General features: G+C 66.4%; 98 protein-coding genes and 1 tRNA gene (2 of these 99 cut by a window edge). 53 read left to right on the top strand and 46 right to left on the bottom strand.

Going from position 1 to position 115,343, the window contains the following annotated elements; all coding sequences use genetic code 11:
• Both aroC and prmB read right to left on the bottom strand, forming a co-directional pair.
• On the bottom strand, positions 1-985 hold the 5' portion of the coding sequence (gene aroC / locus VPH47_RS05925; protein ID WP_005410486.1) for a chorismate synthase. The gene continues 119 nt to the left of window position 1, outside the view; the window shows 985 of its 1,104 coding nt (coding positions 1-985); its start codon is at positions 983-985; its stop codon lies off the left edge, out of view.
• Complete coding sequence (gene prmB, locus VPH47_RS05920; protein ID WP_110713009.1) at positions 982-1,911, bottom strand: 50S ribosomal protein L3 N(5)-glutamine methyltransferase; 930 nt, start codon at positions 1,909-1,911, stop codon at positions 982-984. The genes aroC and prmB overlap by 4 nt, the downstream gene beginning before the upstream one ends.
• 122 nt (positions 1,912-2,033) lie before the next feature.
• Here prmB and VPH47_RS05915 point away from each other — a divergent pair, with 122 nt between their 5' ends.
• Both VPH47_RS05915 and asd read left to right on the top strand, forming a co-directional pair.
• Positions 2,034-2,684: an SCO family protein gene (locus VPH47_RS05915; protein ID WP_006381470.1), complete on the top strand. Its 651-nt coding sequence runs from the start codon at positions 2,034-2,036 to the stop codon at positions 2,682-2,684.
• Positions 2,681-3,523, top strand: a complete 843-nt coding sequence (gene asd / locus VPH47_RS05910) for an archaetidylserine decarboxylase (RefSeq protein WP_006381472.1) — start codon at positions 2,681-2,683, stop codon at positions 3,521-3,523. The genes VPH47_RS05915 and asd overlap by 4 nt, the downstream gene beginning before the upstream one ends.
• A 91-nt stretch (positions 3,524-3,614) precedes the next feature.
• Here the strand turns inward: asd and VPH47_RS05905 are convergent, their stop codons facing one another.
• Entirely contained in the window at positions 3,615-3,962 is a 348-nt protein-coding gene (locus VPH47_RS05905; protein ID WP_110713014.1) for a ribonuclease E inhibitor RraB, read from the bottom strand.
• Positions 3,963-3,985: 23 nt separating this feature from the next.
• Positions 3,986-5,593, bottom strand: a complete 1,608-nt coding sequence (locus VPH47_RS05900; RefSeq protein WP_110713015.1) for a transglycosylase SLT domain-containing protein — start codon at positions 5,591-5,593, stop codon at positions 3,986-3,988.
• A 122-nt stretch (positions 5,594-5,715) separates the two neighbouring features.
• Between VPH47_RS05900 and VPH47_RS05895 the strand changes: the two genes are divergently transcribed.
• Entirely contained in the window at positions 5,716-7,221 is a 1,506-nt protein-coding gene (locus VPH47_RS05895; protein ID WP_110713017.1) for a helicase HerA-like domain-containing protein, read from the top strand.
• 125 nt (positions 7,222-7,346) lie between these two features.
• On the top strand, positions 7,347-7,853 hold the full coding sequence (gene greB / locus VPH47_RS05890) for a transcription elongation factor GreB (protein ID WP_110713018.1): 507 nt from the start codon (positions 7,347-7,349) through the stop codon (positions 7,851-7,853).
• A gap of 87 nt (positions 7,854-7,940) precedes the next feature.
• Here greB and VPH47_RS05885 read toward each other — a convergent pair whose 3' ends face one another.
• A complete protein-coding gene (locus VPH47_RS05885) occupies positions 7,941-8,780 on the bottom strand; it encodes a DUF3025 domain-containing protein (RefSeq protein WP_368850318.1) in 840 nt (279 codons plus the stop codon).
• Entirely contained in the window at positions 8,777-10,144 is a 1,368-nt protein-coding gene (rimO, locus tag VPH47_RS05880; protein ID WP_368850317.1) for a 30S ribosomal protein S12 methylthiotransferase RimO, read from the bottom strand. Before rimO ends, VPH47_RS05885 begins: the two co-directional genes overlap by 4 nt.
• 231 nt (positions 10,145-10,375) lie before the next feature.
• Here rimO and VPH47_RS05875 point away from each other — a divergent pair, with 231 nt between their 5' ends.
• From VPH47_RS05875 to VPH47_RS05860, 4 genes are all read left to right on the top strand, one after another.
• Positions 10,376-11,404, top strand: a complete 1,029-nt coding sequence (locus tag VPH47_RS05875) for a hypothetical protein (protein WP_368850316.1) — start codon at positions 10,376-10,378, stop codon at positions 11,402-11,404.
• Between the two features lie 371 nt (positions 11,405-11,775).
• Positions 11,776-12,447: a dienelactone hydrolase family protein gene (locus VPH47_RS05870; RefSeq protein WP_368850315.1), complete on the top strand. Its 672-nt coding sequence runs from the start codon at positions 11,776-11,778 to the stop codon at positions 12,445-12,447.
• Positions 12,444-12,866: an HIT domain-containing protein gene (locus tag VPH47_RS05865; RefSeq protein ID WP_110713023.1), complete on the top strand. Its 423-nt coding sequence runs from the start codon at positions 12,444-12,446 to the stop codon at positions 12,864-12,866. Before VPH47_RS05870 ends, VPH47_RS05865 begins: the two co-directional genes overlap by 4 nt.
• Positions 12,867-12,881: 15 nt before the next feature.
• Positions 12,882-13,049: a DUF5668 domain-containing protein gene (locus tag VPH47_RS05860; protein ID WP_180846270.1), complete on the top strand. Its 168-nt coding sequence runs from the start codon at positions 12,882-12,884 to the stop codon at positions 13,047-13,049.
• Positions 13,050-13,137: 88 nt separating this feature from the next.
• On the opposite strand, the gene dcd is transcribed toward VPH47_RS05860, so the two are convergent.
• A complete protein-coding gene (gene dcd / locus VPH47_RS05855) occupies positions 13,138-13,710 on the bottom strand; it encodes a dCTP deaminase (RefSeq protein ID WP_010483020.1) in 573 nt (190 codons plus the stop codon).
• 78 nt (positions 13,711-13,788) lie between these two features.
• The gene (gene apbC, locus VPH47_RS05850) at positions 13,789-14,643 is read right to left on the bottom strand and encodes an iron-sulfur cluster carrier protein ApbC (protein WP_110714355.1); all 855 of its coding nucleotides are present in this window, start codon (positions 14,641-14,643) and stop codon (positions 13,789-13,791) included.
• A 214-nt stretch (positions 14,644-14,857) separates the two neighbouring features.
• On the opposite strand from apbC, the gene VPH47_RS05845 reads away from it, so the two are divergent.
• The 7 genes from VPH47_RS05845 to VPH47_RS05815 all read left to right on the top strand — a co-directional run bounded on the left by VPH47_RS05845 (position 14,858) and on the right by VPH47_RS05815 (position 31,481).
• Positions 14,858-17,671 carry a TonB-dependent siderophore receptor gene (locus tag VPH47_RS05845; RefSeq protein WP_164161520.1) on the top strand — a complete coding sequence of 938 codons (2,814 nt, stop codon included), beginning with the start codon at positions 14,858-14,860 and terminating at the stop codon, positions 17,669-17,671.
• Positions 17,672-17,878: 207 nt separating this feature from the next.
• Complete coding sequence (locus tag VPH47_RS05840; protein WP_180853798.1) at positions 17,879-19,900, top strand: S9 family peptidase; 2,022 nt, start codon at positions 17,879-17,881, stop codon at positions 19,898-19,900.
• Positions 19,901-20,085: 185 nt separating this feature from the next.
• Positions 20,086-22,968 carry a TonB-dependent receptor gene (locus VPH47_RS05835; protein ID WP_368850314.1) on the top strand — a complete coding sequence of 961 codons (2,883 nt, stop codon included), beginning with the start codon at positions 20,086-20,088 and terminating at the stop codon, positions 22,966-22,968.
• Positions 22,969-23,450: 482 nt separating this feature from the next.
• Positions 23,451-23,648, top strand: coding sequence for a hypothetical protein (locus tag VPH47_RS05830; RefSeq protein ID WP_368850313.1), 198 nt, complete (start codon positions 23,451-23,453; stop codon positions 23,646-23,648).
• Between the two features lie 326 nt (positions 23,649-23,974).
• Entirely contained in the window at positions 23,975-26,977 is a 3,003-nt protein-coding gene (locus VPH47_RS05825; RefSeq protein ID WP_197611546.1) for a TonB-dependent receptor, read from the top strand.
• A gap of 188 nt (positions 26,978-27,165) precedes the next feature.
• Complete coding sequence (locus tag VPH47_RS05820) at positions 27,166-29,268, top strand: M13 family metallopeptidase (RefSeq protein WP_164161518.1); 2,103 nt, start codon at positions 27,166-27,168, stop codon at positions 29,266-29,268.
• Between the two features lie 203 nt (positions 29,269-29,471).
• The gene (locus tag VPH47_RS05815) at positions 29,472-31,481 is read left to right on the top strand and encodes a M13 family metallopeptidase (protein ID WP_368850312.1); all 2,010 of its coding nucleotides are present in this window, start codon (positions 29,472-29,474) and stop codon (positions 31,479-31,481) included.
• 145 nt (positions 31,482-31,626) lie between these two features.
• Here VPH47_RS05815 and VPH47_RS05810 read toward each other — a convergent pair whose 3' ends face one another.
• Positions 31,627-34,650, bottom strand: a complete 3,024-nt coding sequence (locus tag VPH47_RS05810) for a TonB-dependent receptor (protein WP_197611511.1) — start codon at positions 34,648-34,650, stop codon at positions 31,627-31,629.
• A gap of 317 nt (positions 34,651-34,967) precedes the next feature.
• Between VPH47_RS05810 and VPH47_RS05805 the strand changes: the two genes are divergently transcribed.
• Positions 34,968-35,462: a VOC family protein gene (locus tag VPH47_RS05805; protein ID WP_368850311.1), complete on the top strand. Its 495-nt coding sequence runs from the start codon at positions 34,968-34,970 to the stop codon at positions 35,460-35,462.
• Positions 35,463-35,537: 75 nt separating this feature from the next.
• The gene (locus tag VPH47_RS05800) at positions 35,538-37,121 is read left to right on the top strand and encodes a phytoene desaturase family protein (RefSeq protein ID WP_368850310.1); all 1,584 of its coding nucleotides are present in this window, start codon (positions 35,538-35,540) and stop codon (positions 37,119-37,121) included.
• A gap of 181 nt (positions 37,122-37,302) precedes the next feature.
• Here the strand turns inward: VPH47_RS05800 and VPH47_RS05795 are convergent, their stop codons facing one another.
• The 7 genes from VPH47_RS05795 to VPH47_RS05765 form a co-directional block, all read right to left on the bottom strand.
• On the bottom strand, positions 37,303-37,977 hold the full coding sequence (locus VPH47_RS05795; protein ID WP_008267505.1) for a rhomboid family intramembrane serine protease: 675 nt from the start codon (positions 37,975-37,977) through the stop codon (positions 37,303-37,305).
• A 93-nt stretch (positions 37,978-38,070) separates the two neighbouring features.
• The gene (locus VPH47_RS05790) at positions 38,071-38,409 is read right to left on the bottom strand and encodes an MGMT family protein (protein ID WP_223846496.1); all 339 of its coding nucleotides are present in this window, start codon (positions 38,407-38,409) and stop codon (positions 38,071-38,073) included.
• Positions 38,406-39,326: a DMT family transporter gene (locus tag VPH47_RS05785; RefSeq protein ID WP_110713035.1), complete on the bottom strand. Its 921-nt coding sequence runs from the start codon at positions 39,324-39,326 to the stop codon at positions 38,406-38,408. Before VPH47_RS05785 ends, VPH47_RS05790 begins: the two co-directional genes overlap by 4 nt.
• A gap of 159 nt (positions 39,327-39,485) precedes the next feature.
• Positions 39,486-40,844 (bottom strand): glutathione-disulfide reductase, encoded by a 1,359-nt coding sequence (gorA, locus tag VPH47_RS05780; RefSeq protein ID WP_350259474.1) that lies wholly within the window; start codon positions 40,842-40,844, stop codon positions 39,486-39,488.
• Positions 40,841-42,091, bottom strand: a complete 1,251-nt coding sequence (locus VPH47_RS05775) for an FAD-dependent oxidoreductase (protein ID WP_368850309.1) — start codon at positions 42,089-42,091, stop codon at positions 40,841-40,843. Before VPH47_RS05775 ends, gorA begins: the two co-directional genes overlap by 4 nt.
• 3 nt (positions 42,092-42,094) lie before the next feature.
• Positions 42,095-43,339 carry a DUF418 domain-containing protein gene (locus VPH47_RS05770; RefSeq protein WP_197611517.1) on the bottom strand — a complete coding sequence of 415 codons (1,245 nt, stop codon included), beginning with the start codon at positions 43,337-43,339 and terminating at the stop codon, positions 42,095-42,097.
• A 99-nt stretch (positions 43,340-43,438) separates the two neighbouring features.
• Positions 43,439-43,921, bottom strand: coding sequence for a peptidylprolyl isomerase (locus VPH47_RS05765; RefSeq protein ID WP_110713041.1), 483 nt, complete (start codon positions 43,919-43,921; stop codon positions 43,439-43,441).
• A 111-nt stretch (positions 43,922-44,032) separates the two neighbouring features.
• Between VPH47_RS05765 and VPH47_RS05760 the strand changes: the two genes are divergently transcribed.
• Both VPH47_RS05760 and VPH47_RS05755 read left to right on the top strand, forming a co-directional pair.
• Entirely contained in the window at positions 44,033-44,572 is a 540-nt protein-coding gene (locus tag VPH47_RS05760; protein ID WP_110714359.1) for a C40 family peptidase, read from the top strand.
• 131 nt (positions 44,573-44,703) lie between these two features.
• The gene (locus VPH47_RS05755; RefSeq protein ID WP_014038011.1) at positions 44,704-45,477 is read left to right on the top strand and encodes a C40 family peptidase; all 774 of its coding nucleotides are present in this window, start codon (positions 44,704-44,706) and stop codon (positions 45,475-45,477) included.
• Positions 45,478-45,786: 309 nt separating this feature from the next.
• On the opposite strand, the gene VPH47_RS05750 is transcribed toward VPH47_RS05755, so the two are convergent.
• Positions 45,787-47,121: a dicarboxylate/amino acid:cation symporter gene (locus tag VPH47_RS05750; protein ID WP_368850308.1), complete on the bottom strand. Its 1,335-nt coding sequence runs from the start codon at positions 47,119-47,121 to the stop codon at positions 45,787-45,789.
• Positions 47,122-47,275: 154 nt separating this feature from the next.
• Here VPH47_RS05750 and VPH47_RS05745 point away from each other — a divergent pair, with 154 nt between their 5' ends.
• The 5 genes from VPH47_RS05745 (at position 47,276) to VPH47_RS05725 (ending at position 52,505) form a co-directional block, all read left to right on the top strand.
• Positions 47,276-48,982 (top strand): alkaline phosphatase, encoded by a 1,707-nt coding sequence (locus VPH47_RS05745; protein ID WP_110713043.1) that lies wholly within the window; start codon positions 47,276-47,278, stop codon positions 48,980-48,982.
• Positions 48,979-49,524: a WG repeat-containing protein gene (locus VPH47_RS05740; protein ID WP_180846279.1), complete on the top strand. Its 546-nt coding sequence runs from the start codon at positions 48,979-48,981 to the stop codon at positions 49,522-49,524. The genes VPH47_RS05745 and VPH47_RS05740 overlap by 4 nt, the downstream gene beginning before the upstream one ends.
• A 529-nt stretch (positions 49,525-50,053) precedes the next feature.
• Positions 50,054-51,340, top strand: coding sequence for a tRNA lysidine(34) synthetase TilS (tilS, locus tag VPH47_RS05735; protein WP_368850307.1), 1,287 nt, complete (start codon positions 50,054-50,056; stop codon positions 51,338-51,340).
• 36 nt (positions 51,341-51,376) lie between these two features.
• On the top strand, positions 51,377-51,637 hold the full coding sequence (locus VPH47_RS05730) for an exodeoxyribonuclease VII small subunit (protein WP_180848089.1): 261 nt from the start codon (positions 51,377-51,379) through the stop codon (positions 51,635-51,637).
• The gene (locus VPH47_RS05725) at positions 51,627-52,505 is read left to right on the top strand and encodes a polyprenyl synthetase family protein (protein ID WP_180853805.1); all 879 of its coding nucleotides are present in this window, start codon (positions 51,627-51,629) and stop codon (positions 52,503-52,505) included. The genes VPH47_RS05730 and VPH47_RS05725 overlap by 11 nt, the downstream gene beginning before the upstream one ends.
• Positions 52,506-52,585: 80 nt before the next feature.
• On the opposite strand, the gene VPH47_RS05720 is transcribed toward VPH47_RS05725, so the two are convergent.
• Positions 52,586-52,957, bottom strand: coding sequence for a DUF4870 domain-containing protein (locus tag VPH47_RS05720; protein ID WP_110713049.1), 372 nt, complete (start codon positions 52,955-52,957; stop codon positions 52,586-52,588).
• 87 nt (positions 52,958-53,044) lie between these two features.
• Positions 53,045-54,412: a metalloprotease PmbA gene (gene pmbA, locus VPH47_RS05715; RefSeq protein WP_164162047.1), complete on the bottom strand. Its 1,368-nt coding sequence runs from the start codon at positions 54,410-54,412 to the stop codon at positions 53,045-53,047.
• Between the two features lie 68 nt (positions 54,413-54,480).
• Here pmbA and yjgA point away from each other — a divergent pair, with 68 nt between their 5' ends.
• A complete protein-coding gene (yjgA, locus tag VPH47_RS05710) occupies positions 54,481-55,068 on the top strand; it encodes a ribosome biogenesis factor YjgA (protein WP_110713052.1) in 588 nt (195 codons plus the stop codon).
• A gap of 41 nt (positions 55,069-55,109) precedes the next feature.
• Here yjgA and tldD read toward each other — a convergent pair whose 3' ends face one another.
• The 4 genes from tldD to VPH47_RS05690 are packed head-to-tail and all read right to left on the bottom strand — an operon-like array spanning position 55,110 to position 62,598.
• Entirely contained in the window at positions 55,110-56,555 is a 1,446-nt protein-coding gene (gene tldD, locus VPH47_RS05705) for a metalloprotease TldD (RefSeq protein WP_368850306.1), read from the bottom strand.
• A 60-nt stretch (positions 56,556-56,615) separates the two neighbouring features.
• On the bottom strand, positions 56,616-60,479 hold the full coding sequence (locus VPH47_RS05700) for a YhdP family protein (protein WP_368850305.1): 3,864 nt from the start codon (positions 60,477-60,479) through the stop codon (positions 56,616-56,618).
• A 30-nt stretch (positions 60,480-60,509) separates the two neighbouring features.
• Positions 60,510-61,997, bottom strand: coding sequence for a ribonuclease G (gene rng / locus VPH47_RS05695; protein WP_049444954.1), 1,488 nt, complete (start codon positions 61,995-61,997; stop codon positions 60,510-60,512).
• Complete coding sequence (locus VPH47_RS05690; RefSeq protein WP_368850304.1) at positions 61,990-62,598, bottom strand: Maf family nucleotide pyrophosphatase; 609 nt, start codon at positions 62,596-62,598, stop codon at positions 61,990-61,992. The genes rng and VPH47_RS05690 overlap by 8 nt, the downstream gene beginning before the upstream one ends.
• Before the next feature lie 131 nt (positions 62,599-62,729).
• On the opposite strand from VPH47_RS05690, the gene VPH47_RS05685 reads away from it, so the two are divergent.
• The 4 genes from VPH47_RS05685 (at position 62,730) to VPH47_RS05670 (ending at position 68,919) form a co-directional block, all read left to right on the top strand.
• Complete coding sequence (locus VPH47_RS05685) at positions 62,730-63,467, top strand: SIMPL domain-containing protein (protein ID WP_180853807.1); 738 nt, start codon at positions 62,730-62,732, stop codon at positions 63,465-63,467.
• A gap of 217 nt (positions 63,468-63,684) precedes the next feature.
• Entirely contained in the window at positions 63,685-64,332 is a 648-nt protein-coding gene (locus VPH47_RS05680; protein ID WP_368850303.1) for an energy transducer TonB, read from the top strand.
• Between the two features lie 198 nt (positions 64,333-64,530).
• Entirely contained in the window at positions 64,531-67,359 is a 2,829-nt protein-coding gene (locus VPH47_RS05675) for a TonB-dependent receptor (RefSeq protein WP_368850302.1), read from the top strand.
• 138 nt (positions 67,360-67,497) lie between these two features.
• Positions 67,498-68,919, top strand: coding sequence for a basic amino acid/polyamine antiporter (locus VPH47_RS05670; protein ID WP_248858068.1), 1,422 nt, complete (start codon positions 67,498-67,500; stop codon positions 68,917-68,919).
• A gap of 88 nt (positions 68,920-69,007) precedes the next feature.
• Here VPH47_RS05670 and VPH47_RS05665 read toward each other — a convergent pair whose 3' ends face one another.
• The 9 genes from VPH47_RS05665 to VPH47_RS05625 all read right to left on the bottom strand — a co-directional run bounded on the left by VPH47_RS05665 (position 69,008) and on the right by VPH47_RS05625 (position 76,999).
• Entirely contained in the window at positions 69,008-69,973 is a 966-nt protein-coding gene (locus tag VPH47_RS05665; RefSeq protein WP_368850301.1) for an alpha/beta hydrolase, read from the bottom strand.
• Positions 69,974-70,108: 135 nt separating this feature from the next.
• Positions 70,109-70,185, bottom strand: a tRNA-Asn gene (locus tag VPH47_RS05660).
• 22 nt (positions 70,186-70,207) lie between these two features.
• Positions 70,208-70,678 carry a 23S rRNA (pseudouridine(1915)-N(3))-methyltransferase RlmH gene (gene rlmH / locus VPH47_RS05655; RefSeq protein ID WP_005418108.1) on the bottom strand — a complete coding sequence of 157 codons (471 nt, stop codon included), beginning with the start codon at positions 70,676-70,678 and terminating at the stop codon, positions 70,208-70,210.
• 64 nt (positions 70,679-70,742) lie between these two features.
• Positions 70,743-71,153, bottom strand: coding sequence for a ribosome silencing factor (rsfS, locus tag VPH47_RS05650; protein WP_005418109.1), 411 nt, complete (start codon positions 71,151-71,153; stop codon positions 70,743-70,745).
• Between the two features lie 58 nt (positions 71,154-71,211).
• Positions 71,212-71,877, bottom strand: coding sequence for a nicotinate-nucleotide adenylyltransferase (nadD, locus tag VPH47_RS05645; protein ID WP_110713064.1), 666 nt, complete (start codon positions 71,875-71,877; stop codon positions 71,212-71,214).
• Between the two features lie 3 nt (positions 71,878-71,880).
• Entirely contained in the window at positions 71,881-72,918 is a 1,038-nt protein-coding gene (holA, locus tag VPH47_RS05640) for a DNA polymerase III subunit delta (RefSeq protein ID WP_368850300.1), read from the bottom strand.
• A gap of 9 nt (positions 72,919-72,927) precedes the next feature.
• Complete coding sequence (gene lptE / locus VPH47_RS05635) at positions 72,928-73,512, bottom strand: LPS assembly lipoprotein LptE (protein WP_110713067.1); 585 nt, start codon at positions 73,510-73,512, stop codon at positions 72,928-72,930.
• Positions 73,513-73,648: 136 nt separating this feature from the next.
• Complete coding sequence (gene leuS / locus VPH47_RS05630; RefSeq protein ID WP_368850299.1) at positions 73,649-76,291, bottom strand: leucine--tRNA ligase; 2,643 nt, start codon at positions 76,289-76,291, stop codon at positions 73,649-73,651.
• A gap of 105 nt (positions 76,292-76,396) precedes the next feature.
• Complete coding sequence (locus tag VPH47_RS05625) at positions 76,397-76,999, bottom strand: DUF998 domain-containing protein (RefSeq protein WP_368850298.1); 603 nt, start codon at positions 76,997-76,999, stop codon at positions 76,397-76,399.
• A 124-nt stretch (positions 77,000-77,123) separates the two neighbouring features.
• On the opposite strand from VPH47_RS05625, the gene trxA reads away from it, so the two are divergent.
• The 4 genes from trxA (at position 77,124) to VPH47_RS05605 (ending at position 82,284) form a co-directional block, all read left to right on the top strand.
• Positions 77,124-77,981 (top strand): thioredoxin, encoded by an 858-nt coding sequence (gene trxA, locus VPH47_RS05620; protein WP_153855790.1) that lies wholly within the window; start codon positions 77,124-77,126, stop codon positions 77,979-77,981.
• A gap of 107 nt (positions 77,982-78,088) precedes the next feature.
• A complete protein-coding gene (locus tag VPH47_RS05615; protein WP_110713071.1) occupies positions 78,089-79,789 on the top strand; it encodes a FecR domain-containing protein in 1,701 nt (566 codons plus the stop codon).
• Positions 79,786-81,408 carry a CHASE2 domain-containing protein gene (locus VPH47_RS05610; protein ID WP_110713072.1) on the top strand — a complete coding sequence of 541 codons (1,623 nt, stop codon included), beginning with the start codon at positions 79,786-79,788 and terminating at the stop codon, positions 81,406-81,408. Before VPH47_RS05615 ends, VPH47_RS05610 begins: the two co-directional genes overlap by 4 nt.
• A 423-nt stretch (positions 81,409-81,831) precedes the next feature.
• Complete coding sequence (locus tag VPH47_RS05605; RefSeq protein ID WP_368850297.1) at positions 81,832-82,284, top strand: DUF4442 domain-containing protein; 453 nt, start codon at positions 81,832-81,834, stop codon at positions 82,282-82,284.
• Positions 82,285-82,291: 7 nt separating this feature from the next.
• Here the strand turns inward: VPH47_RS05605 and VPH47_RS05600 are convergent, their stop codons facing one another.
• A complete protein-coding gene (locus VPH47_RS05600) occupies positions 82,292-83,608 on the bottom strand; it encodes a hypothetical protein (RefSeq protein ID WP_368850296.1) in 1,317 nt (438 codons plus the stop codon).
• 76 nt (positions 83,609-83,684) lie between these two features.
• On the opposite strand from VPH47_RS05600, the gene VPH47_RS05595 reads away from it, so the two are divergent.
• From VPH47_RS05595 to rnfB, 9 genes are all read left to right on the top strand, one after another.
• A complete protein-coding gene (locus tag VPH47_RS05595; protein WP_100440472.1) occupies positions 83,685-84,368 on the top strand; it encodes a DUF502 domain-containing protein in 684 nt (227 codons plus the stop codon).
• A complete protein-coding gene (locus tag VPH47_RS05590; RefSeq protein ID WP_110713077.1) occupies positions 84,365-85,150 on the top strand; it encodes a queuosine precursor transporter in 786 nt (261 codons plus the stop codon). The genes VPH47_RS05595 and VPH47_RS05590 overlap by 4 nt, the downstream gene beginning before the upstream one ends.
• Before the next feature lie 95 nt (positions 85,151-85,245).
• On the top strand, positions 85,246-87,186 hold the full coding sequence (locus VPH47_RS05585) for a DUF885 family protein (RefSeq protein ID WP_368850295.1): 1,941 nt from the start codon (positions 85,246-85,248) through the stop codon (positions 87,184-87,186).
• Between the two features lie 16 nt (positions 87,187-87,202).
• Positions 87,203-88,273, top strand: a complete 1,071-nt coding sequence (locus VPH47_RS05580) for a serine hydrolase domain-containing protein (protein WP_368850294.1) — start codon at positions 87,203-87,205, stop codon at positions 88,271-88,273.
• On the top strand, positions 88,270-88,674 hold the full coding sequence (locus tag VPH47_RS05575; protein WP_153855786.1) for a VOC family protein: 405 nt from the start codon (positions 88,270-88,272) through the stop codon (positions 88,672-88,674). Before VPH47_RS05580 ends, VPH47_RS05575 begins: the two co-directional genes overlap by 4 nt.
• A 375-nt stretch (positions 88,675-89,049) precedes the next feature.
• Positions 89,050-89,493 carry a DUF2147 domain-containing protein gene (locus VPH47_RS05570; RefSeq protein ID WP_100440467.1) on the top strand — a complete coding sequence of 148 codons (444 nt, stop codon included), beginning with the start codon at positions 89,050-89,052 and terminating at the stop codon, positions 89,491-89,493.
• Positions 89,494-89,595: 102 nt separating this feature from the next.
• Positions 89,596-91,677 (top strand): methionine--tRNA ligase, encoded by a 2,082-nt coding sequence (gene metG, locus VPH47_RS05565; protein ID WP_368850293.1) that lies wholly within the window; start codon positions 89,596-89,598, stop codon positions 91,675-91,677.
• A gap of 77 nt (positions 91,678-91,754) precedes the next feature.
• A complete protein-coding gene (locus VPH47_RS05560; RefSeq protein ID WP_075677000.1) occupies positions 91,755-92,345 on the top strand; it encodes an HAD family hydrolase in 591 nt (196 codons plus the stop codon).
• Positions 92,346-92,371: 26 nt separating this feature from the next.
• Entirely contained in the window at positions 92,372-92,785 is a 414-nt protein-coding gene (rnfB, locus tag VPH47_RS05555; protein WP_368850292.1) for an Rnf electron transport complex subunit RnfB, read from the top strand.
• 51 nt (positions 92,786-92,836) lie between these two features.
• Here the strand turns inward: rnfB and VPH47_RS05550 are convergent, their stop codons facing one another.
• The gene (locus VPH47_RS05550) at positions 92,837-93,184 is read right to left on the bottom strand and encodes a RidA family protein (RefSeq protein WP_005418155.1); all 348 of its coding nucleotides are present in this window, start codon (positions 93,182-93,184) and stop codon (positions 92,837-92,839) included.
• 192 nt (positions 93,185-93,376) lie between these two features.
• Between VPH47_RS05550 and mprF the strand changes: the two genes are divergently transcribed.
• The gene (mprF, locus tag VPH47_RS05545) at positions 93,377-95,941 is read left to right on the top strand and encodes a bifunctional lysylphosphatidylglycerol flippase/synthetase MprF (RefSeq protein WP_180847993.1); all 2,565 of its coding nucleotides are present in this window, start codon (positions 93,377-93,379) and stop codon (positions 95,939-95,941) included.
• Between the two features lie 125 nt (positions 95,942-96,066).
• Here the strand turns inward: mprF and VPH47_RS05540 are convergent, their stop codons facing one another.
• The 4 genes from VPH47_RS05540 to VPH47_RS05525 form a co-directional block, all read right to left on the bottom strand.
• Positions 96,067-97,413, bottom strand: a complete 1,347-nt coding sequence (locus VPH47_RS05540; RefSeq protein WP_368850291.1) for a virulence factor family protein — start codon at positions 97,411-97,413, stop codon at positions 96,067-96,069.
• 78 nt (positions 97,414-97,491) lie between these two features.
• The gene (locus VPH47_RS05535) at positions 97,492-98,109 is read right to left on the bottom strand and encodes a DUF998 domain-containing protein (RefSeq protein ID WP_110713090.1); all 618 of its coding nucleotides are present in this window, start codon (positions 98,107-98,109) and stop codon (positions 97,492-97,494) included.
• Entirely contained in the window at positions 98,106-98,279 is a 174-nt protein-coding gene (locus VPH47_RS05530; RefSeq protein ID WP_239496493.1) for an oxidoreductase-like domain-containing protein, read from the bottom strand. Before VPH47_RS05530 ends, VPH47_RS05535 begins: the two co-directional genes overlap by 4 nt.
• A gap of 49 nt (positions 98,280-98,328) precedes the next feature.
• Positions 98,329-98,931 (bottom strand): hypothetical protein, encoded by a 603-nt coding sequence (locus VPH47_RS05525; RefSeq protein ID WP_368850290.1) that lies wholly within the window; start codon positions 98,929-98,931, stop codon positions 98,329-98,331.
• A gap of 228 nt (positions 98,932-99,159) precedes the next feature.
• On the opposite strand from VPH47_RS05525, the gene VPH47_RS05520 reads away from it, so the two are divergent.
• Positions 99,160-100,314: a tetratricopeptide repeat protein gene (locus VPH47_RS05520; RefSeq protein WP_368850289.1), complete on the top strand. Its 1,155-nt coding sequence runs from the start codon at positions 99,160-99,162 to the stop codon at positions 100,312-100,314.
• Positions 100,315-100,320: 6 nt separating this feature from the next.
• On the opposite strand, the gene VPH47_RS05515 is transcribed toward VPH47_RS05520, so the two are convergent.
• Positions 100,321-100,656, bottom strand: coding sequence for a zinc ribbon domain-containing protein YjdM (locus tag VPH47_RS05515; RefSeq protein ID WP_088026733.1), 336 nt, complete (start codon positions 100,654-100,656; stop codon positions 100,321-100,323).
• Positions 100,657-100,838: 182 nt separating this feature from the next.
• Here VPH47_RS05515 and VPH47_RS05510 point away from each other — a divergent pair, with 182 nt between their 5' ends.
• The 3 genes from VPH47_RS05510 to VPH47_RS05500 all read left to right on the top strand — a co-directional run bounded on the left by VPH47_RS05510 (position 100,839) and on the right by VPH47_RS05500 (position 102,917).
• Entirely contained in the window at positions 100,839-102,200 is a 1,362-nt protein-coding gene (locus VPH47_RS05510) for an Hsp70 family protein (RefSeq protein WP_110713094.1), read from the top strand.
• Between the two features lie 229 nt (positions 102,201-102,429).
• Positions 102,430-102,723, top strand: a complete 294-nt coding sequence (locus VPH47_RS05505) for a YkgJ family cysteine cluster protein (RefSeq protein ID WP_110714362.1) — start codon at positions 102,430-102,432, stop codon at positions 102,721-102,723.
• Between the two features lie 11 nt (positions 102,724-102,734).
• Positions 102,735-102,917, top strand: a complete 183-nt coding sequence (locus VPH47_RS05500; protein ID WP_005410566.1) for a hypothetical protein — start codon at positions 102,735-102,737, stop codon at positions 102,915-102,917.
• Positions 102,918-102,966: 49 nt separating this feature from the next.
• Here the strand turns inward: VPH47_RS05500 and VPH47_RS05495 are convergent, their stop codons facing one another.
• From VPH47_RS05495 to VPH47_RS05485, 3 genes are read right to left on the bottom strand one after another with little or no spacing between them, the layout of a single operon-like run.
• Complete coding sequence (locus VPH47_RS05495) at positions 102,967-103,848, bottom strand: DUF4097 domain-containing protein (RefSeq protein ID WP_368850288.1); 882 nt, start codon at positions 103,846-103,848, stop codon at positions 102,967-102,969.
• Positions 103,849-103,860: 12 nt separating this feature from the next.
• Positions 103,861-104,394: a hypothetical protein gene (locus VPH47_RS05490; RefSeq protein ID WP_368850287.1), complete on the bottom strand. Its 534-nt coding sequence runs from the start codon at positions 104,392-104,394 to the stop codon at positions 103,861-103,863.
• Entirely contained in the window at positions 104,391-104,969 is a 579-nt protein-coding gene (locus VPH47_RS05485) for an RNA polymerase sigma factor (RefSeq protein WP_012511790.1), read from the bottom strand. Before VPH47_RS05485 ends, VPH47_RS05490 begins: the two co-directional genes overlap by 4 nt.
• A 124-nt stretch (positions 104,970-105,093) precedes the next feature.
• On the opposite strand from VPH47_RS05485, the gene VPH47_RS05480 reads away from it, so the two are divergent.
• Together VPH47_RS05480 and VPH47_RS05475 are read left to right on the top strand one after the other, a co-directional pair.
• Positions 105,094-105,273: a hypothetical protein gene (locus tag VPH47_RS05480; RefSeq protein ID WP_110713099.1), complete on the top strand. Its 180-nt coding sequence runs from the start codon at positions 105,094-105,096 to the stop codon at positions 105,271-105,273.
• 35 nt (positions 105,274-105,308) lie between these two features.
• The gene (locus VPH47_RS05475; protein WP_080291803.1) at positions 105,309-105,902 is read left to right on the top strand and encodes a mechanosensitive ion channel family protein; all 594 of its coding nucleotides are present in this window, start codon (positions 105,309-105,311) and stop codon (positions 105,900-105,902) included.
• Positions 105,903-106,519: 617 nt separating this feature from the next.
• On the opposite strand, the gene VPH47_RS05470 is transcribed toward VPH47_RS05475, so the two are convergent.
• Entirely contained in the window at positions 106,520-106,786 is a 267-nt protein-coding gene (locus VPH47_RS05470; protein WP_368850286.1) for a DksA/TraR family C4-type zinc finger protein, read from the bottom strand.
• A 170-nt stretch (positions 106,787-106,956) separates the two neighbouring features.
• Entirely contained in the window at positions 106,957-107,514 is a 558-nt protein-coding gene (locus VPH47_RS05465; RefSeq protein ID WP_368850285.1) for a DUF2058 domain-containing protein, read from the bottom strand.
• 63 nt (positions 107,515-107,577) lie between these two features.
• On the opposite strand from VPH47_RS05465, the gene VPH47_RS05460 reads away from it, so the two are divergent.
• From VPH47_RS05460 to VPH47_RS05450, 3 genes are all read left to right on the top strand, one after another.
• Positions 107,578-108,078: a M48 family metallopeptidase gene (locus VPH47_RS05460; protein ID WP_043035443.1), complete on the top strand. Its 501-nt coding sequence runs from the start codon at positions 107,578-107,580 to the stop codon at positions 108,076-108,078.
• Positions 108,079-108,125: 47 nt separating this feature from the next.
• Positions 108,126-108,824: an RNA pseudouridine synthase gene (locus VPH47_RS05455; protein WP_110713102.1), complete on the top strand. Its 699-nt coding sequence runs from the start codon at positions 108,126-108,128 to the stop codon at positions 108,822-108,824.
• 172 nt (positions 108,825-108,996) lie between these two features.
• Entirely contained in the window at positions 108,997-110,562 is a 1,566-nt protein-coding gene (locus VPH47_RS05450) for a phospholipase D family protein (RefSeq protein WP_197612707.1), read from the top strand.
• Between the two features lie 3 nt (positions 110,563-110,565).
• Here VPH47_RS05450 and VPH47_RS05445 read toward each other — a convergent pair whose 3' ends face one another.
• The gene (locus VPH47_RS05445; RefSeq protein ID WP_110713105.1) at positions 110,566-111,642 is read right to left on the bottom strand and encodes an HDOD domain-containing protein; all 1,077 of its coding nucleotides are present in this window, start codon (positions 111,640-111,642) and stop codon (positions 110,566-110,568) included.
• Positions 111,643-111,920: 278 nt separating this feature from the next.
• Between VPH47_RS05445 and VPH47_RS05440 the strand changes: the two genes are divergently transcribed.
• Positions 111,921-113,018 carry a Glu/Leu/Phe/Val dehydrogenase dimerization domain-containing protein gene (locus VPH47_RS05440; RefSeq protein WP_368850284.1) on the top strand — a complete coding sequence of 366 codons (1,098 nt, stop codon included), beginning with the start codon at positions 111,921-111,923 and terminating at the stop codon, positions 113,016-113,018.
• A 48-nt stretch (positions 113,019-113,066) separates the two neighbouring features.
• Here VPH47_RS05440 and VPH47_RS05435 read toward each other — a convergent pair whose 3' ends face one another.
• Positions 113,067-115,343 carry the 3' portion of a S8 family serine peptidase gene (locus tag VPH47_RS05435; protein ID WP_368850283.1) on the bottom strand. It continues 567 nt past the right edge of the window, so 2,277 of the gene's 2,844 nt are visible here — the last part of the coding sequence; its start codon lies beyond the right edge, outside the window; its stop codon occupies positions 113,067-113,069.

The raw sequence follows: 115,343 nt of genomic DNA, 5'->3' as shown, positions 1-115,343 counted from the left end.
TGGCGCGGATGCCGACGCAGGGATCGTGGCGACCGGTGGTGACCACCTCCACCACGTTGCCGGCGGTATCCAGCGACGGGCCCGGCAGGCGCAGGCTGGAGGTCGGCTTCAAAGCGATCGAGGCGACCACCGGCTGGCCGGTGGAAATGCCGCCAAGGATGCCGCCGGCATGGTTGCTGGCGAAGCCCTGTGGGGTCAGCAGGTCGCGATGTTCGGTGCCCTTCTGTGCGGCGCTGGCGAAACCGTCGCCGATCTCAACGCCCTTCACCGCGTTGATGCTCATCAGCGCGGCGGCCAGTTCGCCATCGAGCTTGCCGTAGATCGGCTCGCCCCAGCCCGGCGGCACGTTGTCGGCCACCACGTCCACGCGCGCACCGACCGAATCACCGGACTTGCGCAACGCATCCATGTACGCCTCCAGCTCGGGCACCTGTGCGGCGTGCGGCCAGAAGAACGGATTGTCTTCCACCGCCGACCAGTCGAAACCGGCCGGGGTGATGTCGCCCAGCTGCGACAGGTAGCCGCGCACGGTCACGCCGAAGCGCTCGGCCAGCCATTTCTTGGCGACCACGCCGGCGGCCACGCGCATGGTGGTCTCGCGCGCGGAAGAACGACCGCCACCGCGCGGGTCGCGGATGCCGTACTTGTGCCAGTAGCTGTAGTCGGCATGGCCCGGCCGGAACTGCTGGCCGATGTTGGCGTAGTCCTTGCTGCGCTGGTCGGTGTTGCGGATCAGCAGCGCGATCGGCGTGCCGGTGGTCAGGCCCTCGTACACGCCGGACAGGATCTCGACCTCGTCCGCCTCGCGGCGGGCCGAGGTGTGCCGGCTCTTGCCGGTAGCGCGACGCTGCAGGTCGTGGGCGAATTCGGCCGCGTCCAGCGCCAGCCCCGGAGGGCAGCCATCGATCACGCAGCCGATGGCCGGCCCGTGCGACTCGCCGAACGTGGTGACGGTGAACAGCTTGCCGAACGAATTGGAACTCACGGGCGCTGCGCCGCCAGTTCGGTGATGCGGGCGCTGTGGGCGATCAGCTCGCGGCATTCGACCGCGAAGATGCCCATCTGGCCAACCTTGAATTCGATCCAGGCGAAGTCGACTTCCGGCAGCAGCTTGATCAGGTGCTGCTCGGACTCGCCCACTTCACAGATCAGCAGGCCGTCCTCGCTCAGGTGCAGCGGGGCATCGCGCAGGATCTTCAGCACCAGGTCCAGGCCGTCGTCGCCGGCACGCAGGCCCATCTCCGGCTCGTAGGAGTATTCCTGCGGCAGGGCATCGGTCTCGTCGTTGGTGACGTACGGCGGATTGGTGACGATCAGGTCGTAGTGGCGGCCGGTCAGGCCATTGAACAGGTCCGACTTGAGCAGGGTGACGTTGTGCGCCTGCAGGCGCTCCTTGTTCTCCTCGGCCAACGACAGCGCGTCGTCGCTCAGGTCGACACCGTCCACTTCCCAGTTCGGGTAGTAGTGGCCCATGGCGATGGCGATGCAGCCCGAACCGGTGCACAGGTCCAGTGCACGATGCACGTCACGACCTGCCAGCCACGGCTCGAAACCGCACTCGATCAGCTCGGCGATCGGCGAGCGCGGCACCAGGGCGCGCGCGTCGCTCTTGAAACTCAGGCCGGCGAACCAGGCCTCACCGGTCAGGTAGGCGGCCGGGATGCGTTCGTCGATGCGACGTTGGAACAGTTCCAGCACGCGCAGCTTCTCGGCCTGCAGCAGGCGCGCCTGGCCGTAGGCCGGGCCGAGGTCGTGCGGCAGGTGCAGGCTGTGCAGCACCAGCTGGGTGGCCTCGTCCAGCGCATTGTCATAGCTGTGCCCGAAGGTCAGCCCGGCTTCGTTGAAACGGCTGGTGCCGTAGCGGATCAGATCGATGATCGTGTGGAGTTCGGCGGCCGTTTCAGCGGTCATGGCGGTACTGCGGGCAAAGTGGCCCCCGATTATAGGGGCTGGCGCCCGCGGCGGCATCCGTTGCGGCGGAAACGATCGGGCCGCAGCCGGTATGATGGAGCCCATTTCGCGCGGGAGCCCCCATGTTCAATCGCAACGCCGGCATCATCCTGCTGATCGCCCTGGCGGCGGGGCTCGGCCTGCTGGCCGCCCAGCAGGTGTTCGCGCCGAAGCCGCCGGCCAACGCCCCGGCCACCGAAGCGATCACGCTGTACCCGCAACCGCGTGAACTGCCCGACTTCAACCTGGCCCAGTCCGACGGCACCCGGCTGATCCCGGGCGAGCTGAAGGGCCACTGGACCCTGGTGTTCCTGGGCTTCACCTTCTGCCCCGACGTCTGCCCGACCACGCTGGCCGAGCTGGCCGGCGCACAGAACCAGTGGGAGGCCCTGCCCGACAGCCTGCGCCCGCGCGTGCTGTTCATCTCGGTCGACCCCGACCGTGACAGCGCCACCCGCCTCGGCGAGTACGTGCACGGTTTCCACAAGGACACCCTGGCCGCCACCGCCGACGTTCCCTCGCTGGAACGTTTTGCCACCTCGCTGGGCTTCGTGTTCCAGAAGGTGCCGGGCAAGCACTTCGACGAAAATCCCGAGGATTACACCGTCGAGCATTCGGCCAGCCTGGCCGTGCTTGATCCGCAGGGCCGCCTGGCCGGCCTGGTACGCCCCCCGTTCAACGCGCCGGCGATTGCCCGCGACCTGCAGAAGCTGACCGAGAAAACCGCCCCATGAGCCTCACCACCGCCCTGACGTACGCCCTGCCCCACCGCCTGCTGTCCTCGATGGCGCGCTCGCTGGCGTACTCGGACGATCCGCGCGTGTCGCGCTGGCTGATCGACACGGTCACCCGCAAGTTCAACGTCAACCTGGACGAAGCGGCCAACCCGGACCCGCGCAGCTACGCCACCTTCAACCAGTTCTTCACCCGTGCCCTGAAGCCGGGCGCGCGCGTGGCCGATGCCGATCCGCGCAGCCTGGTGATGCCGGCCGACGGCCGCATCAGCCAGCTCGGCAGGATCGAGGCCGGACGCATTTTCCAGGCCAAGGGCCAGTCGTTCACCGCCGCCGAGCTGCTGGGCAGTGACGAGGATGCCAAGCCGTACAACGATGGCCTGTACGCCACCGTGTACCTGTCCCCGCGCGATTACCACCGCGTGCACATGCCGTGGACCGGCACCCTGCGCGAAACCGTGCACGTGCCGGGACGCCTGTTCAGCGTCGGCCCTGCGGCAGTCAACGGCGTGCCGCGCCTGTTTGCGCGCAACGAGCGCCTGGTCTGCCATTTCGACACCAGCTTCGGCCCGATGGTCAGCGTGATGGTCGGTGCGCTGTTGGTCTCCGGCGTGGAAACCGTATGGAGCGGCGAGGAGATCCCGGCCTATGGTGATCGCATCACCCGCAAGGACTACCGCGGCCAGGGCATCCAGCTGGAACGTTTTGCCGAGATGGCGCGCTTCAACTACGGCTCGACCGTGATCGTGCTGCTGCCGCCGGGCGTGGCCGAGTTCGCCCCGCAGCTGGGCGCCGAAAGCCCGGTGCAGCTGGGCCAGGCGCTGGCGAAGCTGCGCTGAGGCTTCGGTAGTGCCGGCCGCTGGCCGGCATCTCCGTTGATCCAACGCGACGAGCATTGCCGGCCAGCGGCCGGCACTACCGGTACGCGCGTTACTGCAGGGCCGGAGCCGGGCCGACGTCCATGCCGTCGTAGTCTTCCACGCCCTTTTCCGCGGCCAGGGCAGCGAATTCCTGGTTGCGGCGGTCCAGCGAGGCTTCATCGTGGATTTCCACGCGCTCCACGTGCAGCACGTGGAACGGCGCGTCGCCCTCTTCCGGCTCCTGTTCGAACAGCTCGACGAAGCTGTAGCCCTGCGCCTGCAGGTGGTCGGCCAGTACCTGCAGCGGCTCGGCGCTGGAGTGGACGAAGAAATACCCCCACAGCAATGGGCCATTGATGTCCCAGTCGGTGTTTTCGCGGAGGTTGGCGAACAGGTTGCGGGTGTCTTCGAGGTCCATGCGGGTTCCGGGGGTCGTGGGGATTACTTGTCGCAGCCCTGCAGCTTCAGCGTCTGGCCGTGGCGCAGGCTGTAGGCCGGGGCTTTCAGGCCGTTGGCGCGGGCCAGGGTCGGCACGTCGCACTGGAACTTCGCGGCAATGGCGCCCAGGGTCTCGCCCTTGCCCACCTTGTGGCTGCGCACGGGTTTCGGTCGGGCCGGTGCCGGGCGTGGCGTCGCCACCGCGGCCACCGGTGCGGTCGGCACGCTGGTGGACGCTGCCGCATCGGCCACCGGCACCACGCCGCCCACCGCCACGCTGCCGGTATAGCTGGCCGCGGTCGGGCGCTTGATCGCCGCGTTCAGATCAGCGGTGATCAGGGTGCGGGCCAGGTCGGCACGCGGGCCACTGACGCAGTTGCGCTGGTACAGGCCAGCGATGCGGGTAGTGGCGTTGATCAGCGTGCCGGCCGGAATCCAGCCATCGGCTTCATAGCGCGGGTTGAGGTTGCGCAGCGCGCGCATGTAGCCATCACGGGTGCCGTGGCTGCCCAGGCAGATGGTCAGTTCGTAGATGGTGGTGGACTTGGCCAGGCGCAGCGTGGCCGGCTGCGCGCTAATCTTCGGGAACTCCACGCCGTACTGCTGCGGGTGCAGGAAGATCCAGGCCGCGGCGATCACCATCGGCACATAGTCCTTGGTCTCGCCAGGGAACTGGTTGTAGACGCTGTCGGTCCAGAAGCTCTGCCCAGCGCTCTGCTTGAACACGCGCGCGGCACGGCCTTCACCACCGTTGTAGGCGGCCACCGACATTTCCACGTTGTTGTTCAGTTCGCGCAGGCGTTCGTTGAGATAGCTGGCGCTGGCCTCGGCCGCGCTGCGCGCGTCGAAACGGGTATCGAAGCCGGTACCGTCCGGGCCGAGGCCGAAGCGGCGGCCGGTGGCCGGCATGAACTGCATCAGGCCAGCCGCGCCGGCACGCGAGGAGGCATGCACACGGCCGTTGGATTCCTTGGCCATGATGCCGAACAGCAGTGCCTCGGGCAGGCCTCGCTTCTCCCACTCCGGCCACATCACCGCGCGCAGGTTCTGGTAGTTCTCATAGCTGGTCAGCAGCGCCGGGCGCATGTCGGTCAGCCAGCGGCGGATGCCGGCCTGCACCGCCGGGTTGTACTCGACCATGCTGTCGAAGGCGTGCCGCTTGTCGTTCAGCAGCGCGGCAGCGCGCGCGGCCTCCGGCACGTCGGCGGTGAGCGGGCCGATATGGTCGGGGTCGGCTTCCAGGCGGTCGCCGCCCTCGTCGGCCACGTCATCGCTGGCAGCGGCATCGGCGTCATGCTTGAGCAGGCGCTTGTAGCTGGCCAGCAGGGTGCCCATCTGGCAGCCCTTCTGCTTGACGCAGTCGTTGAGGACATCCTCCATGTCCTCCAGCGCGGCGTCGGCCTCGTTGCTGCCCTTGGGGTCGGCATTGGCGACCAGCAGCAGCGCATCGCTGTAGCGCTTCTCGGCAACGGTCATGCGCTGCTGCAGCGCATCGACCTTCGCCTTGTCCCGGGCCGAAACCCGCTGCGCATGGGCGTCGGGCGCCAGGGAAACCAGGCCGGCCAGGGCCAGCAGCGGCCAACCACGGGAAATCAGGACAGGAACGGGCATTGATGGCACTGTGTGCGAAACAGGCAGGCAGAGTAGCGGCGCCGCCAAGGTCCGGGCAAGCCGACCTTCGGACCGTCACCGCCGGCGGTTAACATTGGGCTATTCACCACAAGGGCTGGACCATGGATCCGATTCTGCTCGGCAAAGGCATCACTGACGATATTGCCGTCACCCTGCTGCCGAAACTCGGCAACCGCCACGGCCTGGTGGCCGGCGCCACCGGTACCGGCAAGACCGTGACCCTGATGACCCTGGCCGAGGGCTTCTCGCGGCTGGGCGTGCCGGTGTTCCTGGCCGATGTGAAGGGCGATGTGTCCGGCCTGGCCGTGCCCGGCACCGGTGCCGAGAACCTGCTCAAGCGCGCGGCCGAGATCGGCGTGGCCGACTATGCGCCGGCCGCCAGCCCGACCATTTTCTGGGACCTGTACGGCAAGCTCGGCCACCCGGTGCGCACCACCGTCAGTGAGATGGGCCCGACCCTGCTGTCGCGCATCCTCGAATTGAACGACACCCAGGCCGGGGTGCTCGATATCGTATTCAAGCTGGCCGACGACCGCGGCCTGCTGCTGCTGGACATGGACGACCTGCGCGCCCTGCTCGGCCTGGTCGCCGAGGAGCGCAAGGACATTTCCACCGAGTACGGCCTGGTCAGCGCGCAGTCGATCGCCGCGATCCAGCGTTCGGTGCTGCGCCTGGCGCAGGACGGTGGCGAGAACTTCTTCGGCGAACCGGCGCTGGAACTGGCCGACATCATGCGGGTCAACCACGACGGCCGCGGCATGATCGGCATCCTCGCCGCCGACCAGCTGGTGCTCAAGCCCAAGCTGTACTCCACCTTCCTGCTGTGGCTGCTGTCGGAACTGTTCGAGCAGCTGCCGGAAGTGGGCGACCTGGACAAGCCGAAGCTGGTCTTCATCTTCGACGAGGCCCACCTGCTGTTCGACGACGCACCGGCCTCGCTGGTGCAGCGTATCGAGCAGGTGGTGCGCCTGATCCGCTCCAAGGGCGTGGGTGTGTACTTCTGCTCGCAGTTCCCCGACGACGTGCCAGGCAACATCCTCGGCCAGCTCGGCAACCGCGTGCAGCATGCGCTGCGCGCGTTCACCCCGCGCGACCAGAAGGCGGTGAAGACCGCCGCCGAGACTTTCGTGCCGAACCCCAAGCTGGACGTGGCCAAGGTATTGAGCCAGCTCGGCACCGGTGAGGCCCTGGTCTCCACGCTGCAGGACAAGGGCGTACCGATGCCGGTGCAGCAGACGATGATCGCGCCGCCGCGCTGCCGGATGGGACCGATCACCGAGGCCGAGCGCGCCCAGGTGCGTGCCGGCAGCCCGGTCGGCACCCGCTACGACACCGCGATCAACCGCGAATCGGCCGCCGAGCTGCTGGCCCAGCGCGCGCAGAAGACGGTCGAGCAGGCGCAGGCTCCCGCCGCCCGCAGCCGCGAGCAGGACGAAGCGCAGGAAGGCGGTTTCGGCCAGGCGATCAAGGATGCGATCTTCGGCACCAAGCGCCGCCAGGGCATGATCGAGACCATGGCCAAGCAGACCACGCGTACCGTCGGCACCAAGCTGGGCAACCAGATCGTGCGCGGCCTGCTGGGTGGCATCTTCGGCGGCAAGCGCTGATCTGTCGCTGCCGGGGTCAGAGCCCTTTCCCCGGGAAAGGGATCTGACCCACGGGTCGGATCCCTCCCGCCAGGGAGGGCTCCGACCCCTCTCACCTTCGTCATCCAGAAAAGAAGTCGCATTGCATGTCCCGTTGGCGTCCCCCCGCAGAAAAAAGCACTGCCCTGATCACCGCCTCCGGCCATGCCCGGTTGAAGGCCGAACTGGATGAGCTGTGGCGGTTGCGACGGCCGGAAGTGGTCAAGGCCCTGGCCGCTGCTGCAGCGGAAGGCGACCGCTCCGAGAATGCCGAGTACACCTACCGCAAGAAGCAGCTGGGCGAGATCGACCGCCGCGTGCGCTACCTGACCAAGCGCCTGGAATCGCTGCGCGTGGTCGATACCACGCCGACCGATCCGCAGGCGGTGTTCTTCGGTGCGTGGGTGGAACTGGAGAACGTGGACAGCGGCGACACCAGCCGCTACCGAATCGTCGGGCCGGATGAGACCGATGCTGGCCTGGGTTGGATCAGCATCGATTCGCCGCTGGCACGTGCGCTGCTGAAGAAGCGGCTGGATGATGAATTTTCGGTGGAACTGCCCGGCGGCCAGTTCACCTTTGCGGTGATCGGGGTGGAATACGCGCCTGTGTAGCGTCGAGCCCTGCTCGACTGCCTGCCCTTTGTAGCGCCGAGCCCATGCTCGGCTGATGGGCATACGCAGCCGAGCATGGGCTCGGCGCTACAACGGCCACCGCGCCAGCGGCAACGGGTACTGGCGGCCGGCACGCAGCGGTCGGAAGTAATCGGTACTGGCGTAGAAGGCGGCATCCTGTCCTTCGTACCAACCCGGGATGCCAGCCAGCGGCAGCGGACGCAACTGCAGGGGATCGGTCACAGCCCTGTGCTCGGCGATGGCGGCAGCCACCTCGGCAATGCTGGCCTCATCGTCCTTGCCCTGCACCACCACGCACTTGCCAACCAGCAAACGCCCCGGCAGCAGCGCCTGCTCCATCAGCGCGTGACCGAATACCGCAGCGATGGCGATGTCACCGCTCCGCCAGCATGCCGGTTCGAACAGCACACGCCAGTCGTGCAGGTCCCACGCGCGCAGCAACGTGTTGTCGCGCACGCGCACGATCACACCGGTTTCGTCGAACTGGGTCAGTGCCGCCTGCGCGCGGTTGCGCTGGCCGGGCGGCATGGCCTCGATATGCCGGCATTGCTGCGCATTCAGCGCCAGCTTGAGCTGCGGGTAGCGGGCCCACACCAGTGCATTGAACAGGTCATGCCAGTTGTCGGCGCGGGTGGCGATGCGGCCCTGCGCGATGCGGGCTTCATAGTGCAGGCCGTCTGCCAGCAGCGTGGCATCCTGCTCGATCAAGTGCTTGCCGGGCAGTGACAGGCGCGCATCGAGCGCGGCGACGGCCGGCCACTCCGGGCCTTCCAACAGATCACGAACGTCGCGCAACCCGGCGAACACCGGGTGCGCGAACACCCGTGGATCGACCGCCGCACGCGGCGGCGGCACGAAGCGGCGGACACCGCTGCCGTCACCGGCGGCGGCCGTCGCCGCGGTCACAGCATCTTGAGATCGAATGCCGGGCGGGTGGCGGCCGGCAGCGCGTCACCGTACAGGTCGTGCTCGTCGCTCTCGGTGATTTCCACGTCGACGAACTCACCCACGCGCAACGGCACCTGGTCGGCGTTCTGGATGTGCACCAGGCCGTCGATCTCCGGCGCATCGGCCTTGGAACGGGCCACGGCGATATCACCTTCGATGGCGTCGACCAGGCACTGCTGCACGGTACCAATCTTGGCTTCCAGGCGTGCGGCGGAAATCTGCGCCTGCTTTTCCATGAAGCGGGCCAGGCGCTCCTGCTTCACTTCCTCCGGAACCGCATCCGGCAGGTCGTTGGCGGTGGCCCCCTCGACCGGCGAATAGGCGAACGCACCCACGCGGTCCAGCTGCGCTTCGTCCAGGAACGACAGCAGCTCTTCGAATTCGGCCTCGGTCTCGCCGGGGAAACCCACGATGAAGGTCGAACGCACGGTGATGTCCGGCGCGATGCGGCGCCAGTTCTGCACGCGCTCCAGGGTCTTCTCGACCGCACCGGGGCGCTTCATCAGGCGCAGGATGCGCGGGCTGGCGTGCTGGAACGGGATGTCCAGGTACGGCAGGATCCGGTTCTCGGCCATCAGCGGCACCACCTCGTCCACGTGCGGATACGGGTAGACGTAGTGCATGCGCACCCAGGCATCCAGCTCGGACAGGCCTTCGCACAGCGCCTTCAGACGGGTCTGGTAGGCCTTGTCGCGCCACATCTTCTCGGCGTACTTCACGTCCACGCCGTAGGCCGAGGTGTCCTGCGATACCACCAGCAGCTCACGCACGCCACCGCGCACCAGGCGCTCGGCTTCACGCAGCACCTCATCCACCGGGCGCGAAACCAGCTTGCCGCGCATCGACGGAATGATGCAGAAGCTGCACTTGTGGTTGCAGCCCTCGGAAATCTTCAGGTAGGCATAGTGACGCGGGGTCAGCTTGATGCCGTAGTCGGGCACCAGGTCCACGAACGGATCGTGCTTGGGCGGCAGCGCTTCGTGAACCGCTTCCATCACGCTCTGGTAGTCCTGCGGGCCGGACACCGCCAGCACGTTCGGATAGGCCTCGCGGATCTGCTCCGGGCGCTTGCCCAGGCAGCCGGTGACGATGACCTTGCCGTTCTGGTTCATCGCCTCGCCGATCGCGTCCAGCGACTCGGTCACCGCCGAATCGATGAAGCCGCAGGTATTGACCACCACCACGTCGGCCGAATCGTAGGACGGAACGATGTCGTATCCCTCGGACCGCAACTGGGTGAGGATGCGCTCGGAATCGACAAGGGCCTTCGGGCAACCAAGGCTGATAAAGCCAACTTTCGGCGAAATTGCCGCGTTAGTCATTGAATTAAAAGAGTTTTTCATTCTTCTTGGTGCCCAAGGCACTAGTGAACTGCACAGGCATTCTACCTCGCGACCTGCACAAGCACCTTACACACGAGTTGAGCCTCTACAGGAAGGTCTTGGACTGCGATCAAATCCACTGCATCATTCGCTGCCTTCGCGTTGCGAGGACGCACAAATCGGGCAGGCCTTGCCCGATGACCAAGGATCGATCACAGGGGAATTTTTGTAATGAACTCGCCTCTCATCAACAGTCCCTCCCACGGAGGGGACATCACCGCAGCCGTACCCAAGGATCACCTCCGCTCGCTCTTTTATCTATTCACAGGTAAGCCTGATTCGCGGATCAAGATCTTTAATTCACCCGTCGCCCTGCAGCCCAGCGATCTCCTGGAGCTAAATTCCTCAGTAAACGAGAAGCTCAAGACCCATCACATCGACGTCAATGTCACATCGGCGAAAATTGGGTATGACGCTTCGCAGTTCGCGGAATTCTCAACATGGGCGGAGTTCGAAGGACACCGCTGGACCGAGTCGGAAAAAATTCAAGAAATCGTTGTCAAGTGGGACTTTCTTGTCAACATGCGGGATTACGCTGCTCCGCAAAGACACACCCTTCTCCTGCGTATCTCCAGGGATATTAAGCCATCTCAGATATTCCATATGCTAGGCGCCGGGAACGCAGATGAGCTTGACAAGCTAGACGAAATCGCCGCCCCGGCCTTCTGCCGAGTTGACTTCATCAATGCACAACTCAGTCGCGAACTGATTGCACTTGTCGAGGACTGGTACAAGGGCCGCCCCCAGCCAAGATTGATCAACCCAACACTTTATTGGGTAAAACAGTATCGAAACGGAATCGCGACATTCGTTGATCAATGGCTGCTTCTATCCTGGGCCCTGCTAGTCGCCTCCCTCTTGTATTGGGGATTTGGTGCAGAAAAGATTCCTGCGACCGTAGCAGCAGGCGCAATTGCAACGCTACTGGCAATTTACTCACTTTCCCCAGCAGCGAAACTGTCTCACAAGCTTGCAAGCAAGGTCTATGCAACGCTTTCTGCTGTTGAGGGGCGAAAAGTCGTTTTCAACTTCACCGCAGGCGACCGCAAACACGCCGCAGAAACTGAAGATGAGAATAAAAGGCAAGGCTGGAAATTTGTTCGGATGGTGACGCTCAACATCGCTCTCAACATCGTCGCTACGATCATCTACACCGTGTTGTTCACGGGCTCTGGAGGCGGAGGGACAGTCGGCGGTTAACGGTAACGGGCGATTGCTTTGATCCTCAAACGAGGGCCCCCACTGTTGGCGCCCTCCCCCATCAATGCCGGCTCCGCCAATCTGTGCTTGAGCGTACAAAGTATAGGGAGCGATGCCTTCGGGCAGCCAAGGCTGACGAAGCCGACTTTGGGGTTCAGCTGGGACATGGAATCGCGGGACTCTGGGGGCCTGGGCCCCTGCCGCCATGGCAGGGGTTCCTGGGGGCCGGGGCCTGAAAGGGCGCCAGTATACCGGGGTTGGCAGCCGCCCTCTGAACGCCCAGTCGCCCGATCACGCACAGCCGCTGACACCGCGCTAACCCGCGCAGCACCGACAATGCAGTCCTGTTCCCCGCAACGAGGTAGATGACGATGGCCGAGTGGATCACCCTGGATACGCATCACGGCCCGGTACGGGCCTGGCAGGCCCTGCCGGAAGGTACCCCGCGTGGCGGGCTGGTGGTGGTGCAGGAGATCTTCGGCGCCAACCCGCACATCCGCAGCGTGGCCGAGCGCTTCGCCGCCGAGGGCTACGCGGTGCTGGCGCCGTCGTTCTTCGACCTGATCGACGGCCCCGATGCCGACCCCGACGCCCTCCCCTACAGCCCCGAGGGCGTGAAGGACGGCCTGGAACGGGTCGCCGCACTGGGCATGGAGAAGGCACTGGAAGTGGTCCGCGCCGCGGCAACCCGACTGGCTCCCTACGGCAAGGTCGGCACGGTCGGCTACTGCTGGGGCGGTACCGTGGCGATGCTGTCGGCAGTGCGGCTGGGCCTGCCCTCGGTCAGCTACTACGGTGCGCGCAACGTGCAGTTCCTCGATGAGACGCCCAAGGCCCCGGTGATCTTCCACTTCGGCGCCCAGGACAGGAGCATCCCACCGGAGGCGGTCCAAGCCCACCGCGAGAAGCTGCCGCAGATGGCCACCTTCGTCTATCCGGCCGATCACGCCTTCAACCGCGAGGTCGGACATGCGTATGATCCAGACAGCGCTACCCTGGCGCTGCAACGCACCCTGGACTTCTTCTCGGAGCATCTTGGATGAGCGAATTCGAACTCGATTCACGCCTGGCCACCGATAGCGTGCTGGTGGCCGAAGGACCGTTGTCGCAAGTGCGGCTGATGAACGACGAACGATTCCCCTGGCTGGTGCTGGTACCGCGCCTGGCCGGGGTGACCGAGTGGATCGAGCTGGACGGCGAGCAGCAGGACAAGCTGCGCACCGAGCTCAACCGCGCCTGCAAGGCCCTGAAGGGCTCCGACGGGGTTGAAAAGATCAACATCGGGGCGCTGGGCAACATCGTGCGCCAATTGCATTTCCACGTGATCGGCCGCCATGACGGCGATCCGGCCTGGCCGGGTCCGGTCTGGGGCAGCGGGCCTGCCCACCGCTACGAGCCGGCCGCGCTGGACCAGCATGTCGCCTACTGGAAGGAACGGCTAGGATATCCGGCCCACTCCTGAGCCCTTGCCGACCCGATGCGATTCAACCTCGTTGCCGCCATCCTGCTGATCCTGATCGGCCTGTTCATGCTCGCCAGCAACCTCGGCTGGACGCATCTGAACCTGTCCAAGCTGCTGATGACCTGGTGGCCGGTGGCCCTGGTGGGCGTCGGCATCGCGATGCTGTTCGGTCGCGGCAAATAAGGGTAGTGCCCGGCCATGTCCGGGCACGCGCCAGAAACGGAAACGCCGGGCATGTCCCGGCGTTTTCGATGGGTGATAACGCGAGCGATCAGGTCCGCGGCAGGGTCACGCCGGTCTGGCCCTGGTACTTGCCGCCACGATCGCGGTACGACGTCTCGCAGATGTCATCGGCGGCCGCCTGGAAGAACAGCATCTGCGCCACACCTTCGTTGGCGTAGATGCGCGCCGGCAGCGGCGTGGTGTTGCTGAATTCCAGGGTGACGTGGCCTTCCCACTCCGGTTCCAGCGGGGTCACGTTGACGATGATGCCGCAGCGCGCGTAGGTGCTCTTGCCCAGGCACACCACCAGGGTATCGCGCGGAATGCGGAAGTACTCGACGGTACGCGCCAGCGCGAAACTGTTCGGCGGGATGATGCATTCATCGCCGACGATATCCACGAAACTGCCCGGATCGAAGTGCTTGGGATCGACGATCGTCGAGTTGATGTTGGTGAACACCTTGAACTCGCGCGAGCAGCGCACGTCATAGCCATAGCTGGACGTGCCGTAGCTGACGATGCGTTCGCCGTTGGCCTGCTTGACCTGCCCGGCCTCGAACGGCTCGATCATGCCGTGCTGCTCGGACATGCGGCGGATCCAACGGTCACTCTTGATGCTCATGCTTTGTCCTGGGGGTACGAGGGGGCGCGAGGATTCTAGCAGGGGGCCGGCCTCGGCCGGCGGCACCGGCCACGGCGCTTACAGCAGCGACGACAGGATCGGGATCGAGGCCCGCGGGCGCTTGCCGACTTCCTCGATCAGGCGCTGTGCGGCATGGCGGTAGGCCTGGGCCGGCGCCGAATCCGGCTGGGCCACGGTGATCGGGGTGCCTGCATCGCCCTGTTCGCGGATGCCGATCTGCAGCGGCAACGAGCCCAGCAGCGGCACGCCGTACTGCGCGGCCATGCGCTCGCCGCCGCCTTCGCCGAACAGGTGCTCGACATGGCCGCAGCTGCTGCAGGTATGCACCGCCATGTTCTCGACGATACCCAGCACCGGCACCTCGACCTTCTCGAACATCTTCAGCGCTTTTTTCGCATCCAGCGTGGCGATGTCCTGCGGGGTGGTGACGATCACCGCACCGGCCAGCGGAATCTTCTGGGTCAGGGTCAGCTGGATGTCACCGGTGCCCGGCGGCAGATCGATCAGCAGGAAATCCAGGTCGTCCCACAGGGTGTCGTTGAACAGCTGGGTCATCGCCGAGGTGGCCATCGGGCCACGCCAGATCATCGGCGTGTCTTCTTCGATCAGGTAGCCGATCGACATGGTGTCCACACCGAACGCACGCAGCGGCTCGATGCTCTTGTTGTCCGGGCTTTCCGGGCGGCCGGACAGGCCCAGCATGGCCGGCACGCTGGGGCCATAGATGTCCGCATCCAGCACACCAACACGGGCGCCCAGCTGCTGCAGCGCCACGGCCAGGTTCACCGAAGTGGTGGACTTGCCGACGCCGCCCTTGCCCGAACCAACCGCGATCACATTGCGGATGCGGGCATGCGGCGTAAGTCCCTTCTGGACCTGGCTTGCATGAGGACGGCGGGGAGAACTGTTCACAACGAGCACCGGCGGGGTCAGGGGGAATAACCCAGCATCATACAAGCTGGACGCAACCTGACTGAAATTCAGGATTGCTACAGATTCGTGCACAGATTGTTAAGTTCATGTTACGTTCGATCCGCACTGTTTTGGGCTGCGGAGCTGGCATTTCCAGTCCGCGCGATGGCGCATGCGCAGTGCCGTTTTTGTTTTTGATCTCCATTGGAACTACATGAAATACGTAAGCAACACCGCACGTCGCAACACGCTCGCCGTCGCCCTGATTTCCGCTCTGATGGCCGCCGCACCGGCAATGGCCCAGGACAAGGCGACCAACCTGGACAAGATCACCGTCACCGGTTCGCTGATCCCGCAGACCCAGGTCGAGACCCAGACCCCGGTGATGTCCATCACCGCCGAAGACATCCAGACCCGCGGTTTCAGCAGTGTCGCTGAAGTGCTGCAGCAGTCCTCGCTGACCACCGGCGGCCTGCAGGGCGGCCAGACCTCGGGTTCGTTCACCCAGGGCGCCGAAGCCGCCGGCATGTTCGGCCTGAACCCGGGCTACACCAAGTACCTGATCAACGGCCGCCCGATGCTCTCGTATCCGGCGCTGTACAACGGCAGCGAAACCTTCAACAACATCAGCGGCATTCCGATCGACATCGTCGAACGCATCGAAGTGCTGCCGGGTGGCCAGTCCTCGCTGTACGGTTCGGACGCGATCGCCGGCGTGGTCAACATCATCCTCAAGGAGCGCATGGACGGCGGCACGATGACCGTCCGTGGCGGCACCTATACCGAAGGCGGCGGCAGCAACATCCGCTTCAGCGCTGCCAAGGGCATCAACGCGTTCGACGACCGCTTCCATGCACTGTTCAACGTGCAGATCGAGAACGGCAGCCCGATCTGGGGCTACCAGCGCGACATCACCCGCCAGAACAACCCGGTCGGCTACACCGCACAGGTGCCGTCGAACGACTTCGCGGTCATCACCAACGCTGACAGCAAGCTGCTGATGATGGACCCGAGCCGTTGCGCCAACGTCGCCGGCCTGTACGACGGCACCACCGTGGTCGGCCAGCGCCCGTCGGGCGAGTCCTGCGGTTCGGTGTACAGCGCCGGCTACAAGACCCTGAAGAACGGCAAGAACAGCGGCCAGTTCTACTCGTCGATGACCTTCGACGTGAACGACAACTTCCAGCTGTTCGCCGACGTGCTGTACAGCAAGGAAAAGACCGAGTTCACCTCCGGCGCCAGCGCCCTGTGGTGGGGCACCAAGTCGAGCATGGGCGGTTTCTACGACCAGAACTCCGGCAAGGTCGTGAACCTGCAGCGCTCCTTCGCTCCGGAAGAAATCGGCCAGGGCGACTACAACAACATCCTCAACTCCGATGAGAGCCGCGCCTACCAGGTCACCCTGGGCGGCAAGGGCATGGTCGGCAACTGGGATTACAGCGCCAGCTTCACCCGCGGCGAGTACCGCCTGGACCAGAACCGCTTCGTGCGCTGGAAGGACAAGATCGATGGCTTCTTCGGCCAGAACGTGATGGGCCAGCGTCTGGGCACCTACATCGACCCGAAGGACCCGGAAGCCAAGTTCGGCATCTACAACCCGAACTACGCGGCCTTCTACTCGCCGATCACCCCGGACCAGTTCGCCAGCTTCACCGGCTACGGCACCCACCGCAGCAAGACCTGGCAGAACCTGGGTCGCGTGCAGGTGACCAATGGTTCGCTGTTCAGCCTGCCGGGCGGCGACGCCGGCCTGGCCGTCGTGCTGGAAGGTGGCAGCGAAGGCTGGGACTATTCGCCGGATCAGGCCTTCAGCGGCCCGAACAGCAACGTGTGGGGCACCACCGCTGTCGCCGGCGCCGGCCACCGCAGCAACTATGCGGTCACCAGCGAACTGCGCATGCCGCTGCATGACACGCTGACCGTCAGTGCATCGGGCCGCTATGACGCCTTCAAGATCGCCGACAAGACCGTCGACAAGGCGACCTACAGCATCGGCCTGGAATTCCGTCCGATCGAAAGCCTGCTGCTGCGCGGCAAGTACGGTACCGCGTTCCGCGCGCCGACCCTGTCCGATGCCTTCCAGGGCATGAGCGGCTCGTACGCCTCCAACCAGAACGACTACTACCGCTGCAGCCAGCTGGGTTATGGCCTGCGTGACGAGGCCTGCTCGTTCTACAAGGGGACCTCGGTGTACAGCGAAAAGTCCGGCAACCCGGACCTGAAGCCGATCACCGCCGACGTCTGGAGTGCAGGCGTGGTGTGGGCCCCGGTCAGCAACTTCTCGCTGTCGGCGGACTACTACAACTGGAAGATCAAGAACGAGGTCAAGACCCTCAGCAGCGACCAGCTGCTGCTGGCCGAGTACCAGTGCCACAACGGCCTGCCGAACAACACCTCGGCCAGCTGCGGTGACGTGACCAACTGGGTGTCCCGCGATGCCGGTGGCAACCTGACCCGCGTGTACACGCCGAAGCTCAACGTTGCCAGCCAGAACCTGGAAGCGGTGACCGTGGCGGCCAAGTACCAGCAGGATATCGGCCGCTTCGGCTCGCTGATGTTCTCCGGCAACTACACCAACATGCTGAAGCGTGAAGTGCAGCCGATGCCGGGTGCCGCCAAGCTGGATCTGCTGAGCGATCCGTACAACATGTGGTACTACGACAACTTCGCCAAGGTCCGCGGCGATCTGTCGGTGGCCTGGAACATCGCCAAGTTCACCACCACCGTGTACGCCAACTACGTCGGCAGCAGCCCGAACTACCTGGCCTACACCGGCCGCAGCTACGGCTACGTCCACTCCTCCGGCGCCAAGGCCGGCAAGTGGGGTTCGTACACCACGTACAACCTGAGCATGAACTACCAGGCACAGGACGATCTGGTCCTGTCGCTGATGGTCAACAACGTGTTCAACAAGCTGCCGGAAGGCCAGCGCTACAACTACCCGGGCAACGAATCGACCCCGTTCAATGACGGCTTCTACAGCGTCTACGGCCGCCAGATCTCGGCCCAGGTCAAGTACAACTTCTGATCCCGTCGTTTTCCGGACCTCGTGTCTGGACCAGGCCCCGCTTCGGCGGGGCCTTTTTTTTGCTTCGGGGACGCCGGTCGCCTCCCCTGCCGGTCCTCCCCGGCCGAAGAAGGGGCACTGCCACCGCAGAGGCACATCTGCTAACGTCCGATCTCGTTCATATTTCAGTCAGCTTCACCCAATCAACGCGCAGCTAAAGGACAAGACATGCACGTGATCAATGGCCGCCCCCTGTGCGCCGCCCTCTCGCTGGCCCTGGCCTGCACGGCCGCTTATGCCGGCCCCATCCCGATCGAGGATCTGGCACGCCAGCCAGCCCTGCAGTCCGTGTCGATGAGCCCAGATGGCAAGCATCTGGTCGCCCTGATCCCCTCACCGGGCAATCCAGAGGAGACCGCCCTGGCCAGCTGGGACACCGATGCGCTGGGCGGCGCCCCGAAGGTCGTCACGCCGTCCGGCGAACGAATGAAGTTCATCGCCGCTGGCGCACTGAAGTCCGACCAGATTCTTGCCGTTGGCCGCCAGGAATGGACGGGGCAACTGGGTGGGTGCGGTGAAGGCAGTGTATCGGGTGCAACCAAGACCTTCGTGGTCAAAACCTACCTGACCGATCAGTCACAGAAGACTTTCAACGAGGCGTTCACCGACAACACACGCAAGCTCGGCGTGAGCGAGCAGACCCAGCGCTGTCTGGAACTGGGCGGCAGCGCGTCACTGGTCAACATGCTGCCACTGGACCCCGATCGGGTCATCATCCGCCAGCTCAGCGAGATCTCACTGACCGCCAACTATTACCTCTACAACCTCAAGACCAAGGAAACCGAGCTCCTGTTCCGCGGCGGTACGCGTGCCCAGCCAGCACTGTTCGACCCGCGCACCGGCAAGGTGCTGGCCAAGACCCAGATCGAGCCGGTCAGCGGCGACTACGACCAGCAGATTCTCATCCTGGACCCGACCAGTGGCCAGTACGTCCTGCAGAAGCCCTTGCTATCACGCCTGTCCAACCGCCATACGGTGGAAGTGGCCGGCGTGGATGATGCCACCGGCAAATATTACGTGCTCACCGACCTGTTCTCGGACAAGGTACAGGTGCACCTGTATGACGCCAAAGCCCAGGCATTTGACCGCGAACCGGTTCTGGCCAACCCGAACTTCTCCATCGCAAGCCTGGTGTTCAGCACTCGCCCAAGCACATTCAACCAGGTGGTCGGCTTCACCCTTGATGGACCCGCGCTGCAAACCATCTATGTCGATCCGACGCTGAAATCCATCCAGGACACACTCAAACAGGCGGCTCCGGGCAGGCAGATCGATATCACCCGGCTCAACGACGACTTCTCGCGCATCCTGTTCCGCGCGTCCAGTTCAGATGCTCCACCCAACTACTATTTGCTGCTTGATCGCAAGAAGGTGGTGAGCCTGGGCAGCGAACGGCCATGGGTTGCCAAGGGAGCCGTAGGCGAGCAACGCTGGGTGACCTACAAGGCACGTGATGGCAAGGAGATATCGGCCATCCTGGACCTTCCCGCTGGATGGAAGGAAGGTGACGCTGCGCCGCCGGCGATCATTCACCCCCACGGCGGCCCCTGGGCCCGGGATTACATGCAATGGGATCCTTCAGGCTGGGTCGCATTGCTGACGTCACGCGGCTATGCGGTGCTGCGCCCGCAGTACCGCGGTTCATCCGGGCTGGGTCGCGAGCTGTGGATCGCCGGCGACCGCGAATGGGGCCAGAAGATGTCCGACGACAACGACGATGGCGCCGCATGGCTGGTCTCGCAGAAGCTTGCCGCGAAGGACCGCATCGCGATCTTCGGCTATTCCTACGGCGGATTCGCCGCCGCAGCAGCAACCGTACGCCCCAACTCTCCGTACCAGTGTGCGATCGCCGGAGCACCGGTTACCGATCTGGCCCGGCTGGGTACGACCTGGAGTGACAACCGCCTGCAACGCATCCTGCAGGGACAGACAGTCAAGGGCATGGATCCCATGCGCAACACCGCCAGCGCGAACATCCCGGTGATGCTGTTCGTCGGTGACCGTGACGTGCGTACTCCCTCCTTCCACGCACAGGGTTTCTATGACGCAGTGAAGGACAAGGTGCCTGCACAGTTCCACCTGATCGCTGACCAGCAGCACAGCATGCCGTGGTATCCCCGCCAACAGCGCGAAACGCTCGGCCTGATCGAGAGCTTCCTGAAGAAGGACTGCGGACCTGGCGGACTCTGAGCCGCCGCGCTCGACCCTCCCACGCCACGCCTGGCCACGTGACCAGGCGTGGCTGCGCGCCCGGCCAGACAATGAATTGTACATTAACAATTGAGTCATAATCGCCGCAATTGTTCATGTTGCATTTATTTTACGCCAGCCATACACTCGATTAACCGAAGCGTAACAAATAGGGATATTCAACGATGCGCGACGTTTTCCGCCTTTCCATGCCGAACCGGATTCCGCTGACCCTTGCAGTTCTGGCGTCTCTCGCCGCGCTGCCGGCCTTTGCCCAGGAGTCAACACAGCAGGATTCATCCCAGTCAAGTACCAGCAGCAGCTCCAAGCGCGCCACCAACCTTGACACCGTCACGGTTACCGGCTCGCTGATCAAGCGTCCCGAGTATGAAAGCACGTCACCGGTGCAGGTCATCTCGATCGACAAGGGTGTCGCTGCCGGCCAGTTCGATACGGCCGATTTCCTTCAGACGTCTGCGATCGCCGCTGGCTCCACCCAGATGAACAACCAGTTCGGCGGGTATGTCGTCGAAGGCGGCACGGGTGTACAGACCGTTTCTCTGCGCGGCCTGGGTGCAAACCGGACACTGATCCTGCTTGACGGACAGCGCCCCGGCCCAGCGGGTACGCGCGGTCAGGTTGCCGCCTTCGATCTCAACGTCATCCCACAGTCGATCCTGCAACGTATCGAGATCGTCAAGGACGGCTCTTCTTCGATCTACGGCTCGGATGCACTGGCTGGTGTGGTCAACCTGATCACCCGCAAGAGCCTCGACCGCCCGGAGATGACGTACGCGATGAGCGTGCCGGAGCACGGTGGTGGCGAGCAGTTCTCGGCATCGATCGCCAATGGTTGGAACTTCGACAAGGGCAGCATCGTGGCTGCCGTGCAATGGGATCGCCTGAACGCGCTGACTGTTGGTGATCGCGACTTCTTCAGCTGTGCCCAGGACCGGGTATGGGGCACGGATGGCAAGCGCATCGATCGCGAAGACCGGTCGATTCTGGCTGGCACCAATCTTGCCGGCTGCAACTCTGCCAATCTGTATGCAAACACCATCATCCAGCTGAGCAACTCAGCGATCCGTTATGTACCTTCGCCGGATGGCAGCACGGTCGGCCCCTTCCCGGGCTATCGTCCGCGCCCGCGCCCGACCCCGACCTACGCCAATGGCGGCACCGCGTACTATCAGGATGTGCTGAACTACCCGTTCTTCCATGACCAGGAAGTGATCAACCAGCGTGAACGCGCATCGTTCTACGGGGCAACCGACTTCAGCTTTGACAGTTTCAACTGGAAGACCCAGTTCCTGTACAACCGTCGCGAAACCAAGGCACACAGCTGGCGCCAGTTCTATCCGACCGTGTACAACGAAGCGGAGGACGACTACTTCCAGACCATCATGCCGTTCCCGAGCGACCAGAAAGTCACGGTCGACTACTTCTACGGCACCACCAAGTTCGATGGCCAGTTCAAGTCCACCGACAGCTGGTCCTGGGAAGTCAATGCGGGCTACAGCCGTTCGCGCGGCAAGTACAGCGCTCTCTCGATCGACGTCGATCGTGCCGGCGATCTGAACTACACCGAAGATGACATGCCGGTGAATTACTTCGACCCCGGCTTCCTGAGCGGCGCCCGCATGAACGAGCTGATCGCTGCGGTCGGCCAATGGCATACCGGCAAGACGACCTATGAACAGGCCAGCGCCAACGCCATCTTCAGCGGCAACCTGTTCAAACTGCCTGCTGGTGATGTCGCTTCTGCGTTCGGTGTCGAATTCCGTCACTACAAGATCAACGACACCCCGTCTGACTTTGCGCTGGCTGACCGCTCCTGGAACTCGACCTCGGCCGGTGTGACCCGTGGCACGGACAAGGTCAAGGAAGCTTTCGCCGAGGTGGATGTGCCGCTGCTGAAAGGCATTCCCGGCATCGAGTCGCTCTCGCTCAACCTGTCCGGTCGCGTATTCGAGTACGACTCGGTACCGGGTTCAGACCATGTCTGGAAAACCGGCCTGAACTGGCAGATCGTCCCGTCACTGCGCATGCGAGGCACCATTGGCACCTCGTTCCGCGCCCCTGGGCTGTATGAGCTGTACCTGGGTGACCAGACCGGCTTCAAGGCACAGAACCAGATCGATCCATGCATCCAGTGGGCCGACAGCAACAACTCCTTTATCCGTGCCAATTGCGCTGCCGCCGGCATTCCCGAAACGTACGTCGGTGGCGGCACCGGCGCGACCATCTATTCGGGTGGTGGCGGCAAGAACAACCTGAAGCCGGAGACCTCCAAGGCCAAGACTCTGGGCCTGGTCTGGAGCCCGACATTTGCCAACCTCAACGTCGCACTGGACTATTTCGATTACGACGTCCGCGGCGAAATCACCCAGCTTGACGAATATGACATCGTCGCCGGCTGCTACGGCTCGGCGGTCTTCCCCAACGCGTTCTGCAGCCAGCTGGTCCGCAACAGCCCCACGGATCCAACGTCGCCGAACAACATCACCACGATCTACAACAAGTACATCAACATCAACCGCGAGCGCACCCGCGGCTACGACCTGCAGATCAATTACGACAACGACTTCGCGTTCGGCAAGCTTTCCGCGGAAGCACAGGTGACCTATACCCTGGAGGACACCTATCAGTTGTTCGATTCGGCTGCTGAAAGCGGAATCAGCACCTCTGACCAGGTCGGCTACATCGGCCGTCCGAAGACCGTTGGCCTGGCCAGCGTCAGCCTGGAACGCGGCGATTGGACGTTCAACTGGCAGGGAACCTACGTCAGCAGCACGCAGAACAAGGACCTGAGCCCGAACTTCACCTATTCCGGCTACCAGAACGCCACCCGCGACATCAAGGCCAGCTGGCAGTTCCGCCACAGTGTCTCGGTGGGTTACGACATGGATGACTGGAACATCATGGTCGGCGTGCGCAACCTGTTCGACAAGGCACCGGACCTGATCTCGGCCGGTGCCGGTGATCGCTACGGCAACGTGCCGATCTACGCCTCGCAGTACGACTGGTACGGCCGGACGTTCTTCGCGCGCGTGTCCTACAAGTTCTGATCCCGTAGTGAATGACTCATCCCGCCATGGGTTGGCACCTGTGGCGTGGAGGGTCCGGCCGCCGCCAGGTGACCAAGGACGCCCGATGCACTGCATCGGGCGTCTGCATTGGCTGTTCCATTTCCGGGGCAGTCGTCATGGGAGGACATGATGTCTCCCCTGACCCAGCTTGCCGGCCACGTCGGCGAAGCCGCGCCAGCATCGTGCTGGATCCTGGGATCCCATAGGGTTCCCCGAGCCTTTCTGCTGGTCGGTTCCGCGCGTTCGACCTGATGATCGGCCGCCGACAACCTGACGGCCCCTGGATAGTCCCACTGGCCGCGTCTGATCATTGATTTCATTGAACATTACCTCTTCAACCCGGGCCTGTTCACTGGCTCGGCGCGGAACGAAGAGCTCTCGGGCGGCCGCAGCCGGCGCGCCAGCGTCCTGAGCCTGCGCGAAGGCGCTTCGACCATCCTGGCTCGGCCAAGGTGGCCAACATGATCATCGGGATCAGCTTCGGAGGCGGTACCGCCACCCGCGGCACCAGTGTGATTCCAGGACGCTGGCCGATCTTCAACACTCTGAAGATCCAGGTGACACCGCAATGCGACCTGCGCGAACCGGATGCGTGTCTCGGAATGCCCGCCCAGCAGCGCGAACCGTTCAGACCTCGACCATGGCCTTCCTGCAGCTGAATGCAGGGGAAAGGACGCGGGGAAGAGATCGCGCAGCCCCTCTTCCAAGGCCTTGTCCATGCAAAGCGAACCACCAATTTGCGCAAAGCTGCCCTTAACAGCCCATTCAGCATTCGCCTCACGATCTCGACAAGGCAATTACAACTGATACCAAGTAACTGTATTTATTGCAGTTTTGTGTAGCAAGGCGATACAGAATGTGTCAATGCATGCCGCAAATGGCCACTTTGCGTTAAGGACATGTTAGGTTCGCGTCAAGTCAGGACGACATCTGAACATCAACATAACAACTGCACGGAAGCGAAAGAATTCTGTCCACTAGGGGGATCCACTCGATGACGCACCACCGCACTCCCGGTCGCCACCCGCTGACCAATGCCCTTCTGGCCGGTCTGATGATGGCTGCTGCAGGCCCGGCCCTGGCCCAGGAAGCCAGCTCCGGCACCAACCCGGTCGATCTGGACCGCGTCAGCGTGACCGGCTCGCGCATTGCGCGTACGGGCTTCGTGACCTCTTCGCCGGTTACCGCCATCACCGCCGAAGAAATCCGCCAGACCGGCGCGCTGACCATCAGCGACCTGATGAACAAGATGCCGCAGCTGGCACCGTCGTTCACGCTGGGCAATTCCACCCGGTACATCGGTACCGCTGGCCTGGGTCTGATGGACCTGCGTGGCATGGGCTACGACCGCACTCTGGTGCTGGTCAACGGCCGCCGCCACGTCGGCGCCAGCCCGGGCAGCACCGCAGTCGACGTCAACACCATCCCGGTGGAGTGGATCGAGCGCGTTGAAGTCATCACCGGTGGCGCATCGGCCATCTATGGTGCGGATGCCGTGGCCGGCGTGGTCAACTTCATCATGAAGAAGAACTACGAAGGTTTCGAAGCCCGCGCCCAGAAGGGCATCGCGGGTGAAGGTGGCTTCAACCGCGGCTTCGTGTCGGCTACGGCAGGCACCAACTTCGCCGACGGCCGCGGCAATGTGGCCGTCGCCGTCGAGTACAGCCAGCAGGATCGTTTCGGCCGTGGCGACCGTTCGATCGGCCAGCGCTACGACGTGACTGTGCCCAACCCGAACTTCGACAGCTCCAGGCCGCCGAGCGAGAGCAACCCGCAGAACATCCTGGCCCGTCCTGGCGGCAACTATTCCACGTCCTATGGCGGCTCCTTCCAGGCCGGCGGTACGTTCGACTTCACCAAGCCGGAGACCTACAAGTACCGGTACCACTTCAATCCGGATGGCAGCTTCAGCCGCAACCGTTTCGATGGTCCTGTGGTCAGTCCGTCCTCGTGCGTCAACTGTGATTTCGCCGACCTGAATGCCGTTGCCGACCTGCAGCCGAAGTTCGATCGCGTCAGCGTCAATACCGTTGCCCACTTCGATCTGAACGACAAGCACCGCCTGTTCTTCGAAGGCAAGTACACCAAGACTGAATCGACCTTCTTTGGCCAGCCGGCTTTCGACAGCACCATCCGTATCCGACGCGACAACGCGTTCATCAGCCCGGAACTGGGCGCACTGATGGATGCCAACGGGCTCCCCCAGCTGCAGATCGCTCGTTTCAACGTCGACGCCGGCCGCCGTGGTGAAGAAGTCAAGCGCGAAACCAAGCGCTTTGTCTTCGGCGTCGAAGGCATGTTTGGCGACAACTGGAACTACGAGGCTTCCGGCAACTACGGCGAGACCGAGATCAACCGTGTCAACGTCAACAACCGCATCAACGAGCGCTGGCAGGCCGGTCTGGATGCCGTGCGTGATGCCAACGGCAACATCGTTTGCCGCGTCGATCGCGATGCGAACGCTACCAATGCAAACGCCGGCGGCCGCGCCTACAACCGCAGCCTGATCGGTTCGGGCTGCATTCCGTTCAGCATCTTCGGCAACGGCGCTGTGCCGCAGGAAGCAGCCGACTGGTTCAATACCCGTTCGCACTACTTCGGCAAGCTTCAGCAGACCGTGTTCAGCGCATCGGTGAACAACAACGCGCTGTTCTCGCTGCCGGCCGGTGACGTGGGCATCGCCGCCGGTGTGGAGTACCGGAAGGAGAAGAGCCTGGAGCGCACCGATCCGCTGGCCGCCTCCGGTGCCACCTTCCTCAACGCCATCAACGGCGGTGGCGGTTCCTACAACGTGAAGGAAGTCTTTGCCGAGACCAACATTCCGCTGCTGGCTGACATTCCCGGCATCCGCCGCCTGTCGCTGGACGTGGCTGGCCGTTACTCGGACTACAGCACCATCGGCTCGACCAAGACCTGGAATGTCGGACTGGACTGGGAAGTCATCCCATCCCTGCGCGTCCGCGGCACCCTGGCCAAGGCCATCCGTGCTCCCAACATTGGCGAACTGTATGACGAGCAGTCGCAGAACTTCGCGACCATCAACGACCCCTGCAATACCAACCGCACCAACCCGAACCGCCCCGGCACTGCCGGCGACCCGGCACTGCGCGCCGCAAACTGCGCAGCTCTGGGCGTTCCGGCCAACTGGATCGACTCCTACAGCGCAAACCGTCCCGGCCTGAGCGGCGGCAATCCGGACCTGAAGCCGGAGCGCGCAACCACCAGCTCGATCGGCTTCGTCTGGCAGCCTGAGTTCTTCGAAGGCTTCGGCATGTCGGTCGACTACTGGCGCATCACGCTGAAGGACGCCATCGGTGCGGTTACCGCCGAAACCCTCGCCACCCGCTGCGTGGATTCGCCGGGGGGTATCAACAACTCGTTCTGCAGCAAGATCAAGCGCGCCCCGGTCGGCGGCGCAACCGGGGCCAACGGTGCCGAGTTCCCGGCATACAGCATCTATGACTGGACCGCGCTGCAGGAAAACCTGGCCAAGAAGCGCCGCACCGGCATCGATCTGGAAATGAACTACGACTTCGGCATGTTCGGTGGCCACACCAACCTGCGCCTGGTCGGTAGCCGCCTGCTGGAATCGCGTGAATGGGAGTTCCAGGACTTCCCGAGTGAGTACAAGGAACGCTCGAACTACGTGACCAATCCGCGCTGGCGCGGTCAGTTCACCGCCAAGTACACGCTGGGCAACTTCCGCGCCAGCTGGGACATGGTGTACATCCATCGCAACCTGCGCGTGTTCCCGGAGAGCTACAACAGCAACCCGGGTTCGCAGAGCCCGATCTGGAACCCGTCGTTCACCTACCACAACATGCAGATCGGCTACAAAATGGCTGATTCCGGTGTCGAGGTGTACCTGGGCGTGGACAACGTGTTCGACAAGGATCCGCCGGTCAATTACTTCGGCGCGGACCTCGGCTCGGCTTACTACGACAACATCGGCCGATTCATGTACATGGGCGTCAACTACAAGTTCTGATCCGTCCGAACTTGTTGCAACCCGCAGACCCGGCTTTGTGCCGGGTCTGCTTTTTTGTGCCCGCGAAGCCCCCCTTGCGTCCGGCCATGACCTTCGACACCCTTGCAGGGCAGGCCGGCGGCGTATTGTTCGGCCCACGGCCGTCCCCGCGGCCCTTCCCTGACTCACTCGGCCTGGAGGCCATCAAAGTGACCCGTACTCCCAAGATCGTGCTGCTGACCCTGGCCGTTTCGGCCGCGCTGGTCGGCTGCGGCAAGACTGAAACCCCGGCCAAGGACGCCACCGCCTCCACGCCGGCTGCGGCTGAAGCCACCCACTACACGCTGGACGAGAGCAAGCTGCCGGCCTACAACGCCTTCCAGCCCAGCGACCTGGATGCCAGCAAGGACGCCTGCGGCGCCTTCGGCGACTACGTGAACAGCAAGTGGCTGGCCGCCAATGAAATTCCGGGCGACCGCACCAGCTGGGGCGCATTCACCATCCTCGACGAGCGTTCGGTGGCCGTGCAGCACCAGCTGGCCGAGCAGGTCGCGCAGGTCAAGAACCCGAACCATATCGAGAAGATCGTCGGCGACCTGTGGGCCACCGGCATGGACGAAGCCAAGATCAATGCCCAGGGCATCGAGCCGCTGAAGGCCGACCTGACCGCGATCGACGGTCTGCAGGACAAGGCGGCCATCGCCAACTACCTGCGCAGCAGCGCCGCCAAGGGCGACAACGTCCTGTTCGGCTTCGGCGCCGAAGCCGACTTCAAGAATTCGGCTGTGAACATGGCCTACGCCAGCCAGGGCGGCCTGGGCCTGCCGGACACCACCTATTACACCGATGCCAAGAACGCCGACAAGCTGAAGGCCTACCAGGCGCACGTCGCCAAGGTGCTGGAACTGTCCGGTGTCGCCGCCGCCGATGCGGCCAAGCAGGCCGAGGAAGTCGTCAAATTCGAGACCCGCCTGGCCAAGGCCTCCAAGTCGCGCGTCGAGCTGTCGCGCAACGTCGAGCTGTTCTACAACCCGGTCACCCTGGCCGACGCCGACAAGCTGACCCCGAACTTCAGCTGGACCGAGTTCTTCAAGTCGCAGGGCGTGGCCGCGCCGGAGAAGTTCTCGCTGGCCATGCCGGCTTTCCATGAGGAAGTGAGCAAGGCGCTGGGCGACACCGATCCGTCGGTGTGGCGTGCCTACCTGCGCTTCCACACCGTGGACAGCGCCTCGCCGTACCTCGCTGACGCCTTCGTGCAGGAGAACTACGAGTTCTACGGCAAGACCCTCAACGGCCAGAAGGAACAGAAGCCGCGCTGGAAGCGCGTGCTGGGCACCATCGAGAACGATGCCGGTGAAGCCTTCGGCCAGCTGTACGTGAAGGTGGCCTTCTCGCCGGAAGCCAAGGCGAAGATGGAAGAGCTGGTGAAGAACCTGGCGGCCTCGCTGAAGGAACGCATCCAGGGCCTGAGCTGGATGAGCGAGGAAACCAAGGCCAAGGCCATCGCCAAGTGGGAAACCTTCACCCCGAAGATCGGTTACCCGGACAAGTGGCGTGACTGGGCGGGCCTGCAGACCCAGCGTGACAGCTACCTGGGCAACGTGCGCGCCGCCAACGAGTTCAACTACAAGTTCAACCTGTCCAAGATCGGCAAGCCGGTGGACAAGACCGAGTGGGGCATGACCCCGCAGACGGTCAACGCCTACTACAACCCGCTGCAGAACGAGATCGTGTTCCCGGCCGCCATCCTGCAGCCGCCGTTCTTCGATCCGAAGGCCGACGACGCGCTGAACTACGGTGGTATCGGTGCGGTGATCGGCCATGAAATGACCCATGGTTACGACGACCAGGGCGCGCGCTTCGGGCCGACCGGCAACATGGAAGACTGGTGGACCCCGGCTGACAAGAAGAACTTCGAAGGCCTGACCGGCAAGCTGGTCAAGCAGTTCGACCAGTACAAGGTCGACGGCCAGGCCGTGAACGGTCACCTGACCCTGGGCGAGAACATCGCCGACCTGGGTGGCCTGGCCACTGCCTACGACGCCCTGCAGAAGGCCACCGCCGGCAAGGAAGACCCGAAGGTTGACGGCTTCACCCGCGATCAGCGCTTCTTCTTCAACTGGGCCACCGTGTGGCGCACCAAGTACACCCCGGAAAACGCCAAGGTCCGCCTGGCGACCGACCCGCACGCCCCGGCGCAGTTCCGCGCCATGGGTGCGCCGTCGAACCTGCCGACCTTTGCCGCGGCCTTCCAGTGCAAGGCCGGTTCGCCGATGGCCCGCACCGGCGAACAGCAGGTGGTGATCTGGTAAGCCCTGGCTGACGCTGCGGCAGACCTGCAAAGGCCCGGGAATTCCCGGGCCTTTGTTTTTTGCGGTGCCTCGCATGTCATCCGCGCATGGCGTGGATCTACGGATGCCGGCGCCCTGCGAAAGCGGTGTGATGCGTGCATGCCGCGTCGATGCCCGGCTTGCTATAGTGCGCGCGCCCTCAATCCATCACGGATTCGTTCCACATGCCCAACTTCCGTCCGCTTGCCATCGCCCTGGGCATCAGCCTGGCGACCCTGGTCCCGACCCACGATGCGTTCGCCGCCGCCAAGAAGAAGGCTGCACGCGCCCCGGCCGTCAGTGCCCAGTGCAGCGACTTCTACGACGCCACCAACGCAGGCTGGCTGAAGGCCAACCCGGTGCCGCAGACCGGTGCCACCACCGCACTCGGCCAGCTGGTTGATCGCAGCCGCCAGCAGCAGCGCGAACTGCTCGACGCCGCGATGAAGTCGCCGCAGGGCAACGTGCAGAAACTGCTGGGCGACTTCTGGGCCAGTGGCCTGGACGAAGCCGCCGTGGAAGCGGACGGCTCGAACCCGATCGCCCCGCTGCTGACCCGCATCAACGCCATCAAGAAGGCCAAGGATGTGCCGGCATCGATCGCTGCGCTGCATCAGGTCGGTATCCCGGTGGCCTTCAACTTCGGCCCGGACGTCGACCTGAAGGCGCTGGACCGCCATATCGGCTACTTCATGCAGGGCGGCATGGGCCTGCCGGATCCGGCGTTCTATACCCGCACCGACGCCGATACCGTGGCCCTGATGGGCCGCTACCGCAACTACGTCAAGCAGATCCTGGCGCTGACCGGCACCCCGGCCGCCAAGCTGGATGCCGAGTCGCAGGCGGTGATCGCGCTGGAAACCGAGCTGGCACGCAATGCGCAGTCGCTGGCCGGCATCAACAACCCGTTCAACAACTACGCGCCGATCTCCACCAAGGAGCTCAACAGCCGCTACCGCAACCTGCAGCTGGATGCCTTCCTGAAGGCACAGGGCGTGGACGACGACCTGGTCTCGCTGGCCGACCCGGGCCTGTTCAAGCAGCTGGACGGCATGGTCACCAAGCTCAAGCCGGACCAGTGGAAGGCCTACCTGCGCTGGCGCGTGGGCGACTCGATGGCGCCGTACCTGTCCAAGGCCTATCGCGACGCAGAGTTTGAGTTCCGTGGCCGCGTGCTGCGTGGCGAAACCCTGCCGCCGCAGCGCTGGGAAGACGTGCTGGATGCGATCAACGTGGCCGCCGGCCCGATGGTCGGTCGTGAGTACGCCGCCCGCTACCTGTCTGCCGAAGACCGCCGCCAGGCCGCGTGGATCGTCGACAAGGTGCGCGAAGTGCAGATCGAGGCGGTCAAGAACAGCAGCTGGATGAGCGCCGAGGCCAAGACCGAAGCACAGGCCAAGCTGGCCGCGTTGAAGATCGAGATCGGCACCCCGCTGCGCGATCTCGACTACACCGTGCAGCCGATGGGCCGCGGCTCGTTCGGTGGCAACATGCTGATCGCTTCGACCTGGCGTCATCGCGAAGAAATGCGTCGCATCGGCAAGGGCAACGCCGACCGCCGCTGGGACGTGCTGCCGCAGCAGCCGTCGCTGGCCTACGACCTGGCGCAGAACCGCCTGATCGTCACCGCCGCGATCCTGCAGGGCCCGGTGTTCAATGCCAAGGCCGATGCGGCTGACAAGTTCGGCAGCTTCGGTGGTCTGGTCGGCCACGAGCTGACCCGAGCCATCGATGCCAAGGGCGCGCTGGTGGACGCCAAGGGCGAACTGCGCAGCTGGTGGACTCCGGCCGACAAGACCGCCTGGACCCTGCTCGGCAACCGCGTCGCCGCGCAGTACGGCGCCTACGACTTCCCGGGCGTGAAGGGTGCCAAGGTCAACGGTGCGCTCACCCAGGAAGAGAACCTGGCCGACATCGCGGGCCTGGAACTGGCCTGGGCGGCCTACGTCGCACAGGAGCCAAAGGCCAAGCAGGCGCAGCAGCAGGGCTTCTTCCGTGCCTGGTCGGCGCTGTGGGCACAGCAGCTGTCGCCGAACGAGGCCGTACGCCGCCTGACCGCCGACATCCGTGCACCGGGCGTGTGGCGCAGCAACGGCACGCTGGCCAACCTGCCAGCCTTCGGTACTACCTTCAGCTGCAAGGCCGGCCAGCCGATGCAGCGCAGCGAAGCCGACCAGATCAAAGTCTGGCGCTGAACCAATTCGCTGTACCAGGAACGAAAAGGGCGCCTTCGGGCGCCCTTTTCCTGTGCCCATCGCCCAGGCAGAAAAAGACCCCGGCCGAGGCCGGGGTCGAAGTCAGCCTTCCTGGAAGAGCCGAGCGTACTGCTATGCGATCACGTCAGAAGTCATACGAGGCACTGATGCGGACCGAACGCGGCGCACTGAAGTAGGTGCCCATGCCGTAGGTGTTGGACACGGTGTACGGCGTATCTTCATACACCGCATCGGACTGCACCTGACGGCGCTGGTTCAGCACGTTGAACACATCCAGGCCGATCGCCAGCTTGTGGTCGGCAAATGCCGGGCGGTACATCACGCCCAGATCCACGCGCGTCGTCCACGGCTGGCGGCCGGCATCACCCGGGCGCGACGGCGAGCCCGCACAGTAGTGGTAGGCGGCGCCATAACGCTCCGGATCGCTTTCGTTGGTGCCGTAGTAGCCGAGGCAGCTCTTCGGCATGCCGGACATGATCCGCAGCGTCGCCGAAGCAGACCACTCGTCGTTGAACATGTACGCGCCATAGCCCTTCAGCTGGTGACGGCGATCATTGGCCAGGTAGCCACCGGCATACTCCATCAACGTGCCGGCATCCCAGTCCTGGGTCTTGGAAACGTCGTCCTGGCCGATGTCCGACTTCACCTGGCCTTCGGTGTTGCCGAAGCTGCGCGACCAGGTGTAGTCCAGGCGGCCATACCACTTGTTGCTCAACGGATGCTCGATGAACAGGTCAATCGCGACGTAGTCACGCTTGGCCTTCTTGTTGCCGAAGCCCCAGTCACTGGAACTCATGCGCACCGGGGTGTAGCCCGAACCATCGGCGTGCTTGACCATGATGGTATTGGTCTTGCCCGGGTTGAAGATCACGCACCCCGGAATTTCCATGTTGCTGCTATCCACACCCATTGCATCGAGCTTGTCGACGATGCGATCGGATGCACAGGTATCGTCGATAGCCGACTGCAACCGGCGGTAGGTGAATTTCGCACCCGAGTTCCAGCTTTCACCCAGGGTCTTCTCGAAGCCCAGGATCAGCTCATCCTGGTACTGCGACTTCAGGTCGGTCGGCGCCACCGACAACGGGTCGGGCGTCTGGCCATACTCGTCGTTGGAGGAGACCGGACCCGGGCCAAGTGCGGTCAGGCCGGTCGGCACGCCATTGGCATCGATACCACTGTACGCGAAGTACTCACGGGTGTAGGTGGACGCCGAAGCCCCTCGGATGGCGACGCTGTTGGGCAGTGCCAGGTAGTAGCGCCCCAGGTTGGCGAACACCTTCAGCGAGGAGTCGCCGAACACGTCCCAGCTCGCGCCCAGGCGCGGGGCCCACTGGTCACCGCTTTCGACGTAGGCTACGGCCGCACTGTTGTAGTTGGTGAACTTGTCATTGCGCACACCGATGGTCAACAGCCAGTTCGGAGTGACCTGCCAGCGGTCTTCCAGGTAATAGGCCTTCTGCTTCACCGACATGCTGGTGGTGGTGGAGAAGATGTACTTCTGCACGAAGTAGCCGTCACCGGGCGGCGGCGCGATGTCGAAGCCCGGGCTGGGCGATTCGCCCGGCTCCACGCGGCCATAGATCCAGGCATAACCGGGGCCGGTCATCGACTGCCCTTCGTTGTGCCCCTGGTAGTACATGTTGTCGATACCGGCAGTCAGCTCGTGATCGCCGAGGCGGTACTGCAGGTCGATCCGGAGGCCGCGCGTCTTGCTGCCGGCGTCGTCGGCCTTCTGGTAGAGCTCCGGCTGGTCATTGCGGATGGGGCGACCACCCGTGATGGACGGATCCTGCGTACCCGGGCTGCTCAGATAGGGATTGAGGGAGTTGGCCGGATTGGATTCCAGATTGCTCTGCTTGCTGCGCCCCCAGACCGCACTCAGGGTCAGATCGTTGGTCAGGTAGCCGGTGTACTTGAAGATATCGTAATCGTCCTTGACCTTCGTGGTGTTCGGGAAGGTTCCGGTGCGATCACCCTCGCTCAGGTTGTCGTAGTCGAACGCACGGTAGTAGCCCCCGTCGCGGTCGGTGTTCTGCACGCGGGTGTATTCCAGCGTGTTGCTGTCGTTGATGTTCCAGTCGAGCTTGCCGTAGAACTTCGGCGTATCGATCGTGTAGTGGTTGCGGACCTGCTGCGAGGCAGCCTCGCTATTGGTCGACACACCCTCGACGCGCTCCTTCTCCGCAGCCAGGTGGACGAACAGGCGGTCTTCGATCAGCGGGCCGCTGACATAGCCACTGTAGGTGGTACGGGTGGCCACATCATCCTTGCGGTAGCGGTACAGCTTGCCGGCCAGCGCGTCATCCGTATAGGAGTAACGGTCGGGCAGCTGGCGGTTCGGGTACATCACCGTAGCGGCCGACGCGGCCAGCGAGTCCGGCGACCAGGTCGTCTGCACGCCAAAGTGCCATTCATTGGTACCGCGCTTGCCAAGCTGGTTGATGACGCCACCGGTGGACCGGCCATAGCTGGCGCTGTAGCCACCCATGTAGGTTTCCTGCTGGTCGATCGAGCCGTACGGCAGGCTGACGCCGCCCAGGTTGTTGAGTGGGTTGGACGCATTGAAGCCGTTGAGGTAGTACGCATTCTCCGTGACGCTGGAGCCGCCGAACGACAGCACCGAACGCGAACCGTTGGTGAAGGCGCCACTGCCCTGTACCACGCCCGGCGCCAGCAGCGCGATCGCTTCGGCGCTGCGGCCCAACGGCAGCACATCCAGCTGCTCGGAGGTGACCACCGACTTGGACACCGTATTGCTGACGTCGATCTTCGGTACGTTGGCGGCGACGACGTTCACCGTACCCAGCGTGGTGGCACCGGCCGCGCCGCCCCCAAACGACACCTCGGTACCGCCGCCCACCCTCAGCAGCACGTTCTCGCGACGCTCGACGGTCTGGCCATCGCGCTGCTGGGTGATGGTGTACTTGCCTACCGGCAACGAGCCGAGGTTGTAGCGGCCACTGCTGTCGACCGTCGCCGAGCGGGTCAGGCCGGTGTCGCTCTGCACGACAATGGTAGTGCCGGCGGGGGCGTTGCCGAACAGCGAGCCGGTGGTGCTCTGCGCGGCGGCGGCGCCAATGAATGAGGTCAGGACGACTGCGAGGGCGGTGCGCTTCAACCGTGCAACGTTGGTGCGGCTGGTCATGAAGTTTCCTTGATTCAGTGAGATCAGGCGTCTGTGGCAATTGCACTGCAGCGAAGCGAAGGCTTCACGACAGCTGAACCCGATCTTAATTTCATCAATCAAACACATGCAACGGCAGATGAACGAATGTAACCATTTGATCTTGAAAGATAAATTTCGACACAATAGTGAAAATTGCTCATATTTCATTTACCTTTCAGTCACTTGCAGCCGTCTCCAGCGCCCCTGAGGCACCTCCACGCACGCGGTATCAGCAGATGCCGGATTAACGGTCGACGTGCTATCGCTGGCATCTCACCCGCTGCGGAGCCACGCTGATGGCGCACAAGAACACGATCTGTGTCTGGTACGACAATGGCGCACTCGAAGCCGCCACCTTCTATGCCAGCCTCCTGCCAGACAGCGCAGTGACCGCCGTGCATCACGCCCCCGGTGACTATCCCGACGGCAAGGAAGGCAACGTGCTGACCGTCGAATTCACCGTCTGTGGCATCCCCTGCGTCGGCCTCAACGGCGGCACCGCGTTCAAGCACAGCGAAGCCTTCTCTTTCCAGATCCAGACCGAAGACCAGGCCGAGACCGACCGCCTGTGGAGTGCGATCGTCGGCAACGGTGGACAGGAGAGCCAATGCGGCTGGTGCAAGGACCGCTGGGGCATCTCCTGGCAGATCAGCCCGCGCATGCTGATCGAAGCGGTGACCAGCAAAGACAAGGCACTGGCCAAGCGCGCTTTCAACGCAATGATGCCGATGAAGAAGATCGACATCGCCACCATCGAAGCGGCAATCAAAAAAGGGGACGGAGGGGATTAAGTCGTTTCTCCCCATGTCCTGTGCGCAGATGCAGATTGCGACTTAATCCCCTCCGTCCCCTTTTCCGAGGTGCTGATGACCTGGGATGCGATCGTCGTTGGTGGTGGCCACAACGGCCTGGTCTGCGCGGCCTATCTGGCGCGCGCCGGAAAGAAGGTGCTGGTGCTGGAACGTCGTGGCGTTCTCGGCGGTGCCGCAGTCACCGAGGAATTCCATCCCGGTTTCCGCAACTCGGTGGCGTCGTACACGGTATCGCTGCTGCAGCCGAAGGTAATCGACGACCTGCAGTTGCATGCCCATGGACTGCGCATCGTCGCGCGTCCTGCCAACAACTTCCTGCCGTTGCCTGATGACCGCTATCTGCTGTCAGCACCCGGTCGCACCCAGGCCGAGGTGGCGAAGTTCTCCGAGCGGGATGCACAGCACTTGCCCGCGTACGAGGCACGCCTGGAGATCTTCGCCGACGTACTGCGCGCATGGGCCCTGCGCGCGCCGCCGGACCTGGGTGCAGCAGGCGGTTGGCGCGCCCTGCCCGCCCTGTGGCAGATGGGCCGTCTCGGTCGTGAACTGGCGACGCTGGATGCCTCGCTTCGGCAGGAACTGCTGGACCTGTTCACGCTGTCGGCCGCCGAGTACCTGGACCGCTGGTTCGAAAGCGAGCCGATCAAGGCCCTGTTCGGCTTCGATGGCATCGTCGGCAACTACGCCAGCCCCTATGCACCGGGCAGCGCCTACGTGCTGCTGCACCACGTGTTCGGCCAGTGCAATGGCGTGAAAGGTGCGTGGGGCCATGCGATTGGTGGCATGGGCGCGATCAGCCAGGCGATTGCGGCCTCGGCACGCGAGGCCGGTGCGGAGTTGCGCGTGGAGGCCGGCGTGCAGCGCGTGCGGATCGAACAGGGCCGCGCAGTGGGCGTGGAACTGGCCAATGGCGAGATCCTGCGCGCACGCACGGTGATCGCCAACGTCAATCCGAAGCTGCTGTACGAACAATTGCTGGAACCAGCACAGGTACCCAACGCAACGCGCGAACGCATGGCGAACTGGCGCTGTGGTTCGGGCACGTTCCGGATGAACGTGGCGCTGTCGCGGCTGCCGGACTTCCGTGCCCTGCCCGGCCCGGGTGATCACCTCAGCGCCGGCATCATCATGGCCCCCAGCCTGGACTACATGGACCGCGCCTGGCTGGATGCGCGCCGCGACGGCTGGTCGCGCGAGCCGATCGTGGAGATGCTGATTCCGAGCACGCTGGACGATTCGCTGGCGCCGCCCGGGCAGCATGTAGCCAGCCTGTTCTGCCAGCACGTGGCACCGGTGTTGCCTGAGGGCCGCCATTGGGATGATCACCGGGAAACCGTGGCCGACCTGATGATTGCCACCGTTGAACGGTATGCGCCCGGCTTCGCCGACAGCGTGCTCGGTCGGCAGGTACTGTCACCGCTGGATCTGGAACGGATCTTCGGCCTGGTCGGTGGCGACATCTTCCACGGCGCACTAAGTGCCAACCAGCTGTTCTCGGCACGGCCGATGGTCGGCCAGGCCGGCTATCGCGGCGCCCTGCCCGGCCTGTACCTGTGCGGTGCGGGTACCCATCCCGGCGGTGGCGTCACCGGTGCGCCGGGGCACAACGCCGCGCAGGTGGTGCTGCAGGATCTGTAGAGGTGTGCCGACCAACGGTCGGCACCTACAACATCGACAACGTGCCAACCAAGGTTGGCACCTACCCGCGTGGGACAAGGTGTGCCGACCAACGGTCGGCACCTACAGCGTCAAATGATCCCATTCAAAGCGTGCCAACCTTGGTTGGCACCTACCTGCGTGAAGTGGGGCGCATAGCGCCTCACTTCACGCTGCGCAGGTGGTTCGGGCGATTCGGCGGGCCGGGTGGGCGGCGCTTGTTGAACGGCGGCTGCCCGCGCCAGTAGCGGATCAGCAACCAGCCGAACAGCATGCCGCCCAGGTGCGCGAAATGGGCCACGCCGGGCTGCCAGCCGGTCATTCCCAGCACCAGCTCGCCCACACCGAACAGGATCACAAAGGTCCGTGCCTTCATCGGGATCGGCGGGAACAGCAGCATCACCCGCTGGTTGGGGAACAGCATGCCGTAGGCCAGCAGCAGGCCAAACACGCCGCCGGAGGCGCCCAGCACCGTGGCCGGGTTTTCCAGCAGCGTGCCCACCAGCAGCTGGCAGACACCGGCACCGGCCACGCACACCAGGTAATACAGCAGGAAGCGCTTCTCGCCCCAGGTCTGCTCCAGCGGCGCGCCGAACATGAAGACCGCCAGCATGTTGAAGAACAGATGGCCGAAGCTGCCATGCAGGAAGCCATAGGTCAGCAGCTGCCAGGGCTGGAAGTTGCCGCCCGGCGAGAACGCATCGAAGCCCTGCTGCAGCGGTTGCAGCATGAACGGCTCGAAGGTCTGCATGCCGAGCAGGAACGGCTGCTGCAGCAGGAACAGGATCGCGTTGGCGATCAGCAGGGCCTTGGTGACGGTTGGCAGTCGCGGGAACATGGGAGCACCGGCATGGAACGGCCTCCATCATAGCCGCAGCACCGCGTCTTGTTGGCGACCGGCAGGCGCGGCCCGTTCAGTCGCCAGCGGTGCTCAGCCCGGTCCCCACACGGCGGCATCCAGTGCCGCCGCCGGATCAGCCGCCGGCATCCGCACCCGGCCGTTCTCCACCACCACGCCCTCCGCGCGCAACCGCTGTGACTGTTCGCGCCAACCGGCCGAACCTTCCTCCATGGCAATGCGCCCATCCGAGCGCAGCACGCGATGCCAGGGCAGGTCCGGGTCGTCGTTCTGGCCCAGGATGCGCGCGGTCAGGCGTGCACGCCCCGGCAGGCCCGCGCGCATCGCCACCTGGCCATAGCCCATCACCTGCCCCGCCGGGATCGCGCGGATCACTGCCAGGATGCGCGCACGCGCCTGCTCCGGCGTCAGCGCCGCAAGCGGGTTACCAGCAGTACGCCGATCAGCACCAACACGGTGCCGGCGATCTGCGCCGGCCCCATCGGTTCGTCGAGCAGCCATAGGCTCATCACGATGGTGGAAACAGGGCCCAGCATACCGACCTGCGCGGCCAGCGACGAACCCACGCGCTGCACCGCCAGCATGATCGCCAGCACCGGCAACACCGTGCACACGGTGGCATTGACCAGCGACAACCACTGCACCGGCGCCGGTGCCTGCCACAACAACGGCAGCGGATGGGTCACCGCGAAATGCAGCAGCACCAGCACGCTGGCCACGCAGCTGGCGTAAGCGGTCAGCCGCACCGCGCCGATGCGCGCGACCACCTGCCCGCTGCCGAACAGGTACAGCGCATAGCTGAGCGCACTGCCCAGCACCAACAGGCTGCCAACGATGATCTGCCCGCCTTCACGCTGCAGGTCATGGCCGAACGCCAGCAGCACGCCCAGATAACTCAGCACCAGCGCGCCGATCTGCCATCGGCCCGGCCGCTGGCGCGCCAGCAGCACGTTGATCAGCAGCACCAGGGTCGGGTTCAAGTACAGGATCAGCCGTTCCAGCGTCACGCTGATGTACTGCAGGCCCTGGAAGTCGAGCAGGCTGGACAGGTAGTAGCCGGTGAAACCCAGCCACAGCACGCGGGCACGGTCGGCCCAGGACAGTGGTTCGGCCCGGCGCGCGGCCCACAGCGCCATCAGTACGAACAGCGGCAGCGCCATCAGCATGCGCAGCGCGAGCAAGGTGGTGGCATCAACGCCGTGGCGCAAGCCGAGCTTGACGATGATCGCCTTGCCGGAAGCAGCGATGGCGCCGATCGCGGCCAGGCCGATACCCCCCAGCGCGACGCGAGGAGAAGCGGTGGCGATACGGGAAGTGGGGCTGGACATCAGGACGACGGCGGGCCGCGTGGAGCGGCCCGGGAAGGCGTGGGGGCGGCCATTGTCGCATGGGGGCGGCCGGTGTCCCGTAGAGCCGAGCCTACGCTCGGCTTCGCCATGCCTGGGCGAAAAGCAGCCGAGCATGGCTCGGCTCTACAACGGTCCGGGTCAGCGCATCAGCACCACTTCCTCGGCCGAGGTCGGGTGGATCGCCACGGTGTCGTCGAACTGGGCCTTGGTCGCGCCCATCTTCACCGCCACCGCGAAGCCCTGCAGGATCTCGTCCGCCGCTTCGCCCAGCAGGTGGATGCCCACCACCCGTTCGTCCGGGCCCGCGCAGACCATCTTGAACAGGCTGCGCTGGGTGCCGTTGGCCAGTGCCTGCAGCATCGGGCGGAAACGGCTGTGGTAGACACTCACCTGGTCGAACCGCGCGCGCGCTTCTTCCTCGCTCATGCCCACCGCACCCAGCGGCGGGTGCGAGAACACCACGCTGGCCACATTCTCGTAGTCCATCTTCGACTGCGGGCGGCCACCGAACAGGCGATCCATCAGCCGCCGCGACGCCGCCACCGCCACCGGGGTCAAGCCGACCTTGCCGGCGATGTCACCCACCGCGTGCACGCTCGGCACGCTGGTGGTCTGCCATTCGTCCACCTGCACCTGCTGGTGTTCGCCGATGCCGATACCGAGCGCTTCCAGGCCGAGGTCACGACTGTTGCCGCGGCGACCGGTCGCGAAGAACACTGCATCGAACACGTTGTCGAGCGGCCCGTCATGACCGAACGCACGCACGCGTTCGCCATCGCGCTGCAGCTCGCGCAGCCGGTAGTCGAAATGGATGCGCACACCCTGCTGCTTCAGGTTCTCGGCCAACTGATCGGTCAGCTCGTAGTCGAAGCGCTCGAGCAGCCGCTTGCCGCGCACCAGCAGGCTCACCCTGCTGCCCAGTGCCTGCAGCAGGCCGGCCAGTTCCACTGCGATGTAACCACCACCGATGATCGCCACCTCGGCCGGCGCGGCACGCAGGTCGAAGAAATCGTCGGAGACCAGGCCCAGTTCCGCGCCGGGAATGTCCGGACGCAACGGGTGTGCGCCGGTGGCGATCAGGATGTGCTCGGCGCTGTAACGCACGCCATCGCTGCAGGCCACGGTGTGCGCATCCAGTAGTTGGCCGCGTGCCGGAATGCGCACTACGCCGGTTTCGTCCAGGCGCTTGTGGTAGCTGGTATGGATGTTGCTGATGTAGGCTTGGCGATGGATCACCAGTTCCTTCCACGACAGCGCCGGACGCGCTTCAACATCGAAGCCCATCGCGCTGGCCAGGCCGATACGCTCATGCAGGTCAGCCGCCAGCCACATCGCTTTCTTCGGCACACAGCCAACATTGACGCAGGTCCCGCCCAGTTCACCAGGCTCCAGCATCGCCACGCGCTTGCCGTGCTGCGCAGCGCGGATCGCGCCGGCCAGGCCGGCGGAGCCACCGCCAAGGACGATCAGGTCGTAATCATAGGATGCAGTGCTCATCGGAATCGCTCGGGTCGGTAAGGGGCAGGATCGATCGCTGGCGTGCGGCCGCAGACGAGATCGGCGATCAGCTGGCCGGTGCCGGCGCTCATGCTGATGCCGAGCATGCCATGCCCCGCTGCAAGCCAGACGTGAGGATGTGTGGGCGCACGGCCGATCAATGGCACGTCGTCCACGCTCATGGGGCGCCACCCGCACCACTGCTCCTGCAGCTGCGCACCGCGTGGCGCGCGCAGGTAGTGGTCGGCGGCCTGCTGCAGGGCCTGCAGGCGGGCCGTGCGCAGCTGCGGGTCGGCACCGGCGAACTCCATGGTGCCGCCCAGTCGCAACGCCTCGCGCCAGGCAATCACGAACACGGAATGGTCCTTCAGCACGACTGGACGCTGCGGCACCTGCTCCGGTCGCGACCAGGTCAGCGAATAGCCCTTGCCGGGCTGGATCGGCACGCGCAGGTCCAGCTGCCGTGCCCAGTCGCGCGACCACGGGCCGGTGGCCAGCACCAGCTCACGCGCCCGCACGACCTGCCCGCCGACCTGCACACGTACCCCTTGTGCATCGTCGCTGAAACCCTGCACGTCCAGGCATTCGTCGATCACCACGCCCTGCGCGCGCAGCACACGCGCCATTTCCGCGGTGTAGCGGTCAGGCCGCAGCTGCGCATCACCGGGAAAGTGGATCGCACCGGCAAGGCGATCATGGAAGGCCGGATTGGCACGCGCATAGTCGGCCCCCTCGATGCAGTACGTGGCAATGCCCTGCGCGGCCAGTGCTTCGCATTCGGCTGCGTGGTGATCGAAGTTGCGCGTGTCACCGAACACATAGTCCAGCCCGCGGGTATCGAACTCACAGTCCAGTGCATGCACCTGCACCCACTCGGCCAGGCGCAGCCGGGAATCATTCAGCAGCGCAGCGCGGGCGCGCGTGGCCTGCAGCCAGTCGCGGGCATTGCAGCGTGCGCCGAACTGCAGCAACCAGCGCCACAACGTTGGATCCAGCCGCGTACGCACGTACAGCGGCGCGCGTGGATCAAGCATCCATCGCAGCGCGCGCAACGGTATGCCAGGAGCCGCCAGTGGCGGTGCATGGCTGGGAGTCACAGTGCCGCAGTTGCCGTGCGACGTGGCCGCGCCGATGCGCCCACGGTCGATCACCCGCACCTGCCGCCCCTGCGCGCGCAACGCGAGCGCGGCGGCCAGGCCGATGGCACCGGCGCCGACCACGATGACATCCTCGCGCGCGCCCTGCATCGATCAGCCCTGCCCAGCCCCGCGCCGCATCGGCGGCCACTGCCGGTAGGTCATCGCCCGCCACAGCCATTCCATCGGCCCGAAGCGGAAGCGGCGCAGCCACGCGTGCGAAATGCCCACCTGCACAGCGAACAGCAGTAGTGCGAACAGCAGCTGCACGCTGCGCGGCATCACCTCGAACCATCCCAGCCCGTAGTGATAGAAAAGCAGCGTGCAGAACAGCGACTGCGCCAGGTAATGGGTCAGCGCCATGCGCCCGACCGGCGCCAGCCACGCCAGCCGCGTGCGCCAGTGCACGATCCACGCCAGATAGCCCAGGCACATCGGCAGGCCGCCTATGGTCACCAGGCCCATCGCCGCCGTCACCGGCAGGTCATAGGCGCCCGGAGCCAGATAGGGTTTCCAGGCAACTCCGATCAACGTGACCAGCAGGCCCAGCGGCAGTGCAATCCAGCGCAGTGACGCATACAGGCGCGGGACGCGTTCCGGCGCCGCCAGCGCACCACTGGCGGCGAACCAACTGCCGATCAGGAACATGCCCAGCACTTCCGGACCGGTGATCAGCAGCGCCCCCATTGACGATCCGAACTCGTGCAGGCGCTGCACATTGGCCTGCATCCAGCTGCCCTGCCCATAGACCTGCCGCTGCAGATCGATGCCCTGCTGCGCTTCGGCGAGCATCTTCTGCACGTCCTCCGTCGAGGCCATCGACACCATCGCGCCGACCAGCAGCATCATCGCCGCGCCGCCCAGGTAGACGATGACGCCCATCCACGGCAGCCAGCTGCGTGGCGCCTCGCGGCAGGCCAGCAGCGGCAACGAGATCAGCGCATACATCACCAGGATGTCGCCGGACCAGACCAGCAGCGCGTGGCAGAGGCCGATCAGCAGCAGCCCGGCGCTGCGGCGCAGGTAGAACGGGGTGAAGTCGCGTCCAGCCACTTCGGCGCGTTGCGCCATCACCGCAAAGCCGGCACCGAACAGCAGCGAGAACAGGGTGAAGAACTTGCCCTGCACGAACACGTAGACGAAGGCATCGGCCCAGTAGTCGATGCCCTGCCAATGCACGTCGATGCCGGTGAACGCCAGTTCCAGCGGACCGCTGAAGGCCTCGATGTTCATCAACAGGATGCCCAGCAACGCGGCACCACGCAGCACGTCCAGCACAGCAATGCGTTCGCCGGAGGCCATCGGCTGCAGGGAAGGAGAAGCGGCGTTCACGGGGCATCCGTCAGGCAGGTCCGCCATTATGCCGCCGGCCCACACGCCATGGATGCCCGCGCCGTGTTCCAGAAACGCAACGGCCCGCCGAAGCGGGCCGTTGCTGCCATCACGATCGCACTGCGATCAGTGCTGGTGGCCGCCGTCGCCGTGGACGTGGCCGTGGTCGATCTCTTCCTGGCCGGCTTCGCGCACATCAACGATTTCGACGTCGAAGTGCAGGTCCTTGCCAGCCATCGGGTGGTTCAGGTCGACGTCGACCACGCTCATGCCGACCTTCTGCACGGTCACCGCACGCGGGCCGAAGTTGGTCTGCAGCACGACCTGCTGGCCCGGAGCCAGCTTGGTGTTGCCGAAGTGCTTCTTCGGCACGCGCTGGGACAGGCCCTCGCGGCGCTCGCCGTAGGCATCGGCTGCGTTGACGTCGACGCTGAAGGTCGCGCCGGCTTCCTTGTCCATCATGGCGTTTTCCAGGCCCGGGATGATGTTGCCGTGGCCGATCAGGATCGCCAGCGGCTCGCCGCGGTCCTTGGACGATTCGATCGGCTCCTGGCCGACTTCGGAAACGGTGTAGTGGAAGCGGACAACGCGGTCTTTTTCGATCTTCATGCGCAACTCTGTCTGGATCTGCCGGAGGCAGGCGGGTTGGGGCGGGTTGTCGCCCGGCGGGGACGCCGCCATCATGACGGCCAATCCAAGGTGGCGCATTATCCGGAGATCATGCACATCACGCCAGTTTCGTCCGGCCCCCGCCGGTTCCTCGCCCCGGCCCTGCTGCTGGTCCTGCCCCTGCTGATGACCGCCTGCGGCGGCGGCAAGGCCACCCGTCCCGCGCCACCACCGCCAACCGCAAACTGGCCGAAGACCGTGCCGGACAATCCCGAGGCCGCCAACTCGGTGCTGATGCGAGCCATCAGCCTGGTCGGCACCCCCTATCGCTATGGCGGCAATACCCCCGACTCCGGCTTCGACTGCAGCGGCCTGGTCGCCTACGTCTACCGCGAGATGCTGGACCTGAAGCTGCCACGCACCTCGCGCGATCTGGCGGCGGTACAGGGCCCGAAGATCGACCCGCAGCGTCTGGCCACCGGCGACCTGGTGTTCTTCGGCAGCCGCGGCAGCGTCACCCATGTCGGTATTTATGTAGGTGAAGGTCGTTTCGTGCACGCGCCAAGCACCGGCGGCACCGTGCGCCTGGACTCGCTCAGCGGCCCCTACTGGAAAGACCACTACACCGGCGCGAAACGTGTCCTTCGCTAAAATGAACAGGCGATATGTTCAAAACTGTGACGCACATCACCCTGAAACTAACGGTTTTCTAACGGAATTTTTAACTTATTGCCGCTTTTACAGGGCATGATGCCCCATCGTTTTTTTCCTGTGACCGACGCGTGACGACTGACGACCTGAAAAGCGAAGGCCAGACTTCCGTATCTTCACGTAGTGCCCGCCCGCTGTTGCTTGGCCTGGCACTGTGTCTGACCAGCCTTCCGGCCTGGTCGCAGACTGCTCCGAACCGTTCCGATGTGACCCCGGCCCCGGTGGCCGAGAACACCACCCGACCGGCCGCCAAGGCCGAGGCTGCCGCTCCGCAGCGCAGCCGCGTCGATGCCGCCGCCAGTGCCACGCTGGCAGCCCTGCTGCCGCACCTGGCCGCCAATGACACCATTCCGCTGATGGACCGTTCGGCCGTGGTGGCCGGCGACCTCAGCCGTCTGCTCGCCAACTACGACACCAGCAGCGCCGCCAATGGCAGCGTTGTCGGTACCGCGGCCGACAACGGCAAGGTGCAGTCGCTGCTGCGCCGCGCGATGACCCTGCTGGGCACCCCGTACCGTTGGGGTGGCAGCAACCCGGACAGCGGTTTCGACTGCAGTGGCCTGGTCGGCTATGTGTTCCGTTCGGCCCTGGGCATCGAGTTGCCGCGCGTCTCGCGCGAGATGGCACACGACGACAACGCCGAACTGATCAATGATCGCACCGCGCTGGCTGCGGGTGACCTGGTCTTCTTCGGCCGCAAGGGCCGCGTGGACCACGTCGGCATCTATGTCGGCGACGGCCGCTTCCTGCACGCGCCGAGCTCGGGCAAGGACGTCCGCGTGGACACCCTGCTCAGCGGCTACTGGGGCAACAAGTTCATGCAGGCCCGCAGGGTCGATCTCTGATCTGACCGGTTGGCGCTACCGCGCCGCCTGACACGAAAAAGCCGCTGCCCTGCAGCGGCTTTTTTGTTGGGCCTGCGTACGGTGGATACCTGCCAACCCTGGTCGGCACTGCCTTCATCCACGCATGGCGTGGATCTACTGTGGCTCCGCTCCCTACTGACCTTTGGTGGGGTGCCGAGCTTGGCCGGCACCGCCTCCGTCCACGCATGGTGTGGATCTACCAGGTGCCCGCCTCGGCCGGCACCGCGCCAGCCATTTCCCAAACGAAAGGCCCGCCGGTCAGGGCGGGCCTTTCATCTCCACGCAGCCTCAGGCGCGTGGCGGTGTTGGATCAGGATCGTCCACACCCACATTGCTGGACGGGTTGTCATACACCGCCTGGTCCAGCAGCCCGGTTTCCTTGGCCACGATCACCGGCACCAGCATCTGGCCCGTCACATTGGTCATCGTGCGCATCATGTCGAGGATGCGGTCGATGGCATACAGGTAGCCGATGGTCGCCAGCGGCAGGTTGGCTGCGCTCAGCACCACCGTGGCCATGATCACCGCGGTCCCCGGCACGCCGGCCGTACCGAAGCTGCCCAGCACCGAGGCGATCAGCACCACCACGTACTGCTCCGGGGTCAGCGGCACACCGCTGTACTGCGCGATGAACACCGCGCACAGCGCCGGGTAGATCGCGCCGCAGCCATCCATCTTGATGCTGGCACCCAGCGGCACCGCGAACGAACCGTAGTCCTTGTTCACGCCCAGGTTGTGGGTGATCGAACGCAGCGCCACCGGCATCGCGGCGAAGCTGGACGAGCTGACGAAGGCGACCTGCATGCCCGGCGCCGCGCCACGGAAGAACTTCAGCGGGTTCAGGCCGTGCGCCAGCAGCAGTGCGCTGTAGACCACCACGATGTGCAGGGCGCAGGCCACGTACAGCGCCAGCACGAAATGCCCCAGCGGCAGCAGCTTCTCGAAGCCGTAGCTGCCGACCAGGCCGGCGATCAGGCCAAAGGTACCGATCGGGGTGACTTCCAGCACGAAGCGGGTCACCTGGATCATGATGTCGCTCATCTGGCCGACCAGCTTGCGCGCCTCGGTCACCTTCTCGCCCAGCTTGACGATGGCAAAGCCCACCAGGCCGGCGAAGAAGATCACTGGCAGGATCGAGCCGCGACCGGCAGCCAGCACGGTCTCACCGGCCGCATTGACCTTGGTGCCGATGCCGGACAGTGCGTAGAAGACATTGGCCGGCACTACGTCCAGCAGCACCTGCACCACGCTGGGCACTTCGCGCGGCACATAGTTGCTGGCCATCGACAGCTGCAGGCCACCGGCGCCGGGCTGCAGCACGGTGCCCACGCCCAGGCCGACGCACACCGCCAACGCGGCGGTGATCACGAACCACAGGAAGGTGCGGCCACTGAGCGCGGCGACCGACTTCTGGCCATGCAGCGACGAGATCGCGTTGATCACCGCGAAGAACACCAGCGGCACGGCGATCATCTTGATCAGGGTGACGTACAGCTCGCCGAGCGGGCCGAACCACGTTTCCGCGGCCGGGCCGAGCGCCCAGCCGGCCAGCGCGCCGAGCACGAAGCCGCCGACCACGCGCTGCCAGAATGGAATCCGCAGCCAGGCAGAGACCAGCTTCATAGGCAATCCAGAGGGGAAGGAAGGGATGCTGGCACGATAGCCCAAGGCGGCCCGCAGAACGACCGCCCGGCCGGCAAATCAGTGTGTCATCGGCGTGCCTTGCGAGGGCGGGCATAATGAACGTCCCGTTACAGTTTGTGAGATCCCAGCGTCCATGCGCCGTTCCGTCTCCCTGTTGGCCGCCTGCGCCACCACCCTGCTGCTGGGCGCCTGCGCCAGCACCGCCCCCGTCTCTGCCCCGGTCGGCCTGAAGGTCGCCGTCGACCCCGTCGCCCATCCGGCCGGCGAGACCCCGCAGTGGTGGTACCGCAGCGGTGCCGCCCAGGCCGCCGCCAACGGCGCGATGTCCGGCAAGGCCAAGAACGTCATCCTGTTCCTCGGCGACGGCATGAGCCTGACCACCGTGGCGGCCTCGCGCATCTACGAAGGCCAGCAGAAGGGCGGCTCGGGTGAAGAGAACCTGCTGTCCTGGGAGCGCTTCCCGGCCACGGCGTTCAGCAAGACCTACAACACCGATTCGCAGACCCCGGATTCGGCCGGCACCATGACCGCCATCACCACCGGCGTGAAGACCCACATGGGTGCGATCGGCGTCAGCGCCGGCAGCCGCACCGACTGTGCCGACAGCCTGTCCAAGGGCCTGCTGACCTGGCTGCAGCTGGCTGACAGCGCCGGCCTGGCCACTGGCGTGGTGTCCACCGCACGCCTGACCCACGCCACCCCGGCCGCCACCTACGCGCACTCTCCCGAACGCAACTGGGAAAACGACACCGACCTGACCGAAGCGGCCAAGGCGGCCGGCTGCAAGGACATCGCCCAGCAGCTGCTGTCGACCTCGCGCTATGGCCGTGGCCCGCTGGTCGCCCTCGGCGGCGGTCGCGGTGAATTCACCACGGTGGAGGAACGCGACCCGGAGTACGACGACAAGGTCGGCCAGCGCCTGGATGGCCGCAGCCTGGTCCAGGAATGGCAGCAGGCGCATCCGCAGGGTGCCTATGTGTGGAACAGCAAGCAGCTGGCAGCGGCCGCCAATGCGCCGGCCATCCTCGGCCTGTTCGAACCTGACCACATGCGCTACGAGTACGAGCGCCCGCAGGATCCGGGCGGTGAGCCGAGCCTGGCCGAACTGACGGCGGCAGCCATCAAGAATCTGGCCAAGCACCAGGAAGGCTACGTGCTGATGATCGAAGGCGCGCGCATCGACCACGCCAACCACAGCGGCAACGCCTACCGTGCCCTGACCGAGACCGTGGCGCTGTCCGACGCGGTGCGCGTGGCCAACGAACTGACCTCGGCCGATGACACCCTGATCATCGTCACCGCCGACCACTCGCACACGCTGAACTTCGTCGGCTACCCGGCACGCGGCAACCCGATCCTGGGCAAGGTGAAGGACAAGGGCGGTGAAGACGGCGCCGGCAAGCTCGACTACGCGCTGGACGGCACCGGCCAGCCGTACACCACGCTGAGCTACGCCAATGGCCCGGGCCATACCGGCAGCAGCAACCAGCAGCCGGCCGGTCCGAAGCGTTACCCGCACAACCCGAGCAGCTTCGAACCGGCCAACGGCCGCCCGAACCTGCGCGAGGTCGACACCGAGCATCCGGACTACATGCAGGAAGCACTGGTGCCGATGAAGTCCGAGTCGCACGGCGGCGAAGACGTCGGCATCTGGGCGCGCGGCCCGGGCAGCAAGGCGATCCGCGGCACGCTGGAACAGAACGCGATCTACCACATGATCGTGCAGGCCACCCCGGCCCTGCGCGAGCGCCTGTGCCAGGCCGGCACCTGCGACGACAAGGGCGTGCCGGTACAGCTGCCGGCGCCGACCGCGTTCGAGCGCAAGGCTGAGGCCAAGTGATCGTGAGGCAGGCCGTCCCTGCCCCTTCCAGCGGCCGCTTCGCGCGGTCGCTGGCCCTGCTCGGCGTGCTGGCCAGTTCCAGCGCGCTGGCGCAGGCACCGGCCTGCAAACTGCTGACCGACGAACACGGGTTGTGGCCGTTGCCCAACTGCGAGGTGGTCGATCACCGGCCGAAGATCAGTGCCGACACGTTGAAGGACCTGAATTACGACGACCATGGTCTGGCCGTGGTGTACGCCGATCAGGGTTTCCACTACGTCAACCGCAAGGGCCGCAGCCTGCCGGTGCTGACCTGGGACAACGGCCCGGAAACGCCGCAGGAAGGCCTGCTGCGCGCCCGCGTAGGCAACCGCGTGGCCTACTTCGATCTGAAGTTCCGCCAGGTGGTGCCCGGCACGTTCGATTTCGGCTGGCCGTTCCAGGATGGCGTGGCCGAGGTCTGCAATGGTTGCCGTCGTGGTACGCCGGATGCCGATGGCCACACGCCGATGGAAGGCGGAGAGCGGTTCCGGATCGACCGCTCGGGCCGTCGGGTAAAGTAGGTTTTTCGGCAGGGCTGCGCCCTGCACCTGCCGAAGCCGAAGCCAAATCGAGATCAAAAGCGGCTCTGGTTTCCTGTGAGTTGGGCGGGGCGGTGTGGGTGGTCAGGACACGCCGTAAACCCGTCCATGGGGGCTCGATGGCGCCATCCATGGCGCCAACGGTCCTGCCCACCCACACCGCCCCACCCCCGACAGATTTCCGGTGACGGTTGGACCATCCACGCCATGCGTGGATCAGATCTGTCAGATATCGAATTGAATCCGGGGTCAGATCCGTTTTCCTGCGGAAAACGGATCTGACCCCAAGAGCATTTCCGACAGATCGTGAATATCTGTCGAAGGCGGGATGGGTCCGGTTGCGGGAGTGTCCGCGGCATGGATGCCGCGGCCAAGCCCCCATGGATGGGTTTACGGCGTCTCCCGCAACCGGACCAACCCCGCCAACCCTCAGGAAACCAGCTTCTGCTGTTGCTGTTGCTTGTAACGGGTGCAGGGCGCAGCCCTGCCGAGCAACCCTATACTTGCCGCCGTGACCGAATTCCCTGCCCTCGTTCCGCTGGATGCGCCCGTGCTGGTGGGCTACAGCGGTGGTGTCGACTCCACCGTGCTGCTGCACTGGCTGTGGCGCTGCGCACAGGCCTCCGGCACCTCGCTGCGCGCGGTGCACGTGCACCATGGCCTGCAAGCCGATGCGGACGACTGGGTGCTGCACTGCCAGCAGCAATGCGCGGCACGGGGCATCGAACTGGCCGTGCGCCACGTGCAGGTTGAAAGCGGTACGGGGCTGGGTCTCGAAGGTGCGGCACGGCAGGCGCGACGTGCCGCGTTCGCGGCCGAACTGCGCAACGGCGAAACACTGGCGCTGGCGCAGCACCTGGACGACCAGGCCGAGACATTCCTGCTGCGTGCCCTGCGTGGCTCCGGCGTCGATGGCCTTGCCGCGATGTCCGCGTACAGCCGCCTTGGCGAAAAGCCTCTATGGCGACCGCTGCTGGCGATGCCACGCAGTGCACTCCTCGACTACGCCCGCCAACATGCACTGCACTGGATCGAAGACCCCAGCAATGGCGACGACCACGCCGATCGCAACTTCCTGCGCCTGCAGGTGCTGCCGTTGCTGCGCCAGCGCTGGCCACACGCCGCCGCGGCATTGGCGGGCAGCGCGACACACTGCAGGCAGACCCGCGAACTGCTCGACGAAGAAGACGCCGAGCTGATTGCACACCTGGAAGTCGCTCCACGTGTGCTGTCGCTGCAGCTGCTGCGCCAGGTCTCACCCGGTCGCGCCGCACGCGTGCTGCGTGCCTGGGTGGTGGGCCACGGTGCGGCACCGCTGCCGGCCACGGTGCTGCAGCAGGCGCTGGACGAACTGCTGCCGGCCGACAACGATCGCCAGGCCCGTGTGAGTTGGCACGATCACGCGATCCAGCAATGGCGCGACCACGCCTATCTGCTACCGGCCCGGCTGCCTGCGCTTCCCCCCGAGTGGCAGGCCGAATGGGATGGACGCGCACCGCTAGCACTGCCCGATGGCGGACAGCTGCGCCTGCAGGGCACCCCGGCCTTCGAACGCCCGCTGCAGGTCCGTGCACGCGTGGGCGGTGAGCGCATTCTGCTGCCGGGTCGCCAGCATTCGCACGCGTTGAAGGACTGCCTGCAGCGCGAGCACCTCGCCCCCTGGCGACGCGCGCAGCTGCCGCTGATCTTCGATGGCCCGCAGTTGCTGGCCGCCGCCGACGTGGTCATCGCCGCACCGCTGCAGGCCTGGTTGCAGGCGCATGGCGCGCAGTTGCAGTGGCGCCCGGGCGGCTGGTGAATTGACCCCCGCGCGCGGCCCGTCCACACTTGCCGCATGGCCAAGAAGTCCCCCGAAAACGCCTCCCCGGTCGCCCAGTTCGAGCAGTCGCTCGAATCGCTGGAGCAGCTGGTGGAGCAGATGGAAACCGGCGAGCTGAGCCTGGAAGCTTCGCTCAGTGCTTACGAACGTGGCGTCGGCCTGTACCGCCAGTGCCAGCAGGCGCTGGAGCAGGCCGAACTGCGCGTGCGCCTGCTCAGCGATCCGGCCCAGCCGGACGCCGCCGAGCCTTTCGATCCGCCCAGCCATGACGGCTGAGGCCTTGTTCGCGCGCTGGCGCGACCGTATCGAAAGCCAGCTCGACGCCGCCCTGCCCTCGCCTGCTGAAGCGCCCCAGGGCCTGCACAAGGCCATGCGCTATTCGGTGCTGGGCGGGGGCAAGCGGATGCGCCCGCTGCTGGTGTACGCCAGCGGCCACCTGTTCGGCGCGCCGCCGGAGCATCTGGATGCGGCGGCGATGGCGGTCGAACTGATCCACGCCTATTCACTGGTGCATGACGACCTGCCCGCGATGGACGACGACGCCCTGCGCCGCGGCAAGCCGACCACCCACGTCGCCTTCGACGAAGCCACCGCGATCCTTGCTGGCGACGCCCTGCAGACCCGCGCCTTTGGCCTTCTGGCCGATGCGCCGCTGCCGGCTACCCTGCGCGTCGCCTGCCTGCAGACCCTGGCCCACGCGTCCGGCGCTGCTGGCATGTGCGGCGGCCAGGCCCTGGACATCGATGCCACCGGCCAGCAGCAGACGCTGGCGGCGCTGACCCGCATGCACGCGCTGAAGACCGGTGCGTTGATCCGCGCGGCGGTGCGCATGGGCGCGCTGTGCGGCCAGGCCCACGAACCGCAGCTGGCCCAGCTGGACAGCTTCGCCGACGCGCTTGGCCTGGCCTTCCAGGTGCGCGATGACATCCTTGATGTCGAAGCCAGTTCGGAACAGCTGGGCAAGACCGCCGGCAAGGACCAGGCGCAGGACAAGAGCACCTTCCCCGCCCTGCTCGGCATGGACGGGGCGAAGGCCCAGCTGCACGAACTCGCGGCACGCATGCAGGCGATCCTGGCCGGGTACGGCGAGGAAGCCGATCCGCTGCGCGCGCTGGCAACACTGGCGGTGGAGCGCGATCACTGATCGATCGCGTCACCCTGTGCGGCCCCCCAATGAAAACGCCCGGCAATGCCGGGCGTTGTTGTTTCCGCATGCAGCCGGTCTTACTTGATCAGGCGCAGGGTGAACGGGTAGCGGTAGGCTTCGCCGTTGTTGGCCTTCACGGCAGCAATGATGCAGAACACCAGGTTGATGATGCCCACGATCGGCGCCAGGATGCCGCCGATGATCACCACCATCAGGATGATGCTGATGACCATGGCGATGGTCACGGTGATCTGGAAGTTCAGGGCTTCCTTGGCCTGGTCGGTCACGAAGGCCTTGCCCGCGTCATCCTTGTTGATCAGCCAGATGATCAGCGCGCCGATGAAGCCGGTGAAGATGCCCAGCAGGTGCGCGGCCAGGGCCATGGTGCGCTGGTCGGCCGGCACATCGGTGGTGGCCGGCGGCGGCGGGACGTTATCGAATTCGCTCACGACAAAACTCCTTTTCATTGGGTGGTCTTGACCCACCAGCACCAAGCTGGCTGCGTCAGGCGGGCATAGCTTACGCCATCAATGCCATCAATCATTACCGGCGATGGTCATCCGCCCCAGCAGGATCGAACCGGTCCGGATGTGCGAGCGCGGGTCGACGTCGCTGCCGACCGCCTCGATGCTGCTGAACATCTCGCGCAGGTTGCCGGCGATGGTGATGCCATCCACCGGATACTGGATCTCGCCATTCTCGACGCGGAAGCCGCCGGCACCGCGCGAGTAGTCGCCGGTCACCCCGTTCACGCCCTGCCCCATCAGTTCGGTCACCAGCAGGCCATCGCCCATCTGGCGGGCGATCTCCTGCAGGCCGCCAGCGTTGGCGGCCAGCTGCAGGTTGTGCACGCCACCGGCATTGGCGGTGGTCTGCAGGCCCAGTTTGCGTGCCGAATAGCTGCCCAGTACATAGCGTTGCAGCACGCCGTCGCAGACCAGGGCCGAGGCGCGGGTGGCCACGCCGTCACCATCGAACACGGCCGAGCGCAGGCCGCGACGGAGGTGCGGCAGCTCCTCGATCTGCATCCATTCCGGGAACAGGCGCTGGCCGACGCTGTCGAGCAGGAAGCTGGCCTGGCGGTACAGGGCACCGCCCGATACCGCCGACAGCAGGTGTCCAACCAGGCTGCGCGCCACTTCCGGGGCGAACAGTACCGGCATGCTGCCGGTGGCCATCGAACGCGGCTGCAGACGGGCAACAGTGCGTTCGGCGGCGCGACGGCCGACCAGGCCCACGTCTTCCAGGTCCTCCCGGGCCAACGCGCTGGTGTACCAGCCGTCACGCTGCATGCCATCGCCCTGGCCGGCAATCAGCGCACAACCGACGGAATGGTGGGTGCCGCGCTCCCGGCCGATGAAACCATGCGAATTGGCGTACACCGACAGGCTCTGCATGCTGGACACCGAGGCGCCGTCGGAATTGCGGATCTGTGCGTCGGCCTCGCGACCGGCACTTTCACAGGCCAGGGCCAGGTCCACCGCCTCGTCGGCCTGCAGCGCCCACGGGTGCCAGCCGTCCAGGTCGGGGAAGTCGGTGGCCATCAGCGCGGCTTCGGCCAGGCCGGCGGCGGGGTCGTCCTCGGTATGGCGGGCGATCGCACAGGCCTGCTCGACGGTGGCAGCAAGGCTGGCCTCGTTCAGGTCGCCGGTGCTGGCACTGCCCTTGCGCTGGCCGAAATAGACCGTCACGGCGATGCCGCGGTCACGGGTGGACTGCACCGTCTCAACCTCGCCGAGGCGGACATTGACCTCCAGGCCACGGTCTTCACTGCAGCTGACCTCGGCCTGGCTGGCGCCCAGCGCACGGGCGCGGTCGAGCAGCTGCTGGGAAAGGTCGGCCAGCCGTTCCAGCCGGGCCGGGCTGTCGTCGCCGACGGCGGCTTCAGGGGCGATCACGTTCAATGCTTTATCCTGTACAGGTTGGGCCCGGCATCACGCCGGGCGACTTTTTTTGAGATCAGGTAGGGACGATGCGCGGACGCGACGAAGAAACCGGTGAATTCCACGACAAGAGCCGCAGCCAGAACCGGCGCGACGCGCTCGACGTCCTGGCCCTGGGCGAGAAGCTGGTGTCGTTGACCCCGGCCCAGCTGGCGCGCCTGCCGATCCCGGAAGACCTGCTGCCGCACATCGCCGAGTGCAAGCGCATCACTGCCCACATCGCCCACAAGCGCCAGCTGGCGTTCCTGGCCAAGCACATGCGCCGCGAAGAAGACGCCACGCTGGATGCGATCCGCGATGCGCTGGACGCCAACAGCGAAACCGGCCGCCGCGAAGTGGCGATGATGCATCGCGTGGAAGACTGGCGCGACCGCCTGCTGGCCGAGGGTGACAAGGCGCTGGCTGCACTGCTGGACGACTACCCGCAGGCCGACCGCCAGCAGCTGCGCACGCTGGTGCGCAATGCGCAGGCCGAAAAGGCCAGGAACAAGCCGCCGCGCGCCTACCGCGAAATCTTCCAGGTGCTGCGTGGCCTGATGCTGCCCGCCGCGCTGGGCCTGAAAGCCAGCGCCGAAGACGCCGACCACGTCGAGAGCGACGACGCCGACGAGGACTGAGGCCTCGCCGGCCCGGGCGGTGGCACTGGCCATCGCCCGGCTCAGGCCTGGGTACCGCCGACGGTGATGCCCTCGATCAGCAGCGAGGGCTGGCCGACACCCACGGGCACGCTCTGCCCGTCCTTGCCACAGATACCCACGCCCTCGTCCAGGGCCAGGTCGTTGCCGACCATGCGCACCTTCTGCATGGTTTCCGGTCCATTGCCGATCAGGGTCGCGCCCTTCACCGGCGCGGTGATGCGGCCATCCTCGATCAGGTAGGCCTCGGTGGCCGAGAACACGTACTTGCCGCTGGTGATATCGACCTGGCCGCCGCCGAAGTTGACCGCGTACAGGCCCTTCTTCACCGAACGGATCATCTCCTGTGGGTCGTGCTGGCCGGCGCGCATGTAGGTATTGGTCATGCGCGGCATGGTCAGGTGCGCGAACGATTCACGACGCCCGTTGCCGGTCGGCGCCATGCCCATCAGCCGTGCGTTGAGACTGTCCTGCATGTATCCCACCAGGATGCCGTCTTCGATCAGCGTGGTGCACTGGGTCGGGTGGCCTTCGTCGTCGATGTTCAACGAGCCACGGCGACCGTCCAGCGTGCCGTCGTCGACGATGGTCACGCCCGGCGCCGCCACCCGCTCACCGATGCGGCCGGCGTAGACGCTGGTGCCCTTGCGATTGAAGTCCCCCTCCAGGCCATGGCCGACCGCTTCGTGCAGCAGCACGCCGGGCCAGCCCGGTCCGAGCACCACCGGCATCACCCCGGCCGGTGCCGGAACGGCGTCCAGGTTCACCAGCGCCTGGCGCAGTGCCTCGCGGGCGAACGCTTCCGGACGCCCCTCGGCGAACAGTTCCCCGTAGCCATAGCGGCCACCGCCTCCGGCATAGCCGGACTCGCGACGGCCGTTGTGTTCGACGATCACCTGCACGTTCAGGCGCACCAACGGGCGCACGTCGGCTCCCAGTACACCGTCGCTGCGGGCGATCAGCACCGTATCGACGCCGCCGGACAGGCTGACCATGACCTGCTTCACGCGCGGATCGGCGGCACGCAGGTAGCCATCCAGGCGCTTGAGCACCTCGACCTTGGCCTCGTTGCCGATGCCGTCGATCGGATCCAGCGCCGGGTACAGCGCGCGCGCATTGCCGCGCAGCAGCGATTGCCCGGACTGGGCCCCGCCCTCACGCGAGATCGCGCGCGCCGACTGCGCTGCCGTCAGCAGCGCATCGGCATGGATGTCATCGGAGTAGGCGAAGCCGGTCTTCTCGCCGGAAATCGCACGCACGCCCACGCCCTGCTCGATGGAATGGGCACCATCCTTGACGATGCCGTCCTCCACGCTCCAGCTTTCGCGGCGGGCGTGCTGGAAGTAAAGGTCACCAAAGTCGACACCCGGGCCGAGCAACTGGCCGAAAGTGCGCTCCAGGCCAGCGGTATCCAGGCCACCGGGGCGCAGCAGGCGGTCTTGGGCAAGCGTCAGGGCGATGTCAGTCATGTGTCTCGATCTGGGGATGCGGGGGCGCTGAGGCAAGCCCCATGAACAGGAAAACCACGCTCAGCGCGAGTGCGAGCGTGGCAGGTCGGTGACCGTCGGCGGCACCGCTGGAGCCGGGCCCGGTGCAGGCGCCGGCGGGGTTTTGTCGCGGCTGCGTTCAATCACGTCCACCTTCGGCTCCTTCCATGGGCCGGTCACCTTGTAGGTACGGGCGCCGATCTCGCCGAGCGGTTTGGACAATACCGCATTGGTGGCGGCGCCGAGTGCCGCGCCCACCGGGCCGCCGGCCACTGCGCCGACCACGGTCAGCAGGTTGCCGGCGCGCGGGTTGACGTCGATGGTCTGGTCGAACTGCTGGTTGCGCAGATCGGCCTGGCCGCGGATGGTGATGTTCGCCGCCGGTCCCTCGATCAGCACTTTGTCGGTACGGGCCATGCCCTGGCCGAACTGCACGCTGCCATCGACCTGGTTGAACGCGAAGCCCTTGGAGAAGAAATCGCGGAAGTCGAACATCAGGCGCCTCGGCAGCTGCGCGACACTGAGCAGGCCGAGCACGCGGCCGGCGCCGGGCTCCAGCTCCAGCAATTGCCCATTGCGCGCGTGCAGGTCGAGGCGGCCCTGCAGATTGGCCAGCTGGAAGTCCGAGGGACCGCCACTCCACGAAGCCTGCAGCTGGGCCTGGCCGGAACCGCCACGCAGCTGGCCACCATAGTCCAGGTTCTGCATCAGCCCACCCAGGTCTTCACTGCGCACCTGCGCGGTCAGTTCGGTACGGGCGCCACCGGTACGGCCCAGCCAGCGACCACTGATGTCGATCTCCTGGTCCGGCGCGCGGAAGCGCAGCTCGTCCACGTTCAGGCCGTTGGCCAGCGGCCGCGTACGCAGCACCGCCTGGCCGAGTACAACCTTGCCGAACTGCAGATCGGCGATGTCCAGCGCGAACGGCGGCAGCTTGGCCGGATCCATGTCGTTGGCGCCGGCCTGCACCCGCGCCGGCGCAGCCAGCGCACCCGGTGCCGCCGGCAGTGACTGCCAGTGCACGCGGTCAAGCTGGCCACTGATCGTGCCGCCCTCGGCATTGGGAACGGTCAGGCGCCCGGCCAGCGACGGGCCGTCCAGGCGCACATCCAGTGCCTGCGGGCCCGGGTGCAGCTGCAGCCGGGTCTGCTCGAACACACCGCCGATCAGCTTCAGCTGGCCGACCTGCACATCCACCGCACGCAGCGGCATGGCATCGTCGTCACCGCCGCCGCGCGCCAGGCTGATCCACTCCAGCGCATCCAGGGTCGGGCTGCGGCCATTGACCGACAGCCCGCTCGGTGGCGGCTCACGGTCGACGTGGTCGCTGCCGAGCGTGACCTGGACGCCGGTCTGGTTGTTATGGCTGCGCGCGGCCAGGGCCAGGCGCTGGCCAAAGGCCACGTCGATGCGGCCAGCCCCCATCGGCAGCTGTGCGGCCACCGTGGTCGCCAGCGGTTCGGCGGCCGGCTTGTCCAGCGGTGCCGGCAGGTCCAGGCGGGTGCCCACCAGATCCGAACTCAAGCGCAGTTCGCTGGGCGGTGCAGGTGCCCCCGGCGCGACCTTCGGCAGGTTGACCGCGATGGTCCACGGCGAGGTGCCGGCGACGTAGGGCTTCAACCACGCCATTTCCGGTGCGCGGTCGATCAGCACGCCGGCATCGAGGTTGGCCGACAGCTGCGATTCAAAGGCCAGCTTGCTGTCGTGCACGTAACCGCCGGCGCGCAGGCTCAGGCGGCCGTCCTGGCCGAGGTGACGCACCGCCAGTTCCTCGGCGTCGAAACCGCCGTTGCTGTAGCGCGCCTGCCCATGCATGTTGTCGAAGGTCAACTGGAACCGCTTGTCGACCAGCTTCACACCGTTGAGGTCGACCGTGCCCTGCAGGTGGCCCTCGCCTTCATCCAGGTGCAACGGCTGCAGCAGGTCGAAGGTCACATGCGCCGGTCCCGCGGCGGTGAGGTTGTCGAGGGTGTCACCGTAGTCGTGGTGCAACGGGCTCTGCCGCAGCATCGCCAGCAGCTTGCCCGCCTCGCTCTGGGCATCGGCGCGCACGTACAGCGGCTGCTGGCCGAAATCAGGAATGCCGGCTTCGAACTGCTGTACCGCCACACCGGCCAGATCACCGCGTCCGCGCATGTCGAAGCCGGGGCCGATGAAGGCGATATCGGCATCGACCTGGCTCATCAGTGGCCAGTCGTGCTGGAAGCGGATGTCGCCGTTGGTGATGTGGCCGGTGGCCTCGAAGCGGCCATCGTTGTTGTCGAACGGCCAGTCGTCCAGGTCACCGCTGACCAGACCGACGCCATTGCGCACCTGGCCGCCAGCCAGCGCCATGTCCAGCCAGTCGGTGGCGCCCTTGCTCATCTTGGAGTGGATCCAGAAGCGCTTGGCCGCGGTCATCGGCACATCGTCCAGCTTGGCTGCCAGCTGCAGCCAGGGCCGCGTGCCGTCGCCCTGGAACCAGACGCCGCCACGCACATCGGCCGCATAGTCAGTGCCTTCCACGCGCATCGCTGCGGTGCCGATACGCCAGCCACCGCCCTCGTCGCGCCAGCCCACCACCTGCCCCGCCAGGTGCAGGTCATGGCGCACACCAAAGCCGGTCGGCCAATCGAACTGCAGCTGCCGTTGCGGCTCCAGCTGCAGGCTGAAGCCATCGGCATCGCCCTCGAAGCGCCCGCCCAGGCCGCGCAGGCCCGGGGAATGCCCCACACTGGCAAAGCCCAGCGACTGCAGCTCGCCCTGCGCCCTCAACGGACCATCACGCTCACCAGCCAGTTGCAGCTGACGCACATCCAGCTGCGGCCTGGACAGGAACAGCCAATGGCGCAGGCCGGGCTCGAGGCGATCACTCAGCGCCAGCGCACGCAATGCGGTACCCGCCTGTACTTCACCGGAACTCACCCGCAGTTGCTTGCCGACCTGCAACTGCAGGCCATCGAGCTGTTGTTCGCCGTCATCCGTCTTCAAACGAAGCCGCGGTACCTGCAGTGCCCAGCCATCGCCCTGGCGCTGCCAGCGCAGGCGCGCCTGCAGGCGCTGCAGCTGCAGTTGCGGCGTCGCCACGTCGGGCATCGGCGCACCGTCGAGGCGCACATCACGCAGGTCCGAATCGGTGGTCAGCGCCACCGGCGCGAAGTCGCGCAGGGTCAGCCACAGGTTCAGTTCCCCCTTGCCTTCGCGCAGGCGCACGCCACCGGCGGCCAGCAACGGCGACCAGGCATGGAAATCGACAGGATCGGCGCCCAGCCAGGCCTGGCCGTTGCCACGGGCGCGATCCACGTCCAGCACCGCGGTCAGCGGCAGGGCATCGGTCTGCGCCCAGGCACGCACGCCCACGCGCAGGCGGTCGCCATTGACGCGCAGGCGCAGATCGATACGCGGCAACGTTGTGTCGATACCCAGCCCTGGCGCATGCACGCCCAGGCGGCCATCGATCACCTGCAGCTCGCCCAGCCGGCGCAGCGCGTCCAGTGGGTCACCACCAGCGTGGGACTGCGGCAGGCCACGTACCGACCAGCGGCCGTCCTCGCCCTGCTGCAGGTCCAGTGCCAGGCCACGCAGGCGCAACTCGGTCAGCGAGCGCCCGGGCAGCAGCCCGCTGTACATCGACACCAGCACTTCGGCCTCGCCGATCGCCAGGCCCTGGCCGGCGCCGATGCGCAGGCCCTTCAGCTGCAGCAGCGGACCGCGACGGGTCCATGCGGTCTGCAACTGGTCGAAACGCACCGGCTGGCCGGCACGCTCGCTCAGCCAGGCGGCAATCTTGTCGGGATGGCGCTCGGCCAGCGGCAGCAGCTGGCTGAGCGTGCCCACCAGCAGTGCAAGCCCGACCAGGCCCACCGCGCAGGCGGCAATGAAATGACGGCGGATCCTTCGCAGTCGCAGGCGCGGCGGCGCGCTCATCGGCCACCGCCGGCCTGCAGCCGGCGAGGGTCAGAGCAGAACGACATCGAATTGCTCCTGCAGGTACTGCTCGTCCGCCTGGAAACGGATGCTCTTGCCGAGGAACTCTTCCAGCTCGGCCACCGCCGAGGACTCCTCGTCGGTAATGCGCGCAACAACCTTGGTCGAAGCAATCACCAGCAGGCGCGCCGCATCGAACTGGCGCACCGCGCGGGTGATCTCGCGGAAGATCTCGTAGGTCACCGTCTCGGTGGTCTTGATGCTGCCACGGCCGCTGCATTGTGGGCAGGTTTCCGACAGCTGGCGCTCCAGGCTTTCCACCGTGCGCTTGCGGGTCATCTCCACCAGGCCCAGCGGCGAGAAATCATAGACCGTGGTCTTGGCATGGTCGCGGGCCAGCGCCTTCTCCAGGGTGCGCAGCACCTGGCGCCGATGCTCGGCATCATCCATGTCGATGAAATCGATGATGATGATGCCGCCCAGGTTGCGCAGCCGCAGCTGCCGGGCCACCGCCTGCGCGGCCTCCAGGTTGGTGCGGAACACCGTCTCTTCCAGGTTGCGCTGGCCGAGGAACGAACCGGTGTTGACGTCGATGGTGGTCATCGCCTCGGTCTGGTCGATCACCAGGTAGCCGCCGGATTTCAGCGGCACCTGCTTGTCCAGCGCGCGGCCGATCTCGTCCTCCACCCCGAACATGTCGAAGATCGGGCGATCGCCCGAATACAATTCCAGCTTCTCGGCCAGCACCGGCATGTACTTGGCCACGAACGCCTGCAGCTGCGCGAAGGTTTCCTTGGAGTCCACCTTCACCTTGTCCACGTCCTTGCGGATCAGGTCGCGCACCGAACGCAGCGGCAGGCTCAGGTCTTCATAGATGTTGCTGCACGAAGGCGCTTCGCGGCCCCGTCGCTCGACCACGTTCCAGACCCGCGACAGGTAGGCGATGTCCTCGGCAATGGCCTCGGCCGGCTGCCCTTCGGCATTGGTACGCACGATGTAGCCGTAGCCGCCATGCTGGGCCGACAGTTCGGTCACCAGCGCCTTCAGCCGCGCGCGTTCGCCTTCATCCTCGATACGCGCCGACACGCCCACCACCTTGGACTGCGGCAGCAGCACCATGTAACGCGAGGGGATGCTGATCTGCGTGGTCAGGCGCGCCCCCTTGGTACCGATCGGGTCCTTCACCACCTGTACCACGATGTCCTGGCCATCGCGCAGCAGCTCGACGATGGGCACGCTGGACGGGGGTGGCAGCGTGGTGTTCTCGGTGTCGGCGCTGGCCACCGGCGCCGGCCGCACCACGTCGTTGGCGTGCAGGAACGCAGCGCGCTCCAGACCGACCTCGACGAAGGCCGCCTGCATGCCGGGCATGACCCGCTGCACCTTGCCCTTGTAGATGTTGCCGACCACACCCCGGCGCCAGCCGCGCTCGATATGCAGCTCCTGCAGCATGCCGTTTTCGATCACTGCGACCCGGGTCTCGCGCGGGGTCACATTGACCAGGATTTCCTCAGACATCGGCAGCCTCCCTGGCGGCATCAGCAGTTGGGGCCGGCACGCCGCAGCGCGCCAGCAGACGATCGGTGTGCAGCAGCGGCAGTCCCATCACGCCGGAATAGCTGCCGGAAAGATGTTCGATCCAGCGCTCGGCCCCGCCCTGGATGGCATAGGCCCCGGCCTTGTCCAGCGGTTCGCCGGTGGCCACGTAGGTAGCGATGTCGGCGGCGCTGATCGGCGCGAAGGTCACCTCGGAAATGACCAGCTCACTGTCCAGCCCATCCGCAGCCACCACCACCACTGCGGTCATCACCTGATGGGTGCGCCCGGCCAGCCGGGCCAGCATCGCCCGCGCGTCGGCGGGATCGGCCGGCTTGCCGAACACTTCACCGTCCAGCACCACCTCGGTGTCCGAGCCGAGCACCCGCGCCTGCGGATCATCGGCCAGCACCCGGGCCAGGCCGGCGCGCGCCTTGTCGGCGGCGACCCGGCATACATACTGTTCGGCGCTTTCAGCGGGCGCGCGCTGCTCGACGACCTCCAGGTCCAGGGCCTGGAAGGGGCGTCCGAGTCGGGCCAGCAACTGGTTGCGTCGGGGGGAGCGGGAAGCAAGATAGAGCATCGGCACAGCATAACCTGAGGCCGCCACCTGAATCGTCGGCAACCCGTTCCGGAACGCGTTCAACCCCGAACGGGCTCACAGCGCGTTCATCGCTACGACACCACCCTCAACGGCACAACAAGGAGTTCTCCATGCGCCTGACCGCCACCCCGCTGCTGCTTGCCCTGTCCCTCGCCCTTGGAACCTCGATGACTGCCCATGCCGCCCCGTCGTCGCCGTCGATCGCCGCCCCGGCCGAAGGCACGCTGCTGAACATCTCGGCCAATGCCGAAGCCACCCGCGTACCGGACGTGGCCACCCTGTCGGCCGGCGTGGTCACCCAGGCTGCCGATGGCAACAGCGCCATGCGCCAGAACGCCCAGCAGATGGACAAGGTGCTGGCCGCGATCAAGGCCGCCGGCATCGCCGAGCGTGACGTGCAGACCAGCGGCATCAGCCTCAATCCGCAGTACCGCTATGCCGACAACGAAGCGCCGAAGATCACCGGCTACCAGGCCAACAATACGGTCAGCCTGAAGGTGCGCGACATCGCCAAGCTCGGCAAGGTGCTGGACGCACTGGCCGCACAGGGCGCCAACCAGATCAATGGCCCCAGTTTCGAGATCGACCAGCCGGAACCGGTCTATGACGAAGCCCGCCTGGCTGCGCTGAAGAAGGCCCAGGCCCGCGCCCAGACCTATGCGAAATCACTGGGGCTGCAGGTGCGCCGCATCGTCAGCATCTCCGAAAACAGCAACGGCGGCTTCCGCCCGATGCCGATGATGCGGACGATGTCCGCCGGTGCGGCGATGGACAAGGCCACTACGGTCGCGCCGGGCGAATCGACGGTCTCGGTCAACCTGGACGTGGTGTTCGAACTGGGCCGCTGATCGCGCCCAGCACCGCCAACGAAGGCGGGTCCCGCAGGGGGCCCGCCTTTTTTCATGCGCACCACCGGTGCTGGCTGAAGGCCAGCCCAACGATGCCGCCCCTGCCTCTAGGCAGTGGCCGCCATGCCGCGCTACTGATGCACTGCCAGCCGCGTGCGGCAACCCCGCCACGGGCCCTGGTGCGTTGAGGACTTCGTCACTGGCATGGAGGTGGACCATGGTTCGTACGTATCCCGTTGCATCCCCGCACTTCGACCCCGCCCGCGTTGCCGCCTGGAGCGCGGCCATCGCCCTGCATCTGCTCGCATTCCTGCTGCTGCTCATACCGGCGACCTACCAGGCCGTACAGGTCCCACGCGACAAGACCACGGTACGGCTGATCGAGAAGATCCCCCCACCGCCGGCACCGCCGAAACTGGACCCAAAGGAGATCGCACGGGTCGTGCCGAAGCCGCATGCACAGCCGGCAACGCCGCCCCTGCCCGCTCCCACCGCAACCGTGGAGGACACCCAGGGCATCGCACTTCCAGCGGCCGAACCGGCCCCGCCACAGCTCGCGCCGAGCATCGACAGTGCTACACCGCTGGCCGGAGCGCAGCTGCAATACCGCAGTGCACCGCCGCCCACCTATCCGGTGCCGGCCCTGCGCAATCATGAGCAAGGCACGGTGCTGCTGCGGGTGGAAGTCGACAGCAGCGGCCAGCCAGTCATGGTCAGCATCGAGCGCAGCAGTGGCTCGCGCAGCCTGGACCAGGCCGCGCGCCAGCAGGTGCTCAAGCGCTGGCGTTTCGAACCGGCCCAGCGTGATGGCGTAGCGGTCCCGGCCATCGGCCTGGTGCCAGTGCAGTTCTCGCTGCCGGAGTGATCGTTCCGGGCCGGCCCGGCGACCCGTCGGGCCGGCTTTCACACGCGAAAAGACAGACTCGGCAAAGCCAGCAGTCAGGCGTTACGAATTAAGCAAAATTTCACTGCTTCGTCACCCATCGGAAACCTAGATTGGCCCGTCCCGGAACCTTCCGGAGACAGCCCTCAACGCTATGGTTTTCCAGTTAGGAGAGAAGCTGTGAAACACCTGATCCAACGGCCCGCCAGCCGCCGCCGCTGCACCCTGGCATCATCCATCACCCATATCCTTGCCGGCAGCACGCTGCTGCTGGTTGGTGCGGTAGCTTCCAACTCCGCCTTCGCGCAGGAGCAGGAGAAGGCCACCAACCTCGACCGCATCACGGTCACGGGCTCAAACATTCCGCGCACCAACACCGAAACGCCGTCGCCGGTGCAGGTGGTGACCCGCCAGGAAATCGACCGCACGGGCAAGACGTCGCTGTCGGAGTACCTGCAGACACTGACCGCCAATGGCGCAGGTTCGATTCCCAAGTCCTTCGGTACCGGCTTCGCCGGCGGCGGCTCGGGCGTGTCGCTGCGCGGCCTTGGCGCGGGGTCGACGCTGATCCTGTTGAACGGCCGCCGCATGGCCACCTATGGCCTGGCCGATGACGGCCAGAAGGTCTTCACCGACCTGAGCACCATTCCGATGGACGCCGTCGAGCGCGTCGAAGTCCTCAAGGACGGCGCCTCGGCGATCTATGGTTCCGACGCCATTGCCGGTGTGATCAACATCATCCTGCGCAGTGATTTCCAGGGGGCGACTCTGCGTGCCTCCTACGGCACGTCCGGCGACGGTGATGGTGACGAAAAGAAGGCAACCTTGACCGCTGGTACCGGTGATCTGGCCAAAGATGGCTGGAATGCCTTCATCAGCGTCGACGTCGGCAAGTCCGACGCAATCAAGGTCAGCGACCGCAAGAACCGGAAGTGGATCGGGACCGGCGACCTGCGTCGCTGGGGCTACGACTTCGACGGTTCGTATTTTGGTGCCGGCGGCGGTGCATACATCAACAACCGTACCGGCGGCGGCGTAGGCCCCAATGGCTCGGTATTCGATGATCGCAACGCGACTGCCGCCAACCCCGGTCAGTTGGTTCCGCTGCCGGGCTGCGCCGGGCTCAGCAATATTCCGGGCCAGACGGATGCATCGGTCGCGCAGCAGGGCTGCCTGTGGGATCCGAACCAGAAGTACCGTGACCTGACGCCGGAAGAAAAGTACGTCAACGTGTTCGGTCGTGCGACCTTCGCCTTCGGCGAGGGTGGTGAGATCTACACCGAGATCGGCTACTCGAAGAAGGAAACCACCTTCACCAATACGCCGTCCGGTGTCTCTGGTGGTTGGGGCTATCCTGGCCATACCGTCAATGCCAATAGTGGACCGGGTGCAACAGTGCTCGGCCCAACCCACCCGGACAATCCGATTCCCGGCCAGGCCTCGCGCCTGCGTTACAGCGCGTGGGACGTGGGTCCGCGCGTGACCGAGAACACCAACGAGTTCAACCGCTTCCTGGTAGGGGCCAAGGGCAACTGGGGAGACTGGAGCTATGACGCCGGCTACCTGCACTCGGGTACCGATCTGGTCAGTGAGCGCACCGGCTTCCTGCGCTACAGTGCAGTGCGCTGTGCATTGGCCGACCCGAACTGTGCCGGTGGTGTGTGGCGCATCGGCGATGATGCCGGAAAGAATTCGCAGGCACTGTACGATTTCATTTCGCCGCGCATCAGTGCACGCGCCAAGACCAGCCTGGACTCCTTCAACGCTACTGTCTCGCGCAGCCTGATGGACCTCAAGGGCGGCCCCCTGGGCCTGGCAATCGGCACCGAATGGCGCCGCACCAGCAACAGCCTGACACCGCAGACCTATACCGACCAGGGCGACATCATCGGCCTGGGCTATTCGGCCTACGACGGCATCCAGAACGTGTACGCCGGCTACGTCGAACTGTCGGCGCCGGTGCTGGAATCGCTGGAGCTTTCCGGCGCCCTGCGCTATGACAAATATGATGGCGGCGATGGCAAGGCCACTCCGAAACTGGGTGTCAAGTGGACCCCGGCCGACTGGATCGCCCTGCGCGCAAGCTATGCCGAAGGTTTCCGTGCTCCCAATGTGGCCGAAAGCGGCGTCGGTGGTCTGGCGGGATTCTCCAGCATCAAGGATCCGATCCGGTGCGCCCTCCAGGGAACCACCTCCAACTGCCAGTCGCGTCAGGTGGCGATCATCACCAACTCCAACCCAGCGCTCAAGCCTGAGGAGTCGAAGAGCTATTCGTTCGGTGTGGTCCTGCAGCCAACGCGCACTACGTCGTTGACCGTGGACGCCTGGGAGATCAAGCGCACCAACGAGATCGCTTCCAGTGAACCGTCCGACGAGATCCTTGCCGGCAACGTGGTGCGCGATTCCGACCTCATCAATGGCGTAGCAGGATCCGGTACGATTCTGGCGGTCAACAATCGTTATGTGAACGCTGCCTCTTCGCGTGTTCGTGGCATCGATACCGATATCCGGCAGACCTTCGATATCGGCCCCGGCCAGCTCGAGATGGACCTGCAGTGGAGCCACCTGCTGAAGTTCGAACGCACCAATGGTGGATCCACTTCCGACTATCTCGGTACACACGGCAACTGCGACGTTTCCAACTGCATCGGCACGCCCAAGGACAGGGCAAACCTCGGTGCCACCTGGAAGCAGGGCCCCTGGAGTGTCAGCGGTGTTGCCAACTACATCAGCAAGCTGGAAAACATCGACAAGCGCGGTGGCGACTACCAGGCGTTCTATGCCGACGGCACGCCAGTGAAGAAGATCGCGTCGTTCACGAGCTTCGACCTGTCCGGCCGCTGGAACGTAACCGAGCAGTTCGAGCTCAATGCATCGGTGCAGAACGTATTTGATCGCATTGCACCGCTGGATCCAGTGACCTATGGCGCCGTGAACTACAATCCGATGCACTTTGCCGGTGCAGTCGGCCGCTTCTTCACCGTCGGTGCCAAGTACACCTTCAAGTAAGACCGGCAATACTGTTCAACGCAGTACTTTCGAAGGCCCGGGCACCTGCCCGGGCCTTCGTCATTGCGGCTCTTGCAGGCATGTTCACGAGCACGTGGCTACCGTATGCACGCGGCATCATCGCCGCAGGGGATCTGCATGGCCGCGACTTCGCAACGCCTGGGCCTGCCCGCGTTGACCGCACTGGTGGTCGGCTCGATGGTTGGTGCCGGCATCTTTTCATTGCCACAGAACGTGGCGCGCAGCGCCGGCCCGGCTGCGGCGCTGATCGGCTGGGCGGTAAGTGGCGCCGGCATGCTGATGCTGGCCTTCGTGTTCCAGGCCCTGGCCAACCGCCGGCCGGACCTGGATACCGGTATCTATGCGTACGCCCGCGAAGGCTTCGGCAACTACATCGGCTTCTCCGCGGCATGGGGCTACTGGGTTGCTTCCGTACTTGGCAACGCCAGCTTCTTCGTGCTGATCTTCAGTGGCCTCGGCCACTTCATGCCGGTCTTCGGCGAAGGCAATACCCCGGCCGCCGTTGCCGCTTCGTCACTGCTGCTGTGGACCGTGCACCTGCTGGTACTGCGCGGCCTGCGCACCGCAGCCATCGTCAACGGCCTGGTGACGGTGGCCAAGCTGCTGCCGATCGCGCTGTTCCTGGTCCTGGCCGCCGGCGCCTTCCGCATGGAGGTGTTCCGCGCCGATTTCCTCGGCACACCCGCGCTCGGCGACCTCGGCCAGCAGTTGCGCGGCATGATGCTGGTGACCGTGTGGGTGTTCATCGGCATCGAAGGCGCCAGCATCTATTCGCGACGTGCCGCGCGCCGTGCCGACGTTGGCCGCGCCACGGTGATCGGTTTCCTCGGCGTGTGGCTGCTGCTGGTGCTGGTCAGCCTGCTGTCGATGGGGGTGCTGTCACAGGCCGAACTGGCCGGGCTGCCCAATCCGTCGATGGCCTATGTACTGCGCGCGATCGTCGGCGAATGGGGCGCCACGGTGATCATCGTCGGTTCAATCATTTCCGTGCTCGGTGCGCTGCTGGCCTGGGTGCTGCTGTGCGCCGAAGTGCTGTACGCCGCGGCCGGCGACGGCACCATGCCGGCCTTCCTCGGCCGCGAGAATGCGCGCGGCGTGCCGGCCAATGCGCTCTGGTTGAGCAATGGGTTGATCCAGCTGTTCCTGCTGCTGGTACTGGTCAATTCCGGCAGCTACACCGGGCTGGTGCTGCTGGCCGCGTCGATGAGCCTGGTCCCCTACTTCCTGTCCACGGCATTCGGCGTACAGCTGGCCTGGCGTGGGCAGGCCTATGCCGGTGAACCCGTCGTGCGCTGGCGCGATTTTGGGGTCGCACTGCTGGCCAGCGCCTATGCGCTGTGGCTGGTGTATGCCGGCGGCCTCGACAACCTGCTGCTGTCGGTACTGCTGTACGTGCCCGGCGTGGCGTTGTTTGCATTGACCCGGCGCCAGCGCGGCGAGCGTGTGTTCACGCGCTGGGAGTGGGTGCTGTTCGGTGCGATCCTGATCGTAGCGATCGCCACGCTGGTCGCGTTCTCCAGAGGTGAGCTGGCACTGTAGAGCCGAGCCCACGCTCGGCTTCGCACAGGCAGCCGAGCATGGCTCGGCTCTACAAGGCAAGGCAAGGCAAGCCGAGCATGGCTCGGCTCTACAGCTGGCGTTCCGGCAGCATGCCGATGTCCCGCATCCAGCGCTCGGCCAGCTGCGGCCACGCCGCGACCGGTGCATCCTTCATGCGCAGCCCGAATGCGTGGCCGCCGCGTGCGAACAGATGCATTTCCACCGGCACGCCCGCGTCGACCAAGGCACGGTAATAGGCCAGCGATTCGCGCACGTCATCGGTGCGATCGTCGGTGGCCTGCGCGATGAACGTCGGCGGCACTTTGTCATCCACGGTGATGTCCTTGACCAGCGACAACCCCTTTCCGTGCCCCGCCCACAGGTGCCCGGAATACATCACCATCGCGAAATCGGGGCGGCTCGGCTGCTCATCTGCAGCATCGACCGGCGCGTAGCTGCGCAGTGCGTGCGTGCTCAGTCCCGCCACCACGTGACCACCGGCGGAAAAGCCGATCACCCCGATCCGCTTCGGATTGATTGACCAGCGCTCGGCCTGTGCGCGCAGCAGGCCCATTGCACGCTGTGCATCCTGCAGGGCCATCGGCACCTTTGGAATGTCGCGGCAGTTGCACACGGGGTCCCAGTTCGGGCCGGAGGCTGGCACCCGGTACTTCAGCAATGCACAGGTGATGCCCTGCGCGGCCAGCCAGTCGCAGATCTCGCTGCCTTCCAGGTCCATCGCCAGCACCCGATAGCCTCCGCCAGGCACCACCATCACCGCAGTGCCGGTGGCCGGCCCCTTCGGCGGAAACACGGTGAGGGTCGGCGCAGCGACGTTCTGCAGCATCATCCAGTGTTCGCCACTGGCTTCGGAGGTCACTTCGCTGACCTGCTCGGGCCCCTTCAACTTCGGCGGCGCGCTCACCGTGCCCTGCGGCCACAATGGAAGCTCGGTGGTGCCCTGTGGCGGATGCCAGGTGGAAGGCGCGGCCTTCGCTGTAGCGAACGGCACCATCGCAAGCAGCAGGAAGCTCGAGGACAGGAGCGCATGCATGATCGGCATCCATGGTTGGAGCAGCAGATTGTAGAGCCGAGCCCACGCTCGGCTTCGAGGATGCAGCCGAGCGTGGGCTCGGCTCTACAACACGGCAAAAAAAAACCTGCATCTCGCGATGCAGGTTTTTCAAGGTGGCGCCCGAAGTTGGACTCGAACCAACGACCCCCTGATTAACAGTCAAGTGCTCTAACCGGCTGAGCTATTCGGGCAGACGACTAGTATAACCACTCTTCACGCGCGATGGTAGGGGTGATTGGCAATCATTGCGGCAGCCCGATACAGCTGCTCGGCTACCACCAGGCGCACCAGCATGTGCGGCAGCGTCAGCGGTCCGATCGACCACTTCTCGTCGGCCAGCGCGGATACTTCCGGCGAATGCCCTTCTGGACCGCCGATGAGGAATGCCAGGTCCCTGCCCTGCCCGCGCCAGTGTTCCAGGCGCTGCGCCAGTTGTTCCGAACTGAGCTGGCGTCCGGGCACGTCCAGCGCCACCACATAGGCATTCTTCGGCAGCGCAGCGATCACCCGCTTGCCTTCATCTTCAGTGGCGCGGCGCGGATCACGCCCCTTGCCGCGCAGGCCGGGCTCGATTTCCACCAGTTCGAACGGCAGCCAGTGCGACAACCGCTTCTGGTATTCGGCGAAGCCCTGCGCCACCCAGCTGGGGGCGCGTTCACCGGTGGCGATCAGGCGGGCTTTCATCAACGGTCCTCCAAAACGTCGACGGCGCCATCGGCGCCGTCGAAGGGATGCATCAACGCGTGGCTCAGGCCACTTCGTCGTCGCTGGACGGCGGCTGGTCGCCGACGGTCCACAGGCGCTCGAGGGCGTAGAACTCACGCACGCGCGGCAGCATCACATGGACGATCACGTCGCCCAGATCGACCAGCACCCACTCGGCTTCGCGCTCGCCTTCCACACCCAGCGGCATCACGTCGATGTTCTTGGCGAAGCGCACGACTTCATCGGCAATCGACTTGACGTGGCGGGTCGAAGTGCCCGAAACGACGATCATGTAGTCGGCAACGCTGGACCGGCCGCGCACGTCGATCTCGACCAGGTCCTTGGCCTTCAGGTCTTCGGTGGCTTGGCGGACGCTGGCCAGCAGTTCCGGCACGGACGGCGGCGGGCTGGGCAGATCGACCTTGATGGTCTGGGGCTGGGTCTGGTTGCTCAAAGTGAATCGACTCGATAAACGTGGGGGCGATTATACGGGGATGGCGCCGCTGCGCCATTCACGGCCTGGCCGGGCGGTACAGCCCGTGTGCAGCCACATAGTCCGCCACGGCCGGTGGCAGCAGTGCGCGCCAGGGCCCGCCAGCGGCGATCTGCGAGCGCACGGCGCTGGCCGACTCCTCGCGCAGCGGGTGGTGCAGGCGCAGGATGCGGCCGGCCGGGCTGGCGAACAGGGCCTGCTCGTTGTCGGCCCAGCGCCCTTCCAGCGCACGGCCCAGCTCGCCATCGACCGCGACCCGCAGCGGGCTGCCAGGCCGTTCAGCCACGACGAAGTGGGCCAACCCGAACAGGGCCTCCCATTCGTGCCAGCGGGTCAGGCCCAGCAGGCTGTCGGCGCCGACCAGCCAGGCCAGTGGCCGGCTCGGGCCCAGCTCGCCACGCAGCTCGCGCAGGGTGTCCACGGTGTAGGACGGCCGACCGGGGAAGCGTGCCGCGCGATCCAGCTCGCGGCGGTCCAGCAGCAGTCCGGGTTCATCGCCGATGGCCAGCGACAGCATGCTGCAACGCTGCTCGGCGGTGGCACCAGGCACCGCACGGTGTGGAGGATCGGCCGCCGGCAGCATCCGCACGGCAACCTGCAGTTCGTCACGGGCGGCACGCGCGATCGCCAGGTGCCCGAGGTGCACCGGATCGAAGGTGCCCCCGTAATAGATCCGCAGGCTCATCGCTCAGGCCCGTGCCAGCAGGCGCACGGCACGCGGTTCGGCCACGGCCACCAGCAGGCGCTCCAGCGCCAGCCAGGCATCGCCGTCGGCCCGCCCCTTGGCGATACGGTCGACCAGTCCCGCTTCCGCCACGAAACGCTCCCAACGCTTGCTTTCCGGGTGCCGCTGCAGCGCGCGCTTGTACGGCGCCTGTCGCGATTCCCAGATGCCGCGTGATTTCATCTCGGCGGCCAGGTTGCCGCCACGGGCCTGCACCCGGGCCAGGCCGGCCCCGGCCAGCAACTCTCGGATCACCATCGGCATCAGCGCGGCTACCGCCTCGCCTTCGCCGCGCAGGCCGGCCAGCATGCGCAGCACCGCCGGCGGCTGGCCGGAGAAGGTGGCCTCCACCAGCCGGAATACGTCATAGCGGGCGGCATCTGCCACCAGCGATTCCATCCGTTCCACGTCCAGCGGTTGGCCATCGGCCAGCAACGCCAGCTTGTCGATTTCCTGGGCGGCGGCCAGCAGGTTGCCTTCCACCCGCTCGGCCAGGCGCTGCACGGCGGCCGGGTCCGCGCGCAGGCCCTTGCCGCGCAGTCGGCGCTCGATCCAGTCCGGCAGTTCGTGCGGCTTGATCGCCCACGCCACCGACAGCACGCCGATGCGGTTGACCGCTTCGGCCCACTTGCCCTGGTGCGCCTTGCTCCATTCGTTGGAGGTGATCATCAGCACCACGTCCGGCGCCGGATTGGCGCAGAACTGGCTGATCACCTCGGCGCCGTCCTTGCCCGGCTTGCCGCTGGGCAGGCGCACCTCGACCAGGCGGCGGGCACTGAACAGGCTGGGCGCGTTGAAGCTGGCGTCGAGCTGGTTCCAGTCGAAATCGCGGCCATCGGCGTCGAACACCTCGCGCTCGCCGATGCCGGCGGCACGCGCCCGCGCACGGATGGCGTCAGCCGCCTCCAGCACGCGCAGGGTTTCCGGGCCGGCAATCAGGTAGACCGGCACCAGCGCGGTATCTGCGCTCTGGCTGGCCAGCTGCTCCGGACGCAGTTCCATCGCAGCGGCTCAGTGCTTGGTTGCGGGGACCGGCTCGGCCGGCACCGCACCTTCCACCGGCTTGGCCTTCGGTGCCGACAGGCTGCCACCCTTCTCGATCTCGGCACGGACCACGCTGTCGATGCGGCGGATGATCGACGCCGACATTTCGCGGCGCAGTTCATCGGCCAGGATCTCGCGTTCGGTGGTGGTACCGGTGGCGTCGGTCGGCGGCGACACATAGTCGCGCGAAAGCTCGATCACCTGCTGCGGCACCAGCTCGCTGCCATCCTCGCGACGGAAGATGAAGATCACGGCATAGCGCAGGCTGTACTCCTGCGCGCGGCCCTGCGAGTCGATGGCGATCGGCAGGTCGCCCCAGCGCTCGGACAGCACCTGCAGCTGGGTACTGGGTTCCTTGCTGTCCTCATCGGCCAGCTTGGCACCGGACGCCAGCAGGCTGCGGTTGAGCAGCTTGACCAGTTCACTGTACGGGGCGGTGGAGACCACCTTCACCGGCGCCGTATCGGTCGGCAGCATCAGCTTGTTGCGCAGATGGAAACCGCAGCCGGCGAGGCCGAGGACAAGAACGAGGGCAAGCAGGATTCGGGTCATGGAGACAGTCTGGCGGAGCCGGGCGATCACGGCAACACACAGCGTGCCCGAAGCCGCGTGAATGCAGGGCCATCAAGTGCGCTGCCCTGCACCGGAAAGGCACCGGCCACCGCACGGGTGGCCGGTGCGGGGTACATCAGGCGGCGACGATGTTCACGATCTTGCCCGGGACGATGATGATCTTGCGCACCGTCAGGCCTTCCATGAACTTGGCCGCGTTCGGCTCGGCCAGTGCCAGCGCCTCGACCTGCTCGCGCGCGGCATCGGCCGCCACCTCGATGGTGCCACGCAGCTTGCCATTGACCTGCACGGCCAGGGTCAGCGCATCGCGCACCAGCGCGCCGGCATCAGCCTGCGGGAACGGCTGGTCTTCCAGCAGCGTCTCGCCATGGCCCAGCACCTGCCACAGGGCATGGCTGGCATGCGGAGTGATCGGGTTCAGCAGCAGCACGATGGCCTGCAGCGCTTCCTGGCGCACCGCGCGGCCCTGCTCGCTGCCGTCCTCGAACTTGGCCAGCGCGTTCATCAATTCCATCACCGCAGCAATGGCGGTGTTGAAGCTGTGCCGGCGGCCATAGTCGTCGCCGACCTTGCCGATGGTCTCGTGGGTCTTGCGGCGCAGCGCCTTCTGGTTGGCATCCAGTGCGGCCACATCCAGTGCCGGCGCAGCACCGTCGGCAGCATGCTTCTGCACCTGCGCCCACAGGCGGCGCAGGAAGCGGGCCATGCCATCCACGCCGGCTTCGTTCCACTCCAGCGACTGTTCCGGCGGTGCGGCGAACATCGAGAACAGGCGCACGGTGTCGGCGCCGTACTTGCCGACCATCGCCTGCGGGTCCACGCCGTTGTTCTTCGACTTGGACATCTTCTCGGTGCCACCGACCACCACCGGCTGGCCGTCGGCAATCAGGGTGGCGCCAGTGATGCGGCCACGCTCGTCGCGCTGCACTTCCACATCGGCCGGGTTGATCCAGTCCTTCGAGCCGTCCGGGTTCGGGCGGTAGTAGGTCTCGGCGATCACCATGCCCTGGCACAGCAGGTTGCGCGCCGGCTCGTTGCTGTCCACCATCCGCGCGTCGCGCAGCAGCTTGTGGTAGAAGCGGAAATACATCAGGTGCAGGATCGCGTGCTCGATGCCACCGATGTACTGGTCGACCGGCAGCCAGTAGTTGCCGCGCTTGTCGACGGCATCACGGGCACCCGGCGAGGTGTAGCGGGCGTAGTACCAGCTCGACTCCATGAAGGTGTCGAAGGTGTCGGTCTCGCGCTCGGCCGCGCCGCCGCAGTCCGGGCAGGTGGTCTTGCGCCATTCCAGATCGGTCTTGATCGGCGAACCGGTACCCGAGAACGCCACGTCCTCCGGCAGCACCACCGGCAGCTGCTCTTCCGGCACCGGCACCGCACCGCACTTGGCGCAGTAGATCACCGGAATCGGGCAGCCCCAGTAGCGCTGGCGGCTCACGCCCCAGTCGCGCAGGCGGTAGTTGACCCGGCGCTGGCCCTGGGCCTTGCGCTCGAAACGTTCGGCCAGGGCTTCGAAGGCGCCCTGGAAGTCCAGGCCGTCGAATTCGGCCGAATTCACCAGTTCGAAGGCGCGGCTCTTGTCGCTGTACCAGTCCTGCCAGCGGCTGCCGTCCCAGTTGCGCTCCTCTTCGGTGCGCGCATCCTTCAGCGCGATCACCTGCTTGATCGGCAGGCCGTACTTGTTGGCCACTTCGTTGTCGCGCTGGTCATGGCCCGGGACGGCCATCACCGCGCCGGTGCCGTAGCCCATCAGCACGAAGTTGGCGACCCAGACCGGCACCGGTTCGCCGGTGACCGGATGCAGCGCGCGCAGGCCGGTGTCCATGCCGCGCTTTTCCTGGGTTTCCAGTTCAGCCTCGGACACGCCGCCCTGCTTCAGGTCGGCCAGCATCGCCGCCAGCTCCGGGTTGTTCTTCGCCGCATGCAACGCCAACGGATGCTCGGCGGCGATCGACACGAAGGTCACGCCCATCACGGTATCCGGACGGGTGGTGAACACGCGCAGCGGGTCCAGCGCGCTGCCATCGACGTCGCGCACGTCGAACTGGATTTCCAGACCTTCGGAACGGCCAATCCAGTTGCGCTGCATGGTCTTGACCGATTCCGGCCAGCCGTCCAGTTCGTCCAGGCCGTCCAGCAGTTCCTGGGCGTAGTCGGTGATGCGCAGGAACCACTGCGGGATCTCGCGCTTCTCGACCAGGGCGCCGGAGCGCCAGCCACGGCCGTCGATGACCTGCTCGTTGGCCAGCACGGTCTGGTCCACCGGGTCCCAGTTCACCACCGCGTTGCGGCGGTAGGCCAGGCCCTTGCGCATCAGGCGGGTGAACATGCGCTGCTCGTGGACGTAATAGTCCGGACGGCAGGTGGCGAACTCGCGCGACCAGTCGATGGCATAGCCCAGCGACTGCAGCTGGCTGCGCATGTGGTCGATGTTCTTGTAGGTCCAGGCCGCTGGCGCGGTCTTGTTCTTGATCGCGGCGTTTTCCGCCGGCAGACCGAACGCGTCCCAGCCCATCGGCTGCAGCACGTTGTGGCCGGTCATGCGCTTGTAGCGGCTGATCACGTCGCCGATGGTGTAATTGCGCACGTGGCCCATGTGCAGCGCACCGGACGGGTACGGAAGCATCGACAGGCAGTAGTACTTCGGCTTGTCCGAAGTCTCGTCGACTTCGAAGGCACGGGTGGCGTCCCAGTACTTCTGGGCGGCGGATTCAACCTGCTGCGGGTCGTAGGCGTTGGTTTCAGCGCTGGTCATGGAACACGCGGATGCGGCGGCAAAGCGGTACAGCGTACCGCAGTGCGGCAAACGTCTCCAATCCTGCCCGCCGACCGCCGGCGCCGCCAGCGCCCGGAGCCGGTCTCAGCGCGGTCGCGACAGCGGCAGGGCCAGTGCCAGCCAGACCGCCCAGCAGGCGAATGCAAGCCGTTGTGCCAGTGGTGCCGGCAGCACGCCCTGCAGCGCAAAGGCAGCCAGCGCCGCCAGCACGCCACAGGCGAGCGCCACCCCGCCCAGGGCGCGACCGTGCGTCTGGCACAGCTGCGAGATGCCCAGCAACAGGGTGCCGGCGACGAAGCCCAGCACCCAGACCATCCAGGCACTGGCGTGCAGCTGGCTGGCCGGCCCGTGCAGATCGTCCACATCCAGCGGCATCAAGCCCATCGCGGCGAAGGCCAGCCCGCCCAGCAACAGCATCTGGCTGCCCACCCGCGGCGCCCAGCCAGCGCTGGCCGGCAGCTGCCGGCGCAGGCACTCGGCCACGACCACCGCCAACAGGCCAGGCAGTACGAAACCCAGCAGATTGAAGGCCAGCGCGTGCGGCACACCCTGCGCGCCCAGCAGGGCCACCGGGTGCCGCGCCTGTGCATAACCTTCCAGGCCGGTGCCGAAGCCCAGCACCGCCAGCACGAACAGCAGCGCGGCGATCAGCCCGGACAGGCGCAACAGCGGGGACAGTGAAGACATGCAGGCTCCGGAACAACAGCGACAGGAAGGCCGCATTGTCGGGTATTTGCCGCAGCCCGGGTTGAGACCGGCATCGATCGTCACCATAGAATCGGTCTCCAGATGCCAAACAGATGCCTCTCCCATGACCGAGACGACCTACGTATTCGACGCCACCACTGCGACCTTCGAGGCCGAAGTCCTGCAGAAGTCGCTGCAGACGCCGGTGCTGGTCGACTTCTGGGCCACCTGGTGCGGGCCGTGCAAGAGCCTCGGCCCGATGCTGGAAAAGCTGGCGGCCGAATACAACGGCGCCTTCGAACTGGCCAAGGTCGACGTCGACAAGGAGCAGCAGATCGCTGCGGCTTTCCAGATCCGCTCGGTGCCGACCGTGTTCCTGGTCAAGGGCGGCCAGCTGGTGGATGGCTTCCCCGGCGCCATTCCGGAAGGCCAGTTGCGCGAGTTCCTGGCCCAGCACGGCATCGTGCCGGCCGACGTCGGTGACACCGCTGCCGAGGACGAAGCACCGCTGGACCCGCAGGCACAGGTGGACGTGCTGCGCGCACAGATCGCCGCCGAGCCGGACAAGGATGAGCTGAAGCTCGATCTGGCCCTTGCCCTGCTGCAGATCGGCGGTGTGGACGAGGCCGGCACGCTGATCGACGGCCTGCCCGCCAACCTCGCCACCGACGACCGCGCCGTGCGCGCCCGCGCGCGCCTGTCCTTCGCCGCTGCACTGAAGGACGCGCCCGCGGCCGAGGTGCTGGACGCGCGCATTGCCGCCGATGGCAACGACCTCAAGGCCCGCCACCTGCGTGGCGTGCAGTTGCTGCTGGGCGGCCACGACGAGGCCGCGCTGGCGCAGTTCCTGGAAATGCTGCGGATCGACCGCACCTTCGAAGAAGGACTGCCGCGCAAGGCCCTGATCGACGCCTTCAATGTGATCTCCGACGAGGACCTGGTCGGCCAGTACCGCCGCCGGATGGCCTCCCTGCTGTTTTGAACGGGAACATGCTTCGTTCAGAATCCCTGCACTGAACGCGGGCAATAATGCGCTGGATGGCGGCCGTACGGCCGCCACGATCCGTTCGGGGGGATGAGGTCGGGGCCATGGGGTCTTGCAGCTGCGCCCCCGCATTGCCGGGATTGCAAACTGTGACCTTCGTCCGCTCGCTGTTGTTCGCCATGCGCTTCCAGGGTGCCTTGCTCTGCGCCCTCCTCCTGCTGCCGGGTCTGGCCGGTGCCCAGGACTGGAACTACCGGGTCCGTCCCGGCGATACCCTGTGGGACCTGGGTGGCCTGTACCTCAAGCCTTCGGTGCCTTGGCAGCAACTGCAACAGCACAACCGCATCGACAATCCCTACCAGCTGCCCCCCGGCCAGCTGCTGCGCTTCCCCATCAGCTGGCTGCGCATCGAACCGGCGCCCGCCCGCGTACTGTCCGTGCGTGGCAAGGTCGAGCTGTCTGGCGCCGACGGCAGCGCCACGCGCGCGGTCCTGGCCGGCGAGCAGCTGCGTATCGGCGATACCGTGCAGACCGAAGGCGACTCCAGCATCACGCTTGAATTCGCCGATGCCTCGCGCCTGCAGTTGCGCGAGCACTCGCGCCTGCGCCTGGACCAACTCAGCCGCTATGGCCATACCGGCATGGTCGACACCCGCCTGCGCCTGCAGCAGGGACGCGCCAGCAACCGGGTGACGCCGGCCCGCGGTCCGGCATCGCGCTACATCATCGATGCCCCCACCGCCACCAGCAGCGTGCGCGGCACCGTGTTCCGGGTCAGTGCCGGCGACACCGGCCAGGTCGCGGCCACCGAGGTCCTGCAGGGCAAGGTGCAGGTCGGCAACACCCACGGCCAGCGCCTGGTCCGGCCAGGACAGGCCACCCGCAGCGGCAGCGCTGACGCAGCCCCCGCTGCGGTCTCTCCCCTGCTGCCCGCTCCGACGCTGCGCAACGACCAACTTCGGCTGGCGCCGCTGCCGACCCTGCTGGCCTGGGAGGCGGTTCCCGGCGCCGCACACTACCGCGTGGAAGTGGTACAAGCCGCAACACCGGAAATTCTGCTCTTTGCCGCGACCACCGCTGACACCCACCTGGCCATCGGCGACCTGCCGCCCGGCCAGCTGCGTATCCTGCTGCGTGCTGTCGACGCACAGGGTGTGGAAGGCCTGGATGCCAGCGCCGATTTCGAACTCAGCGACCAGCCGCCGCCGCCACTGACGGTGGCCCCGCTGCATGGGCAGACGATCAACAGCGACCGACCGCGCTTCCGTTGGAGCCAGGCCCCCGGCGCGCGCAGCAGCGTACTGCAGATCGCCGCCGAGCCGAGCTTCGTGCAACCGCTGCAGGAACAGACGACCCCTGGCACCGACCTGCGCCTGGCGCAGCCACTGCCGCCGGGCCAGTACTTCTGGCGCGTGGCCTCGCGCGATGGCAACGGCCACCAGGGCCGCTACGGCCAGGCGCTGCCGCTGCAGCTGAGCAATGAACCGGTTGATCCGGCGCTGCAGCCGCCGGAAGCCGCGCATGGCGAGCTGACGCTGCGCTGGCAGGCGGGCAGCGAAGGCCAGCGCTATCGGGTGCAGGTCGATCGCCGCGGAGACTTCAAGGCGCCGCTGGTCGATGAGACAGTGGTCGAGCCGCAGGTCAGCTTCAAGCGGCCCTGGAGCGGCACCCTGCACGTGCGCGTGCAGTACATCGACGATGACGGTCATGCAGGCGAGTACTCTCCTGCGCAGCAGATCAAGCTGCCCTGCCGCCTGTGCTACGGCGCCGGCGGCGGCGCCCTGCTGCTGTGGCTGTTGTTATGAGGCGCTCGCCACTGCCGTGGTCGAAGCGGATCCTGCTGGCGCTGCTGGCCGGCGTGCTGACCGTGATCGCCAGCCAGGGCCAGTGGCTGTGGCGGCAGGATGAAGCCGCCTACGATGCCATGGTCGGCAACTGGGACTATCGTCCCGATCCAAGCGTGCTGATCGTGGCGATCGACGAAGGCAGCCTGCAGCGCATCGGCCAGTGGCCGTGGCCGCGCTCGATCCACGCACGCCTGCTGGATCGCCTGACCGATGCCGGCGCCGAGCGCGTCGCGCTGGACCTGATGTTGTCCGAGCCGGACCGCCGCGACAGCCGCCAGGACGAGGCGCTGGCTGCGGCCATCCGCCGCAATGGCCGGGTGGTGCTGCCGGTGCTGGCCGCGCCCGCGGCCGGTGATCGCATGGCCGAGGAAATGCTGCCGGTACCGCAGATTGCGGCCAGTGCCGCCGCCATCGGCCACACCGATGTTGAGGTGGACGGCGATGGCGTCGCCCGCGGCGTCTACCTGCACGCTGGCATCGGCATGGCCCATTGGCCGGCGCTCGGATTGGCCCTTGCGGGCCTCCCCGCGGGCGCTGTGCGCGGCCTGCCCGACCCCGATCCGGGGGTGAGCTCACCCTATCAATGGCGACGCGACGACTACGTGCGGGTGCGCTACGCCGGTCCGCCCGAGCGGCTGCCGCAGGTTTCCTACGTGGACGTGCTCGATGGCCATGTGGACATGGCGATGTTGCACGGCCGTCGCATCGTCGTCGGCATGACCGCCAGTGGCATCGCACCGCGGCTGTTGACGCCAACCACCCGCGAGTTCTGGATGAGTGGCAGCGAGTACCAGGCCAACATCGCCTCGATGCTGCTGCAGCACAAGCAGATCGACCTGCTGCCGCGCCTCTGGCAGCACGCCATCAGTGGTGTGGTGGTTGCGCTGTGCGTGCTCCTGCTCGGCCTGCGCCTGCCGTGGCTGGCCGCGCTGGCATCACTGCCGGCGGCGCCGTTGCTGAGCTGGGTGCTGCTGCGCGCAAGCGACCTGTGGTGGGCGCCGGCCACCGCCATGCTGGGCGTTCTGCTGGTGTTGCTGGCCTGGGCGATCTGGCGGATCTCGGCCTGGCATCGCCAGGCCAACCGCGACGCGCTGACCGGTCTTGGCAACCGCCTGCGCTTCGAGCAGTCGCTGCAGCAGGAATGCGATGCCGCCCGGCGCAGTGGCAAGCCGTTGAGCCTGGCGCTGATCGACGTCGACCATTTCAAGCGCCACAACGACCGCCATGGCCACCAGGTGGGCGACCGCGTGCTGCGCGATGTCGCCCGCCTGATCGGCGCGCATGCGCGGCGCCCGCGTGACATGGCCGCACGTTACGGCGGTGACGAATTCGCACTGGTGCTGCCGGATACGCCAGCCGAGGGGGCGCGCCTGGTGATCGAGGACCTGATCGCATGCGTGCGGGCGCTGCCGGCGCCCGGCGATGCCAGCGACGGTGCCGTCACCCTCACCATCGGCGTGTTCACCCGCGTGCCTGACGGCGATCTGCAACCACACCATTTCGTCGAAGGCGCCGACACCGCGTTGTACCAGGCCAAGGCCAATGGGCGCGACGGGTATGTCATCGACGGCCCATGAGGCAGGACATGCACACCCCCTGTAGAGTCGAGCTTGCTCGACTGCCTCCGCCTCATTCCAGCGGCCAGCGACACCACGCAAGCGGATAGTCTCCCAGCCGGGATGTCAGGCCCGCGCGCACGGGGTTGGCCAGTACATACAGTGACTGTTGCCGAACATCCTCCTCATTCCGGATCAGATGATCGTAGTAGCCCCGCTGCCACACCGGCCGTCCTTCATCGGAGTGCGCAGTGACTGCAATGGCCACTCTGGACTTCAGTGACTGCATGCATCGCCCCAGGGTTCCTTGACGCAGCTGCATGACCCCAAGCTCGACTCTACAATTCGCCGGACCACGCCCGAATCGTGCGGACGCTCGCCCGGGGTGCAACATACGCATGCGAATGGTTAGACTGGACACCTCGCCCTGCGCCTCGGACCCGCATGAACGCCCGCCTGTTCCGCTTCGGCATCAACCTCTGGCCGCCGTTCCTGTTCACCGGCATCCACGTCACCCGCATCACTCCCGACTACCGGCAGATCGATGTCGAACTGCGATTGCGGCCCTGGAACCGGAACTATGTCGGTACCCACTTCGGCGGCAGCCTGTTCGCGATGACCGATCCGTTCTGGATGCTCGGCCTGCTGCATATCCTTGGCCGTGACTACTACGTGTGGGACCGCGCCGGTGCCATCGATTTCCTCAAGCCCGGCCGCGGTACCGTGCGTACCTCGTTCCGCATCGACGACGCACTGCTGGACGAACTGCGCGCCGAAGCCGCCGCTGGTGACAAAGTGCTGAGATGGTTCAGCAATGATGTCGTCGATGAAAACGGCGAAGTGGTCGCCCAGGTGCGCAAGCAGGTCTACCTGCGGTTGAAGCCACACGCACGCTGAGCGCGCTTCAGTCGCGTCCCGCCGCAGTCGAAGCCGATTCCTTCTGCAACGGCACCGACAGCCACGGGTTCTCATCAGCGCTGCGCGCTGGAGAGCGACGCGGCACCTGCAGGTGGCGGCCATCGGCCGACAGTTGCGGCGCCCGCACCGGCGAGCGGAACTGCACCGGCAGCCGCTGCAGTGCGTCCACCGGATCATCCGTCTGCTGCCGCAGCCAACGCTGCGCCCCCAGCAGCCGCACCATCGCCGCAGCATCCTGTGGCCGTGACGAATAGGCAGGATAGATCGGCGCGGCCATATCGGTCAGCACGCAGCCCATGACGTTCGACAGGCAACCGAAGTCATGCTGCGGTGGCGCCGGCACTGGCAACGGGCGATCCGCTTCCAGCGCCGCTGTGGCTGCCACGCCACAGGCCCAGCCGAGATTGCCGGCCGCGCGGGCCAGGGTGCTGCTGCGATCCAGCACCAGCACGCCGCCGAACTCCCGCGCCGATGTCTCGATCGCCGCGCGGTTCATCGCATACTCGCCCTGCATTGCCCGGCACAGGCTCTGCTCGTCGGCCCGCATCGGCTGCAGCGCCTGTTCGCATTCCGTTGGCAGCGGGTGGCCGGCGGGTAGTTCGACCAGCATGTCGGCCAGCAGCTGGGCATTGGCCTGGACCAGGCTGGCGCCGATGATGCTCTCGATCAGATAGCTGCTACCGGGCACCAGCCGCCTTCCCAGCAGCAGTCCACGGCAGCTGCCGCGCAGTGCGCCGTCGATATCGCCCTGCACGTAGTCCAGCGCGTGCGCGCTGGTGGCGTCCACCACCAGGCCATAGGTCGGTAACGGGACCAGAATGCCCTCGCCCTTCGGCTGGAACGGCGACATGAAGTAGTCCGCTTCGGCCAGCTGATCCAGCCGCGCATGCAACTGCTGGTGGCCGGCGTGGGCGTCCACGAAGCGTTGCGGGTTCGCGCGGACCTGGGCGAGGCAGCCGGTGGCGGCCGGCCCGCAACTGGCACCGGGCCGCGAGCGCAGCTCGGCATGGTTGGCCGCCAGGTGTGTCTGGCCGCCGCTGCTGCCCTGCAGGTCGGCCTCCCAACGGCGCACGTCCTCGGCCAACGCCTGCTCGCGCTGGCGGGCATCCAGATCGTCGAACGGCAACGTCCACAGTAGCGCATAACCATTGCGCCCGGCCGCCGGCAGGCGTGCCTCCAGCCGTTGCTGCGCCTGCAGGCGTGATTCAGGCACCGGCCACATGCGCGATGCGCACCACACCACGATGGCCAGCACCAGCAGGCCCGCCAGGGTCCAGCCCAGTCCGCGCAGAATCTTCAACACAGCTTCCCTTCCATGTGTCGTTGCCGCAGTCGATTCCCCAGCGTAATCGACCGGCGGTGGCCGCTACAATGCGCACATGTCGCTCGAAGCCCCCGCCCTGGTCCCCCGCCCCTCCCTGCAGCGCCTGTTCCTGACCGGCCTGCTGACCCTGCTGCCGATCTGGCTGACCTGGGTCGTGGTCAAGTTCGTGTTCGTGCTGCTGTCGGGCATTTCCAGCCCCTTGGTGGTACCACTTTCCGAGCAGATCGCGACAAGCTTCCCGCATTACCTCGGCTGGGTTCGTGCCGAGTGGATCCAGGACACCATCGCCCTGCTGGCCACCCTGCTGGTGATCCTGGCGGTGGGCGTGGCCAGCCGCCGCGTGCTCGGCCAGCGCCTGCTGCGCTGGGTCGGCGCGATCATCAAGCGCATTCCCCTGGCCAGCATCATCTACGACAGCGCCAAGAAGCTGCTGGACATGCTGCAGACCGAACCGGGCAGTACCCAGCGCGTGGTGCTGATCGACTTTCCGCACCGCGACATGAAGTCGGTCGGCCTGGTCACCCGCGTCATCAAGGAACACGGCACCGACCGTGAGCTGGCGGCGGTGTACGTGCCGACCACGCCGAACCCGACCTCGGGTTACCTGGAAATCGTGCCGGTGGAGCTGCTGACCCCGACCGACTGGACCGTCGACCAGGCCATGAGCTTCATCATTTCCGGTGGTGCCGTCGCACCGTCCAGCGTTCCGTTCACGCGCGCAGGCGAACGCAGCGAATGACCGCGGCGCCGGTCGAGCGCCCGCTGCAGGACCGCGCGGTCCTGCTGTTCATCGTGCTGGCCGCATTTTTCTGCGGCAACGCGGTGCTGGCCGAGCTGATCGGGGTGAAGATCTTCGCGCTGGAAGACACCCTCGGCATCGATCCGCTGAACTGGAACCTGTTCGGCCAGACCGGCTCGCTCAGCTTCACCGCCGGCACCCTGTTGTGGCCGGTGGTGTTCATCATGACCGACACCATCAACGAGTTCTTCGGCAAGCGCGGCGTGCGCTTCATCTCGTGGCTGGCGGTGGTGCTGATCGGCTACGGCTTCCTGTTCGCCTTCGCCGCCATCTCGCTGGCGCCGGCCAGCTGGTGGGTCACCTCGATGGACGGCCACGGCGTGCCCGACTACCAGGCCGCGTTCGCGGCGGTGTTCGGCCAGGGCATGTGGACCATTGCCGGTTCGCTGGTGGCCTTCCTGCTCGGCCAGTTGATCGACGTGGCGGTGTTCCATCGCATCCGCCAGGCCACCGGCGAACGCCACGTGTGGCTGCGCGCGACCGGCTCGACCGCGATATCGCAGGTCGTGGACAGCTTCGTGGTGATCTGGATCGCCTTCGTGCTCGGCCCGCAGCACTGGCCGACCTCGCTGTTCCTTGCCGTCGCCAGCGTCAACTACGTGTACAAGATGGGCTTTGCGATTGCCCTGATTCCGTTGCTGTACCTGATGCGGCGGGCTATCACCCGCTATCTGGGCGCCGATCGCGCGGCGGCGTTGCGCGCCGCCGCGGCGGCTGACTGAAGCCCCAGCGCCACCAAGCTGACTGCGCCTTCACGCTGGCCGTACGCGCGCGGATCGTGCAAGCTCCACGGTCTGTGTTCCACGGAAGCTTCTTGATGCCGTATTCCCCCCGCGTCCTGGCCGCCGCCATTGCCGCGTTGTTCCTGTTCAGTGCCGTGCCGTCGGCCGAAGCAGCGAAGAAGAAGGCCAGCCGCCCTGCCGCTGCGCAGACCCGCCAGGCCGCCAAGCCCAAGGCCAGGCCCGCCCGCGCCACCGCGCCGGCCCGTGGCAGTTCGGCGCGCCGCGCCGCGCCACGCCCGGTCGCACCGGCCCGTGCCGTACCCAAGCAGGTGCAGCTGGAGCGCCTGTATGACGAATACTGGGATGCCTCGATGCGGCTGAATCCGCTGCAGGCGACCTTCCAGGGCGAGCCCCGCTACAACGACCAGCTGCCCAACATCCTGTCCGCCGCCTGGCGCCAGCAGTCGCACGACTTCACCACCGAGTGGCTGGGCAAGGTCGAGAAACTCGGCAGCGACGGCCTGCAGGGCCAGGACCTGCTCAGCTACGAGATCTTCGTGCGCGACGCGCGCGCTTCGCTGGCCGCCGAGCGCTACCCGAGCTGGATGATGCCGATCAGCCAGTACTACAACATCGGCAGCATCATGGCGATCCTCGGTGCCGGTGCCGGCGCGCAGCCGTTCAACACCGTGCAGGACTACGACACCTGGTCGCGCCGTTCGCTCGGCATTCCCGAGCTGTTCGACCAGGCCATCGACAACATGCGCCAGGGCATGAAGGCCGGTGTGGTACAGCCGCGCGACCTGATGGAAAAAGTGCTGCCGCAGCTGGATGCGGTGATCAAGCCGACCGCCGAAGAGAGCATCTTCTGGTCGCCGATCCGCACCATGCCGAACACCATCCCGGCCGAGGACAAGGCGCGCATCAGCGCCGAGTACAAGCGCATGATCGAACTGCGCATCATGCCGGCCTACCGCGCCCTGCGCGGCTTCATCGCCACCGAATACCTGCCCGCCACGCGTGCCAGCAGTGGCCTCGGCGCGCTGCCCGATGGCCAGGCCTGGTACGCCAACCTGATCGTGCAGACCACCGCCAGCGACCAGACCGCTGCGCAGCTGCACGCGCTGGGCGAACAGCGCGTGCAGGAACTGCAGGCCCAGATCGCCACGGTGATGAAGGATGCCAAGCTGCGTGGTACGCCATCCAAGCTGCTGCGCAGCATGCGCAATGACCGCCAGTTCCAGTACGGCGACGCCAATGCGCTGATCAACCGTTACCGCCAGGTGCAGCAGCAGGTCAATGCGCGCCTGCCGCAGGTACTGGACACCCTGCCCAAGTCCACCCTCGAAGTGCGCGCGGTGGAACCGGAGCGTGCGTTGACCGCCGCCGCCGCGGCCTATCAGCCGTCACCGGCCGGGCAACCGGGCGTGCTGTACGTGAACACCCGCGACCTGCCCAGCCGCAAGCGCTGGAACGTGCCGGTGCAGTACCTGCATGAAGCGATCCCTGGCCACCACGTGCAACTGGGCCTGCAGCAGGAACTGGCCAAGCTGCCGCGCTTCCGTCGCCTCGGTGGCGACCTCGCCTTCGTCGAAGGCTGGGGCCTGTACGCGGAAACGCTGGGCGAGGACCTGGGCGTCTACACCGATCCCTACGACCGCATCGGCTACCTGTACTCGCGCCTGCTGCGCGCCGCCCGCGTGGTGGCCGACACCGGCGTGAACGCCCAGGGCTGGAGCAAGCAGCAGGCTGTGGCCTACCTGCAGAAGACCGTGGACATGAGCAGCGATGACGCCAACGCCGAAGTCGAGCGGATCATGGCCCAGCCCGGCCAAGCGCTGTCCAACGTGGCCGGCCTGACCACCATCGTCGCCCTGCGCGACAAGGCCAGGGCACGCCAGGGGGCCGCCTTCGACCTGCGCCGCTTCCACGCTGAACTTCTGAAGGACGGCTCGATGCCGCTGGACGTGCTGGACCGCAAGATGGAACGCTGGATGGCCCAGCCCGCCAGCGCTACGCCCGCCCCGTCACCCTGACCCTTCCGGAGCCGCCATGCGTCCTGCCGTCGCCCTGTTCGCCGTCGTGCTGGGCCTGCTGCCGCTGGCCACCTCCGCCGCTCCGGTGCTGACCCCACCGGATGCGGGCATCGACGGCCTGATGCAGGCCTACGATGGCCAGGTGCCCGGCGCCGCCGTGCTGGTACTGCACGACGGGCAACCGGTATTCCGCCGCGGCTACGGCCTGGCGGTGGTGGAGGACGGCACCACGGTCACCGCGGCCAGCAACTTCCGGCTGGCCTCGGTCAGCAAGCAGTTCACCGCTGCGGCGGTGCTGCTGCTGGTGGAGGATGGCCGGCTTGGGCTCGACCAGCCGGCCCGGCACTGGCTGCCCGAGTTGCCGCCCGCCGCCGCAGCCATCACGCTGCGCCAGCTTCTGTCACATACCAGCGGCCTGCTCGACTACGAAGACCTGATGGCCCCTGACGACACCCGCCAGGTACATGACGCCGATGTGCTGACCCTGCTGTCGCACGAAGACCGCCTGAACTTCGCACCTGGCACGCAGTATCGCTACAGCAACAGCGGATATGCATTGCTGGCACTGATCATCGGCCGCGCCTCCGGCCAGGATTTCGCGAGCTTCCTGCAGCAGCGCATCTTCCGCCCACTGGGCATGGCGCATACCGTGGCCCACCAGGATGGCGTGGACACGGTCGCCGCACGCGCCTATGGCTACAGCCAGATCGACGATCGCTGGCAGCGCACCGACCAGAGCACCACCAGCGCCGTGCTCGGTGATGGCGGCATCTATTCCTCGCTGGACGACCTGGCCCGCTGGGATGTCGCGTTGTATGACGACCGCCTGTTGTCGAAGGCCTCGCGCCGCGCGATGTTCAGCCCGGCCACCGCAACACCCGAACCGGACGTGCCGCACTACGGCTTCGGCTGGCGCCTGAATGGCCCGGTGCAATGGCACAGCGGCGAGAGCATCGGCTTCCGCAACGTGATCGTGCGCCATCCGGAGAAGCACCTGACCGTGATCGTGCTGACCAACCGCAACGACCCCGAACCCTATCCGCTGGCGCAGAAGATCGCCCAGCGCTGGCTGGACACCCTGCAATGAACACCGGTTCCGACGGCCTGCTGGGCATCCACCACGCCGCACTGATCTGCAGTGACTACGCGCGCTCGAAGGACTTCTACGTGCGCATCCTCGGCCTGCGCGTGCTGGCCGAGAACCACCGCAGCGCGCGCGACTCCTGGAAGCTGGACCTGGCCCTGCCCGACGGCGGCCAGCTGGAACTGTTCTCCTTCCCCTCCCCGCCACCCCGGCCCAGCCGCCCGGAAGCCCAGGGCCTGCGCCACCTCGCGTTCCGCGTGGCCGCGCTGGAGCCGTTCATCCAGCGCCTGGCCGCACATGGCGTGGCCTGCGAACCGATCCGCGTGGACGAATACACCGGCCGCCGCTTCACCTTCTTCGCCGACCCCGACGACCTGCCGCTGGAGCTGTACGAGGTCGGTTGAGCGTTTTTCAATCGTGATTTATCCATGCATGGCATGGATCTACGTGTCGACCAAGGTCGACACCCACCAAGAGCAGGCCGTGCCATTCCGACAGATTGCGGAGACCTGTCGAAGGCGGGGTGGGTCCGGTTGCGGGGGTGTCCGCGGCATGGATGCCGCGGCCAAGCCCCCAGGGACGGGTTTACGGCGTCCCCCGCAACCGGACCCACCCCGCCATCCCACGGAATGCATGCCGTTGCTTCGGCCGTTGCGGTTGTGGTTGCCTCTGCAGGTGCAGGGCGCAGCCCTGCAAAGCCCCCTTCCCCATACCCCGCCGAATGGGTATACAGTCGACCCATACCGGCACCGTGCCGGAATGAACCCTGGGAGGGGACCATGCGCAACACCTTCAAGACCCTGCTGCTGGCACTGCCGCTGTGCCTGGCCGCCCTGTCGGCCCAGGCCGCCGACGGCGCCGCCGGCCGCTGGAAGACCATCGACGACAAGACCGGCAAGGTGAAGTCGATCGTCGAGATCACCGAGGCCGCCAACGGCACGCTGACCGGCAAGGTGGTCGACATCCTGCACTCGGACAAGGGCCCCAATCCGGTCTGCGACGGCTGTGAAGGCGCCAACAGGAACAAGCCGGTGAAGGGCATGACCATCCTCTGGAACCTGAAGGCCGATGGCGCCAACAAGTGGTCCGGCGGCACCATCCTCGACCCGGCCAACGGCAAGACCTACAAGTCGAAGATGGAGCTGCAGCCGGGTGGCACCAAGCTGGACGTGTCCGGCTGCATCGCCTTCATCTGCCGCGCGCAGACCTGGCAGCGCGAGTAAGCGCCCCGGCCCCCGCTTCACCCTCGTGACCCGGCCCCGGCCGGGTCACGTCGTTGCGGGCATGCGATACTCTGCGGTTCCCCTCGGCTTCACCCCGCGACCATGACCCGTACCGCCCTCGTCACCACCGCCCTGCCCTACGCCAACGGCCCGCTGCACCTGGGCCATCTGGTCGGCTACATCCAGGCCGACATCTGGGTGCGCGCGCGGCGAATGAGCGGCGGCAAGGCCTGGTTCGTCTGCGCCGACGATACCCACGGCACGCCGATCATGCTGGCCGCGGAAAAGGCCGGGGTCACCCCGGAAACCTTCATTGCCAACATCCAGGCCAGCCACGAACGTGACTTCGCCGCCTTCGGCGTGGCCTTCGACCACTACGACTCGACCAACTCGGCCGCCAACAAGGCACTGACCGAGCAGTTCTACCTGAAGCTGGAAGCGGCCGGCCACATCAGCCGCCGTTCGGTCGCGCAGTTCTACGACCCGGCCAAGGGCATGTTCCTGCCCGATCGCTACGTCAAGGGCATCTGCCCGAACTGCGGAAGCGCCGACCAGTATGGCGACAACTGCGAAGTCTGCGGCGCCACCTATGCGCCGACCGACCTGAAGGAGCCGCGTTCGGTCATCTCCGGTGCCACGCCGGAAATGCGCGATTCGGAGCACTTCTTCTTCGAGGTGGGCCACTTCGATGCGTTCCTGCGCGAATGGCTGGCCGGCGATGTCGCCCTGCCGGGCGTGAAGGCCAAGCTGGGTGAATGGCTCAATGCCGAAGGTGGCCTGCGCGCGTGGGACATCTCGCGCGATGCACCGTACTTCGGTTTCCAGATTCCCGGCCAGCCGGGCAAGTACTTCTACGTCTGGCTGGATGCGCCGATCGGCTACCTGTCCAGCTTCCAGACCCTGTGCGGCAAGCTCGGCGAGGACTTCGAAGCGCACCTGCGTGCCGGCACCAGCACCGAGCTGCACCACTTCATCGGCAAGGACATCGTCAACTTCCACGGCCTGTTCTGGCCGGCGGTGCTGCACGGTACCGGCCACCGCGCGCCGACCCGCCTGCACGTCAACGGCTACCTGACCGTGGACGGCGCCAAGATGAGCAAGTCGCGCGGCACCTTCGTGATGGCCCGTACCTTCCTCGACGCCGGCCTGGAACCGGAAGCGCTGCGCTACTACTACGCCGCCAAGTCCGGCGGTGGCGTCGACGATCTCGACCTGAACCTGGGTGACTTCATCGCCCGCGTCAACGCCGATCTGGTCGGCAAGTTCGTCAACCTGGCCAGCCGCTGCGCCGGCTTCATCAGCAAGCGCTTCGACGGCCTGTTGGCCGCGCAGCTGCCCGATGCGGCGCAATACCAGCGCTTCGTCGATGGCCTGGCGCCGATCCGTGAAGCCTACGAGCGCAATGACCCGGCCGCGGCGATCCGCCTGACCATGACCCTGGCTGACGAAGCCAACCGCTACATCGACGACGTCAAGCCGTGGGTCATCGCCAAGCAGGAAGGTGCCGACGCACAGCTGCAGGCCGTATGCAGCCAGGGCCTGAACCTGTTCCGCGTGCTGGTCACCGCACTGAAGCCTGTGCTGCCGGCCACCGCCGCGCAGGCCGAGGCCTTCCTGGCCGCGCCGGCAAACGACTGGACCGACCTGGTGCAGCCGCTGCTGGGCCACCGCATCACTGACTACACCCCGCTGTTCACCCGTATCGACCCGAAGAAGATTGACGCCATGATCGACGCCTCCAAGGACACCCTGCAGCCGGCCGCCGCTGCCGCCCCCGCCGCCAAGACCGATGCGGTCAAGCCGGCCGCACCGGCACCGGCCAAGGAAGAAGCCAAGAGCACCGACGCCCCGGCCTACATCGGCATCGACGATTTCGCCAAGCTCGACCTGCGCATCGGCAAGGTGCTGGTGTGCGAGTTCGTGGAAGGTTCGGACAAGCTGCTGCGCTTCGAACTGGACGCCGGCGAACTGGGCAAGCGCCAGATCTTCTCCGGCATCCGTGGCAGCTACGGCGAGCCGGAAGCCCTGGTCGGCCGCAGCGTGGTGTTCATCGCCAACCTGGCCCCGCGCAAGATGCGCTTCGGCCTGAGCGAAGGCATGATCCTGTCGGCCGGTTTCGACGGCGGCGCGCTGGCGCTGCTGGACGCCGACAGCGGCGCACAGCCGGGCATGCCGGTCCGCTGATGCCTGCAGCGGGCGTGGCCACCGCCACGCCCGCCGGCAGCACCGGCCACGGGGGCAACGCGATGGGAAGCAACGGAATGGAACTGGCGCTGTTCGACTTCGACCACACCGTGACCACCTGCGATACCTATGGCCGTTTCCTGCGCCGCGTGGCCACGGCCGAACAGCTGGCGCAGGCGTGGTGGAAGGTCGGCCCGTGGCTGGCCGCGTACAAGCTGAAACTGATCTCGGCCGAACGCATCCGTGCACGCGTCACCCGCCTGACCTTCAGCGACCGCCACAGCGATGACATCACCACGCTGGCGGCAGGCTTCTCGCGTGAGTTCCTGCCCGAGGTTGTGCGCCCGGAAATGCTGGAGCAGATCCGCTGGCACAAGGAACAGCAGCATACCGTGGTGATCGTGTCCGGCTCGCTGGACCTGTACCTGCGGCCGTGGTGCGAGCAGCTGGGCCTGCAGCTGATCTGCAACCGCCTGGAAAGCCAGGACGGCCGCCTGACCGGTCGTTATGCCGGAGGCGACTGCGGCCCGCGCAAGGTCGAGCACATCCGTCGCCAGTTCGATCTGTCACGCTACGTGCGCATCCATGCCTACGGTGACAGTTCCGAAGACAAGCCGATGCTGGCGCTGGCCCACGAGCGCTGGTTCCGTGGCAAACCCCTGAAGTAACCCCCAACGCGCAGCCTTCGCCACGCATGAGCCTGATCCCGCCCCTGACCGAACGCCTGGACCGCCTGCTGCCGCAGACCCAATGCGGGCAATGCGGCTACGACGGCTGCCGCCCGTACGCGCAGGCGATGGCGCGCGGCGAGGTGGGCGTGGACCGCTGCCCACCGGGCGGCGACGCTGGCGCGCGCGCACTGGCGCAGGTACTGGGCGTGCCCGCCATTCCGTTTGATCGTTCGCGTGGCGAACACAAGGCGCCGCAGGTGGCGCTGATCGTGGAAGCCGACTGCATCGGCTGCACCAAGTGCATCCAGGCCTGCCCGGTGGATGCCATCGTCGGCGGCGCCAAGTACATGCACACGGTCATTGCCGATCTGTGCACCGGTTGCGAGCTGTGCATTCCACCGTGCCCGGTGGATTGCATCGAGCTGGTGCCGGCATAGCTGGGGTCAGTTCCCTTTTCCTCCGGAGAGGGATCTGACCCCATCCCGCAGTTACGGCACCGCTGCCGTCACCACGATCTCGACCTTCCACTCGGCGTGGGCCAGCTTGGCTTCGAAGGTTGCGCGGGCCGGGGTCGCGCCCTCGACCACCCACTCGTCCCATGCCTTGTTCATGCCGTCGAAGTCGGCGATGTCGGCCAGGAACACTTCGGCGCGCAGCACATGCTGGCGATCACTGGCGACCAGCGCCAGCAGCTTGTCGATCTCGGCCAGCACCTGCCGGGTCTGCCCGGTAATGTCCTGGCTGGTGTCTTCCGGAATCTGGCCGGAGAGGTAGGCGACCTTGTTGTACACGGTCATTTCGGACATGCGCGGTCCGACGTCGTAACGCTCCATCATGGGCGTGGCTCCTGCGGGTGATCAGGCCTGCATTGTCCTCCAATCCGGTCAACGATGGGTGCAGGGGGAGCCTTCGCGCAGGATCACTACCGGGCTCCGACACGCCTGCTGGTCAAATGGCGGCGACAGGCGCACGATGCGCCACGCCCGCGTTGACACCGCACTCGCCCCTCCTGACGCACCCTTGCGCCGATGACACCAGCCACCGACCCCGCCACCGCTTCCTCCACCCCGGCATGGAAGCGGGTCCTGACCATCGTCGTTCCCCTGCTGATCCTCTCGCTGGCCCTGCATGGCCTGGCCAGTGAATTCGATGAGCACGGCTACCGCGCGATCCGTCAGGCGTTCCGCCACCTCAGTGCCACCCAGATCGCGCTCACCGTGGTGCTCGGTCTGGCCAGCTACGCCTGCCTGATCGGCTTCGATGCCATCGGCCTGCGACGCAGTGGCATCCGCGTGCATCCGGCGCGCATCGGCATCACCGCCTTCCTTGCGCATACGCTGGGCCAGACCGTGGGCTTTGCGGCATTGACCGGAGGCGCAGTGCGCCTGCGTGGCTACCGCAGCGCCGGCCTGGACCTGGCGCAGATCGGCCAGGTGGTGCTGATGAGCACGCTCGGCTTCGTGTTCGGTGCATGGCTGCTGATCAGTGTGGCGCTGTGCATGGAACCGGCTGCCGCAGCCTTGGCGCTGCCGCTGGATCCCAATGCGGTACGTATCGTCGGCATCGTCGCGTTGCTCGCCTACCTCGCCACGGTGCTGCTGGTCGGCCGCGATGGACGGCAGTTCAGCGTGTTCGGTCATGCGTTGTGGCTGCCTGACCGCCGCACCATGATCGGTGTCACCGTGCTCAGCGTGATCGAACTGGTGCTGGCCAGTGCCGCGTTCTATGTGCTGCTGCCGGACTCCACGCCGACCGGCCTGCCGGGCTTCGTCGGCCTGTACCTGGTGGCAGTGCTGGCCGGCCTGGTCTCGACGGTTCCCGCGGGCCTGGGCGTATTCGAATGGAGCCTGTTGAAGCTGTTGCCACAGGTGGCACCGGCTGCGGTGCTGGCGGCTGCACTGATCTACCGCGTCACCTACTACGTGCTGCCGCTGGTGCTGGCCACGCTGCTCGCGCTCGCGCCGGCACTGCGTCAGCCGCTACAGGCCAGTGCCGGCGCAACCCGCGCCGGCTGGAACGCGCTGCGCCCGTGGCTGCCGCAGATCATCGCGCTGGCGGTGTTCAGCATCGGCGCCGCGCTGGTCATCGACGGCACGCTGCCGACGCCGCGCCGTCACCTGGTCAACGCCTCGCTGCCGATCCTGGAAACCTCGCACCTGATCGGCAGCCTCAGCGGTGTCGCGCTGCTGCTGATCGGCCAGGGCCTGGCCCGGCGCAGCCATGCGGCGTGGATGCTGGCGATGGCGGTGTGCGTGGTCACCCCGTTGCCGCTGTGGCTGCGTGGCGGCCAATGGCTGATCGCAGTTTCCGCAGTGCTGGCGGCGATGGCGCTCTGGGCCGCGCGCCGCGAGTTCTACCGCCAGGGCGCACTGCTGGATGAAGCCTGGTCGTGGCCGTGGCTTCGCAACCTCGGGCTGGTGCTGGTCGCGGTCACCTGGCTGCTGTTCTTCACTTACAGCCACGTCGAGTACCAGAACGAGCTGTGGTGGGAATTCGCGGTGTCCGGCAACGCGCCGCGCGCGCTGCGTGCCTTGCTTGTGGTGGCCATCGCGCTGGTGATGTTCGGCCTGGCGCGGCTGCTGCACAGCACACGCAGCCCGCTGCCGGCCGCCGATGAAGCCACGCTGCAATCGCTGGCACCGGTGCTGGCCGGCGCCACCGACACCCAGGCCTGTCTGGTGCTGACCGCCGACAAGGCCGTACTGCGCGACGAAGCGAAGCTGGGTTTCGTGATGATGCAGCGCTATGGCGGCTCGCTGATCGCAATGGGCGATCCGGTCGGCCCGCCGGACGTCGCCCGCGCATTGATCTGGCGCTTCCGCGAGGAAGCCGACCGGCTCGGCCTGCGCCCGGTGTTCTACCAGGTCGGCGAGACCTACTGGCAGACCTACCTTGACCTCGGACTGGGGCTGGTCAAGCTGGGCGAAGAGGCGATGGTGCCGCTGCACGACTTCGGCCTGGAAGGCCGCGAACGTGCCGATCTGCGCCAGGCCTGGAACCGCGGCAAGCGCAGCGGCCTGTCGTTCCGCGTGGCACAGGTGGAAGAAATTCCCAGCCTGCTGCCGCGCCTGCACGCGATTTCCAACGCCTGGCTGGAGGACAAGGCCGGCGACGAAAAGGGCTTCTCGCTGGGCAGCTACGACCCGGACTACCTGGTGCGCTTCCCGGTGGCGCTGGTCGAGGCCGAAGGCCAGATCGTGGCGTTCGCCAACCTGTGGCAGGCACCGGCCGGTGCCGAGCTGTCGGTGGACCTGATGCGCCACGTCAACGAGGCGCCGAAGGGCACGATGGACTTCCTTTTCATCGAACTGTTCCTGTGGGGCCGCGCGCAGGGCTATGCGCGCTTCTCGCTGGGCATGGCGCCGCTGTCCGGCCTTGCCCAGCATCGCCTGGCCGGTCGCTGGAACCGGTTGGCCGGCCTGCTGGCGCGGCATGGTGAACGCTTCTATGGATTCAGTGGCCTGCGCCGCTTCAAGTCGAAGTTCGACCCGCAGTGGCGACCGCGCTACCTGGCCGCACCGGGGGGCATGCACCTGCCGGCGGCGCTGCTGGATGCCACGCGCCTGATCTCGCTGGACCCGCGGCGGAATTGACGCCCCGTACCGCCGGGCATGGCCCGGCGCTACCGACCACCCAGTAGGTGTCGACCTTGGTCGACACGCTCATCCCCAAGGCGCCCTCAGCCCCAGCGCCGACCAAGGTCGGCGTCTACCAAGCGCTACGCCCCGCCCTTGAGGATCACTTCGGCCAAGCGGTCGTAATCACCATTGAAGTGGTGGTCGCCGGGCAGCTTCACCTTCTGCACGCCGTCATTGGCCGGAAGGCCCGGGCACAGCGCGTCATCGTCGTCCTGGCCGTACACGCACAGGGTCTTGCCGGCCGGGAGCCTGGCCACTTCCGGCGCGATCGGCAGGCCGTCGCCGCCACCCCCCAGCCAGTTGCTGACGTGGAACTCGAAGTCGGCCTTCTCGCCTACCGACAGCAGCACGATACGGTCCAGCGCTGCACGGGTATCGGCATCGAGCTGGTTGATGGTCGCCGGCAGCACGTCGGCGCCCTGCGAGAAACCGATCAGCATCACCTTGTCGCGGTGCCACTGCTGGCGGTAGTGGTCGATGATCTTCTGCAGGTCAGCAGCGAAGCCCTTCGGCGTGCGCTCGCTCCAGAAGTAGCGCAGCGAGTCGATGCCGACCACCGCCACGCCGTGCTCGTTGAGCGACGACGCCACGTCCTTGTCCAGGCCGGCCCAGCCACCGTCGCCGGAAACGAATACCGCCAGCGTGTCGCCGTTGCCGGTGGCCGGCACTTCCACCACCGGCAGGCCCTTCAGCGCGGCCGGCGGCGGTGCCAGGCTGACGCCGGCCTGCGCGCCGATCACCCGCGCCGCGGCCACCAGGCCGGGCGAGGCATCACCGCGCGCGGTGCGCTTGAACTCGCGTGCCATCGCGACCTGCTGCACGAATCGGCTGGCCTCGCCCACCTTGCAACCGTGATCACCGGCTGCACTCAACCATGGGAAGTTCAGCTCGGCGGGTTGAAGTTTGTTGCGCTTCACGCCATCGCCGCAGACCATGCGCTCGTGGTTGTGGTCGGGGCAGAAGCCGGTGGTCAGCAGGCCAGCGAACACCTGGGTGTCGGCCTGGGCCGCGAGCGAATAGGCCATCTCGGCACCTTCGCCATCACCGCCCACCAGCGGCAGGTGGTAGCCGGGCAGATGCAGGGACGCCTGCAACCAGCGCGAGAAGTTCTCGACGTCACCGGAACCGAACGAGCAGGTCGGGTCACCCTCGCGCTTGAGCACCCCGCGCAGGTGCGCGATGTCCACCGCGGCAACCATGGCGCCGTCGGCACGCAAGGCCTCGATCGGCAGACGGCTGGTGTCGCCACCGGCGCTGGGCTCATGGAACCAGATCACCACCCGCTGTGGCGTTCCCGACGGCATATGCACCGGAATCTGCTCGAACCGCCCGTGGCTGAACTGCTGCACGTTGGCCGCCGCCATTGCCGGCAGCGCCGCCAGCGCCAGAACCACACCCATTGCCCTGCCCAGCCCTGCACGCTTCATATCGCATCCCCGATGGAATGCGCACACGATACGCCGCCGCCGCGTGCACGGCACGTACCGGCGCAGGCCGTTGGGGATTCAGTGGGCCGTGGTTCGCCGACTGCGCCGGTACAGCGCCAGCGCCAGGTACAGCAGCCACCCCACGATCACGACGATCACGGCCTTCTGGCCCAGCCCGCGGGGCGGACCAGCGCGCCACAGCACATGCAGCCACAGCAGCACGAACGCCAGCCAGGCCCAGGCCCAGAGCAGGCCGGCGGCGGACTGCCAGCCCGGCTCGCGGCGCAGGTACCAGGCCTGCAGCAGCATGCCGACGCTGGCGCACAGGAACGCGGTGTTGGCCGCCAGCCCATGGATGAACGGTGCCAGCAGCGGGGTTGCTTCGGGCAGCCAGCTGTCGCCGATGGCAACCGTCGCCAGGCCCAGCGCAGAAACCGTGAACAACAGCGGCGCCGCCGCACTGCGTCGCGGGCCGGTGCTGCTGCGGTACAGCGCGATGCCAAGCACCGCGATGGCCAGTGCCAGCAGGCAATAGGCCGCGCGCAACGCCAGCCCCCACGGCCCGTGCAGGTACAGGCTCAAGGTCGCCCGCACCCAGTCCAGGTCGGTGCGGGCGAACTGGGTCCATAGCGCGGTGGCCAGGAACAGCAGCAGCGCAACCAACGCCAGCATCGCCGCCGGACGCGCGCGGCTCATGGCGTCGCCTCCGGATGCCGTGTCTTCCACTCGGCCAGCGCCTTGCGATAGCGCTGCAGCTCGTCGGCATACAGGTCAAGCACGCACAGGGGGCAGCCGCTGCCGCAGCATTCGTTGGGGCCGGGCTCTTCCGGCGGCTGCGGGCGGGGATCGGGATCAGGGACGGACACGGTTGGAAGCGACAGTCGGTGGAAACAGCTGCCAGTGTACCGGGCTGGCTCAGCGGCCCAGCTGACGGCGCAGGTTATCGCGCGCGGCCGCATCCAGACGTTGGTGGAAGAACTCGCTGAGGAAGATCCGCGGTGCGTGCAGCAGGCCCTGCAGGAAACGGCGACGGCCGGCACGGTACAGGAAGCCCGGCACCACACCCTTGTATTCTTCGGCCACGCCACGGTCATAGGCGGCGAACACGGCTTCCGGCGCGGCCAGGATCGCCATGTCGCAGTCCAGGAACAGCGCCGCCTCGGCATCCACGTCGTCCGGCCCGAGCGCGCCATGGCGCGCGGTCAGCAGGATCAACTGCTCCACGCGGGCGGCATCGACACCGGCAAGCTCCGGTGCCTGTGCGATCGCCTGCACGGCGAGCGCTGCCGAACGCGCCTCGTTGTCCTTGCGCCCCGCCTCGTAGATCGCGTCGTGGTAGAGCACGGCCAGATAGACTTCGGCCGGCTGCTGCCAACCGGGGCCATCGGCCACCTCCTGGCAATGCTGCAGCACCGCGCGCACATGGCCGAAGTGGTGGTAAGCCCGCGGCGGCGATGCGTAACTGTCCTGCAGCGCCTGCCACTGCGCCGGTGCAAGCGTCAGCGGAGAGAAGTCCATGCCCGGATCATCCCGCCTGCGCCGACGCCCGGCAAGCTGGCGAGTTTTTCACCACACCCTCACGACGCTTGCCGGGCGGGGCCTGGGCGCGGTTGTCCACAGCTTTGTCGAGCGCTGGTCCACACCGGTTGTGGATGAACACGGCGCCGACCAACGGTCGCTGCAGCCGGACATCCATGGGCATACACTCGCCACAGGCGGGAGCGCCCGCCGCTGCCGGGAACCGTCATGTACCGTCCTGCCGCCCACTGCCTCACCCTTTCGCTGCTGGCCTTCTGTGCTCCCGCCTTCGGCGCAGGCCAGGCACCGCCGGCCGATGTGGTGACGACCCCGACCATCACCGTGTCGGCCGCACGCGTGCCGACCCCGGAAGAAGTGTTCGCCATTCCGGCGGACCTGCGCACGATGCTCCAGAAGCAGGTGATCCAGCGCAGCTACTCACGCGACCAGCGGCTGCAGGCGCTCGTGGAGATGATCTTCGATCAGCACGGGCTGGACCTGCAGTACGACGCCAATGCGACCTACACCGTCAGCGATATCTGGCAGCACCGCCGCGCCAACTGCCTGGCCTTCACCCTGCTGTTCGTGACGCTTGCCCGGGAGGCCGGCATCCAGGCCCGCGTGCAGGAAGTCGGGCAGGTGGTGTCCTGGTACCAGGACCAGGACGCAGGCGTGGTCTACAGCGTCGGCCACGTCAACGCCGGTGTCGACGTCGGCGGGCGTTTCGGTACCGTCGATCTGGATCGCAATGTGCTCTATGACCGCCACGGGCCGGTTCCGGTCAGCCGTGCACGGGCATTGGCGCACTTCTACAACAACCGGGGCGCGGAGCGCCTCGCCGACGGTGATTTCGGCGGCGCTCGTGCATTCTTCAACGCTTCCCTGGCCCAGGACAGCGGGTTCGCTCCGGTGTGGAACAACCTCGGCGTGCTCGACCACCGCGAAGGCAACAATGAGGCGGCGCGGCAGGCACTGGAACGATCGCTGCAGCTGGACAGCCGCCAGGATGCCGCACTGACCAATGCCTCCGCGCTGTTCCGCAGCCTGGGATTGACCGCGCAGGCGCAGTCACTTGAGCGCCGGTTGAAGTCGGTGCAGCGCGAAGACCCGTTCGCGCAGTACATGTTCGGCGCCAAGGCCGAACGCGCTGGCCAGCTGGATGCGGCGATCCGCTATTACCGGCAGGCCGTGCGCCTGTACGACACCGCGCATCAGTTCCACTTCGGGCTGGCGCGGGTCTATTTCCTGGCGGGCCAGCTCAAGCGCGCCGATCGCGAACTGCTGCGTGCACAGGAACTGGGTGGCGCGCCGGAGCAGGCGCGCTACCAGGCCAAGCTGGACAGCCTGGCCCGCTGGCGTGCGCAGCAGCAGGCCAAGCGCTGAAGGCGATCAGGCCTTCTTGAGGAAGCAGGTCTTCAGGACCAGGCCCTTGATCTTGTCCGAGTTGCCTTCGATGTGCTCGGCATCGTCCTCGACCAGGCGGATGTTGCGGATCACGGTGCCCTGCTTGAGCGGGATCGAGGAGCCCTTGACCTTCAGGTCCTTGATCACGGTGACGGTGTCGCCGGTCTGCAGGGTATTGCCGTTGCTGTCACGCACGACCAGGGTGGAACCGGCGCTTTCCTCGGCGGTCCATTCGAAACCGCAGTCGGCGCAGATCCACAGCGCGCCATCGGCATAGGTGTTTTCCAGGGTGCACTGCGGGCAGGCGGGAACAGAAGACATCAGCAAGTACCTCAAAGTGAATCAACAGCGGCCATTGTAACCGCCCAGCCCTTCCCCCCTCTTTTCGGGGGTGGTGCCCGGGAAACTCCTTGACTCGTTCCACACCGGCAAGCGGCGGGAACTTGCAGTCGGCGACGAACTGCAGCAGAGTGCGCGGCCCCTGATCGCCCCCGGAACTCCCCATGCGCCTCGGCATCGACTTCGGTACCAGCAACTCCGCCGCCGCCATCGTGCATGAGGGGAAACTGCTGCCGATCCGCTTCGGCGACGCCGAGCAGTTCCGCACCAGCGTGTACTTCCCCGGCGTGGTGCCCGACCCGGACGACTTCCAGCTCGACGCCGGCCAGGAACACGAGCTGCAGCAGATGATCGACAGCGCCGCGCGCGCGGCCCGCGCCGCCGGCCAGGAACGCACGCCGCAGGCGCTGCGCCGCGAAGCCCTGCGCGCACTGCGCCGGGAATGGATGGAAGCCCGCGCCGGCAAGGAGCGCAGCGCCAGCGACCTGCTGCAGAACGCGGTCTACGGCGACGACGCGCTGGAAGCCTATTTCGAGGAACACGAAGGCAACCTGGTGCAGAGCCCGAAGTCGATGCTGGGCTACAACCTGCACCCGCGCGCGAAGCAGACCATCACCGGCATCGCCGCGCACATCCTCGAGCACATCCGCCTGACCGCCAGCGCCCAGCTTGGCCAGCCGCTGCGTGCCGCCCTGCTCGGCCGCCCGGTGCAGTTCCGCAGCTCGATCGGCGCGGCCGGCAACGACCAGGCGCTGGACATCCTGCGAGAAGCCGCCACCCAGGCCGGTTTCGACCAGATCGATTTCCTCGAGGAACCGGCCGCGGCGGCCATGCACTACCACGCCGAAAGCCGCGAGCGGCACCAGGCCGTGATCGTCGACATCGGCGGCGGCACCACCGACATCGCGCATGCCGAAGTCGGCGGCGACGACGCCCCGCGTATCCATCGCGCCTGGGGTATCGCCCGCGGCGGTACCGACATCGATCTGGCGCTGAGCCTGTCCAGCTACATGCCGCTGTTCGGTCGCGGCGTCACCCGCGTGCCTGCCCACCACTATGTGGAAGCCGCCACCGTGCAGGACATGACGCGCCAGCGCGACTTCCGCCAGCACAAATACGATCACGTCGACGACCCGTGGGGCGCGCGACTGCAGGCCCTGCAGGACACCGGCAACACCGCCCGCCTGTACCGCGATGTCGAACGCGCCAAGATCGCCCTCAGCGCCGCCGGCGAACACCGCAGCACGCTGGACTACATCGCCCGCGACCTGCATGCCGACAGCAGCGCCGACGGCCTGGCCGCCGCCGCCCATGGCTACCTGGAGCAGATCCGTGAACTGCTTGCCCAGGTCCGCAGCGACATCGGCGGCGACCCGGACGCGGTGTTCCTGACCGGCGGCATGTCCCGTGCCGGTTACCTGCGCCAAGCCGTGGCGGAGGCCTTCCCGGGGGCCCGCATGGTCCACGGCGAGCCCTCGCTGGGCGTGGTCCAGGGCCTTGCGCTGGCGGCAGCCAGCCAGGATTAACAAAACGTTACGCGGTCTAAGTTACTCTTGGTCGGCTAGAACCCCGCTGCACCTTCCACCGGCCACGCCGGTGTGTGTCCACGGTACAGCCTGGCCCGCCCTGCGGGCCTAGCGGCCATGCCTTCCTGGCTCGTTCATGGTCCGCGCAGCACCTGAGCCGCCATCGAGACCCGCTTTGGGCACCCGCCAGGCCCCCGTGGCCTTACAACCTGACGCAGCACCTGCACCCATCGACTGCCGCCGTTGTGACGCGGTCTGTTGCCGGCTGCCCGTGCTGCTGCAGCCCGGCGACCACGTGCCTGGCCAGTTCCTTGCCCGCGACGCCCACGGCCGTGCCGTGATGGCGCGCAACGAGGAAGGCTGGTGCGCGGCGATCGATCCCTATCACCTGCGCTGCACGATCTATTCGCAGCGCCCGGCGATCTGCCGCCAGTTTTCAATGGGCGGCGATGACTGCCGCCGCGAGCGGCAGGACTACCTGCGCCAGGCCGATGCCTGGGCGCTTTCCTCCCCTTCCACCTGACAGGAGCAACCATGCCCCGCAAGGCAAAGACCCCCGCGAAGGCCAGCAACAGCATCCGCAGCGAACGCAAGGGCGCGGCCGCCAGCACCGTGGTCAGCAGCGATTCGATCGCTTCGGACCTGGCAGCGTTCCGCAAGGCCGGTGGCAAGATCGAAGTCCTCGGCACCACCTGGGCGCTGAAGAAAGCCAGCTGACCCAGCACCGACCGCGGCGGCGCTGCCGCCGCGGCCTGCCGGATCGTGCTCAGCGGTCCAGGCGCACCCGCACGCTGCCCGAGTGCGACTCGATGCGGATGTCACCGTCACCGCCGCCCAGTCGTGTGTCCAGTCGGCTGCCCGGTCCATAACGAGGCCGCTCCACCTGCCCGGCATCACTGTTGATCGAACCACTGAAGCTGTTCACCGACAGCTGTGCCGACACAGTACGCGGCAGGCGCAGGTTGACCGATGCACTCACCGACTCGACATTGATGCGGCCACCCGGTGCCAGTCCGGTCGCCGCCAGGTCAATGCCACCGGATACCGTCTCCACCGCCAGCCGCTGGATGCGTCCAGCGTCGACATCGACCCGGCCCGATACAGTCTGCGCACCGATATCACCGGACACGCCGCCGCCGGCCTCGATGCGGCCACTAACCGTGTTCACGTCCAGCTGGGGCGTCTGCAGGCGCGCAGTGACATCGCCGCTGACCGTGTTGAGCTTGCTATCACCACTGCGGCCGGAGGCGACGAGATTGCCGCTGACCGAGTCGGCCTGCAGGCGGCGCACATCGATGCCGCTGATGTCCTGGTTGGCACTGATGGTGCTCAACCGCAGTTCGACCGCACGAGGCACGTTCAATACCAGCGTGGCGCCGCCATTGTTGTTGCGGTTCGGATACTCGATCTCCCAGCGCACGCGGTTGGCACTCTTCTCCTGCCGCAGCTGCAGGCCATCGCTGAGCGTGCCGGTCAGCTGTACATCATTGCGATCCCAGCCGCGCACGGTCACCTTGCCAGCCACGTTACTCAGCTCGATACGGCCGCCGGAGGCCACATTGTGGCGCTCATTGATCTGGGTATCGGCCAGCGCCACGGCCGGCACCAGCAACAGGGCCACGCAGCAGAAAATCAAGGGTCGGATCATGGAGGTTCTCCTTCAGGTCGTCAGGCCAGCAGCGGCGGCTTGTGCCGCCTGCCGGGTCAGTTCCAGCCGCAGCGCATAGGTGCGCTTGAGTTGGCCAAGCAGGTGCGGCGCACGTGGATCCTGCGCCAGTGCGGCCTGGATCTGTGCCGCGCTTTCATCGAGTTCGTGCAGCGCCGGCTGCCATTCCGGCGCCCGGCCTGCGGGCAACGAGGCCACGGCCTGCTGGTACTGCTCGGTCATCGCCGCGGCCTGCAGCTGCAGGGTAGACGGCACCGGCGCGTCCGGCTGCGCATGGCGCCACGGCGCCACCGCGTAGAGCGCGAGGCTGGCCGCCAGGGCAGCGCCAGCCGGCAACCACCAGCGGTGCCGCGAACGCGCAGGCAGGGCCACCACGTTGCCCGGTGGCACGGGTGCTTCCTGCGATCCACGCGGCGGCAGCTGCGCCGACAGGCGTGCCCAGCCATCGGTGGGTACGCTGCGTTCGGGTGGCAGTGCGCGCAGTCGGGCTGCCAGATCGTGGTCGGAATCGTGTTCGCGTGTACTCATGTCATGTCTCCCAGCCGTGCGCGCAACAGGCCACGCGCACGATGCAACTGTGCCTTCGAACTGCCGACAGCCATCTGCAGTTGTTCGGCGATTTCCTGGTGTTTCCAGCCTTCGATGTCGTGCAGCACCAGTACCGCACGCGCCCGTGGTGGCAGCGTCGACAGCGCCCGTTCGAGGTCGCGTTCGGTGCCGGCGCAGCGATCATGCACCGCTAGTTCCTGCAACCCTCCGTCCACCTCGTCGAGACTGTCATGGTCCTGCCCGGCAGCACGTCCGCGCAGCTCCATCAGCGCAGCGTTGACGCCCAGCCGGTGCAGCCAGGTCGACAGGCTGCTCTCGAAGCGGAACCCCGGCAGCGCTTTCCACGCCTGCAGGAAGGCCTCCTGCAATGCATCCTCGGCACGTGCCTGCTGGCCGCCACACAACCGCCACAGCACAGCGAATACACGCGGCGCGTGGCGCCGGTACAGCAGTTCGTAGGCAGCGGTGTCGCCCGCGGCCGCCGCCCGCACCAGAGCGGGTTCGTCGACGGCGTCGTTGGCGGCAGGCGGCGCGGGCATGGTGGTGTCGAGCATATCGCTTGGATGCGGCAACCCGGGAAAAGGTTTAGAGCCGATCCGAGGTCGGGCAATGCAACCTTTTCGACCGTCCCTGCATCCATGAAAGGTCCTTCGCAAAAACGCCGTAGGGGAGTCCCCCATGTCCAGCCCATCCTGCGCCGCCCTGCTGGTAATCGCCGCCTGCGTCGTGCTGCAGGCACTGGGTCTGTCACTGCAGCTGCGCCCCGACAATGGCCGCGCCTGCCTGCAACAGCACCGCCAGGAGCTGGTCTGCCTGGCCTGGACACCGGCGGTCGAATCCCCCGCACGCGCCGGGTAACATCGGGGGCCGTCCCCGCCACCTGTTTTCGCCCCATGATGTTGTCGCTGAAGGATCACCTGCCCGCCTGGACCCACCCGTGGTTGAACTACGCGGGCGTCGCCCTGCAGATCGTACTGGTGCTGCTGGTCGCATGGCTCCTGCGCGTGCTCGCCCGTCGCCTGATCCGCCGCTTTGCCGAGCACTACACGCTGCCGCCTGAAATGGTGATGGGCGCACGCCGGATCACCAGTTTCGTGGTCTATTTCAGTGCCCTGCTGTACATCCTCAGCCTGCTCGGCGCGAAGCCCTCGGTACTGTGGACCGCGTTCACCGGCTTCGCGGCCGTGGGCGCGGTGGCCTTCTTCGCGGCGTGGAGCGTGCTGTCCAACATCTTCTGCACGCTGCTGATCTTCACCACCCGCCCGTTCCGCCTGCACGACTACATCGAGGTCCTGGAGAACGGCGAGAAACCTGGCCTGAAGGGCCGGGTGATCGACGTGAACCTGATCTACACCACGCTGCAGGAGACCGGCGACGGCCACGAGGGCACGGTGCTGCAGCTGCCGAACAACCTGTTCTTCCAGCGCACGGTGCGCCGCTGGCGTGACCCGGCGCAGGCCCCCGGCGGCATCCAGGGCGACGGCTGAGGGTGGTTTTCGGCAGGGCTGCGCCCTGCACCCGCTATGAGCTGGAGCAACAGCACCAGCAACAGCAAAGGCGAAAACAAAAGCCGGCATTCCGTGGGTTGGCGGGATGGATCCGGTGGCGGGAGACGCCGTAAACCCGTCCATGGGGGCTTGGCCGCGGCATCCATGCCGCGGACACTCCCGCCACCGGACCCACCCCGCCTTCGACAGATTTCCGCGATCTGCCCGCATTGCGGTAGAGCCGAGCCATGCTCGGCTCAAATGTCTCGGATCTCGAAATATTCGATTTCGATGGAGATTCATCCACGCATGGCGTGGATCTACCAGATCCCGGGAATCTGTCAGAGACGGGACGGTGTGGGTAGGCCGGACCGTTGGCGCCATGGATGGCGCCATCGAGCCCCCATGGGTGAGGGCGCTTTGCTTGCGAAGCACTGCTTCGCAAGCGCCCGAACGCCCAGCCGCCAGCGGCTGGGCCGGACCCCGGAGGGGGGTTTACGGCGTGTCCTGCCTACCCACACCGTCCCGCCTACCTACGGAATGCCCGCTTTTGACGTTGAAGTTGCCTTGGCTTGAAGGCCTCGGCGGGTGCAGGGCGCAGCCCTGCCGAACAACCTTTACCTCAACTGGCTGTCCTTGCTGCCACGCCGGTTGTAGCCGGCATGCGCCTGCGCTTCGTCGTCATGCGCCTGCTGGCACGCCACGCACAGCCGTACCCCGGGCACGGCCTGACGCCGCGCCAACGGGATCGGCGCGTCGCATTCCTCACAGTGTTCCAGACCCGGGCCCTCGCGTAGCTGGCGCCGCGCGCGTGCGATCGCATCGTCGACGGTGGCGTCGATCTGGTCCAGGACCGCGCCGTCTCCCGCCCAACCGGTGGCCATGGCCATCCTCCGCAGGTGTGTCGCCTGATATGGGGACGATACACCCGAGCCCAAAGGAGCAGACCTGGGTTGAGCCGAGCCATGCCCGGCGGGCCTTCAGCAAGCCGAGCAGGAAGTGGACGGATCCGATCAGGCCGATTGCGGCTTAATCCCCTCCGTCCCCTTTTTGCTTACCAGACCAGGTCGTCCGGCACCTGGAACTGCGCGTAGTAGGCGTCGTCCTCGGCATTGCCGGTGGAGATCTCGGCGGTCGAGCCCGGCTGGCCGTGGTCGACGATGATCGCCTCCGGGGCGCGCTCACGCACCTTTTCGGCGGCGGCACGCGGCAGCAGGGCGTAGCCGTCGCCATGGGCAACGATGACCAGCACGCCCACCGACAGCGCCTTGCGCAGCTTGGGGTCGATCAGCAGGGTGCGGATCGCCGCGCCATCGCTGAAGCGGTACTCGTCGTCGCCCTTGTGGGACACGGCATGGGCGGTGATGATCTGCTTGGCCTGCGCTTTCTGTTCAGCCTGCCTGGCCTGGGCGTTGCGCTCGGCGGCCAGCGCACGGTCGCGCTCGACCTTCTCGGCGCGGGCCCGTTCAGCCTCGCGCTGGACCTCGGCCGAGGTCGATTCGGCCTTGCCCTGGCGGGCTTTGGCCTGCGCGCTCGCGGCAGCGCTGGCCTGCGACTTCTTGGCCAGGCCGGCCTTGAGCAATTGTTCCTGCAGCGCGTTGGGCTTTGCCATGGTCGATGCGTACCGCGTGTAATCTTGGATGTCCACATTCTACCGACGCCCCGCCGCCCCTGCATGGCAGTCCTGAAGTACCTCACCGGCTATCCCGAACCCCTGGTCGCCCAGGTCAGCGAACTGCTGGCGCAGGGCAAGCTTGGCCCCTGGCTGCAACAACGCTACCCCGACCCGCACGAGGTGCGCAGCGACCGCCAGCTGTACGACTACACCCAGGAGCTGAAGGACCGCTACCTGCGCAAGTCGGTGCCGCTCAACAAGGTCTGCTACGACAACACGCTGGAAGTGATCAAGCACGCGCTGGGCACCCATACCGCCATCTCCCGCGTGCACGGCGGCCGCCTCAAGGCCAGCCGCGAGATCCGCATCGCCACCGTGTTCCGCCAGGCGCCAGCGGCGTTCCTGCGCATGATCGTGGTGCATGAACTGGCCCACCTGAAGGAAGCCGATCACAACAAGGCCTTCTACCAGCTGTGCCAGCACATGGAGCCGGACTACCTGCAGCTGGAGTTCGATACCCGCCTGTACCTGACCGAGCTGGCCAACCGCGGCCAGCGCTGACCGGCCGCAGCAGCTACACTGCGCGCCCCCTGCCCGACCTGCCCGCCATGGAACCGATCCGTCTCGACAAACGCCTGTCCGCCCTGCTCGGCATCCCGCGTGGTGAAGCGCGGCGCTACATCGAAGGCGGCTGGGTCACGGTCAACGGCGATGTGGTGGAACAGCCGCAGCGCCCGGTCGATGACAACGCGGTGATCGTGGTGGCCGACCAGGCCAGCGATGAAAAGGCCGAGCGGGTCAGCATGCTGCTGCACAAGCCGGCCGGTGTCGCCGCCGAAACCCTGTGTGCCCTGGTCAGCAGTGACAGCCGCAGCGAACTTGATGCCAGCGACATCCGTCCGCTGCAGCGTCACTTCCACGGTCTGCAGCTGGCCGCCTCGCTTCCGGCCAGCGACAGCGGTCTGGTGGTGGTCAGCCAGGATCCGGCCACGCTGGCTCACCTGCAGCGCAATCTGGGCCGCACCGAGCAGGAATACCTGATCGAAGTGGCCGAAGGCGGTCCCGAGCGCGGCCCGTGGCTGATGGCGCGGCTGCAGCAGGAATCGGGCGGCGCCAAGGTCAGCTGGCAGAGCGAGCAGCGCCTGCGCTTCGCCGGCAAGGGGCTGACCGCCAAAGGCCTGCGCGTGGCGGTCACCGCCGCCGGCCTGCAGGTCACGGCCGTGCGCCGCCTGCGCATCGGACGCGTGGCGCTGGGGCCGCTGCCGCCGGGGCAGTGGCGCTACCTGGGCAGCGACGAGCGCTTCTGAGTCCGTCCAGGGTCAGAGCCCTTGCCTGCGACAAGGGGTCTGACCCTTGAACCCTCGGGGTCGGATCCCTTTCCGCGGGAAAGGGCTCTGACCCCATCCACGCATGGCGTGGATCTACAGCAATGGGTCTTTCGGCTTTCATCCACGCACGGCGTGGCTCTACCATCGGGGCATGAGCCTGCCCAAGCCTTTGTGGCGACGCCTGCTGCGCGTCGCTGCGATCATCCTCGCCGCGCTGTTGCTACTGGTCCTGTCCGGCCTGCTGCTGGCCGACCACCTCACGCCGCAGGCACAGGGTGCGCCCTCGCACGTTCTGCCGCTGCAGCCGGCGCAGACCCGCATCGACCAGCAGATCGTGCCATTGCAGGAGGCCCATCCCGGCCAGTCCGGCGTGGCGTTCCTCAGCGATGGCATGGATGCGTTCGCCGCGCGCGCGATGATCACCGCGCACGCCGGGCGCAGCCTGGACCTGCAGTACTACATCTGGCACGACGACCTGATCGGCCACCTGATGGCCAAGGCGTTGTATGACGCCGCCGAGCGTGGCGTGCGCGTGCGCATCCTGCTCGACGACATGAACGCCAAGGACAAGGACGCACTGATGATGGCGCTCGATGCGCACCCGAACATCGAGATCCGCCTGTACAACCCGTTCCGCAACCGCAGCGGCATCGCACGCACGCTGGAACTGGTGCAGCGCGCCTTCAGCGTGAACCACCGCATGCACAACAAGAGCTGGATCGCCGATGGCCGCATCGCGATCGTCGGTGGCCGCAACATCGGCGAGGAGTACTTCAGCGCGCGCGACGATGTGAACTTCCAGGACCTGGACCTGGTAGTGGCCGGCCCCGCCGTGCAACAGGCCAACCGGATCTTCGACGACTACTGGAACAGCAGCGCGGCCATCCCGATTTCCGCGCTGGCCTCGTACAGCGATGAACAGCTGCGGCAACTCGTGCAGCAGTCGGACCTGGATGCGATGCATGCCAAGGCCCAACCCTACCTGCAGCGCGTGGCCGACTCGCGCCGCCTGCAACGGCCCAGCCCGGAGCCACTGCACTGGAGCACGAACGTGCGCATCGCCTCCGATCCGCCGATGAAGCACCGCGACGATGATCGCCGCAACTGGCTGGTCAACACGCTCAGCGACGAGCTGGCAACCGCCCGTCGCAGCGCACTGCTGATCTCGCCCTACTTCGTCCCTGGCAGCGAAGGCGTTGAAGGCCTGTCGGCGCTGGCCGCGCGCGGTGCGCAGGTCGGCGTGGTCACCAACTCGCTGGCCGCCAACGACGTAGCGGCAGTGCACGGCGGCTACATGGGCTACCGCGTGCCGCTGTTGAAGGCTGGCATACAGCTGTACGAACTGAAGGCACACGGCCAGCTGGATACCAGCCTGTTCGGCAGCAGTGGCGCCAGCCTGCATACCAAGGCACTCGTGGTCGATGATCGCCGTGGCTTCGTCGGCTCGTTCAACCTCGATCCGCGCTCGGCCTACCTCAACACCGAAATGGGCGTGCTGTTCGACGACCCGGTGCTGGGCGCGCAGCTGCGCGACGAATACCTGCGCCTAGCCAGCCCGGAACACAGTTGGTGGCTGGCACTGGGGCGCAATGATGAGCTGCGCTGGCTGCAGCGGCAGCCACCGCCGCACTGGGTGGAAGCCGAACCCGGTGCCAGCCTCGGCAAGCGCTGGACTGCGCGCGTGATCAGCTGGCTGCCGGTGGAATCGCAGCTGTAGCGCTCAGGCGGCCGGTCCAGCTTCGTCCTGCGCGGCCTCATCCAGCGTTTCCACGCTGCGCCCATGCAGGCGTCGCCAGATCCAGCGCAATGCATGCGGCGGCGCCGAAGGCAGCTGTTCCAGCAGGGCCAGCATGCGGCTCTGGCTGGCATGGCCATGCCGGCACAGCAGACTCGCTGCGGCCGCCGCACTGGCCAGGCGCAGGCTGTCAGCCAACGGTCCTTGCGCATTCACCGCCAAAGCCTGATGCACCGGCTCAGGCAACTCCCAGGCGGCGGCGACCCGCTGCGCCAGCGGCAACGACCACTGCTGCAACAGCTGCAGTGCCAGCGCCGGCTCCACGGTCTCGCCACGAGCCTGCGCTTCCTGCAGCAGCTGGCGCATCACCAGCGCTGCGCCCAGGCCCTGAACCAGGCCCAGCCACTGCGCGGCGAAGGCATCGCCAAAGGTGACCGTGCGTGCGTGGTCAGCGGCTGCGCGCGAGGCCAGCAGCGCGTGCTCCCAGATGATCGTGCTGAACTGTGGGAACACCTCGCACTGCACCTGCATCACCGGCTGCACCAGTACGGCGCTGATGATCTGTCGCACGCCCTCGGTGCCGACCAGGGTCACCGCCCGCTGCAGGCTTTCCACCGGCCGCTCGTGCACCTTGTAGGCCGGGCTGTTGGCGATACGCAACAAGTTGCCGGTGAGCACCGGATCCTGGCCGATGATTGCCGCCATCACCCGTGCCGAGGCGGCATCGTCGTTGACGGTCTGGATCAGCTGCGGCAGCAGCTGAGGACGGCGCGGCAGGTGCCGGGCCGCCCAGTCGCGGTCCTGCAGCGCACGCGCCACCGCCTCCCCCAGCGGCGAATCCATTACCGGTGCCGATTCGCCAGCCAACCGCGGGGACAAGGCCAGCGCATGCAACCCGCGCTGCAGGTGCGCGCTGATTTCGCCGGGAGGCAGGGCATCGCCCTGCAGACTGGCAGCTGCGGCGGCCACCGCCTGGCGGGAGGCAGCGACCAGGCGCGCCGGAGCCATTCCGGTCGAGCATGTCAGCCAGCCGCACAGCGATCGCCACCAGGCCGGCGTCATCGCCGCCTGCCCTGTCGTTGTGGTGCCCTTGCCGTCACTGAATGCCCTGCCTCTTCACACGAATCCGGCCACCCGCCGTCGTCGCAGCATCGGCCGCACTTTCATCTTCTTTAACCCGACGGCTGCCAAAGTCGACGGCAGCGGCCGGGGGAATGGACTAGAATGGCGCCGCGCGACCCGTCCCCCAGCCATGACGACGTCGCTTTTTTTGTTTTGGGACCCTACCGTTCACTGGCCGTTCGCTGCAGTTCGCCGCTGTTCGCGCCATCGGAGACGCCATGCTATTCGAAACCCTCGCCACCACCGGCCACGAACAAGTGGTGTTCTGCCACAACCACGATGCCGGCCTGCAGGCGATCATCGCCATCCACAACACCACCCTGGGCCCGGCGCTGGGCGGCGTGCGCATGCGCCCCTATGCCAGCACCGATGAAGCGCTGGCCGACGTGCTGCGGCTGAGCCGGACGATGACCTACAAGAATGCGCTGGCCGGCCTCAACGTGGGCGGCGGCAAGGCGGTGATCATCGGCGACCCCAAGGTGGACAAGACCGAGGTGCTGTTCCGCGCCTTCGGCCGCTACGTCGATTCGCTGGGTGGCCGCTACATCACCGCCGAAGACGTCGGCACCGACGTCAACGACATGGAGAACATCTACCTGGAGAGCCAGTTCGTGACCGGCGTGCACCAGGTCCATGGCGGCTCCGGTGACCCGGCCCCGTTCACCGCCTACGGCGCGCTGCAGGCGTTGATGGCGGCGATGCGCTTCAAGTTCGGCCACGAGGAAGTGGGCAAGACCAGCATCGCGGTGCAGGGCCTGGGCCATATCGGCATGGAACTGGTGAAGCTGCTGCGCGACCGCGGCGCCAAGCTGTATGTCACCGATCTGGACAGCGTGCTGGTCGATCGTGCAGTCAGCGATTTCGGCGCCGAAGCGGTCAAGCCGGACGAGATCCACGAAGTGAACGCCGATGTGTTCGCACCGTGCGCGCTGGAAGGCGCCATCAACGCCGACACGCTGCCGCGGATCAAGGCGAAGATCATCTGCGGCACCGCCAACAACCAGCTGTCCAGCCTGGAAATCGGCGACGAGCTGCATGCGCGCGGCATCCTGTATGCGCCGGATTACGCAGTCAACGCCGGTGGCGTGATGAACGTGTCGCTGGAGATCGATGGCTACAACCGCGAACGCGCGATGCGCCTGATCCGCAGCATCTATCACAACCTCACCCGCATCTTCGAACTGTCGCAGCGCGAGAACATCGCCCCGCAGCGTGCGGCCGACCGCATCGCCGAAAGCCGCATCCTGTCGATCGGCAAGCTGAAGATGCCGCTGGGCCGCAGCACCCCGCGCCTGGGCAACCTGCGCGGCGGCTGAGTCCTGCCGATGTCGCGCCGGGGCTGACGTCCCGGCGCGACTAGCCACTCAGAACCCGGTGCTGTAGCGCAGCGCCGCCTGGCGCGCCCCCTCACCACCGACGCGCTGGTCGAAGCCCAGGCTCAGGCGGCCATTGCGGCCCCACCACGATTCCAGCGCCACACCGATCAGCGCACTGCCGCGTGGCGCGTTCCAGCCCACCAGCGGCGCCCATGCATCCACGCCGACAAAGCTGGCCTGCCAATCGGCATCACCGCCGTCCAACCGTTGCTGCCACTCGGCATGCCCACGCAGCGTCCAGCGGCCCCAGCCACGCTCACCGCGGATGCCGGCCAGCATCTGGCTGCGCTGCACGCGATTGGCATCGCCACGCAGGCCGAAGCCGAAACCGCCCAGCTCATTGAAGGCATCGGTATCCACACGCGTGGTGCTGGCGCCGAGGTACGGCGTCAACGATGCACCCGCACGCCCCAGCCGATACCCGCCCTCCACGCTGGCACTGCTGAAACGGCCGCCGTACCGCGCAGAGACGCCATAGGCACCGGCGCCCAGCAGCAACTGGCGATCCAGCGCACGGGTGAACTGGCCGCTGCCGAACTGGGCCAGCGCATAGCCACGCCCCAGGTTCCAGCCTGCATACAGCTGCGCCTGCGCCTGGCGATCGCGCCCACGATCGCCACCGAAACTGCTGCCGCCATTGCTGCGGGTCTCGCCAAACGCCACGCCCATCAGGCCGTTGCTGCCCAGTGGCAGGTCCTGGCCGGCCATCCAGCCCCGGCTGTCGGCGGCGTTGCCGGCGAAGCTGCCCTGCCCCGCCTCACCCAACGTGCTCTGCCAGCTGCCGCGCAGGCGCGGTGCGGCCTGTACACGATCGAAGCGCTCGGCGATCGCACGCCGCGACATATCGATGCTGTCGAAGGTCGCCGCTTCGGCACGGGCATGCGCCTGCCCGGACAGGCTCTGCAGGCTGGCGGCCAGGCCCTGCGGGCCGCCACCGGTCCACTGCAGCGCACCGGCCGCCGCACCGAAGGCCGATCCCTGCAGCCCTGCATTCCTGTCGAGCACCGCGAACGCGCCCTCCAGGCGCTGCGCAGCGGCCTGCGCGGACGCCCCCAGGCCGCTGGCCACTGCAGTGACGCTGACCTGGGTCAGGTTCAACCAGGCGTTGTTGCTGTCATAACCATAGCTGCTCTGCAGCAGCGACAGGCCCTGCAGGCCAGTGGAGGTGGCCGTCGTGCTGAAAGTGCCACTCAGCCCAGCGGCCGCGTGGATGAGGTCCTGCCGGGTGCCGCTCTGTGGCACGTACCCGGAGACGAAGCCATTCACGCGCACACCGCCGTCGATCGTGGCATTGCCGGTGACCTGCAGCGCATTGGCGCCGAGTGCGATCATCAGCTGGCCACCGGCCTGCTGCACGTAGTTGCCCTCGATCGTGCCGGTGGTGTTGCCGGTGGTGAGGAACACGCTGCTGCCATTGACCACGTTGCCGATCACCCGGGGCGTACCACCGTTGAACTGCAGGCCGGTCGAATCCGGATCGGACTGGCCGAGGATGGTCACGTTGGACCGGATCACACCGCCGTTCTGCAACGACAGGATGCCGCGTTCGATGCGGGTGGCGCCGCTGTAGCTGTTGTTGCCGGCCAGCACCAGGGTGCCTCCACCCTGCTTGACCAGGCCGCCGCTGCCGACGATGTCATTGCGCCACGCCGAACCGGTCGAGGCTGCATCCACGTTGACGACCACATCGCCCCAGTCGAAGCGACCGGGACCGTTGATCGCCCGACCGATGTCGAGCAGTCCATAGCCGAACACCGGATCAACTCCGGGCACGCCGATATCCTTGGCGGTACCCAGCAGGGTCTGCCGGACCAGGTCATTGTTGAAATACGGGAAGCGCTGCCAGACCAGGGCCGCCGCACCGGAAACCAACGGCGCAGCGAAGGATGTGCCGTAGTTCCAGTAGTAGCTGCCACCGTTGGCATCCGGATAGACCGCGCTGCCCGGCGCGGCCAGGCAGTAGCGGGCAGCCTGGCCGCAGGCATTTGCATAGCTGGCCAGTGCTCCGGGCGTATAGGGATCCACCGCCGTGGCCACCAGCCAACCGCGCTCCAGATCAGCAGCCGGAAGCGTGCCGGCCACGCCCTGCTGGCTGGGCAGCGCGGCCAGGCTGCTGGGCTCGCTGCGGCCATCATTGCCGGCCGCGAACACCACCAGCCCACCGTGGTTGATCACGAACGGCCGGTACTCGGCGGCCACCTGCGCGGTGGTCGGCAGGTCGGTCCAGTACAGGCCGCCCCACGAGTTGTTCATCACCTTCACGTT

Origin of the sequence: Stenotrophomonas sp. WED208 (genome assembly GCF_040984485.1) — a bacterium.
Taxonomy (GTDB): domain Bacteria; phylum Pseudomonadota; class Gammaproteobacteria; order Xanthomonadales; family Xanthomonadaceae; genus Stenotrophomonas; species Stenotrophomonas riyadhensis.
Note: the sequence above shows the minus strand (reverse complement) of the source record. Positions and strands in the feature narration are given on the sequence as shown.

What these genes read in the sequence shown, in the direction of transcription:
- prmB (WP_110713009.1), bottom strand. Translation starts at nt 1,911, where the DNA reads ATGACCGCTGAAACGGCCGCCGAACTCCACACGATCATCGATCTGATC.
- VPH47_RS05915 (WP_006381470.1), top strand. Translation starts at nt 2,034, where the DNA reads ATGTTCAATCGCAACGCCGGCATCATCCTGCTGATCGCCCTGGCGGCG.
- asd (WP_006381472.1), top strand. Translation starts at nt 2,681, where the DNA reads ATGAGCCTCACCACCGCCCTGACGTACGCCCTGCCCCACCGCCTGCTG.
- VPH47_RS05905 (WP_110713014.1), bottom strand. Translation starts at nt 3,962, where the DNA reads ATGGACCTCGAAGACACCCGCAACCTGTTCGCCAACCTCCGCGAAAAC.
- VPH47_RS05900 (WP_110713015.1), bottom strand. Translation starts at nt 5,593, where the DNA reads ATGCCCGTTCCTGTCCTGATTTCCCGTGGTTGGCCGCTGCTGGCCCTG.
- VPH47_RS05895 (WP_110713017.1), top strand. Translation starts at nt 5,716, where the DNA reads ATGGATCCGATTCTGCTCGGCAAAGGCATCACTGACGATATTGCCGTC.
- greB (WP_110713018.1), top strand. Translation starts at nt 7,347, where the DNA reads ATGTCCCGTTGGCGTCCCCCCGCAGAAAAAAGCACTGCCCTGATCACC.
- rimO (WP_368850317.1), bottom strand. Translation starts at nt 10,144, where the DNA reads ATGACTAACGCGGCAATTTCGCCGAAAGTTGGCTTTATCAGCCTTGGT.
- VPH47_RS05875 (WP_368850316.1), top strand. Translation starts at nt 10,376, where the DNA reads ATGAACTCGCCTCTCATCAACAGTCCCTCCCACGGAGGGGACATCACC.
- VPH47_RS05870 (WP_368850315.1), top strand. Translation starts at nt 11,776, where the DNA reads ATGGCCGAGTGGATCACCCTGGATACGCATCACGGCCCGGTACGGGCC.
- VPH47_RS05865 (WP_110713023.1), top strand. Translation starts at nt 12,444, where the DNA reads ATGAGCGAATTCGAACTCGATTCACGCCTGGCCACCGATAGCGTGCTG.
- VPH47_RS05860 (WP_180846270.1), top strand. Translation starts at nt 12,882, where the DNA reads ATGCGATTCAACCTCGTTGCCGCCATCCTGCTGATCCTGATCGGCCTG.
- dcd (WP_010483020.1), bottom strand. Translation starts at nt 13,710, where the DNA reads ATGAGCATCAAGAGTGACCGTTGGATCCGCCGCATGTCCGAGCAGCAC.
- VPH47_RS05845 (WP_164161520.1), top strand. Translation starts at nt 14,858, where the DNA reads ATGAAATACGTAAGCAACACCGCACGTCGCAACACGCTCGCCGTCGCC.
- VPH47_RS05840 (WP_180853798.1), top strand. Translation starts at nt 17,879, where the DNA reads ATGCACGTGATCAATGGCCGCCCCCTGTGCGCCGCCCTCTCGCTGGCC.
- VPH47_RS05835 (WP_368850314.1), top strand. Translation starts at nt 20,086, where the DNA reads ATGCGCGACGTTTTCCGCCTTTCCATGCCGAACCGGATTCCGCTGACC.
- VPH47_RS05830 (WP_368850313.1), top strand. Translation starts at nt 23,451, where the DNA reads ATGATCATCGGGATCAGCTTCGGAGGCGGTACCGCCACCCGCGGCACC.
- VPH47_RS05815 (WP_368850312.1), top strand. Translation starts at nt 29,472, where the DNA reads ATGCCCAACTTCCGTCCGCTTGCCATCGCCCTGGGCATCAGCCTGGCG.
- VPH47_RS05810 (WP_197611511.1), bottom strand. Translation starts at nt 34,650, where the DNA reads ATGACCAGCCGCACCAACGTTGCACGGTTGAAGCGCACCGCCCTCGCA.
- VPH47_RS05805 (WP_368850311.1), top strand. Translation starts at nt 34,968, where the DNA reads ATGGCGCACAAGAACACGATCTGTGTCTGGTACGACAATGGCGCACTC.
- VPH47_RS05800 (WP_368850310.1), top strand. Translation starts at nt 35,538, where the DNA reads ATGACCTGGGATGCGATCGTCGTTGGTGGTGGCCACAACGGCCTGGTC.
- VPH47_RS05795 (WP_008267505.1), bottom strand. Translation starts at nt 37,977, where the DNA reads ATGTTCCCGCGACTGCCAACCGTCACCAAGGCCCTGCTGATCGCCAAC.
- VPH47_RS05785 (WP_110713035.1), bottom strand. Translation starts at nt 39,326, where the DNA reads ATGTCCAGCCCCACTTCCCGTATCGCCACCGCTTCTCCTCGCGTCGCG.
- gorA (WP_350259474.1), bottom strand. Translation starts at nt 40,844, where the DNA reads ATGAGCACTGCATCCTATGATTACGACCTGATCGTCCTTGGCGGTGGC.
- VPH47_RS05775 (WP_368850309.1), bottom strand. Translation starts at nt 42,091, where the DNA reads ATGCAGGGCGCGCGCGAGGATGTCATCGTGGTCGGCGCCGGTGCCATC.
- VPH47_RS05770 (WP_197611517.1), bottom strand. Translation starts at nt 43,339, where the DNA reads ATGGCGGACCTGCCTGACGGATGCCCCGTGAACGCCGCTTCTCCTTCC.
- VPH47_RS05765 (WP_110713041.1), bottom strand. Translation starts at nt 43,921, where the DNA reads ATGAAGATCGAAAAAGACCGCGTTGTCCGCTTCCACTACACCGTTTCC.
- VPH47_RS05760 (WP_110714359.1), top strand. Translation starts at nt 44,033, where the DNA reads ATGCACATCACGCCAGTTTCGTCCGGCCCCCGCCGGTTCCTCGCCCCG.
- VPH47_RS05750 (WP_368850308.1), bottom strand. Translation starts at nt 47,121, where the DNA reads ATGAAGCTGGTCTCTGCCTGGCTGCGGATTCCATTCTGGCAGCGCGTG.
- VPH47_RS05745 (WP_110713043.1), top strand. Translation starts at nt 47,276, where the DNA reads ATGCGCCGTTCCGTCTCCCTGTTGGCCGCCTGCGCCACCACCCTGCTG.
- VPH47_RS05730 (WP_180848089.1), top strand. Translation starts at nt 51,377, where the DNA reads ATGGCCAAGAAGTCCCCCGAAAACGCCTCCCCGGTCGCCCAGTTCGAG.
- VPH47_RS05725 (WP_180853805.1), top strand. Translation starts at nt 51,627, where the DNA reads ATGACGGCTGAGGCCTTGTTCGCGCGCTGGCGCGACCGTATCGAAAGC.
- yjgA (WP_110713052.1), top strand. Translation starts at nt 54,481, where the DNA reads ATGCGCGGACGCGACGAAGAAACCGGTGAATTCCACGACAAGAGCCGC.
- tldD (WP_368850306.1), bottom strand. Translation starts at nt 56,555, where the DNA reads ATGACTGACATCGCCCTGACGCTTGCCCAAGACCGCCTGCTGCGCCCC.
- VPH47_RS05700 (WP_368850305.1), bottom strand. Translation starts at nt 60,479, where the DNA reads ATGAGCGCGCCGCCGCGCCTGCGACTGCGAAGGATCCGCCGTCATTTC.
- rng (WP_049444954.1), bottom strand. Translation starts at nt 61,997, where the DNA reads ATGTCTGAGGAAATCCTGGTCAATGTGACCCCGCGCGAGACCCGGGTC.
- VPH47_RS05690 (WP_368850304.1), bottom strand. Translation starts at nt 62,598, where the DNA reads ATGCTCTATCTTGCTTCCCGCTCCCCCCGACGCAACCAGTTGCTGGCC.
- VPH47_RS05685 (WP_180853807.1), top strand. Translation starts at nt 62,730, where the DNA reads ATGCGCCTGACCGCCACCCCGCTGCTGCTTGCCCTGTCCCTCGCCCTT.
- VPH47_RS05680 (WP_368850303.1), top strand. Translation starts at nt 63,685, where the DNA reads ATGGTTCGTACGTATCCCGTTGCATCCCCGCACTTCGACCCCGCCCGC.
- VPH47_RS05670 (WP_248858068.1), top strand. Translation starts at nt 67,498, where the DNA reads ATGGCCGCGACTTCGCAACGCCTGGGCCTGCCCGCGTTGACCGCACTG.
- VPH47_RS05665 (WP_368850301.1), bottom strand. Translation starts at nt 69,973, where the DNA reads ATGCATGCGCTCCTGTCCTCGAGCTTCCTGCTGCTTGCGATGGTGCCG.
- rlmH (WP_005418108.1), bottom strand. Translation starts at nt 70,678, where the DNA reads ATGAAAGCCCGCCTGATCGCCACCGGTGAACGCGCCCCCAGCTGGGTG.
- nadD (WP_110713064.1), bottom strand. Translation starts at nt 71,877, where the DNA reads ATGAGCCTGCGGATCTATTACGGGGGCACCTTCGATCCGGTGCACCTC.
- holA (WP_368850300.1), bottom strand. Translation starts at nt 72,918, where the DNA reads ATGGAACTGCGTCCGGAGCAGCTGGCCAGCCAGAGCGCAGATACCGCG.
- lptE (WP_110713067.1), bottom strand. Translation starts at nt 73,512, where the DNA reads ATGACCCGAATCCTGCTTGCCCTCGTTCTTGTCCTCGGCCTCGCCGGC.
- leuS (WP_368850299.1), bottom strand. Translation starts at nt 76,291, where the DNA reads ATGACCAGCGCTGAAACCAACGCCTACGACCCGCAGCAGGTTGAATCC.
- VPH47_RS05625 (WP_368850298.1), bottom strand. Translation starts at nt 76,999, where the DNA reads ATGTCTTCACTGTCCCCGCTGTTGCGCCTGTCCGGGCTGATCGCCGCG.
- trxA (WP_153855790.1), top strand. Translation starts at nt 77,124, where the DNA reads ATGACCGAGACGACCTACGTATTCGACGCCACCACTGCGACCTTCGAG.
- VPH47_RS05615 (WP_110713071.1), top strand. Translation starts at nt 78,089, where the DNA reads ATGGGGTCTTGCAGCTGCGCCCCCGCATTGCCGGGATTGCAAACTGTG.
- VPH47_RS05610 (WP_110713072.1), top strand. Translation starts at nt 79,786, where the DNA reads ATGAGGCGCTCGCCACTGCCGTGGTCGAAGCGGATCCTGCTGGCGCTG.
- VPH47_RS05605 (WP_368850297.1), top strand. Translation starts at nt 81,832, where the DNA reads ATGAACGCCCGCCTGTTCCGCTTCGGCATCAACCTCTGGCCGCCGTTC.
- VPH47_RS05595 (WP_100440472.1), top strand. Translation starts at nt 83,685, where the DNA reads ATGTCGCTCGAAGCCCCCGCCCTGGTCCCCCGCCCCTCCCTGCAGCGC.
- VPH47_RS05590 (WP_110713077.1), top strand. Translation starts at nt 84,365, where the DNA reads ATGACCGCGGCGCCGGTCGAGCGCCCGCTGCAGGACCGCGCGGTCCTG.
- VPH47_RS05585 (WP_368850295.1), top strand. Translation starts at nt 85,246, where the DNA reads ATGCCGTATTCCCCCCGCGTCCTGGCCGCCGCCATTGCCGCGTTGTTC.
- VPH47_RS05580 (WP_368850294.1), top strand. Translation starts at nt 87,203, where the DNA reads ATGCGTCCTGCCGTCGCCCTGTTCGCCGTCGTGCTGGGCCTGCTGCCG.
- VPH47_RS05575 (WP_153855786.1), top strand. Translation starts at nt 88,270, where the DNA reads ATGAACACCGGTTCCGACGGCCTGCTGGGCATCCACCACGCCGCACTG.
- VPH47_RS05570 (WP_100440467.1), top strand. Translation starts at nt 89,050, where the DNA reads ATGCGCAACACCTTCAAGACCCTGCTGCTGGCACTGCCGCTGTGCCTG.
- metG (WP_368850293.1), top strand. Translation starts at nt 89,596, where the DNA reads ATGACCCGTACCGCCCTCGTCACCACCGCCCTGCCCTACGCCAACGGC.
- VPH47_RS05560 (WP_075677000.1), top strand. Translation starts at nt 91,755, where the DNA reads ATGGAACTGGCGCTGTTCGACTTCGACCACACCGTGACCACCTGCGAT.
- rnfB (WP_368850292.1), top strand. Translation starts at nt 92,372, where the DNA reads ATGAGCCTGATCCCGCCCCTGACCGAACGCCTGGACCGCCTGCTGCCG.
- VPH47_RS05550 (WP_005418155.1), bottom strand. Translation starts at nt 93,184, where the DNA reads ATGATGGAGCGTTACGACGTCGGACCGCGCATGTCCGAAATGACCGTG.
- mprF (WP_180847993.1), top strand. Translation starts at nt 93,377, where the DNA reads ATGACACCAGCCACCGACCCCGCCACCGCTTCCTCCACCCCGGCATGG.
- VPH47_RS05540 (WP_368850291.1), bottom strand. Translation starts at nt 97,413, where the DNA reads ATGAAGCGTGCAGGGCTGGGCAGGGCAATGGGTGTGGTTCTGGCGCTG.
- VPH47_RS05535 (WP_110713090.1), bottom strand. Translation starts at nt 98,109, where the DNA reads ATGAGCCGCGCGCGTCCGGCGGCGATGCTGGCGTTGGTTGCGCTGCTG.
- VPH47_RS05525 (WP_368850290.1), bottom strand. Translation starts at nt 98,931, where the DNA reads ATGGACTTCTCTCCGCTGACGCTTGCACCGGCGCAGTGGCAGGCGCTG.
- VPH47_RS05520 (WP_368850289.1), top strand. Translation starts at nt 99,160, where the DNA reads ATGTACCGTCCTGCCGCCCACTGCCTCACCCTTTCGCTGCTGGCCTTC.
- VPH47_RS05515 (WP_088026733.1), bottom strand. Translation starts at nt 100,656, where the DNA reads ATGTCTTCTGTTCCCGCCTGCCCGCAGTGCACCCTGGAAAACACCTAT.
- VPH47_RS05510 (WP_110713094.1), top strand. Translation starts at nt 100,839, where the DNA reads ATGCGCCTCGGCATCGACTTCGGTACCAGCAACTCCGCCGCCGCCATC.
- VPH47_RS05500 (WP_005410566.1), top strand. Translation starts at nt 102,735, where the DNA reads ATGCCCCGCAAGGCAAAGACCCCCGCGAAGGCCAGCAACAGCATCCGC.
- VPH47_RS05495 (WP_368850288.1), bottom strand. Translation starts at nt 103,848, where the DNA reads ATGATCCGACCCTTGATTTTCTGCTGCGTGGCCCTGTTGCTGGTGCCG.
- VPH47_RS05490 (WP_368850287.1), bottom strand. Translation starts at nt 104,394, where the DNA reads ATGAGTACACGCGAACACGATTCCGACCACGATCTGGCAGCCCGACTG.
- VPH47_RS05485 (WP_012511790.1), bottom strand. Translation starts at nt 104,969, where the DNA reads ATGCTCGACACCACCATGCCCGCGCCGCCTGCCGCCAACGACGCCGTC.
- VPH47_RS05480 (WP_110713099.1), top strand. Translation starts at nt 105,094, where the DNA reads ATGTCCAGCCCATCCTGCGCCGCCCTGCTGGTAATCGCCGCCTGCGTC.
- VPH47_RS05475 (WP_080291803.1), top strand. Translation starts at nt 105,309, where the DNA reads ATGATGTTGTCGCTGAAGGATCACCTGCCCGCCTGGACCCACCCGTGG.
- VPH47_RS05470 (WP_368850286.1), bottom strand. Translation starts at nt 106,786, where the DNA reads ATGGCCACCGGTTGGGCGGGAGACGGCGCGGTCCTGGACCAGATCGAC.
- VPH47_RS05465 (WP_368850285.1), bottom strand. Translation starts at nt 107,514, where the DNA reads ATGGCAAAGCCCAACGCGCTGCAGGAACAATTGCTCAAGGCCGGCCTG.
- VPH47_RS05460 (WP_043035443.1), top strand. Translation starts at nt 107,578, where the DNA reads ATGGCAGTCCTGAAGTACCTCACCGGCTATCCCGAACCCCTGGTCGCC.
- VPH47_RS05455 (WP_110713102.1), top strand. Translation starts at nt 108,126, where the DNA reads ATGGAACCGATCCGTCTCGACAAACGCCTGTCCGCCCTGCTCGGCATC.
- VPH47_RS05450 (WP_197612707.1), top strand. Translation starts at nt 108,997, where the DNA reads ATGAGCCTGCCCAAGCCTTTGTGGCGACGCCTGCTGCGCGTCGCTGCG.
- VPH47_RS05445 (WP_110713105.1), bottom strand. Translation starts at nt 111,642, where the DNA reads ATGACGCCGGCCTGGTGGCGATCGCTGTGCGGCTGGCTGACATGCTCG.
- VPH47_RS05440 (WP_368850284.1), top strand. Translation starts at nt 111,921, where the DNA reads ATGCTATTCGAAACCCTCGCCACCACCGGCCACGAACAAGTGGTGTTC.